113 protein-coding genes (2 of these 113 only partly in view) are annotated in these 115,343 nt (G+C 38.9%); 48 read left to right on the top strand and 65 right to left on the bottom strand.

Going from position 1 to position 115,343, the window contains the following annotated elements:
• Positions 1 to 265, top strand: partial view of an oxygen-dependent tRNA uridine(34) hydroxylase TrhO gene (gene trhO / locus A7967_RS05105; RefSeq protein ID WP_054203634.1) — the 3' end only. 743 nt of this gene lie to the left of the window's left edge; only the last 265 of its 1,008 coding nucleotides appear in the window; its start codon lies off the left edge, out of view; it ends in the stop codon at positions 263 to 265.
• A 71-nt stretch (positions 266 to 336) separates the two neighbouring features.
• On the opposite strand, the gene A7967_RS05100 is transcribed toward trhO, so the two are convergent.
• Both A7967_RS05100 and A7967_RS05095 read right to left on the bottom strand, forming a co-directional pair.
• The gene (locus A7967_RS05100; protein WP_054203635.1) at positions 337 to 2,184 is read right to left on the bottom strand and encodes an ABC transporter ATP-binding protein; all 1,848 of its coding nucleotides are present in this window, start codon (positions 2,182 to 2,184) and stop codon (positions 337 to 339) included.
• Positions 2,185 to 2,262: 78 nt separating this feature from the next.
• Positions 2,263 to 2,592, bottom strand: coding sequence for an Mpo1-like protein (locus tag A7967_RS05095; RefSeq protein WP_054203636.1), 330 nt, complete (start codon positions 2,590 to 2,592; stop codon positions 2,263 to 2,265).
• A 199-nt stretch (positions 2,593 to 2,791) separates the two neighbouring features.
• Here A7967_RS05095 and A7967_RS05090 point away from each other — a divergent pair, with 199 nt between their 5' ends.
• The gene (locus A7967_RS05090; protein WP_054203637.1) at positions 2,792 to 4,948 is read left to right on the top strand and encodes a prolyl oligopeptidase family serine peptidase; all 2,157 of its coding nucleotides are present in this window, start codon (positions 2,792 to 2,794) and stop codon (positions 4,946 to 4,948) included.
• Positions 4,949 to 5,010: 62 nt separating this feature from the next.
• Here the strand turns inward: A7967_RS05090 and A7967_RS05085 are convergent, their stop codons facing one another.
• Positions 5,011 to 6,300 (bottom strand): anti-phage deoxyguanosine triphosphatase, encoded by a 1,290-nt coding sequence (locus A7967_RS05085; RefSeq protein WP_054203638.1) that lies wholly within the window; start codon positions 6,298 to 6,300, stop codon positions 5,011 to 5,013.
• Between the two features lie 169 nt (positions 6,301 to 6,469).
• Between A7967_RS05085 and A7967_RS05080 the strand changes: the two genes are divergently transcribed.
• The 3 genes from A7967_RS05080 to A7967_RS05070 all read left to right on the top strand — a co-directional run bounded on the left by A7967_RS05080 (position 6,470) and on the right by A7967_RS05070 (position 8,693).
• Entirely contained in the window at positions 6,470 to 7,279 is an 810-nt protein-coding gene (locus A7967_RS05080) for a glucosaminidase domain-containing protein (protein WP_054203639.1), read from the top strand.
• Positions 7,272 to 7,940 carry a DUF2987 domain-containing protein gene (locus A7967_RS05075; protein WP_054203640.1) on the top strand — a complete coding sequence of 223 codons (669 nt, stop codon included), beginning with the start codon at positions 7,272 to 7,274 and terminating at the stop codon, positions 7,938 to 7,940. Before A7967_RS05080 ends, A7967_RS05075 begins: the two co-directional genes overlap by 8 nt.
• A gap of 276 nt (positions 7,941 to 8,216) precedes the next feature.
• Entirely contained in the window at positions 8,217 to 8,693 is a 477-nt protein-coding gene (locus A7967_RS05070; RefSeq protein ID WP_054203641.1) for a GreA/GreB family elongation factor, read from the top strand.
• A 123-nt stretch (positions 8,694 to 8,816) separates the two neighbouring features.
• Here A7967_RS05070 and asnB read toward each other — a convergent pair whose 3' ends face one another.
• The 7 genes from asnB to A7967_RS05035 form a co-directional block, all read right to left on the bottom strand.
• On the bottom strand, positions 8,817 to 10,490 hold the full coding sequence (gene asnB, locus A7967_RS05065) for an asparagine synthase B (RefSeq protein WP_054203642.1): 1,674 nt from the start codon (positions 10,488 to 10,490) through the stop codon (positions 8,817 to 8,819).
• Positions 10,491 to 10,644: 154 nt separating this feature from the next.
• Positions 10,645 to 11,313, bottom strand: a complete 669-nt coding sequence (gene pcp, locus A7967_RS05060) for a pyroglutamyl-peptidase I (RefSeq protein WP_082378995.1) — start codon at positions 11,311 to 11,313, stop codon at positions 10,645 to 10,647.
• Positions 11,306 to 12,331, bottom strand: a complete 1,026-nt coding sequence (locus A7967_RS05055; protein ID WP_054203643.1) for a DUF979 domain-containing protein — start codon at positions 12,329 to 12,331, stop codon at positions 11,306 to 11,308. Before A7967_RS05055 ends, pcp begins: the two co-directional genes overlap by 8 nt.
• Entirely contained in the window at positions 12,328 to 13,035 is a 708-nt protein-coding gene (locus A7967_RS05050) for a DUF969 domain-containing protein (protein WP_054203644.1), read from the bottom strand. The genes A7967_RS05055 and A7967_RS05050 overlap by 4 nt, the downstream gene beginning before the upstream one ends.
• A 10-nt stretch (positions 13,036 to 13,045) precedes the next feature.
• The gene (locus A7967_RS05045) at positions 13,046 to 13,984 is read right to left on the bottom strand and encodes a 5-oxoprolinase subunit C family protein (RefSeq protein WP_054203645.1); all 939 of its coding nucleotides are present in this window, start codon (positions 13,982 to 13,984) and stop codon (positions 13,046 to 13,048) included.
• The gene (gene pxpB / locus A7967_RS05040; protein WP_054203646.1) at positions 13,981 to 14,646 is read right to left on the bottom strand and encodes a 5-oxoprolinase subunit PxpB; all 666 of its coding nucleotides are present in this window, start codon (positions 14,644 to 14,646) and stop codon (positions 13,981 to 13,983) included. The genes A7967_RS05045 and pxpB overlap by 4 nt, the downstream gene beginning before the upstream one ends.
• A 186-nt stretch (positions 14,647 to 14,832) precedes the next feature.
• On the bottom strand, positions 14,833 to 16,350 hold the full coding sequence (locus tag A7967_RS05035; RefSeq protein WP_054203647.1) for a leucyl aminopeptidase: 1,518 nt from the start codon (positions 16,348 to 16,350) through the stop codon (positions 14,833 to 14,835).
• A 173-nt stretch (positions 16,351 to 16,523) separates the two neighbouring features.
• Between A7967_RS05035 and msrA the strand changes: the two genes are divergently transcribed.
• Together msrA and A7967_RS05025 are read left to right on the top strand one after the other, a co-directional pair.
• The gene (gene msrA, locus A7967_RS05030) at positions 16,524 to 17,816 is read left to right on the top strand and encodes a peptide-methionine (S)-S-oxide reductase MsrA (protein WP_054203648.1); all 1,293 of its coding nucleotides are present in this window, start codon (positions 16,524 to 16,526) and stop codon (positions 17,814 to 17,816) included.
• A 258-nt stretch (positions 17,817 to 18,074) separates the two neighbouring features.
• Positions 18,075 to 20,012, top strand: coding sequence for a HAMP domain-containing methyl-accepting chemotaxis protein (locus A7967_RS05025; protein WP_167349691.1), 1,938 nt, complete (start codon positions 18,075 to 18,077; stop codon positions 20,010 to 20,012).
• An 80-nt stretch (positions 20,013 to 20,092) separates the two neighbouring features.
• On the opposite strand, the gene A7967_RS05020 is transcribed toward A7967_RS05025, so the two are convergent.
• Entirely contained in the window at positions 20,093 to 21,298 is a 1,206-nt protein-coding gene (locus A7967_RS05020) for a zinc-binding metallopeptidase family protein (protein ID WP_054203650.1), read from the bottom strand.
• Between the two features lie 65 nt (positions 21,299 to 21,363).
• On the bottom strand, positions 21,364 to 22,182 hold the full coding sequence (locus A7967_RS05015; RefSeq protein ID WP_054203651.1) for an SHOCT domain-containing protein: 819 nt from the start codon (positions 22,180 to 22,182) through the stop codon (positions 21,364 to 21,366).
• Between the two features lie 610 nt (positions 22,183 to 22,792).
• Here A7967_RS05015 and A7967_RS05010 point away from each other — a divergent pair.
• The 8 genes from A7967_RS05010 (at position 22,793) to A7967_RS04975 (ending at position 35,403) form a co-directional block, all read left to right on the top strand.
• Positions 22,793 to 26,104 carry a transglutaminase family protein gene (locus A7967_RS05010; protein WP_082378996.1) on the top strand — a complete coding sequence of 1,104 codons (3,312 nt, stop codon included), beginning with the start codon at positions 22,793 to 22,795 and terminating at the stop codon, positions 26,102 to 26,104.
• Between the two features lie 101 nt (positions 26,105 to 26,205).
• On the top strand, positions 26,206 to 28,722 hold the full coding sequence (locus A7967_RS05005; RefSeq protein ID WP_054203652.1) for a circularly permuted type 2 ATP-grasp protein: 2,517 nt from the start codon (positions 26,206 to 26,208) through the stop codon (positions 28,720 to 28,722).
• The gene (locus tag A7967_RS05000; RefSeq protein ID WP_054203653.1) at positions 28,719 to 29,597 is read left to right on the top strand and encodes a transglutaminase family protein; all 879 of its coding nucleotides are present in this window, start codon (positions 28,719 to 28,721) and stop codon (positions 29,595 to 29,597) included. The genes A7967_RS05005 and A7967_RS05000 overlap by 4 nt, the downstream gene beginning before the upstream one ends.
• Before the next feature lie 42 nt (positions 29,598 to 29,639).
• The gene (locus A7967_RS04995) at positions 29,640 to 31,094 is read left to right on the top strand and encodes a circularly permuted type 2 ATP-grasp protein (RefSeq protein ID WP_054203654.1); all 1,455 of its coding nucleotides are present in this window, start codon (positions 29,640 to 29,642) and stop codon (positions 31,092 to 31,094) included.
• Position 31,095: 1 nt separating this feature from the next.
• Entirely contained in the window at positions 31,096 to 32,019 is a 924-nt protein-coding gene (locus tag A7967_RS04990) for an alpha-E domain-containing protein (protein ID WP_054203655.1), read from the top strand.
• Positions 32,020 to 32,258: 239 nt separating this feature from the next.
• Positions 32,259 to 32,636 (top strand): BlaI/MecI/CopY family transcriptional regulator, encoded by a 378-nt coding sequence (locus A7967_RS04985; protein ID WP_054203656.1) that lies wholly within the window; start codon positions 32,259 to 32,261, stop codon positions 32,634 to 32,636.
• Positions 32,637 to 32,640: 4 nt separating this feature from the next.
• Positions 32,641 to 34,047 carry a M23/M56 family metallopeptidase gene (locus A7967_RS04980; protein WP_054203657.1) on the top strand — a complete coding sequence of 469 codons (1,407 nt, stop codon included), beginning with the start codon at positions 32,641 to 32,643 and terminating at the stop codon, positions 34,045 to 34,047.
• Between the two features lie 69 nt (positions 34,048 to 34,116).
• The gene (locus A7967_RS04975) at positions 34,117 to 35,403 is read left to right on the top strand and encodes a M23 family metallopeptidase (protein WP_054203658.1); all 1,287 of its coding nucleotides are present in this window, start codon (positions 34,117 to 34,119) and stop codon (positions 35,401 to 35,403) included.
• A 132-nt stretch (positions 35,404 to 35,535) separates the two neighbouring features.
• On the opposite strand, the gene A7967_RS04970 is transcribed toward A7967_RS04975, so the two are convergent.
• The 8 genes from A7967_RS04970 to A7967_RS04935 form a co-directional block, all read right to left on the bottom strand.
• On the bottom strand, positions 35,536 to 36,192 hold the full coding sequence (locus A7967_RS04970; protein WP_054203659.1) for a 3-oxoacid CoA-transferase subunit B: 657 nt from the start codon (positions 36,190 to 36,192) through the stop codon (positions 35,536 to 35,538).
• Positions 36,193 to 36,204: 12 nt separating this feature from the next.
• The gene (locus A7967_RS04965; RefSeq protein WP_054203660.1) at positions 36,205 to 36,903 is read right to left on the bottom strand and encodes a CoA transferase subunit A; all 699 of its coding nucleotides are present in this window, start codon (positions 36,901 to 36,903) and stop codon (positions 36,205 to 36,207) included.
• Between the two features lie 57 nt (positions 36,904 to 36,960).
• Positions 36,961 to 37,869 carry a hydroxymethylglutaryl-CoA lyase gene (locus tag A7967_RS04960; RefSeq protein ID WP_054203661.1) on the bottom strand — a complete coding sequence of 303 codons (909 nt, stop codon included), beginning with the start codon at positions 37,867 to 37,869 and terminating at the stop codon, positions 36,961 to 36,963.
• Complete coding sequence (locus A7967_RS04955; protein ID WP_054203662.1) at positions 37,862 to 39,838, bottom strand: acetyl/propionyl/methylcrotonyl-CoA carboxylase subunit alpha; 1,977 nt, start codon at positions 39,836 to 39,838, stop codon at positions 37,862 to 37,864. Before A7967_RS04955 ends, A7967_RS04960 begins: the two co-directional genes overlap by 8 nt.
• 8 nt (positions 39,839 to 39,846) lie before the next feature.
• Positions 39,847 to 40,617 carry an enoyl-CoA hydratase/isomerase family protein gene (locus A7967_RS04950; RefSeq protein WP_054203663.1) on the bottom strand — a complete coding sequence of 257 codons (771 nt, stop codon included), beginning with the start codon at positions 40,615 to 40,617 and terminating at the stop codon, positions 39,847 to 39,849.
• Positions 40,618 to 40,627: 10 nt separating this feature from the next.
• The gene (locus A7967_RS04945; protein ID WP_054203664.1) at positions 40,628 to 42,247 is read right to left on the bottom strand and encodes a carboxyl transferase domain-containing protein; all 1,620 of its coding nucleotides are present in this window, start codon (positions 42,245 to 42,247) and stop codon (positions 40,628 to 40,630) included.
• Between the two features lie 11 nt (positions 42,248 to 42,258).
• Positions 42,259 to 43,434 (bottom strand): isovaleryl-CoA dehydrogenase, encoded by a 1,176-nt coding sequence (locus A7967_RS04940; protein WP_054203665.1) that lies wholly within the window; start codon positions 43,432 to 43,434, stop codon positions 42,259 to 42,261.
• Positions 43,435 to 43,498: 64 nt separating this feature from the next.
• Positions 43,499 to 43,933: a MerR family transcriptional regulator gene (locus tag A7967_RS04935; protein ID WP_054203666.1), complete on the bottom strand. Its 435-nt coding sequence runs from the start codon at positions 43,931 to 43,933 to the stop codon at positions 43,499 to 43,501.
• A gap of 329 nt (positions 43,934 to 44,262) precedes the next feature.
• Here A7967_RS04935 and A7967_RS04930 point away from each other — a divergent pair, with 329 nt between their 5' ends.
• The 9 genes from A7967_RS04930 (at position 44,263) to A7967_RS04890 (ending at position 55,634) form a co-directional block, all read left to right on the top strand.
• Complete coding sequence (locus A7967_RS04930; RefSeq protein ID WP_054203667.1) at positions 44,263 to 45,444, top strand: thiolase family protein; 1,182 nt, start codon at positions 44,263 to 44,265, stop codon at positions 45,442 to 45,444.
• 90 nt (positions 45,445 to 45,534) lie between these two features.
• Positions 45,535 to 47,025, top strand: coding sequence for a CoA-acylating methylmalonate-semialdehyde dehydrogenase (locus A7967_RS04925; RefSeq protein WP_054203668.1), 1,491 nt, complete (start codon positions 45,535 to 45,537; stop codon positions 47,023 to 47,025).
• Positions 47,026 to 47,143: 118 nt separating this feature from the next.
• Positions 47,144 to 48,301 (top strand): acyl-CoA dehydrogenase family protein, encoded by a 1,158-nt coding sequence (locus A7967_RS04920; RefSeq protein WP_054203669.1) that lies wholly within the window; start codon positions 47,144 to 47,146, stop codon positions 48,299 to 48,301.
• Between the two features lie 10 nt (positions 48,302 to 48,311).
• The gene (locus A7967_RS04915) at positions 48,312 to 49,091 is read left to right on the top strand and encodes an enoyl-CoA hydratase (protein ID WP_054203670.1); all 780 of its coding nucleotides are present in this window, start codon (positions 48,312 to 48,314) and stop codon (positions 49,089 to 49,091) included.
• Positions 49,091 to 50,236 carry an enoyl-CoA hydratase/isomerase family protein gene (locus A7967_RS04910; protein WP_054203671.1) on the top strand — a complete coding sequence of 382 codons (1,146 nt, stop codon included), beginning with the start codon at positions 49,091 to 49,093 and terminating at the stop codon, positions 50,234 to 50,236. Before A7967_RS04915 ends, A7967_RS04910 begins: the two co-directional genes overlap by 1 nt.
• 4 nt (positions 50,237 to 50,240) lie before the next feature.
• Complete coding sequence (gene mmsB, locus A7967_RS04905; RefSeq protein ID WP_054203672.1) at positions 50,241 to 51,131, top strand: 3-hydroxyisobutyrate dehydrogenase; 891 nt, start codon at positions 50,241 to 50,243, stop codon at positions 51,129 to 51,131.
• Positions 51,132 to 51,134: 3 nt separating this feature from the next.
• Positions 51,135 to 51,896 carry an SDR family oxidoreductase gene (locus A7967_RS04900; protein WP_054203673.1) on the top strand — a complete coding sequence of 254 codons (762 nt, stop codon included), beginning with the start codon at positions 51,135 to 51,137 and terminating at the stop codon, positions 51,894 to 51,896.
• Positions 51,897 to 52,322: 426 nt separating this feature from the next.
• Entirely contained in the window at positions 52,323 to 53,174 is an 852-nt protein-coding gene (locus A7967_RS04895; RefSeq protein WP_054203674.1) for an HDOD domain-containing protein, read from the top strand.
• 612 nt (positions 53,175 to 53,786) lie between these two features.
• Positions 53,787 to 55,634, top strand: coding sequence for a protein kinase domain-containing protein (locus A7967_RS04890; RefSeq protein WP_054203675.1), 1,848 nt, complete (start codon positions 53,787 to 53,789; stop codon positions 55,632 to 55,634).
• Between the two features lie 135 nt (positions 55,635 to 55,769).
• Here A7967_RS04890 and A7967_RS04885 read toward each other — a convergent pair whose 3' ends face one another.
• Positions 55,770 to 55,991: a hypothetical protein gene (locus A7967_RS04885; protein ID WP_064435465.1), complete on the bottom strand. Its 222-nt coding sequence runs from the start codon at positions 55,989 to 55,991 to the stop codon at positions 55,770 to 55,772.
• An 805-nt stretch (positions 55,992 to 56,796) separates the two neighbouring features.
• Between A7967_RS04885 and A7967_RS04880 the strand changes: the two genes are divergently transcribed.
• On the top strand, positions 56,797 to 57,168 hold the full coding sequence (locus tag A7967_RS04880; RefSeq protein WP_054204563.1) for an MmcQ/YjbR family DNA-binding protein: 372 nt from the start codon (positions 56,797 to 56,799) through the stop codon (positions 57,166 to 57,168).
• Positions 57,169 to 57,608: 440 nt separating this feature from the next.
• Here A7967_RS04880 and A7967_RS04875 read toward each other — a convergent pair whose 3' ends face one another.
• Complete coding sequence (locus A7967_RS04875; RefSeq protein WP_054204564.1) at positions 57,609 to 58,025, bottom strand: VF530 family protein; 417 nt, start codon at positions 58,023 to 58,025, stop codon at positions 57,609 to 57,611.
• A gap of 189 nt (positions 58,026 to 58,214) precedes the next feature.
• On the opposite strand from A7967_RS04875, the gene A7967_RS04870 reads away from it, so the two are divergent.
• Positions 58,215 to 58,781 (top strand): hypothetical protein, encoded by a 567-nt coding sequence (locus tag A7967_RS04870; RefSeq protein ID WP_054204565.1) that lies wholly within the window; start codon positions 58,215 to 58,217, stop codon positions 58,779 to 58,781.
• Positions 58,782 to 58,835: 54 nt separating this feature from the next.
• Here A7967_RS04870 and acuI read toward each other — a convergent pair whose 3' ends face one another.
• A complete protein-coding gene (acuI, locus tag A7967_RS04865; RefSeq protein WP_054204566.1) occupies positions 58,836 to 59,828 on the bottom strand; it encodes an acrylyl-CoA reductase (NADPH) in 993 nt (330 codons plus the stop codon).
• Positions 59,829 to 59,879: 51 nt separating this feature from the next.
• Positions 59,880 to 60,515: an acrylate utilization transcriptional regulator AcuR gene (gene acuR, locus A7967_RS04860; RefSeq protein ID WP_082355623.1), complete on the bottom strand. Its 636-nt coding sequence runs from the start codon at positions 60,513 to 60,515 to the stop codon at positions 59,880 to 59,882.
• 446 nt (positions 60,516 to 60,961) lie between these two features.
• Here acuR and rmf point away from each other — a divergent pair, with 446 nt between their 5' ends.
• Positions 60,962 to 61,132, top strand: a complete 171-nt coding sequence (gene rmf, locus A7967_RS04855; protein WP_054204567.1) for a ribosome modulation factor — start codon at positions 60,962 to 60,964, stop codon at positions 61,130 to 61,132.
• A 70-nt stretch (positions 61,133 to 61,202) separates the two neighbouring features.
• Here the strand turns inward: rmf and fabA are convergent, their stop codons facing one another.
• Positions 61,203 to 61,718, bottom strand: coding sequence for a bifunctional 3-hydroxydecanoyl-ACP dehydratase/trans-2-decenoyl-ACP isomerase (gene fabA, locus A7967_RS04850; RefSeq protein ID WP_054204568.1), 516 nt, complete (start codon positions 61,716 to 61,718; stop codon positions 61,203 to 61,205).
• Between the two features lie 352 nt (positions 61,719 to 62,070).
• Between fabA and A7967_RS04845 the strand changes: the two genes are divergently transcribed.
• From A7967_RS04845 to A7967_RS04830, 4 genes are all read left to right on the top strand, one after another.
• Entirely contained in the window at positions 62,071 to 62,928 is an 858-nt protein-coding gene (locus A7967_RS04845) for a 6-carboxytetrahydropterin synthase (RefSeq protein WP_054453535.1), read from the top strand.
• Positions 62,921 to 63,736 (top strand): M23 family metallopeptidase, encoded by an 816-nt coding sequence (locus A7967_RS04840; RefSeq protein WP_054204570.1) that lies wholly within the window; start codon positions 62,921 to 62,923, stop codon positions 63,734 to 63,736. The genes A7967_RS04845 and A7967_RS04840 overlap by 8 nt, the downstream gene beginning before the upstream one ends.
• 5 nt (positions 63,737 to 63,741) lie before the next feature.
• Complete coding sequence (locus tag A7967_RS04835; RefSeq protein ID WP_054204571.1) at positions 63,742 to 64,179, top strand: acyl-CoA thioesterase; 438 nt, start codon at positions 63,742 to 63,744, stop codon at positions 64,177 to 64,179.
• 129 nt (positions 64,180 to 64,308) lie between these two features.
• The gene (locus tag A7967_RS04830; protein WP_054453537.1) at positions 64,309 to 65,220 is read left to right on the top strand and encodes an endonuclease/exonuclease/phosphatase family protein; all 912 of its coding nucleotides are present in this window, start codon (positions 64,309 to 64,311) and stop codon (positions 65,218 to 65,220) included.
• Positions 65,221 to 65,227: 7 nt separating this feature from the next.
• Here the strand turns inward: A7967_RS04830 and A7967_RS04825 are convergent, their stop codons facing one another.
• Both A7967_RS04825 and A7967_RS04820 read right to left on the bottom strand, forming a co-directional pair.
• On the bottom strand, positions 65,228 to 65,614 hold the full coding sequence (locus tag A7967_RS04825; RefSeq protein WP_054204573.1) for a response regulator: 387 nt from the start codon (positions 65,612 to 65,614) through the stop codon (positions 65,228 to 65,230).
• Positions 65,614 to 66,603: a glycosyltransferase family 2 protein gene (locus A7967_RS04820; protein WP_316244662.1), complete on the bottom strand. Its 990-nt coding sequence runs from the start codon at positions 66,601 to 66,603 to the stop codon at positions 65,614 to 65,616. The genes A7967_RS04825 and A7967_RS04820 overlap by 1 nt, the downstream gene beginning before the upstream one ends.
• A 151-nt stretch (positions 66,604 to 66,754) precedes the next feature.
• Here A7967_RS04820 and A7967_RS04815 point away from each other — a divergent pair, with 151 nt between their 5' ends.
• From A7967_RS04815 to A7967_RS04750, 14 genes are all read left to right on the top strand, one after another.
• Positions 66,755 to 67,906: a glycosyltransferase gene (locus tag A7967_RS04815; RefSeq protein WP_054204574.1), complete on the top strand. Its 1,152-nt coding sequence runs from the start codon at positions 66,755 to 66,757 to the stop codon at positions 67,904 to 67,906.
• Positions 67,907 to 67,914: 8 nt separating this feature from the next.
• Complete coding sequence (locus A7967_RS04810) at positions 67,915 to 69,333, top strand: lipopolysaccharide biosynthesis protein (RefSeq protein ID WP_064435464.1); 1,419 nt, start codon at positions 67,915 to 67,917, stop codon at positions 69,331 to 69,333.
• Positions 69,317 to 70,672, top strand: coding sequence for an O-antigen ligase family protein (locus A7967_RS04805; protein WP_054204576.1), 1,356 nt, complete (start codon positions 69,317 to 69,319; stop codon positions 70,670 to 70,672). Before A7967_RS04810 ends, A7967_RS04805 begins: the two co-directional genes overlap by 17 nt.
• Position 70,673: 1 nt before the next feature.
• Positions 70,674 to 71,378: an acyltransferase gene (locus A7967_RS04800; protein ID WP_064435463.1), complete on the top strand. Its 705-nt coding sequence runs from the start codon at positions 70,674 to 70,676 to the stop codon at positions 71,376 to 71,378.
• Between the two features lie 3 nt (positions 71,379 to 71,381).
• The gene (locus A7967_RS04795) at positions 71,382 to 72,524 is read left to right on the top strand and encodes a glycosyltransferase (protein WP_064435462.1); all 1,143 of its coding nucleotides are present in this window, start codon (positions 71,382 to 71,384) and stop codon (positions 72,522 to 72,524) included.
• Positions 72,525 to 72,709: 185 nt separating this feature from the next.
• A complete protein-coding gene (locus A7967_RS04790) occupies positions 72,710 to 74,203 on the top strand; it encodes a GumC family protein (RefSeq protein WP_054453546.1) in 1,494 nt (497 codons plus the stop codon).
• Positions 74,204 to 74,208: 5 nt separating this feature from the next.
• Positions 74,209 to 75,282 (top strand): glycosyltransferase, encoded by a 1,074-nt coding sequence (locus A7967_RS04785; RefSeq protein ID WP_244507090.1) that lies wholly within the window; start codon positions 74,209 to 74,211, stop codon positions 75,280 to 75,282.
• Between the two features lie 10 nt (positions 75,283 to 75,292).
• Positions 75,293 to 77,116 (top strand): sugar transferase, encoded by a 1,824-nt coding sequence (locus A7967_RS04780; RefSeq protein ID WP_054204581.1) that lies wholly within the window; start codon positions 75,293 to 75,295, stop codon positions 77,114 to 77,116.
• A 164-nt stretch (positions 77,117 to 77,280) separates the two neighbouring features.
• Positions 77,281 to 77,601, top strand: coding sequence for an STAS domain-containing protein (locus A7967_RS04775; RefSeq protein ID WP_054204582.1), 321 nt, complete (start codon positions 77,281 to 77,283; stop codon positions 77,599 to 77,601).
• 9 nt (positions 77,602 to 77,610) lie between these two features.
• Positions 77,611 to 78,483: an OmpA family protein gene (locus A7967_RS04770; protein ID WP_244507089.1), complete on the top strand. Its 873-nt coding sequence runs from the start codon at positions 77,611 to 77,613 to the stop codon at positions 78,481 to 78,483.
• Position 78,484: 1 nt separating this feature from the next.
• Positions 78,485 to 80,578: an SLBB domain-containing protein gene (locus A7967_RS04765; protein ID WP_064435460.1), complete on the top strand. Its 2,094-nt coding sequence runs from the start codon at positions 78,485 to 78,487 to the stop codon at positions 80,576 to 80,578.
• Entirely contained in the window at positions 80,575 to 81,279 is a 705-nt protein-coding gene (locus A7967_RS04760; protein WP_054204584.1) for an AAA family ATPase, read from the top strand. The genes A7967_RS04765 and A7967_RS04760 overlap by 4 nt, the downstream gene beginning before the upstream one ends.
• Positions 81,280 to 81,286: 7 nt before the next feature.
• Positions 81,287 to 82,750, top strand: coding sequence for a SpoIIE family protein phosphatase (locus A7967_RS04755; RefSeq protein ID WP_054204585.1), 1,464 nt, complete (start codon positions 81,287 to 81,289; stop codon positions 82,748 to 82,750).
• 99 nt (positions 82,751 to 82,849) lie between these two features.
• Positions 82,850 to 84,277 (top strand): sigma-54-dependent transcriptional regulator, encoded by a 1,428-nt coding sequence (locus tag A7967_RS04750; RefSeq protein ID WP_054453558.1) that lies wholly within the window; start codon positions 82,850 to 82,852, stop codon positions 84,275 to 84,277.
• Here A7967_RS04750 and A7967_RS04745 read toward each other — a convergent pair.
• Positions 84,246 to 85,277, bottom strand: a complete 1,032-nt coding sequence (locus A7967_RS04745) for a glycosyltransferase family 4 protein (protein WP_054453560.1) — start codon at positions 85,275 to 85,277, stop codon at positions 84,246 to 84,248. The genes A7967_RS04750 and A7967_RS04745 overlap by 32 nt on opposite strands.
• A 20-nt stretch (positions 85,278 to 85,297) precedes the next feature.
• Here A7967_RS04745 and A7967_RS04740 point away from each other — a divergent pair, with 20 nt between their 5' ends.
• Positions 85,298 to 85,630, top strand: coding sequence for an Hpt domain-containing protein (locus A7967_RS04740; RefSeq protein ID WP_054204588.1), 333 nt, complete (start codon positions 85,298 to 85,300; stop codon positions 85,628 to 85,630).
• Here A7967_RS04740 and A7967_RS04735 read toward each other — a convergent pair.
• On the bottom strand, positions 85,613 to 86,497 hold the full coding sequence (locus A7967_RS04735; RefSeq protein ID WP_064435459.1) for a gluconeogenesis factor YvcK family protein: 885 nt from the start codon (positions 86,495 to 86,497) through the stop codon (positions 85,613 to 85,615). The two genes, A7967_RS04740 and A7967_RS04735, sit on opposite strands and share 18 nt — an antisense overlap.
• Before the next feature lie 169 nt (positions 86,498 to 86,666).
• Between A7967_RS04735 and A7967_RS04730 the strand changes: the two genes are divergently transcribed.
• Positions 86,667 to 88,610 (top strand): response regulator, encoded by a 1,944-nt coding sequence (locus A7967_RS04730; RefSeq protein ID WP_054453564.1) that lies wholly within the window; start codon positions 86,667 to 86,669, stop codon positions 88,608 to 88,610.
• Positions 88,611 to 88,641: 31 nt separating this feature from the next.
• Here A7967_RS04730 and A7967_RS04725 read toward each other — a convergent pair whose 3' ends face one another.
• The 17 genes from A7967_RS04725 to A7967_RS04645 form a co-directional block, all read right to left on the bottom strand.
• Positions 88,642 to 89,964 (bottom strand): Na+/H+ antiporter family protein, encoded by a 1,323-nt coding sequence (locus A7967_RS04725; protein WP_054204591.1) that lies wholly within the window; start codon positions 89,962 to 89,964, stop codon positions 88,642 to 88,644.
• Positions 89,961 to 91,955: a transglutaminase TgpA family protein gene (locus A7967_RS04720; RefSeq protein ID WP_054453570.1), complete on the bottom strand. Its 1,995-nt coding sequence runs from the start codon at positions 91,953 to 91,955 to the stop codon at positions 89,961 to 89,963. Before A7967_RS04720 ends, A7967_RS04725 begins: the two co-directional genes overlap by 4 nt.
• Positions 91,939 to 92,943, bottom strand: coding sequence for a DUF58 domain-containing protein (locus A7967_RS04715; protein WP_064435458.1), 1,005 nt, complete (start codon positions 92,941 to 92,943; stop codon positions 91,939 to 91,941). Before A7967_RS04715 ends, A7967_RS04720 begins: the two co-directional genes overlap by 17 nt.
• Positions 92,944 to 92,946: 3 nt before the next feature.
• A complete protein-coding gene (locus A7967_RS04710; RefSeq protein WP_064435457.1) occupies positions 92,947 to 93,852 on the bottom strand; it encodes an AAA family ATPase in 906 nt (301 codons plus the stop codon).
• Between the two features lie 7 nt (positions 93,853 to 93,859).
• A complete protein-coding gene (locus A7967_RS04705) occupies positions 93,860 to 94,240 on the bottom strand; it encodes a response regulator (protein WP_054204595.1) in 381 nt (126 codons plus the stop codon).
• A gap of 418 nt (positions 94,241 to 94,658) precedes the next feature.
• Entirely contained in the window at positions 94,659 to 94,943 is a 285-nt protein-coding gene (locus tag A7967_RS04700) for a hypothetical protein (protein WP_064435456.1), read from the bottom strand.
• A gap of 5 nt (positions 94,944 to 94,948) precedes the next feature.
• Complete coding sequence (locus A7967_RS04695) at positions 94,949 to 95,365, bottom strand: hypothetical protein (protein ID WP_064435455.1); 417 nt, start codon at positions 95,363 to 95,365, stop codon at positions 94,949 to 94,951.
• A 239-nt stretch (positions 95,366 to 95,604) separates the two neighbouring features.
• Positions 95,605 to 95,790: a hypothetical protein gene (locus tag A7967_RS04690; RefSeq protein ID WP_064435454.1), complete on the bottom strand. Its 186-nt coding sequence runs from the start codon at positions 95,788 to 95,790 to the stop codon at positions 95,605 to 95,607.
• Positions 95,791 to 95,877: 87 nt separating this feature from the next.
• On the bottom strand, positions 95,878 to 97,197 hold the full coding sequence (locus A7967_RS04685) for a zonular occludens toxin domain-containing protein (RefSeq protein ID WP_064435453.1): 1,320 nt from the start codon (positions 97,195 to 97,197) through the stop codon (positions 95,878 to 95,880).
• A 1-nt stretch (position 97,198) separates the two neighbouring features.
• Positions 97,199 to 97,603, bottom strand: a complete 405-nt coding sequence (locus A7967_RS04680; RefSeq protein ID WP_064435452.1) for a DUF2523 family protein — start codon at positions 97,601 to 97,603, stop codon at positions 97,199 to 97,201.
• The gene (locus A7967_RS23170) at positions 97,600 to 99,018 is read right to left on the bottom strand and encodes a hypothetical protein (RefSeq protein ID WP_064435451.1); all 1,419 of its coding nucleotides are present in this window, start codon (positions 99,016 to 99,018) and stop codon (positions 97,600 to 97,602) included. Before A7967_RS23170 ends, A7967_RS04680 begins: the two co-directional genes overlap by 4 nt.
• Positions 99,019 to 99,141: 123 nt before the next feature.
• Positions 99,142 to 99,363 carry a hypothetical protein gene (locus A7967_RS04670; RefSeq protein WP_064435450.1) on the bottom strand — a complete coding sequence of 74 codons (222 nt, stop codon included), beginning with the start codon at positions 99,361 to 99,363 and terminating at the stop codon, positions 99,142 to 99,144.
• Between the two features lie 17 nt (positions 99,364 to 99,380).
• On the bottom strand, positions 99,381 to 99,623 hold the full coding sequence (locus A7967_RS04665; protein ID WP_064435449.1) for a hypothetical protein: 243 nt from the start codon (positions 99,621 to 99,623) through the stop codon (positions 99,381 to 99,383).
• Positions 99,624 to 99,625: 2 nt separating this feature from the next.
• Complete coding sequence (locus tag A7967_RS04660) at positions 99,626 to 99,949, bottom strand: hypothetical protein (RefSeq protein WP_244507088.1); 324 nt, start codon at positions 99,947 to 99,949, stop codon at positions 99,626 to 99,628.
• Between the two features lie 39 nt (positions 99,950 to 99,988).
• Positions 99,989 to 101,980 (bottom strand): replication endonuclease, encoded by a 1,992-nt coding sequence (locus tag A7967_RS04655; RefSeq protein WP_064435447.1) that lies wholly within the window; start codon positions 101,978 to 101,980, stop codon positions 99,989 to 99,991.
• A complete protein-coding gene (locus A7967_RS04650; RefSeq protein WP_064435446.1) occupies positions 101,977 to 102,237 on the bottom strand; it encodes a hypothetical protein in 261 nt (86 codons plus the stop codon). Before A7967_RS04650 ends, A7967_RS04655 begins: the two co-directional genes overlap by 4 nt.
• Positions 102,238 to 102,241: 4 nt before the next feature.
• Positions 102,242 to 102,448, bottom strand: a complete 207-nt coding sequence (locus tag A7967_RS04645; RefSeq protein WP_064435445.1) for a hypothetical protein — start codon at positions 102,446 to 102,448, stop codon at positions 102,242 to 102,244.
• Positions 102,449 to 102,616: 168 nt separating this feature from the next.
• Between A7967_RS04645 and A7967_RS04640 the strand changes: the two genes are divergently transcribed.
• Complete coding sequence (locus A7967_RS04640; RefSeq protein ID WP_064435444.1) at positions 102,617 to 102,973, top strand: DUF3693 domain-containing protein; 357 nt, start codon at positions 102,617 to 102,619, stop codon at positions 102,971 to 102,973.
• A 400-nt stretch (positions 102,974 to 103,373) separates the two neighbouring features.
• Here A7967_RS04640 and A7967_RS04635 read toward each other — a convergent pair whose 3' ends face one another.
• From A7967_RS04635 to A7967_RS04550, 19 genes are all read right to left on the bottom strand, one after another.
• Positions 103,374 to 104,516 carry a phage head morphogenesis protein gene (locus A7967_RS04635; RefSeq protein WP_064435443.1) on the bottom strand — a complete coding sequence of 381 codons (1,143 nt, stop codon included), beginning with the start codon at positions 104,514 to 104,516 and terminating at the stop codon, positions 103,374 to 103,376.
• 1 nt (position 104,517) lies between these two features.
• Positions 104,518 to 105,060, bottom strand: a complete 543-nt coding sequence (locus tag A7967_RS04630; RefSeq protein WP_054453581.1) for a hypothetical protein — start codon at positions 105,058 to 105,060, stop codon at positions 104,518 to 104,520.
• A 2-nt stretch (positions 105,061 to 105,062) separates the two neighbouring features.
• Positions 105,063 to 105,506, bottom strand: a complete 444-nt coding sequence (locus A7967_RS04625) for a hypothetical protein (protein WP_064435498.1) — start codon at positions 105,504 to 105,506, stop codon at positions 105,063 to 105,065.
• A gap of 10 nt (positions 105,507 to 105,516) precedes the next feature.
• Complete coding sequence (locus tag A7967_RS04620) at positions 105,517 to 106,131, bottom strand: DUF3164 family protein (RefSeq protein WP_064435442.1); 615 nt, start codon at positions 106,129 to 106,131, stop codon at positions 105,517 to 105,519.
• Entirely contained in the window at positions 106,124 to 107,623 is a 1,500-nt protein-coding gene (locus A7967_RS04615) for a phage portal protein family protein (RefSeq protein WP_054453584.1), read from the bottom strand. Before A7967_RS04615 ends, A7967_RS04620 begins: the two co-directional genes overlap by 8 nt.
• Positions 107,616 to 109,355: a hypothetical protein gene (locus A7967_RS04610; protein ID WP_064435441.1), complete on the bottom strand. Its 1,740-nt coding sequence runs from the start codon at positions 109,353 to 109,355 to the stop codon at positions 107,616 to 107,618. Before A7967_RS04610 ends, A7967_RS04615 begins: the two co-directional genes overlap by 8 nt.
• A complete protein-coding gene (locus tag A7967_RS04605; RefSeq protein ID WP_054453590.1) occupies positions 109,355 to 109,861 on the bottom strand; it encodes a DUF1804 family protein in 507 nt (168 codons plus the stop codon). The genes A7967_RS04610 and A7967_RS04605 overlap by 1 nt, the downstream gene beginning before the upstream one ends.
• Entirely contained in the window at positions 109,861 to 110,199 is a 339-nt protein-coding gene (locus A7967_RS04600; protein WP_054453593.1) for a hypothetical protein, read from the bottom strand. The genes A7967_RS04605 and A7967_RS04600 overlap by 1 nt, the downstream gene beginning before the upstream one ends.
• A 9-nt stretch (positions 110,200 to 110,208) precedes the next feature.
• Positions 110,209 to 110,652 carry a hypothetical protein gene (locus A7967_RS04595; RefSeq protein WP_064435440.1) on the bottom strand — a complete coding sequence of 148 codons (444 nt, stop codon included), beginning with the start codon at positions 110,650 to 110,652 and terminating at the stop codon, positions 110,209 to 110,211.
• Positions 110,642 to 110,893, bottom strand: coding sequence for a hypothetical protein (locus A7967_RS04590; RefSeq protein ID WP_064435439.1), 252 nt, complete (start codon positions 110,891 to 110,893; stop codon positions 110,642 to 110,644). The genes A7967_RS04595 and A7967_RS04590 overlap by 11 nt, the downstream gene beginning before the upstream one ends.
• 637 nt (positions 110,894 to 111,530) lie before the next feature.
• Positions 111,531 to 112,151 carry a hypothetical protein gene (locus A7967_RS04585; RefSeq protein WP_064435438.1) on the bottom strand — a complete coding sequence of 207 codons (621 nt, stop codon included), beginning with the start codon at positions 112,149 to 112,151 and terminating at the stop codon, positions 111,531 to 111,533.
• A gap of 161 nt (positions 112,152 to 112,312) precedes the next feature.
• Positions 112,313 to 112,504, bottom strand: coding sequence for a hypothetical protein (locus tag A7967_RS04580; RefSeq protein WP_064435437.1), 192 nt, complete (start codon positions 112,502 to 112,504; stop codon positions 112,313 to 112,315).
• Entirely contained in the window at positions 112,491 to 112,742 is a 252-nt protein-coding gene (locus A7967_RS04575; RefSeq protein ID WP_064435436.1) for a hypothetical protein, read from the bottom strand. Before A7967_RS04575 ends, A7967_RS04580 begins: the two co-directional genes overlap by 14 nt.
• Positions 112,743 to 112,750: 8 nt before the next feature.
• The gene (locus tag A7967_RS23085) at positions 112,751 to 112,906 is read right to left on the bottom strand and encodes a hypothetical protein (protein WP_167349690.1); all 156 of its coding nucleotides are present in this window, start codon (positions 112,904 to 112,906) and stop codon (positions 112,751 to 112,753) included.
• A 12-nt stretch (positions 112,907 to 112,918) separates the two neighbouring features.
• Complete coding sequence (locus A7967_RS04570; RefSeq protein WP_054453601.1) at positions 112,919 to 113,326, bottom strand: Mor transcription activator family protein; 408 nt, start codon at positions 113,324 to 113,326, stop codon at positions 112,919 to 112,921.
• Complete coding sequence (locus tag A7967_RS04565) at positions 113,323 to 113,520, bottom strand: hypothetical protein (protein WP_064435435.1); 198 nt, start codon at positions 113,518 to 113,520, stop codon at positions 113,323 to 113,325. The genes A7967_RS04570 and A7967_RS04565 overlap by 4 nt, the downstream gene beginning before the upstream one ends.
• Positions 113,521 to 113,919: a phage protein GemA/Gp16 family protein gene (locus A7967_RS04560; protein ID WP_064435434.1), complete on the bottom strand. Its 399-nt coding sequence runs from the start codon at positions 113,917 to 113,919 to the stop codon at positions 113,521 to 113,523.
• Complete coding sequence (locus A7967_RS04555; protein ID WP_054453605.1) at positions 113,916 to 114,275, bottom strand: hypothetical protein; 360 nt, start codon at positions 114,273 to 114,275, stop codon at positions 113,916 to 113,918. Before A7967_RS04555 ends, A7967_RS04560 begins: the two co-directional genes overlap by 4 nt.
• 36 nt (positions 114,276 to 114,311) lie before the next feature.
• Positions 114,312 to 115,343 carry the 3' portion of an AAA family ATPase gene (locus tag A7967_RS04550; RefSeq protein WP_064435433.1) on the bottom strand. It continues 204 nt past the right edge of the window, so the window shows 1,032 of its 1,236 coding nt (coding positions 205-1,236); the start codon falls outside the window, past its right edge; it ends in the stop codon at positions 114,312 to 114,314.

Genomic DNA, 115,343 nt, shown 5'->3' with positions numbered 1-115,343 from the left:
AGGTTCGTATGATCAATGCCATGCTTGTCGTATGCCAATCACAGAGGCTGAAAAACTAAAATCAGAGTATATGGAAGGTGTATCGTGTCATCACTGTATTGACAACGTTACAGATGAACAAAGAGAACGATTTGCAGAGCGCCAAAAGCAAATTGAGCTGGCACAAGCGCGTGGTGAAGGTCATATAGGTAATGAAGCGCAAGCGGTTTTACAAAAACGCAAAGATGCTAAAAAAGCACAAAAAGATGCGCAACGCGGTAAATAATCTAACCACTTATTAATAATGATAAAAAGAGCCACTAAGGCTCTTTTTTATCATTCGGACATTTTAGTACTCTATTCAACCCCAATAAATCCACCCGTTTGATGTGCCCATAACGCAGCATAAATCCCATTTTGAACGAGTAATTCATCATGACTACCTTGCTCAACAATACCGCCTTCATCAAGTACAATGAGTCTGTCCATTTGAGCGATCGTTGAAAGACGGTGTGCAATTGCAATTACTGTTTTACCTGTCATTAAATCATCAAGGCTGGCTTGAATTGCAGCTTCAACTTCAGAATCAAGTGCGCTTGTAGCTTCATCTAAAATAAGGATAGGTGCATTTTTTAGGAGTACGCGTGCGATCGCAATACGTTGGCGTTGCCCGCCCGAGAGTTTAACACCGCGCTCACCCACTTGTGCTGCAAAACCTTTGTTACCTTGGCTATCTTCAAGGTCATCTATAAATTCGAGGGCTTTAGCCTGCTTTGCAGCGTTTAACATCTCTTGGTCACTCGCATCAGGGCGACCATATAAGATATTTTCTTTAACAGAGCGGTGTAGTAATGACGTGTCCTGAGTGACCATTGCAATGTGTTTGCGTAAGCTTTCTTGGCTGACCTTTGAAATATCTTGGTCATCAATTTTAATAGCTCCACTGTCAACATCGTAAAAACGCAACAGTAAATTAACCAAGGTTGATTTGCCCGCACCGGAACGACCAACTAAGCCTATTTTTTCGCCTGCTTTGATATTTAAATCGAGACCATTGATCACAGGGCCTCTATTTGTTTCATTGGCAGCTTTACCGTAATTAAAATGCACGTTTTCAAAATTTATAACACAATCACTCACATTAAGAGTATGAGCATCTGGGGCATCGTCAACGTCAATAGGGTTTGAAAGTGTTTTCATGCCATCAGCAACAGTGCCTATGTTTTCAAACAAACCACTAATCTCCCACATTATCCATTGGGCCATACCATTTAATCGCAGTGATAAACTTACTGCTATCGCAATAGCACCGGCACTAATGGCACTTAACGACCATAAATACAAAGATAATGCAGCGACGCTGAACACTAAAAGGTAGTTAAGGGATTGAATCGCAAAATTTAAGCTCGTGACCAAACGCATTTGTTTATAAACTGGCTGTAAAAAAACATCCATGCTGTCTTTGGCGTATTGTTCTTCACGTTGTGTGTAAGAGAAAAGCTTAATGGTAGAAATATTGGTGTAACTGTCGACAATACGACCTGTCATTTCTGAGCGGGCATCGGCTTGCGAGCTGGCTATTTTTTTGAGTTTTGGCACAAAATAAAGCTGTATTAGGGTATAAAATGTAAGCCATACCAGCAGTGGGATCATCAGTCTCCAATCTGCCGCGGCAACTAAAAATACCATAGCGCTAAAATACACCACAATGTACATCAGTACATCAAGTAACTTCATCACCGTTTCGCGCACAGCAAGAGAGGTTTGCATTACTTTGGTTGCAATTCTTCCTGAAAACTCATTTTGATAGAAACTGACACTTTGACGTAGTAAATAACGATGAGCTAACCACCTGATTGACATTGGGTAATTACCCAATAGAGCTTGGTGTAATATTGCTGAATGAAAAAAGACCACCAGTGGTAAAATAATTAATAGCACCACAGCCATTTTAATAAGTTCAGATTTTTGCTCAACAAATAATGTTTCGGGTGTGTGAATACTTAGCCAATCAACTAATTGCCCCATATAACTGAACAGCGATACTTCTAAAATAGCGAGCAGCGCAGCACTAAGTGACATGAAAACGAGCGACAGTTCCATACCTTTTGTATAATGGCGGCAAAAGGCAAATAAGGTTGAGGGCGGTTGCGTTGGTTTATCTTCAGGGAACGGCTTAGTCATCCGCTCAAATAATCGATACATTTTAATATCTTAAATAGTAAAAATGACCTTCACTATATCATTGAAAAGGGACAAAAACAGGGGGATTTAAAGTCTTATTTACCACTTAATTTTACCTGTTAGTATATCTCTAAACATCACCCAATCACCAAGCAGACTATAGAGAGGATGTTTAAAGGTAGCGGGACGGTTTTTTTCAAAGAAAAAGTGCCCAACCCAAGCAAAACCATAGCCAATAATGGGTAATAACCAAAATACTTTGAGGTTTAGTGTGAGCAAAGCGTAGCAAATAGCTATGACAACTAAACAACTGCCAATAAAATGCAAACGTCTATTTGTTGTATTAGTGTGCTCTTGCAGATAATAGGGATAAAAGTCTTTAAAGTTAGTAAATTGGATTGTGCCTTGCTCTGTGGTTTGCTTTTTCATTATATTTATACCAGCTTCAAGTGAAGTGTTTATTGTTAACGCAATGGCACTAAAAGTGCAAACAAGTCCATCTAAATGTCCGTTATAGGTTTACATATATTTACAGTCTAGCCTTTTATTAGTCGCATTACGCTAGACAAGGAGGCACTAAGGAAATATGTTACTCGATCTAATAAATTGTCCTATAAGAAATAATACGATGTTAAAAAAAGTTTTAGCTTGCGCCGTGCTTGTTGCGCTCAGTGGTTGTTCTGACAACACATCAAGTTCTGCGACAACAAATACGCAGGTCAAAGATCAAAAGGCACAAAGTGTTACTTACCCTGAGACGAAAAAGGGTGAAGTAGTTGATGTTTATTTTGATCAAAAAGTGGCTGACCCTTACCGCTGGTTAGAAGATGATATGAGCAGTGACACGGCTGATTGGGTTAAAACACAAAATAACCTTACTTTTTCGTATCTTGAAAATATTCCATACCGCGACAAATTAAAAGCCAGCCTTGAAAAATTAATGAATTATGAAAAAGTGACGGCCCCTTTTATCGAAGGCGATTACACGTATTTTTATAAAAATGATGGCTTACAAAATCAATATGTCCTTTATCGCAGTAAAGGTGAAAGTGATGCTGAGGTATTTTTAGATCCGAATAAATTCAGTGAAGATGGTACGACTTCAATGTCTGGCTTAACTTTTTCTGAAGATGGTTCATTAGCGGCTTATCAGATCTCGGAAGGTGGCAGTGATTGGCGCAAAGTTATTATTATTAATACCCAAACAAAAGAACAAATTGAAAGCGCGCTAATCGATGTTAAATTTAGCGGTATTTCGTGGGTTGGTAACGATGGTTTCTATTACTCAAGCTACGATAAACCAAAAGGCAGTGAGTTATCAGCAAAGACTGATCAACATAAAGTTTACTATCATAAGTTAGGTACTGCGCAAACAGCAGACGAACTTATTTTTGGTGGTACAGATAACGAGAAACACCGTTACATTGGCGCATCAGTAACACGAGATAATAAATATTTAGTGATATCAGCCAGTGTATCAACATCTGGTAATAAACTGTTTATTAAAGATTTAACAAAACCTGACAGTAAACTCGTAACGATATTAGGGCACACTGATTCAGATACATACGTGTTTGATAATGACGGTAGCAAACTATATTTGGTGACTAATCTTAATGCGCCAAACAAAAAAGTAGTTACTGTTGATGCTGCAAACCCAACACCTGAAAACTGGCAAGATCTTATCCCTGAAACTGACAACGTTTTAAGTATGTCAAAAGGCGGCGATTTTTTCTTTGCAAAATACATGGTAGATGCAATTTCAAAAGTTAAACAATTTGATAAAGCAGGTAAGTTGGTACGTGAAATTAGCCTACCGGGTGTTGGTACAGCTCGTGGCTTTGGTGGTAAAAAAGAGAGCAGTACCTTATATTATTCTTTTGCAAATTATACGACACCAGGAAATACCTATTCGTTTGACGTAAATACAGGACAATCTGACGTATATCGTAAATCGGGTGCAAAATTTGACTCTGCGCAATACACGTCAGAGCAAGTTTTTTATACATCAAAAGATGGCACGAAAGTACCGATGATTATATCGTACAAAAAAGATGTAAAACTTGATGGTACTAACCCAACAATTTTGTACGGGTATGGTGGCTTTAACGCAAGCTTAACACCAAGCTTTAGTTCTACTGTAGCCGCATGGCTTGAGCAAGGTGGTGTTTACGCCGTTGCAAATATCCGTGGCGGTGGTGAATATGGTAAGCAGTGGCATGACGCTGGTACGCAACTGAAAAAGCAAAATGTGTTTGATGACTTCATTGCTGCAGCTGAATACCTTAACGAGAAAAAATACACATCAAGTGACTATTTAGCTGTTCGTGGTGGCTCAAACGGTGGCTTGTTAGTCGGTGCTGTTATGACTCAGCGCCCTGAATTATTTAAAGTTGCGTTACCGGCGGTAGGCGTGCTTGATATGTTACGTTACCATACATTTACTGCAGGTGCTGGTTGGGCTTACGACTACGGTACAAGTGAGCAAAGTAAAGAAATGTTCGACTACCTTCATGGTTATTCGCCAGTTCATAATGTTAAAGCGGGTGTAAAATACCCAGCTACGATGATCACCACAGGCGATCATGATGACCGTGTTGTTCCTGCGCATTCATACAAATTTGCGGCAGAATTACAAGCAAAAGGCGCAGGTGCAAATCCATACTTTATCCGCATTGAAACGAATGCAGGTCATGGTGCGGGCACGCCAACGAGTAAAATCATTGATCAATACGCAGATATCTATGGTTTTACCCTTTATAATATGGGCATTAAATCACTTTAATCGTTATAAAATAAATAAGTATAAAAGCCACTTGTCGTAAGTGGCTTTTTTTATTTAAAAACTTAAATTGGTGAGAAAAGTCGCTCGTATGTTTTATACGCATACTCATCACTCATGCCAGACAAGTAATCACAAATAACTCGCATGCCTTGATTTTGTTTACTTGCTTGTAAGTAAATATGCTGTGTAGTTATCGGCAATAACCGTAAAGGATCACTTGCAAAGGCATTAAATAGCTCAATTAGTAAGTTTTGGCCTTTAAATTCAATCTGTTGCATATGTGGCTCTCGAATTAGCTGATTAAACACAAATTGCTTTAGTACCTGAAGTGCACCAGCATATTGATCTGGTAACTCTACACCAGCTTGTAAAATTGGGCATTCAAACACACTGTTTTGCTCTGTTAAATGGGCATGAATAATAAACGTATTAACCAGTTCGCCTATGGCATCTTTACGCTCATAATCAAACGGTGAAAACAGGCGCTGAGTTATCGAAGCTAAATTGCTTTTTAACCAAGGTGAGTCAATGGCTGTTAGTGCAGGAACGGCGTGATTTTGCCAATCGGTTAAAGTCAGAGTGTGTGTTGCGATCGCATCTTCTAAGTCGTGTACTGCGTAGGCAATATCATCTGCAAGTTCCATAATCGCTGCATCAAGGGATTTATAATTAGTTTTAGAACGATAGTTATCAACTTTTTTGTGGCTAGCTAAAAGCGTTTGGTCATGAACTGATAGCGGGGCTTTTATCCAATGTAGAATTTCTTTATCGTCGCTGTATAAGCCTTTAGCAGGGCGCCAATCATCGGCCTTAATAAATCGCTGACTAGTGGAGTGCGAAGGGATTGTATGCCATAAATCATCAATGAGTGCTGGGTACTTGATGAACCCGAGTAAAGTGCGGCGAGTCAAGTTCATACCGTGGCCATTACTGTATGGCTCTAACTTAGCAACTATACGCAACGTTTGTGCATTGCCTTCAAAGCCCCCGTGATCACGCATCATATAATTAAGCGCTATTTCACCACCATGGCCAAAGGGGGGGTGACCAATATCATGTGCTAAGCAAAGGGTCTCTAGTAAACTGGTCGTGGGGAAATGATGAAAATCTGTATGTTGATTTTTTAAATGACGCAGCAAACCGCTGCCTATTTGCGCAACTTCCAAAGAATGTGTAAGGCGGGTACGATAAAAATCGTTTAAGCCAATCCCCATTATTTGCGTTTTAGCTTGTAAGCGCCTAAATGCAGCTGCATGGATAATACGAGAGCGATCAACTTGCCAAGGCGAGCGGTTATCATTTGGTCGATTTTTTTGCTGATCAATAATACGCTTTTGCCAGTCTAAATTCATGAATTCAATACCTAATAATAACTTACACGTTTGATGAGCGAATTGTAGCTGAAATTTTTGAATTATAACAATTGTGTTAATTCGCCTTTATTTAGATGCTTAGGTATAATGATTTGTCGAGTGCATGTGTATTTACCATGCATAACTGCTAGTTTTTTTGAGATGATACATGCTTAAATACGTTTTTCGTTTTCTAATGAGCCTCTTTTTTATCTGGGCATTAAGTTACCCATTTATACAACGTCCAACTTCGCTAAGCGAACCACAAACGACAGCAGAAAAAAAACCTGTTGTTAAGAAAATAGAAAAGCCATTGCATTCGGTAAAATTACCTAAGTTTGACAGCTTCACTGATGTGAAAGAAAAAAAGCATGCTTTTTTCGACTTTATTCGCCCACATATTGAGGCTGAAAATAAAAAAATTCGCCAGCAACGCGCAACATTAGAAATTGCGTTAATGATGTTGCAATACGATGAGCCCCTTAATGAGAAACAAACCAAGCAAGTAAAAGCAATTTTAAATAGCTATAAATTGCCTGACACGATTAATAGTTTGTCTTTAAATCAAGCCTTACGCCGTGTTGATATTATTCCAAAAGAATTGGCACTAATGCAGGCAGCCAACGAATCTGCGTGGGGAACATCACGATTTGCCCGTATTGGATTGAATTTTTTTGGCCAGTGGTGTTACAGTAAAGGCTGTGGCATGGTACCAAATAGACGTAATGCCGAAGCAAAACATGAAGTTGCAGCATTTAAATCAGTTCGTGCAGCGGTAAACTCATATTTTAAAAATATTAACACGCATGGTGCATATAAAGAATTACGCTCGATTCGTGCTGATTTACGTCGCCAACAAAAACCTGTATCTGCAACAAAGTTAACCTATGGTTTAATATCGTATTCAGAACGAAGAGAAGCATACATTGAGGAATTAAACCAAATGATAAACCAAAACCGAGCGTATTTTGATGAATAAGTTAATGTTCAGCCTTCCCCGTTATATTATTATTACATTCATGCTGTTAGGTACTTTTAGTATTCACGCCAAAGAGTTTGTTGTTTCTTATGATGGCTTTTATGACCGTTTAAAAGTGGTAAACAAAGGGGACTTTCAGTTTGCGCAAGTTAATTTCTATATCACAGACATTGCAACAAATGATGCCTGTTTAATTAAAACTGGGCGTATTATTACTGAGCGACAGGAGTTCCCGTTAAACTACACCGATCAAGCTCAAATGCTATTACCGTTTGATAAACAACTAGATTCTGATAAAGCGGTCGTTGTCATTGAACCACAAAATGACAATCATGATTGCCAATTAAAATTACAAATAGAAGCGCGTGAATTTAACGCAAGCTATTTAAATAAAAAGCATCTTTATCAACTTGATCAAGAGTTTGATGAATTACTATCTAACTTGTCAGGTTTTTTCATTAGTAAATTAATGAGCTTTTTATTACCGGAACAAAAAGGTGTTGTGTTGACGTTTGCAGAACCTATCGTAGTTGCTGATCCTGCCTTTACATGTGAAGGTGTGGTTTGCCATGTCGCTATCTCTGACGAGTGGGAAGGCGATAAAACAGCGTTTAATATCACCGCAACGCTTGTTAGAGTCACTCCTTGGATAGCCAATTAACTATTTTATTAAGCACTGTGTGCAGTGCTTAATTATTTTATCTGCTTAAGCCTCTTTCGTTTAGTATCATATTGATTTTGGTTACTTAAATCATGTAATAAATACCCCTAAAAGATATCAACCAATAATTTACTTAATCTACGAATATCACTAACGGTGCTATTTCGATACAACTAGGTAAGGTATCAGTCATTTTTGTCAATTCAGTTACAACGCACTCAAAGCACGTTAAAATAGAGATATTATTGATTTTTATAGCACGTATGAACACAGACTATGAATAAAGCCCATGTTATAGAACACCTACGTTTTGCTCTTGAAGCGCAATTAACCACAGCACAAGCCGCGGCTAAAACGGCTCACGATACTGCCACTCACGAAGAAAATGTTGCAGAAAACAAATATGATACGCTAGGGCTTGAAGCAGCGTATTTAGCGCAAGGGCAAGCGCAGCGTGTGAATGAATGCCATATGAGTATTAAAGCATTCGAAAAAGCCTTTAAAGAACCCTCATCGACGAAGGTGACAATAGGGTCTTTAGTATGCTTAAGTGATGAAGATGATGTACTTAATTGGTATTTTATCGGGCCTTATTCAGGTGGCTTAAAAGTGACGATTAAAAGCATTTCTGTTTATGTTCTCACACCATTATCGCCGCTTGGTAAAGCCCTATTGAATAAAAAAGTAGGTGATGATGTTTCATTTAGTGCGGGTGAAAAAACACGTTTGTTGTGCGTTGCTTCTATCGCATAAAAAGTTATTGTTTTAGTTAAGTTGAACTATGGCAAGTGGGGACATTACCAGAGTTCAACTTAAATTAAGTCGGAAACAATATACTCAAACCACCTCACATCTTGAGGTGATTTGGGTATATACCTAGCTTTTTTGCGTGTAGGCGTCGTTATGTATACCCGCAGCTCGTCCTGATGGATCTGCATTATTTTGAAATGAAGCATCCCATGCTAGCGCTTCAGGCGTAGAGCAGGCCACTGATTTACCATGAGGCACACACTTAGCGGCTGCGTCTCCCGGAAAATGTGATTCAAAGATAGTCCGGTAAAAATAGGCTTCTTTAGAATCAGGGGTATTTATTGGATATTTAAACTTAGCATTCGCTAAGTCTTGATCGCTCACTTGCTCAGCAACAAACTCTTTTAAGGTATCAATCCAGTTATAGCCTACACCGTCAGAGAATTGTTCCTTTTGACGCCATAGTACTTCGTCAGGTAAATAACCTTCAAAACCTTCACGTAAAATATGTTTTTCGATTTTGCCATTGCCACACATTTTGGCTTCTGGGTTTATTCGCATGGCTACATCAACAAATTCTTTATCAAGAAATGGCACGCGCGCTTCTACGCCCCAAGCTGCCATTGATTTATTAGCACGTAGGCAATCAAACATATGCAGTTTAGATACTTTACGATTTAGCTCTTCATGAAATTCTTGCGCATTAGGTGCTTTATGGAAGTATAAATAGCCACCAAATAGTTCATCGGCCCCTTCACCTGAAAGTACCATTTTAATACCCATTGCTTTTATTTGACGTGCCATTAAATACATAGGCGTCGAAGCGCGTATAGTTGTTACGTCGTAGGTTTCAATATGGTAAATAACCTCTTTTAATGCATCTATCCCTTCTTGAATTGTAAAGTGAATAGGGTGATGCACTGTGCCAATCATATCAGCTACTTTTTGTGCAGCCGCTAAATCTGGTGATCCTTCAAGACCAACAGAGAATGAATGTAATTTTGGCCACCATGCATCACTTTCGTCGTTGTCTTCTATGCGTTTTGCGGCAAATCGCTGAGTTATGGCTGAGATCACCGATGAGTCTAATCCACCTGAGAGTAAAACACCGTATGGTACATCGCACATTAATTGGCGCTTAACGGCTGCTTCAAGCGCATCCTTTACGTCTTCTGCTTTTGCGCTATTATTTTTAACTGCGTCGAATGTTTCCCAATCACGTTGGTAATAAGCTGTGAGCGCGCCATCTTTACTCCATAAAAAATGCCCTGGAGGGAATTCTTCTATGTGTTTACAAATAGGTGACAGTGCTTTGAGCTCTGAGGCAACATAAAAATTACCATGTTCATCATGGCCGGTATAAAGCGGGATAATACCAATGTGATCACGGCCAATTAAATAAGCGTCTTGCTCTTCATCGTATAAACAAAAAGCAAAAATTCCGTTTAAATCATCTAAAAAGTCGGGGCCTTTTTGTTTGTATAGCGCAAGAATAACCTCGCAATCTGATTGTGTTTGAAACGTAAAGTCAGTTTCAAGTTGAGCAGCGAGTTCTTTATGATTATAAATTTCACCGTTCACTGCAAGAATATGGGTTTTCTCTGGGTTATATAGTGGCTGCGCTCCACTAGATACACCTACGATAGCTAAACGCTCGTGGACTAAAATCGCTTTGTCAGATGAATAGACACCTGACCAATCAGGGCCGCGATGACGCAGTAATTTTGACATTTCAATTGCTTGACTACGCAATTGTGTGGCATCAGACTTTATGTCTAATACACCAAAAATTGAACACATAGTAACTCCTCATTCCTATCATGTGTGTAGCATAGGTACATTTTCCTAAGCGCTAACCTTTGTTTTAACAGAAACAATTAACTAAGTCACATAGCTTTTACAATATTTAAAGAATAATTTATGCACCACAATGAACTGCAGTGCACCACAATGATCAGTGTGTAGTGCCTGCGGCCACCTTAACGTCTTTTTTTGTACTCAACGCTGCCGTAATCAGTACTTTTAGAGCATTGATGACGGTATCTTCACTCATACTTGGTGCACCGTGGTGGTGCACCGCTTGGCTTGGTAAATACGGTATATGAATAAAGCCGCCTTTGAGCTGCGGTTCATACTCTGCAATATAGTGTAATAAGCCATACATAACATGATTACAGACATACGTACCTGCAGAATTAGAGATAGCAGCCGGGATATGACTTTTTTGTAAGTCGACGAGCATGCGTTTAATGGGGAGGTTTGTAAAATAAGCCGCTGGAGCATCTTCAATCACTGGTTTATCAATAGGCTGAGTGTTGGCGTTATCTGCAATGCGGGCATCATCAATATTAATGGCAATACGCTCTATGCTTATTTCACTACGCCCACCTGCTTGACCAACACATAACACTAATACGGGGTGATGCTGTTCTATCGCTTTGTAAAGCACATCTAATGAGCGGTCAAATTCACACGGTAGCTCTAAAGCAATCACTCGATGCTTAGCAATTAAGTCATCGCCTAGTTTATTTACAGCTTGCCATGAGGGATTAATTGATTCGCCACCAAATGGTTCAAAGCCGGTGATAATCACACACGGCATACTCGATGTTAGTTTAGTCATTAAAAATCACCATATACATTAAAATAATATTAACAGTTAACAAGGTCAGTGCAGTGGGTATTTGCACCTTTATAACATGGTATTTGTCTTTTAAGTCGAGCAATGCAGCAGGGATAATATTAAAGTTTGCTGCCATGGGCGTCATTAACGTGCCGCAGTAACCACTGTACATACCAATTGCTACTAATGGTGCAGGGTTAGCGCCGTGACCTTCAATTAGGAATGGCATTGCAATACCTGCGGTCATCACCGGAAATGCGGCAAATGCATTGCCCATTATCATGGTAAATAATGCCATGCCAACACAATACAAAACCACCAACATAAAACGATTTTCGGGTGCAATAAACAAAGTGACTAATTCTTTGATAGAATCGCCTGTTTGCGCCACAATAAATACGCCGCCAAGCATGGCCAACATTTGCGGTAAAATAGCAGCCCAACCAATTGAATCAACCAGTCGGCGAGACTCAGTGATCGCTTCAACAGGGTTACCTCCTGTAATTTTCCAGCCAATTAAAAGTGCAAAAATACAGGCTGCTGTCAAAGACGCTAGCGTTAGATGGCGTTGGTCTAGTAAGTAATAATCACCTATAGCGACCCCATCAAATGATACTGTAAGTAATACAGTGATTACGGGGATCATTAATGCAGGAATAAATAACTTATTGCCAAGACGTGAGGCAGACTCAGTTTGTTGTCGCTCTGTTAGAGGTTTATAACTGCCCATACTAACAAGATTAAACCCTGCCAGAAGAGCAATTAATATTACGCTCACCCCAACTAATAAATAAGTAGTGGCTCCACCTAATATGGCAATAGACAAATCACCAAATAAAAAACTACTTCCGAATAAAAACCAAAATAGTGCTGTAGTGAGTCTTTTCGGGTGGTTTTTATCTTGTAACGTGCGTACGACTAAGAACATTACAATGATACCAATCAATAAATAAATGTTTTCTATGGTAATTATCGCAGTGCTTGAGCTGCTTATATCCGTTGTTGATACTTTACTCATATTGCTTCCTGCTGTTTGTGTGCGGCAACGGCTAAGGCAATTTTTGCTTCTAGGCGAGATAATCTAAATAGGTGAATAATCAGTGCAGCAATAGCCGTAGGGATTGCCCATAAACCGATGTGCAATGGTTCGATACCTGCGATCCCATTTTCTTTTAAAAAAGCATCCATTAAAAGTACTGCGCCAAAAGCAATAAAAATATCTTCACCAAAGAACATTGCAATATTATCAACAGCCGCAGCATGCGCACTGATCATGTCCTTAATTGGTTTTGGTAATTCACCATATTTATTCGTCGCAGCCCCTAATGCCATTGGAGCCAATAATGGACGAACAGTTTGTGCTTGACCGCCAAGGCTTAATAAACCAAGAGCAGCAGAGCACTCACGAACAATGAAGTATAAGGCCAATATGCGTGCGCTAGTGGCGCTTTTTATTTTTGCTATCCAATTTTTAGCGTGTTGCTGCAGGCCATAACGTTCAAGTAAAGCAATGACGGGTAAGATTAAAATGAAACTAGCAAGCTGACGCGAGTTCATAAATTTCTCACCAAAAGTTTGCAACAAAGTGATGATATCTAAATTAACCGCCCAGCCTGTTGCAATACCAGCGATCGTTACGACCATTAAGGGGTTAAAGCGCAATGCAAAACCTAGCACAACAACTGGTATACCAATGAGTGGCCAAAAATTAAGTTCAAACATACTATAATTCCTACCTCTTTATTTTTAATGTGTTTAGCGCAAGTTTTAATTGTTGCAGATGGGCATTTAATTTTGACTGAGCTTGTGCTGCGACGGCTAAATCTACATAACTAAATTTTACTGTATCACCGGGTTTTAACTGAGCAAACTGATGTAAATCAGCACTAATAACAGTACCCAACAATGGGTATCCTCCCGTTGTTTGCGCATCATTTAAAAGTACTATTGGCTCACCACTGGGCGGAAGTTGAATACTGCCAGGGCCCACAGCTAAAGAAGGGAGCGAACGAATGTGTGTTAAATCACAAGCTTGATTTTTTAAACGTAAACCCATTCGGTTACTATTAGGGCTTATATGCCATGTTGTTTGGCAAAATGCTGTTAAAGATTGTTCAGTTAGTAAGTGTTTATGTGGACTTGAATGAACTCTAATATGTTGTCTTGCCGCTGGTGAAATTGCCCCTCTTTGTGACCAAACACCATTATAAGGGATTATAGGGATGTGATCTCCAGCTTGTAAGGCGCTACCGGTTAATCCACCAAACTGGGCTGCTACATCAGTCGCGCATGACCCCATTGTAGGACTGCACACTATACCGCCCTTAACAGCTAAATAGGCTCTAAAACCACTTCGAGATGTGGCAAAGCATAATTTTTGGCCCGCTTTTATTTGGTATGTCCACCCAGGTGCCAATGGAGAATTGGCCAATGTGGCTTTCATATCAGCGCCCGTTAATGCGACTACGCAATCGGTTGTAAACGTTAGTTGCGCAAGTCCAAGAGTAATCTCAATGACAGGTGTATTATCGGGGTTGTTAAGTAGTCGGTTTGCGATGATCATGGCATAGGGGTCTAAAGCACCTGAACGAGCAACGCCAATATGACGATACCCATTACGGCCTAAATCTTGAATCGTCATTTGCATACCCGGTTTGTTTACTGTGATCATGATGCAATGTCCTTCGCAATAAACTCAATGGTATCGCCTGGGTTGATAATGCTGGGCACGCTTTGGTTTGAATCAAACAAAGTAAAATCAGTATGACCAATAATATGCCAGCCACCAGGGGAGTCAGCTGGATAAACACCCGTTTGATCGGCACCAATTGCAACCGAACCTTTTGGAACATGGGTTCTTGGCTCACTTCGTCGAGGTGTATGTAATTGCGTATCTAAGCCATGTAGGTAAGTAAAACCGGGCTGAAAGCCAAGAAATAAAACCTGATAGTGCACGCTAGAGTGGCGTGCGATAACATCTTCAATGTGCATATTATGAAAACGCGCTACGTGTTCAATATCAGGTCCGTTTTCACCGCCATAACGCGTTATTAGTTTGTGATGGCGTCCTTTAAAGTCCTCCGGTTGGAGTGTTTTCCAGCTATTTAATAATTGCTCTTTTAAATCAATGAATTTAGTTTCATTTGAAAAATAAAGAGTTAAAGAGTTCATTGCCGGGACAATATCAATGCATTGATAGGTTTTTTTGCACTGTGATGCTAAGGCCCAGATACGTTTTTGAATGGCCAGTTTATCGCCAAGTAGGGTAGTGGCGTCAAAAAGTACGCTTGAGTTGCTTAGAATATGGATGGTTGGTTGGTCTTTTTTGTCCATCATTAATTATTTTTATTAGTAGATCATACCAGCAAGCTAGCACACTCGAAGGTAAATGTTTATAACTATACGATTAGCATACTCCTTTTTAAGTACCTGTTAAGTGTATAATTACGAGTCGGCATTACAAATGCATTAAATTTAAACTACGCCAAAAAAACTGGCGCAGTTTAAATAGATAGCTGTTTAGTTATTGAGTAACCATTCAGATAATAAACGCACGCCAAAGCCAGTACCGCCTGGCGATATTTCATCTTTACCTTTTGTAGCTAAAGCATTTCCGGCAATATCTATATGAACCCAACGAGTGTCATCTGCAAAGTGCTGTAAAAAGCTTGCTGCAGTTGTCGCGCCTGGACCACTTGATCCAATATTTTTAAGGTCGGCAATATCAGAGCTTAGAGTATCCTTATAGCCTAGCGGTAAGCGCCATAGGTTTTCGTTTACGTTTTTACCAGCAAAGGTAAGTTGTGACACTAAAGTATCATCATCAGAAAATACTGCGGCGTAATCATTACCCACGGCTCTAATTTTAGAACCCGTTAATGTTGCAACATCAATCATGATTTCTGGCTTGAAGTGTTCGCGTGCATACCACATCGCATCACTTAGAACTAAACGGCCTTCGGCATCGGTATTCACTATTTCTACACTTAAGCCTTCAGCAGTTCTGACGACGTCACCAGGAGCGACTGCAAATTGCGACACCATATTCGCAGCCATACCCATAACAGCAACCACATTTTTATCCGCTTTTGCCAAAGCCATTGCTTTAACAGTGCCTAAAACGGCTGCTGCACCAGCCATATCAGATTTCATACGCGCAATAGACGCACCTGTTTTAATGCTATAGCCGCCAGAGTCAAAGGTGATCCCTTTACCGACCAAAGCAATAGGAGTGTCATTTGAACCTTTATAATGCGCAACAACTAAGCGTGCGCCTTGTTGGCTGCCACGGCCAACGGCTTCTAAGGCACCCATGCCTAGTTCTTTCAATTGCTTAGGTTCTAATATTGTAATTTCGACACCTAATGATTCAAGTTCTTTTGCGGCATTGGCAAAATCAACAGGGGTCATCTCTGTGGCAACTTCAGATGTTAAATCGCGCGCGAGAAAAACACCCGCCTGAATGCTTTCTAGCACTGTATATTGCTTGCGCGTTTGTTTAGTACTTGCAACATCAATTGTATAGCTAACTGTATTTGTGCTTGGTTTTTGCTTGTATTTTTCAAACCGGTGATCACGTAAGTTAGCACCATGGGCAAAGTTAGCAGCCAGCTCGCTATTATTAACAGCTCCTTTAACACTATCAAAAGCGATAGAGGCCGTCGTTGTTTTGTTAGCGATTAAACGCGCGTGGATGTTGCCACCTAATTTAGCGATAAGTGCTTTATCGAGCTTTTCTTGCTCGCCAGTACCAACGATTAGTACGCGTTTAAAATCACTATTAAAAGGGGCGAGTAGTTCAATAACACTGGCGTATTTACCTGTAAAGCTTTCACTTTCGACAGCGCGTTGCAATTGGTTATTTAATTGTTTATTTGTTGAATTAAACAGTGTGTTTTTGCCATCTTCACTGTAAAAAAGCACTAAAGTTTGGGCTGTATTATCTATTTTTGAAGAAAAATTAAACTCAGCTGCATATGATTGCGTAGAAAGGGAAAGGGCGATTGTTAATGCCGAAGCTTTAAGGATTTTTTTCATGTTTAAACTCAAATAAAATAAAAGCTCTTTTTACCTTATTTAGGTTCATAGGTTAAGTCGGATACGGTGGATATGCAATAAACAGCGATAAAACTATTTAAATAGATGAAATAAATTAGTTCACGTCAAGGTCTCACTTTATGACTGTGGAGTAATACACTAAAAGGTAAAATATGTTGGAACCAAAAAGTTTACTTAGACTAGCAACATTCGCGCTTTTATTCAGTGCTGCGAGTTACGGACTTTCTCTTGAACAAATAAAATCAAGTGATGTACAAGCAACTATGCATTTAGAAAAAATCGTACTTGGATCTGGATGTTTCTGGGGGGCGGAAAAACGGTATGAAGCATTACCAGGCGTGATCGATGCTGAATCCGGTTACGCAGATGGTAAAGGCTTTAAAGCGACGTATCGTAATATCACAGCACATTCCCGTCGACTTGATGAACATAATTATGCGGAAGTGGTACAGGTAACTTATAACAGCAATATTATAAGTGTAGATACACTCCTTAAAAACTACTTTGAAAGCCACGATCCAACACAAAAAAACCGTCAAGGTAATGATGTTGGTACGCAGTATCGTTCAATTGTATTAACCACAACACAGCAACAAGTAACTGTTGCAAATGCCTTAAAGACGAAATACCAAGCCAAGTTAACAAATGCAGGTTTTGGGGTTATAAAAACGATAGTAAAACCATTAGCAGAATTCTTTCCAGCAGAAGAATATCATCAAAATTACTTGGCAAAAAACCCAAATGGCTATTGCCCAGATCATTCAACAGGCGTTGTGTTTGACAAAACGGCCGATGAAAATATTGACAATTCGACTTTATTAAAAGGAAAACAGATAGTCATTATTGATTCGCGCAGCTATTGCCCATACTGTGAAAAACTGAAAAAAGACGTGTTAAATGATTATCAAGGAACAATTGCTTTAACGTTTAGAAAAGCCGATCAACTTTCTGGACTTACTATAAAGTCAGCGACATGGGCTACACCGACCATTTTGTTTCTCGAAAATGGAAAAGAAGTGTACGCTCGCCAAGGGTATGTCACTAAAGAGGAGTTTTATAAAGCATTAGGTGCGTTTAAACTAGGCGATAGTGAAGCATATCGTGTTGCCTTTAGTGCTCGTACCGACAGCCCATTTTGCAAACAATACGATATATTTAAAAACACGCCCGATGGTCAGTTTGTTGATAAGCTAAGCGGGGCGCCTTTATTTGATACAGGTGATCGATTTACTTCAGGCACAGGGTGGCTATCATTTACTAATCCGATAGGTGAGAGTGTGACAATGCACGAAGATAACAGTTATGGTATGCAGCGTATTGAGATACGTTCAAAGTCAACAGGCATACATCTTGGCCATGTATTTCCTGGTGAAGGGCCAAAAGGAGAAGATAGGTATTGTATTAATGCCACCGTGTTGGAATTTGTGCCTCGAAAAAATAGTTAAAATTAACTCACGACTACAAAGGTTATATTGATTACTATAATAATTTATAGCCTTTATGAGTTTGCAAAGTCGTACATTAAAGTTACATACAGCAGTTAATACTATTTATTTTTGATTGAAATCATAACTTATTGTTATATTTAGTTTTAGTAATGCACTATAGGAAAATTCCTATTGGCATTTTTCAAAAATACGCCTAAAGTTTAAATATCTGTGTTATTTAATCGTTAGGCCTTTATGATTGTTTATATAAAAAATATGAGATTAGCCTCTCAGCTGCGTGGTTCATTCTTTTTTTTACTTGTTCTTTTGGCTGTAGTGGCTGGGTTTAGCCTTTATGGTTTTACAAAAAGCCAGCAAGGATTTGTTGATTATAGGCAACTTGCTATAGAAACAAATTTAGCAGGGCGTTTACAAGCTAATCTACTTTATACACGTTTGAATGTTTTAAAATACATCAAAGAAGACGACCCTGAAACCCTTAAAGAATATACACGCCGATTAGATCTTGTTGAGCAGTTTTTGAGAGAAATAAAAACCGCTTCGAATGATCCAACTCGTTTAAAGTTGATAGAGGAATCATCGCAACTTACTCAAAATTATAAATCAAACTTTATAAAAGTAGTTCAGTTAATTAAAGATAGAAATAAGATAGTGTCTGAAGATTTAGATCCCGCAGGAAAAGCAATGCGCATTAGCATCTCAGCTTTATTTAATCAAATTAGTAAGAATACTGACTACGAAGATGCTCATTTGCTCTCACAAGTACAAGAATCACTTTTACTTGGTCGGTTATATGTAACTAAATTTTTGGTTTCAAACAAACACTCTGATATCGAACGGGCTGAGCAAGAGCTTGCTAAAACAAGTTCTTACATAGATAAATTGCTTAAAGGAACACTTAATACAGATTCAAGTCTGGAGAATGTAAAAACAAATTTAACAAAGTATTTAAATGCCTTAAAAAATATAGAGCAAACAATTATCACGCGTAACGATATTATTAATAACAAACTAAATAAGATTGGCCCTAGTATCGCTGATAATTTAGAAAGCGTGAAGTTATCAGTTAAAAATGAGCAAGATGAACTTGGCCCGAAGGTACAAAAGAACAGTGAAATGATGATTTATATCGTTAAGATAGTATCGATATCCGCGCTATTTTTAGGCTTATTATTCGCGGTCACATTACCTAAAATGATCCGCAGACCTATTGGTGGAGAGCCTAAGGAAATAGCAGCTGTTACAGAGAGAATTGCTAAAGGTGACTTAACAGAAAAATTCGAACACCAAGAAGATGCGACAGGTATATTTAAATCTATCATTTATATGTCTAATAGTTTGAAAAGTGTTATTTCACGCATCGTTACTAATGGAGACTCAATCAGCGAAGCGGCAATTACTTCGAGTCAAATTGCGCAAAATACCAACAATGTCGTTAATGAACAACGAGAGCGAACGTCACAAATTGCAACCGCAATTAATGAAATGGCTTACAGCATCCAAGAGGTTGTTAAGCTATCAACGAATTCAGCAAGTTCTGCAAATGAAGCTAAAAAAGCTGCAGAGACAGGCCTTACAGTTATTGATTCAACGGTAGGTGCTATAAACCGTTTGGCAGAAACAATTGAAAATGCCATGAAAGATATCAATAAACTGGAACAAAGCAGCCATGATATTGGCGCTGTTGTTGAGGTTATTAGAAATATTTCTGAACAAACAAACCTACTAGCGTTAAATGCCGCAATTGAAGCCGCGCGAGCGGGTGAACAAGGCAGGGGCTTCTCAGTCGTTGCTGATGAAGTTCGAAATTTAGCCCAACGTACGCAAGAATCAACCAACGAAATTCAAACAATGATTGAAGCACTACAAGCAGGAACAAATACCGCCGTAAGTAGTATGTCTACCAGCAGTGATGAAGCACATCGCACCGTTGAGTTATCAGGGCAAACACGCCAACAACTAGATGGTATTTTATCCATGATCAGTGATATTAATGATATGAATAACCAAGTTGCTGTTGCAGTAGAAGAGCAGTCAACCGTTTGTGAGGATATCAATCAAAATATTACTGGGATATCAGAGTCATCAGATGCGTCGTCTCAAAGTGCTACTGAAGCGGCAATGGCGAGTGAGAAAATGGCTGAACTAGCGCATGCACTACAAATGATAGCGAAAGAGTTTAAAATTAGCTAAACCCAAATTAAACTCATTAATTATGAAATAAGCACACCCTTTTAGGTGTGCTTTTCCTTTTAAAATAAGGCGTTACTAAATCATGATTTTGCTGCTGAAATCTCGTTTTCGCTACTAGTCTTTACTTCTACATTTAAGTCTGGCATCAAATTTAGCCTATTATGAATGGCGTAATGAATGAAAGCTAACTTAGTACGTACCGCTTGAGTTAATACAAATGGATAGGCGTCGGCGAGGCCCATACTACGATTTAATGAATTTAGAATAACTGAAAACTCCATCCACGCATCTAAAATAGTGTCAATTGATGTTTGAGTATAAAAATAGCGTGCGTTTTGGGGTAATTGTAATTCGTCGGTATCTTCAACATCAGACTCATTGCCTGTTGTTGAGCCAGTAATAGAGAAGTTTTTTGCTGTTTCTAATGTATCGATAATATGCATGTAATGCGCCCATGTTTCAGCCCAATCTTCATATGGGTGCATGGTGGCATATTCACTGATAAAACTCTCATGCCAATTAGCAGGTGCGCCTTGTTTATAATGTGTATCAAGTGCCTGTTGATAATCTAACTCATCATCACCAAAGTACTGTTTACACAAAGCATGTTTGATTGGGCAATGTATAATTAATTGATCAAAATAATAATGACCAAGTTCATGGCGAAAATGACCAAGTAATGTACGGTAATGCTCGCCCATCGCCATTTTAGTGTGTGATCGCGCTACATCATCCGCTTCAGCTAAGTTTATTGTGATGTGACCATCGTTATGCCCAGTAAACACGGTTTCTTGACCTACAATAGGGCTAACAAAGTGATCGTTTACATTTCGATCTGTAATAAAATCAAAACTTAATCCGCCCTCGGGAACTTGAGTTATAGTGTTAAGTGGCAGTGATAATGACTTTAATGTGTACAGGGCTCGGCGCTTCGCGGTCTCCATTTTTTTCCACAGGGGGATATGGTCAACAATACTTAAATCGGGCACAGTTTCGTTAAAGCGACACGCAAAACACAATACTTCATCTTTATCTGCAACAGGCACAAATGTACTTAAATTCACCATACCGTTACACACTTTGAATTGGGCATTGTTATCACATTTTTTATAATGGACTTCTGGGCTTTCAGATTTATAAAATAGCCCTGATGCTTCATCAAGCTCATAAGGCTCGACTTGCTCAAACTCATCATCAATTCCCACTGTTTTGCCGCACGCTAAGCAGTGACTACTTTCAAAAAATAAAATGAGCTCTTCTTTGCAATTACATTTAAATGTTTTCATATTTTTTACCAAAATTAAATAAACTGCTATGAGGTTATCTTCATAGCGTATTAATACCTGATTTATTAGAGCCTTTTTAATAGCTCTGATTTTTTGGAATTAAACTCTTCATCGCTCAGTGCATTAGAGTCACGTAATTGCGCAAGTTTTTCTATAATTTGTAACGTCTCGTTTGTTGAGTACTGCGGATGTGTATTCACAGGAGCGTCCACATTATTTGCTGATGCAGGTATAGAGTTTTGCTCTACTACTTGTTGTGTAGAGTGCGCAGCTTGTTGTGTAGATTGCGCTGCTTGTTGTGTAAAATGCGCAGCAACGTCCTGCTGCGCAGCGCTAGGCTGTATCCCTGATATTAATGGTAATGTATCCACATTAATGGTTCCCCACTGGCTACTAAATGTGAGCGATGTATTGCTACCTTGTTGCTGACTGACGCCACCAATATTGTGATCTAGCGTGTCGTATACACTCACAAGTCCATTGAGTTCAACGGCTAGTCGGTTAGGGAATATAGCGTAGCGAATATTATTTTGCGCGCCGCTACTAAATGGGCTACCCAAATCACCTGGCCACCATTGATTACTACCAGGAGTCCCTGCAGGAATAGTTGGAAATACTTGATTGCTACTTAGAACATTTGAAAGTTCATTACACAAGTTATCGACAGTTGATTTGAGGCCATAATTAAACATATCGCCAACCATTGTCATCCCACCGCGCATCCATTGGCCAGAGCCACCGAGTTCAGGACTATTAAATTGTGCCATTGATCCTCCACCATTATTCACTGCAATAAGCATGTGAAGTACCGCATTTTGGCTAAGGCCATAACGAGAGGCGATACCGTTAACTAAATTATGACCGACATCTGTTAGCTGTTGCATACGAAAATATCCTATTGGTAAATTGGTTTGTTTTAAATATGAATAGAAATGGTAATGCACGCTTTAGCCTAGGCGTGGGTGATAACAAAACTAACACCTTGAAAATAAAACAGCTTGTTTTATTTTACTGGGCTTGTTAACTTTGATGTAACGTAAGTGATTAAAAATCGATCCACTATAACATTGTTATAGAATTTACTCGCAGCTTTATTATGAACTATTTTTTTAGTTTTATTATAGATAGATATGCAATGATTAGTCATGCCTATTTTGCTCGAATAGCAGTTGAAGTGTTTCATTTTTTATTGCTGAGTTATCTATAAAATCGATTAAGTTGCTGATTTAAAATTAATAACTCTCCGTTAGTGTGCGGACCTTACGATTGAAAATGATAATTGCAATATCAAAAAAATTACAAATATATTTAATTAACGTGTCTTCCTATTAATTAGGCCAAAATGATAATTGCATAGTCTGTGTTTTTAAGTGGCTATGTATATAAAGTACAAAACTGGTAAGTGTACTTATACAAGAATTACTGAATGAAATTAGGCCAAGTCATATTTATATGCGCTATGTTATGACTATACATTATAAAAGGGATTAATAGATGACGATTACAGTTGGTATTTCGCACCATACTCAGTACAAATACGATCGGTCAGTCAATATGGGACCGCATATATTTCGCCTTCGCCCGGCGCCTCATAGCCGAACTAAAATTAAAAGTTATTCAATAAAAATAGTACCAGAAGATCACTACATAAATTGGCAGCAAGATCCTTTTGGAAACTACCAAGCAAGAGTTGTGTTTAATAAACCGACCACAGAATTCAGTTTTACAGTTGATTTAGTCGCTGAAATGACTGTAATTAATCCATTTGATTTCTTTTTGGAAGATTACGCAGAAGAGTTCCCATTTGTATATGATGCGGTTTCAAAATCTGAATTGGCTCCCTATCTTAAAAAACGTAAAGCCAGCCCAAAATTTTTAGAATTAATTAACTCTTTGCAGCCTAAAGAACCGTTAAGAAGCGTTGATTATCTAGTGGCCATTAATCAGGCTATATATAATTTAGTCGGTTACGGCATTCGTTTAGAGCCCGGCGTACAAACAGCAAATGAAACAATCACTAAACAAACTGGTTCATGCCGTGATTCTGCTTGGTTACTTGTGCAATTGTTTCGTCACCTAGGGCTCGCGTCTCGGTTTGTATCGGGATACTTAGTGCAATTAACTTCAGATCAAAAATCATTAGATGGGCCAAGTGGTCCCGAAGAAGATTTTACAGATTTACATGCCTGGACTGAAGTGTATATTCCGGGGGCGGGTTGGATAGGGCTTGATCCTACATCAGGCTTGTTTGCAGGTGAAGGACACATACCGCTTGCTTGCACGCCTGAGCCAAGCTCAGCTGCCCCAGTTACTGGCGGCATTGACGATTGTAAATCAGAATTTAGTTTCTACAACAAAGTAACGCGTGTTCATGAAGACCCTCGAGTAACTAAACCATATTCTGAGGCGCAATGGGCTGCAATTAATCGCTTAGGTCAGCATGTTGATAATGTTTACCAAGAAGAAGACATACATCTTACTATGGGGGGCGAGCCGACATTTATTTCTATCGATGATATGGAGCATCCCCAGTGGAACACAGACGCAGATGGCAAAGAAAAGCGTGTCCTTGCGCAAAACCTATTTGTAGAAATGAACAAGGTTTACACAAAAGGCGGCTTTACGCATTATGGACAAGGTAAATGGTATCCAGGTGAACCTTTACCGCGTTGGCAGTATGCGTGTTATTGGCGCAAAGACGGTGAGCCACTCTGGCAAGATGCAACATTATTAGCGGATCCTAATAAAGACTATAAATACGATCATACAGATACCAAAAAATTCGCCGACACATTATGTGAATCATTGGGATTAGATAATAAAGCACTCACCACGGCCTATGAAGATATTTTGTATCATATGTGGCAAGAGGCTTCTCTACCAACAGAGATAAAACCTGATCAACCTGAGTTACTTAATGCTATGAGCCGAAAAGGCTTTTTAGCAAAAATGGATAAAGGCATTGAAAAGCCTGTCGGGTATGTGCTTCCTTTGAAGTGGAATGACAGTAAAAATTGTTGGCAATCTTGTACATGGGAATTTAAGCGTGGTTACTGCTTTTTATTACCGGGTGAATCACCGCTAGGCTACCGTCTACCTTTAGATAGCCTTGATTGGAGTGGCAATATAATTGATCGCGACCCATTTGATATACCAGACACCTTTAGCAAGCCTAAAAAGCTTAAAAAGGGATTTATTGGTCAAGAAATGGTAAAAACTGCGCTTGTCATGGAAGTAAGAGAGGGGCGATTATACCTGTTTATGCCGCCTACAAGTCATTTTGAACATTATATGGGACTATTAAACAGTATAGAAGCTGTTGCTAAAAAATTGAAAATGCCTTTAGTCATAGAGGGTTATAGTCCACCTAAAGATAGTCGTGTTGAGAAATATGCGGTAACGCCAGACCCCGGTGTTATTGAGGTTAATATTCATCCATCTACATCGTGGGATCAATTAGTTGACCGCACAACCACCTTATACGGCTTAGCAAAAGAATGCCGGTTAGGAACGGACAAATTTATGGCGGATGGTCGTCATACCGGAACCGGTGGCGGTAACCATGTCACTCTCGGTGGTGAAACGCCTGAACAAAGTCCGTTCTTACGTCGGCCTGATATTTTAAGAAGCTTTATTACCTATTGGCAGCACCACCCTGGTTTATCGTATCTATTTTCAGGTTTATTTATTGGGCCTACAAGCCAAGCACCTCGCGTAGATGAAGCCAGAGATGAAGTACTTTATGAGCTTGAAATTGCTTTCTCTCATATGCCAGAAGGGGAAGTGCCAGAACCTTGGCTAGTCGATAGATTACTTCGTAATTTATTAGTCGACCTAACGGGTAATACACATCGTGCAGAATTTTGTATTGATAAATTATATTCACCTGACTCAGCAACTGGGCGTTTAGGTATTGTTGAGTTCAGGGGCTTTGAGATGCCACCGCATTCACAAATGAGCCTAGTACAAATGCTATTGCTACGAACTTTGCTTGCATGGTTTTGGAAAAAGCCTTATCACAAGCCATTAATTCGTTGGGGTACAGAATTACACGATAAATTTTTATTACCACAATATGTTGAGAACGATTTAGCAGAAGTAAGTCGTGATCTACAACAAGCTGGTTTTCAATTTCAATTAAGTTGGCTTAACCCATTTTTCGAGTTTAGGTTCCCTGTTTGTGGTACGCGTGAGCTTGATAACGTCACACTCGAATTACGAACAGCTATTGAACCTTGGCATGTACTGGGTGAAGAGGCGAGTGCCTCGGGTACAGCACGCTATGTTGATTCCTCACTTGAGCGAGTACAAATAAAAGTACAAGGGACAATGAGTGACCGCTATATCGTCAGTTGTAACGGCCGAAGAGTGCCATTGCGACCCGTAAAAGGAAAAGCAAAAGATGAAATGGTCGCTGGGATCCGATATAGAGCGTGGCAGCCCCCCACAGCTCTTCACCCTACAATAGGTGTTCATGCACCCTTGGTATTTGATCTGATTGATACATGGGAAGGGCGCTCTGTTGGCGGTTTTGTGTACCATGTAAGTCATGCTGGTGGTCGTAACCCTGAAACGCTTCCGGTTAACGCATTTGAGGCTGAAGGACGCCGCGTTGCCAGGTTTTGGGAGCATGGTCATACACCATCGTTATTGGCATCTACAGAGCCTAGCTGGAGTCCTTCTGCGGTTACACATAGCTTTCAAGCTGTGCAAAATGTGAATGAATACGTAGTACCAGATGAGGAAAGTATGAATTCGGATTATCCAAATACATTAGACTTACGCAGGCAGCCAAGCTTTAAATAAGCATAGATAGTTGTTGGGAATATGCCGTTTTACTGTGTATTTCACATTGTAAAACGGCGCATTGATGTTGGCTAATTACTATAAATTGGAGCACGTTCAGCTTGTATATAAATACAAATACGATGCCAGAGTTGCCTAGCTGGTTATCTTTATATCTTAATAAAACACATGTTCATGATGAACTTGCAAATCACAGTGGCTCAAACCCAGCGCATTGGGATACCTTGTTTAACCGCTTAGCAAGTTTAACAGCGGATGATGTAAATAGTCGTGCTATTGAAATTAGGCAGCTACTTCAAAATGGTAATATAAAAAACGAAAGTAATAAGCAATGGCATTTTGACCCATTGCCTTTTATGTTATCAAAATCGGATTGGGCAATACTTGAAGAAGGCATTAAACAACGAACCCGTTTATTAAATCTAATACAGCAAGATATCTACGGCGATCAAACACTTCTCGTTGATGGGCATATTCCAGCACAGCAATTATTTCAGGATCCAAATTATTTACGTGAAGGTTTTAGTTTACCAAGTAATGAGTTATCTCTTTTCTTTACGGCGCTTGATGTTTACCGAACATCCGCGGGTGAATTTAAAGTACTTGCCGATCATTGTCAGTGCCCATTAGGTTTAGGCTTGCTACTTAAAAATCGTATTATCGCAAGACGTGTAATGGCCGAAGAGTTTGCCGATTGCAACGTTCAGCAAATCAAAGAGTTTTTAAATCTATTTCAAGAAGGGATTGATGAATATACCCATTATATGGATGACCCACGGATCGTCATTCTTACACAAGGGATCGACGATCCTAACTACAATGAACACGCTTTTCTCTCTACTTATTTTGGCTACACATTAGTACAAAGCGCCGATCTTACTGTGCGTGGTGGGGAAGTGTGTTTAAAGTCGTTGCAAGGGCTGGGGAAAGTAAATGTTATTTTGCGTTGGGTTACAGACCGTAGTATTGACTCATTAGAGCAAACAGAATATTCACTGCATGGTATTCCTGGTTTACTACAGGCAGTACGAGAAGGATCGGTTAAGGTATTAAATCCTTTTGGTAGCGGCGTATTATCGTCTTCTTCTATCAAGAGTCATCTAGCAGATTTATCACAGTACCTTCTAAAGCAGCCATTGTTACTTGGAGAGCCTAATTACTATAGTGTCTTAGAGGCTAAAAAATTATCATGGGATAATCTTGAACTGTTGTGTCATTTAAACCCGAAACTAAAGTTAGACGGGGTTCTTGATGAGCAGGAAATTAAATTACTTATTAGTAATGATCCTGATAATTATTTTTTCCAAGAAAAACCATCGTTTAGCAGTGCGCCATTTTGGCATGATGGTCAGCTAGTTGCTAGACCGGTTGTATTTCGCTGTTATGCATTAACAACAGAAAATGGCATAGAGGTTTTACCCTCAGCATTATGTTTTTCTAACGAAACAAGCAGTGATCCACACGTCTCAGGTTGGATAAAAGATACGTGGATAAATACCGCCGATCGCATTGAGGCCAGTGAGCATAATATTGCCCCGATCAGAAAAAGAATGGACGTCACTTTATTAGAAGGCGTGGTCTCAAGTCGTACGGCAGAGCATCTATTCTGGCTAGGCAGGTACTTAGAGCGATGTGAAAATACCATTCGTATTTTACGTATTTTTATCGATAAATACACTGAGCTTTCTATTTATCCCGATTTAATAAGGCAAAATATTGTAGCGAGACTTTTGAATGCGATTAATCTGCAATATATCGTGTATCCGTATATTGAACCTGATTTAACACGTGAGCTACCTGATGTTAGCTTTTCCAAAGAAGCCGCATTTAAACTGTTAGCAGATGAGCAATGCGCAGGCAGTATTGTTAATACACTCAAGTATATCGCCAATGCGTCTGTACAAATACAAGAGCTATTATCTCATGATAGTCGGCGAATTATAGACAGCATTAATGATCAAATTAAAATATTTAAGAATATTAACCTCAACGTGCCAACTCGCGCTATGCAAAGTAGCTTAGACAACGTTATTGGTACGATTATGGCGTTTAATGGTTCTATCACCGATTGTATGCCAAATAGTAATGGCTGGTTTTTATTAGAAATGGGGCGACGAGTTGAACGAAGCATGCAAATAACATCGTTAAGTGCAGCTTTGTTAACTCAAGAATTAGAAGAGCCAGAAGAACTCGGTTTGCTTGAAGTTGCGCTAAGCTGCCAAGTGAGTTTAATTACGCATAAGCGTCGTTATAGAGTGTATCAAACCATTGGTACTGGGTTGGAGTTATTACTTTTAGATGCGGAGTATCCGCGTTCAATATTATTTCAATTAGAGCAAATTCATCAGCTGTGTATTCATTTACCTAATAAGCGACGTCAAGGAGTAATTGCGGCACATGAAAAAGCTATATTATTATCTAAAACAAGTTGTTATGTAACTGAAAAAGATTACTTACAAAAAAGTGATGGTGGGTTGCGTAAGCAATTAATAGAATTTAATCATAACACGCGGATGAATTTAGAAACGTTTTGCGATGTGTTGTTACTGCAATATTTTTCACATACTCAGACCGCAAACAAATTAAACTGGACTAATATTGAGCAAGCTCAATCGTGAAATATAAAATAAAACATTCAACAACCTATAACTATGCTGACTATGTCAGTTTATGTCAAAACCAAGCCCGATTAACACCAAAAACAAACCGTGGGCAAATATGCCACAGTAGTCGTATTGAAATTGAACCAACACCCAATTACATACGATCATTTAGTGATTACTTTAATAACCAAGTAACCGCATTTGAAATAGCAATACAGCATAAAAAACTCAAAGTAACTATGATTAGTGAGGTTGAGTTGTTAATCGATGCGAACGACAATTTAAAACGAGTAGACGTCCCATGGCAAGATGTACGTAATTTATTGGCTAAGCCAAATACTACTGAGCTGTTAAAAACCTCTGAGTTTGTATTACCCTCAGGGCTTATTCCTATTGATGATGGCATAAAAGACTATGCATTAATCTCGTTTAAGCCTGAAGTAACAATTATTGCCGCATGTAAAGATTTGATGGCAAGGATTTTTCATGAGTTTCATTATGATCCTGGTTTTACAACTATTAGCACCCCGTTGAGTGTTGTTTTTTCACAAAAAAGAGGCGTTTGCCAAGACTTTGCGCACTTTGCAATTGCGTGCTTGCGCAGTATTGGTTTAGCTGGAAGGTACGTCAGTGGGTATATTGAAACGATGCCGCCAGAGGGAGAAGTGAAATTAGAGGGAGCAGATGCGACTCATGCTTGGTTTGGCGTGTTTATCCCAAATATTGGCTGGGTTGATTTTGATCCTACTAACAATGTATTGCCATGCGGTCAGCATATTACGCTCGCTGTAGGGCGAGATTTTTCTGATGTGACTCCTCTCAAAGGAGTCGTGTTTGGCGGCGGTAGTCAGCTGCTGGACGTAGCTGTGGATATGATTCGATTAGAATAAATTAAATAACGTCATAGTAATGATGGATAAGGTGAGTAGTGTATGAAAATTGATTGGAAAGAGTACCAAACAAATGGTTTTTTTGATGAATTAATTGATGCCAAAGGAAATATCAGAACACACGGAAAACAATTAGCGCAATTCTTCTCGAGTTTATCGGCGGAAGAGCTGGTCAAAGCCAGGGCAGTTGCTGATTTAGCCATCAAAGAAATGGGCATTACTTTCACTGTTTACAATGAAGGTAACATGATCGATAGAGCATGGCCGTTTGATATCATTCCTCGTACTATTGGCAAAAAAGAATGGCAAAGTGTTGAGACTGGTTTAAAGCAGCGTGTTGAAGCACTTAATCTATTTATAGATGATTTATACCACGATCAAAAAATAATAAAAGACGGTATTTTCCCCAAAGGTTTATTAGAAAAATCGGTGAATTTTCGTAAGCAATGTGTTGGTATTAATCCGCCAAATAAAATATGGGCGCATATTTGTGGCTCAGATCTAGTACGTGATGGCAATGGCACCATGTATGTATTGGAGGATAACCTGCGTGTTCCGTCTGGGGTTTCTTATATGCTGGAAAATCGCTCTGTTATGAAGCGCGTATTTCCTGAGCTATTTGAAGAAGTGTCTATTTTACCTGTAGATGATTACCCTTCTCAGTTATTTGATATGTTAGCTGCCATGTCTCCTCGCCCAGATGATAAACCGGAGGTAGTTGTATTAACCCCGGGGGTGTTTAATTCGGCTTACTTTGAGCATTGTTACCTTGCCCAAGAGATGGGATGTGAATTAGTTGAAGGGCGCGATCTCGTTGTTGAAAAAGACGACTGTGTATATATGAGAACAATAACAGGACTTCAACGAGTAGATGTAATTTATCGCCGTATAGATGACTTGTTTTTAGACCCAGAAGCCTTTTTACCAGAGTCTCAACTCGGCGTTGCTGGCTTAATGCGTGCCTGGTCTAAAGGCAATGTGGCTTTAGTTAATGCGCCAGGTGCAGGTGTTGCTGATGATAAGGTTGTTTATGCCTATGTTCCCGATATGATTAAATATTACTTAGGAGAAGAGGCCAAAATTGCTAATGTACCTACATTTAAATGCCTTGATCCTAAAGAGTGTGATCATGTTATTAAAAATATAGACAAACTTGTTGTAAAACCAGCCAATGAATCAGGTGGCTACGGATTGTTGATTGGTCCCAAATCAACCAAGCAAGAGCAAGAAGCGTGCATCGCGCAAATCAAAGCAGATCCTCGCAACTGGGTCGCACAACCAACATTAGATTTATCAACGGTTCCGACATTTGATGATAATCAACCAGATGGTCGACATGTAGATTTAAGACCGTTTATTTTATCATCAGGAAAAGACACTCAAGTTACAACGGGTGGTTTAACGCGAGTTGCAATGGTTAAGGGATCGCTCGTGGTGAATTCATCACAAGGTGGTGGCAGTAAAGACACGTGGATTGTTGACGAAGAGGCTAAATAATATGTTATCAAGAGTAGGTGAAACTTTATACTGGGTATCTCGTTACATTGAACGTGCAGAAAATATTGCCCGTCTTATCAATGTTAATAATTTACTAATGATGGACTTACCCAAAGGTGTTTGCACTGGTTGGCAACCGCTTATCGATATTATTGGTGTACGTAAAAACTACCAAGAAAACCATACTGATTTTTCTGATCAACATGCTTTAAAATATTTGCTAGTGGGACGTGACAATAGTTCATCAATTCTTAACTCTATCAGTTCGGCACGAGAAAGTGCTCGTACTATTCGAGATGTAATGCCAAGAGATGTATGGGAAGCGATAAATTCACTGTACTACTATGTCAAAGATAATCAAAACGAAGGCTTAACAAAGCGTGGTCGTTTTAATTACTTAAAAGAGATCATTGAGGCTGCCCACCAAATATTTGGTGCATTGGATGCGACGATTAACCATGATCAGGGTTATATTTTTATACGATTTGGTTCACTGATAGAGCGTGCAGATATGACTTCCAGAATATTGGATATTCGCTCGGCGACGCTTATAACAAATGAAGAAGAAGTAAAACCGTACGAAAATATTCAATGGATCAGCCTATTGCGCTCACTCAGCGCATACCAAATGTACCGCCAAGAAATGGGCGTACGAGTACAACGTTCAGATGTTATTGAATTTGTCATGCTAAGCAAAGTGTTTCCGCGATCAATTTTATTTTGTATGAATGAATTAAAAACGTTAATTCAACAGCTACCTAATTCAGCTGATATTATTAAATCAATTGATAAAGCAACAGGCGAACTGGCCAGCGACGATGTACGTGCGTTAAAAAATGGCTTGCTCCACGATTTTATTGATGAAATACAAATTAACTTAGCCGATATCCATAATGGCTTAGCAGAGACATATTTTTTAAAGTAGTGACTACTTAAGGTAATTGCGCAAATTTCAAGGCTATTTAACCTGAACTAAAGAGAAGTTAATGCTCTAGCTCAGGTTAAATAGATTTTTAAACACCTCGACTCATCAGCACTATAAATCCCAAAATGATAACGCGTTATCTGTTTGTCATATTTAATGTGACAATTGTCGCAGTTCTTACTTGCCTTTGTGTGACTTATGTCGCAGTATAATTAGAATTGTGAATTTATAGGTGATTTATGCAACCAACAGCGCCAGAATTAGAAATTTTAAAGCAACTTTGGTACAAGCAACCACGTACTGCCAGAGAGCTTCATGATCATATTGCACCACTTTATGATTGGAGTTACTCATCAACTCGAAAAACCTTAGAGCGAATGGGTGAAAAAAAATTCATCTACAGTGAAGCACAAGGAAATAAGCGAATCTACTTTGCAAAGCTCGATAAAATGACGACGTTAGCACGTATCACAAAAGATTTCGCGACACGTGTACTTGAGCTCGATGGACCGCTTCCTATAGCGATGTTTGCCGACAGCAAATTGATAAGTAACACCGAGATTGATGATTTAGAAAAATTGCTAAACGATTTACAGCAGCCAGTAAAGGGAGAATAAACGAATGAGTGTTTATGGGTTGCTAAGCACTTTTATAATCCCATTATTGGTGTGCTTTATAAGCAGTGCGGTGTTAGCAGGGTTAAGTGTATTGGTAAAAAAACATGCCAAAAGTGTTTACGAGTGGTCAAGGTTTTGGCTGTTACTCGCGGGACTTTCATTACTGCCTATACTGCCGTTGTCAATATTAGCAATTGATACGGTTATACCTGTGGCACTGCTGCAAAGTATTGAAGGTGCATCGCCCATGTTAGTAGGAACACATGCTAATTTTGATGCAGTAGAGATACACAACAATGTGTTTGTTAATAGTGTTTACTGTGTATTTGGTATTTTATTATGTTCATTTTTATACGGTTTTTACACTTTTATTACAGGAGTGGTTGCAATAAAACGCGTGATAAATAATGCTAAAAATATTACCAATCTCAGTATTTTTTCAATTAACCAACAAGCTTTTATTATGAAAAAGCATATAAATATCAAAGTAAGTGAAATAAACCATTCACCATTTGTATTTGGCTTGTTTTCCCATGTACTTGTATTACCCAATACAATTGAGAAAATGTCACCTGTGCAGCAGCAACTCTTGTTAGAGCATGAACTAATGCACATACATCGTAATGACAATCGCACTGTACTATTGTTTCGGCTTATCTGTTGTGTATTTTGGTTTAACCCTTTTATAAAATGGTTTGAACGACGGTTTTTAATGGCCATGGAATTAAACTGTGACGCAGCTGTATTGGCAAAAAATCCAGATCATAAAATGGATTATGCCAAAACATTATTGGTTAGCTTAAGGTTAAACAAAGCGATTATCCCACAAGCCAGCAGCTCTTTCTTTGGCGATCCTCTAGGGAGTAAAGCCGAATTTGAACAACGGATCCGAGCTGCCATGTTGGATCAACCCCGATTTAGATTTAAAATACAGAATGTATTTATCCTGCTGTGCTTTTGCGTTATATCGTCAGGTTTTATGGTGTTTGCACAATCGCCAAATATGACTGTCAATGAAGAGAAAGGGTTTAACCCTGTAATGACAGGTTGGATCAGCTCTGATTTTGATGATGTAAATAGTTTTCGTGGCGATAAACCCCATCAAGGCATTGATTTTGCTGCGCCCACAGGTACAAATATTATTGCAAGCTTTAGTGGCAAAGTGATTATTGCTGATAATACGAGTCTGCACAAAAATTACGGCACTGTGATTCTAATTGAGCACAATGATCGTAAACAATCTCTGTATGCGCATTTAAGTGCCCTTAATGTTAAAACTGGCCAGGTGGTTAAATCAGGCGATGTAATTGGCAAGGTAGGGCAAACAGGGCGCACAACGGGGCCTCATCTACATTTTGAGCTATTAGAAAATAATCAACGTCTCAATCCCAATTTATATTTAAACCTGTAGCGCTTTAATAATGATTACCTCAGGGCATGCCCTGGGGATCACTGCGCCCAAAATTTAATAGAGAGAATTATGAAAAGCTTTATTTTTATATGCTTGGTACTTTTGTGTGCCTGTACTGATCCCAGTATTAATCGCGTACCTGAGAAGAGTTGCTGCACAGCACACAGCGATAAATCAGTGAATAATTACAACGTGAATAACAATCGAGAAAAATTGCTCGTTAAAACAATTATGCAGACAATAGCGCTTGCCAAAGGGCAAACATTGGCGCATTTACTCACGCCTTATGGTTTAACTGCGCAAGAAATTTGGCAAATAGCAGAGCAACTAGAGCCAGTCTATCCAGCCAATAAATTACGCGCAGGTGAACAGTTTACCGTGTATCTTGAGCAAGGGGTTCTACAAAAAGTGACTTTTTTTGCTGCGTTTGAAAAGCGTATTGTGATAGAAAAGCAAGCTGTAAACTGGCAAGTTACAACCCAAAAGTTGGCAACCACAACTGCCACCATTTATGTTACTGCACGTGTTGAAACGAGCTTATATAAAAGTGCCTTAGAAAATAATATACCGGTGAATGTGATCCAGCAGTTTCTACTTCTGTATTCGTATACGGTCGATTTTCAACGTGAGCTGCGCAGGGGCGACCAATTCGCTGTTATTTATAAACAACACGCTTTAGTGGAAAATCCAGCGATAACGAAACTTGCAAGTATTGAATTCACAAAATTAGTATTAGGTAATAAAATCTCTCGTTTATACGCCTTTGCTGATAAACAAGGTAACAATGATTTTTATAATGACGCTGGGCGTAAAATGGGTAGTTTTTTAATGAAAACCCCCTTAGATGGAGCGCGATTATCATCTTACTTTGGTAAACGAAAGCACCCTGTATTAGGTTATACACGTATTCACAAGGGCATTGATTTTGGAGCTCCGGTTGGGACACCTATCTTTGCTGCAGGGAAAGGTGTAATCACCAAAGCTGGCCGAGAAGGATCTTTTGGTAACGTAGTAAAAATAAAACATGCAAGGGGTTATCTGACTTTATATGCGCACCTTAACGGGTTTGCAAAGGGAATTAAAAAGGGGGGGCATGTAAAGCAAGGGCAAACAATCGGCTATTTAGGCAATACCGGACTCAGCCAAGGTAGGCATCTGCATTATGAAATACATAAGCATGGGCGTGCAATCGATCCACTTCGCATTAAAGACAGTGGCGGTGAAACACTAAAAGATAAAAGCTTGTCCGCTTTTCTTACCACTAAAAAAACGCTTGATGAGTTAATCGACTTGTATGAACAGTCAGTGCCCCCTCGTTTGGCAGATAAATATGAGAATCATCATATCAGTGAATAGTCATTAGTTTTAAGCATTACGAACTTGTAAAAATTAATAGGCAAAAAAAATCCCTCTTGCGAGGGATTTTGGGTAACTCAGCGCCATTGGCACTGGGAATGAGGTCGGTACAGAGTGAAATTAAGAGTTAGTTTAAAAAACCATCTCTGGGATTTCACCATCAACAAGTAATTTACCTGCTGTTTTACTAATTATTTCATCAACAGATACGCCAGGTGCGCGTTCTAGCAGATGAAAAGCGCCGTCTTTAACTTCAAGTACGGCTAAATCTGTTACTATTTTCTTTACACAATTAACACCAGTTAAAGGTAATGAGCAACTTTCTAAAAGTTTTGAGTCTCCATGCTTACTTGCATGAGTCATAGTAACGATAATATTTTTTGCACCAGCGACAAGGTCCATCGCGCCGCCCATGCCTTTAATCAGCTTTTTTGGGATCATCCACGATGCTATGCTGCCGTTCTGGTCAACTTCAAATGCACCTAAGACTGTTAAGTCTACATGACCACCACGGATCATTGCAAAACTATCTGCACTATTAAATATGGCCGCACCTTTGGCTGCTGTCACGGTTTCTTTACCCGCGTTGATCATATCTGCGTCAAGTTCTGCTTTTGTTGGGTATTGACCCATGCCGAGTAAGCCATTTTCAGACTGTAACATCACTTCAATATGATCTGGTACATAGTTAGCTACCAAAGTAGGAATACCAATACCGAGATTGACGTAATAACCGTCTTGTAGTTCTTGTGCAACGCGCATTGCGACTTGTTCACGTGATAATGCCATGATTATTGCTCCTTAATCGCGAGTAGTGACACGTTCAATGCGTTTTTCAAAGCTGCCTTTGATCACGCGATTAACAAAAATACCAGGGGTATGAATTTGGCTTGGCTCAAGTTCACCTGGTTCAACAATTTCTTCAACCTCAGCGACGGTTATTTTACCCGCTGTTGCGGCCATTGGGTTAAAATTCATGGCAGTGTGGCGAAATACTAAATTACCATAGCGGTCTGCTTTCCATGCTTTAACAATAGCAAATTCACCGGTAATTGATTCTTCTAGTATATAAGGACGACCATTAAATTCTTTAACGTCTTTGCCTTCGGCTACAGGCGTACCATAACCAGTGGCTGTATAAAACGCGGGGATACCAGCACCGCCAGCACGCATTTTTTCTGCAAGTGTGCCTTGAGGTGTTAGTTCTACGTCTATTTCACCGCTTAATAATTGTTGTTCGAATAGGGCGTTTTCACCCACGTAGGAAGCAATAATTTTTTTAATTTGTTTGTCATGCAATAATAAGCCTAAACCAAAATCGTCTACACCACAGTTATTAGACACAACGGTCAAGTCGGTGGTTTTTTTACGTTTGATTTCGCTAATTAGCCCTTCAGGGATCCCGCATAAACCAAAACCACCAGCGATAATAGTATCGCCATCTTTTAAGCCTTCCATTGCAGCTTCATAACTTGAAACTACTTTATCGAAACCGGCCATGGGCCCACTCCTCATTTTATTAATATGACTGCTGATCAACGTGTTAAATATAGACTATTAATCAGTAGTTTGATTTTTAAGTGCCAAGGAAACCTTGCTCACAGGTTGTTTATTTAATGCCGTACAAATTGCCCAACCAGCTTGAGCTAGCCTTTGTAAATCAATACCATGGTTTATGCCAAGCCCTTGGAGTAAGTAAATTACATCTTCGGTGGCAACATTTCCTGACGCTCCCTTTGCATAAGGGCAGCCACCAAGGCCTGCAACTGCACTGTCAACCGTTGCTATACCTCGTTTTAGGGCAGTGTAAATATTTGTGAGCGCTTGTCCGTAAGTGTCGTGAAAATGAACAGCCAACAACGATTTGTCAATGTGTGCTAATAATACATCTAACAGCTCGTCCACTTTTTTAGCTGTGCCAATACCAATGGTGTCGCCTAGGCTTACTTCGTAACAACCAAGGGCTAATAGCTTTTGGCTTACTTCAAGTACACGTTGTGGGTCTAAATCACCCTCATACGGGCAGCCAAGTACACAACTTACATACCCACGCACACGTATATTATGTGCTTTGGCAAACGCCATTACATCTTCAAAGCGGGCAATACTTTCGTCAATCGAGCAGTTAATATTTTTTTGGCAAAATGCTTCGCTTGCGGCAGTAAATATAGCAAATTCTTTAATACCTACCGCATGCGCGGCTGCTGCGCCTTTTAAATTGGGCGTAAGCGCGGTTAAATTTGTATTAGGTAACGTAAGCGCGCTTATTACTTCACTTGAGTCTGCCATTTGCGGCACCCATTTGGGTGATACAAACGCCCCGGCTTCTATATCAGTAATACCCGCATCAGCAAGGGCTGTAATAAGCTTTATTTTATCTTGGGTGCTTACAGCGCTTTCGTTTTGTAAACCATCACGTGCGCCCACTTCAACAATGCGAACATGGCTTGGGAGTGTGTTATTCATCTGCTGAGCTCTCATCGGTGACAATAGCCAATAAGGCCCCATGACTAACCAATGCGCCTTCAGAAAAACAATAACTCTGTAACACGCCATCATGCGGGGCGGTGAGGGTGTATTCCATTTTCATTGCTTCGATGATAACCACAGCGTCACCTTTAGTGACTGTGCTACCAATGTCAATTAGGTGCTTAACGACAGTGCCATTGAGCGGCGCTGCAAGTGGCAGAGCATCACTTTCGTGCTCGCTCACATAATGTTTGTCTATTACATCAAACGTGCTTTGTAGCGCTTTGTACATCACTGTAATTACATTGTCAGTGTTTACAACATGACATGTGTGCTTATCGCCATTAATAAACATGCTGCATACGCTATTTTCAATGCTGCCGGAGGTTGTATAGTCAACTCCGTCAATCGTGATTATAAAGCCGTTTTGCTGTGGGGTTGCAGTTATAATATGATCAGAAAACGGGATGTTAATTGCCGCTTTTATGTTGAGTTTAAAGCCAGAAAGACGATCCCATGGGTTGCTATTGGCTATATTATTTAAGCCAGATAAATAACTAAATGCCGCGATTACGGTACTCATCAAACGTTGCTTGTTATCAACTGTAAGTAAGGTGTCACCTTGCTCTTCAATAAAATGCGTATCTGGCGCACCTTGTTTGAAAGTGGCGTGATCAGCAAGGTTATGTAAGAAGCTTACATTGCAGCTAAAGCCCGCTAAATGGAATTGCTCAAGTGCTGTTCTTAATCGTGCTAATGCGTGTTCACGGGTGTCATCATGAACAATTAATTTAGCGATCATAGGGTCATAAAAAGGGCTTATTTCATCCCCTTGTAAAATACCGGTATCAATACGTACATATTCAGATTGAGCTGGTATATACAAGCCATTAATCGTGCCAGAGCAGGGGATAAAGTCATTACTTGGATCTTCTGCGTAAATACGCGCTTCAAAACTGTGACCTTGTAACTGGATGTCATCTTGCGCAAGTGGTAATGCTTTACCTGCGGCGACGTTTATTTGCCAATTGACTAGATCAACACCGGTCACCATTTCTGTCACTGGGTGTTCGACTTGCAGGCGGGTGTTCATTTCCATAAAAAAGAATTCATCGCCACACAGCAAAAACTCAACAGTACCCGCACCACGATAATTAATCGCAAGGGCGCATCGAACAGCGGCTTCCCCCATTTCCTTACGTAGTTCATCAGATAAACCAGGCGCAGGGGCTTCTTCGATCACTTTTTGGTGGCGACGTTGCAATGAACAATCACGATCGCCTAAATACACACAGTTACCGTGGTTATCTGCAAAAATTTGTACTTCAACATGGCGCGGTTTGTTTACGTAACGCTCAAGTAACACTAAGTCGTTACCAAAGCCAGCAATGGCTTCACGTTGTGCGCCTTGCAAAGCACTGATAAAGTCTTTTGCTTGCTCTACAACACGCATGCCTTTACCGCCGCCGCCAAAGGCTGCTTTGATTAGTACTGGGTAGCCAATTTTTTCAGCTTCTGCTTGCAAAAAGGCCGGATCTTGTTTATCTCCATAGTAACCAGGCACCAAGGGCACATTGGCCGCTGCCATAATTTCTTTAGCACGGGTTTTTGAACCCATGGCTTCAATGCTGCTGGCTGGTGGGCCAATAAAGGCAATATTATTTGCTTCGCAAGCTTTTGCAAACTCACTGTTTTCAGATAAAAACCCGTAACCTGGGTGTATACAGTCAGCGCCAGCAGCCAGCGCTACTTGCATAATTTTATCAGCGACTAAATAGGAGTCTTTACTTGGCGCTGCACCAATATGGTAGGCTTCGTCGGCAAGCTTTACATGTTGTGAATTTTTGTCGGCATCTGAATAAACCGCAACAGTGGTTAAACCCATTTGTTTTGCAGTTCGCATCACACGGCATGCAATTTCGCCGCGATTAGCAATAAGAATTTTTTGTAATGATTGTGTGCTCATGGGGATCCCTATTTTTGCCAATTTGGCGGGCGTTTTTCAAAAAAGGCAGTAAGCCCTTCTTGGCCTTCTTCAGATACGCGTATTTCAGCAATGCGCTCAGCGGTTAAGTTTACAATTTGACCATTAATTTCGTGCCCGGCAACATCGTTAATTAATTGTTTGGCAGCACGTACGGCAACAGGACCGTTATTGATCAATGTTTCAAGTAGCTGATCAAGGGCGCATTCAAGTTTGCCCGTTACTTGATGTATTAAGCCTAGCTGTTTGGCTGTGTGTGCATCAAAAATCTCTGCGGTTAAAAAGTACCGTCTTGCAGCGCGTTCGCCAATCGCTCTTATTACATAAGGGCTAATGACCGCAGGTATTAGGCCGAGTTTAACTTCGCTTAAACAAAATTGTGCGTTGTCTTGGCAAATGGCAATATCGCAACAGGCAATTAAACCCAGTGCGCCACCAAAAGCGGCACCTTGCACGGCACAGACTGTGGGCAGTGGACTACTTGCTAATACATGCATAAGTTTGGCAAGTTGTTTTGAGTCAGCAAGATTTTCAGCAAAGTCATTATCTGCCATCGACTTCATCCAATTGAGATCCGCACCAGCCGAGAAGTGCTCGCCCTCGGTTTTTAAAACCAACGCGCGCACGTCTAAGGTATTGGCGTGTTCAATACATTGAATTAGCTCTTGGATTACTTGCTCGTTAAAGGCGTTGCGCTTTTCAGGGCGACTTAAAACGAGGACAGCCACATTTGATTTAGTTATTTGTAGTGTTACTGACATACTCACTTCCTTACATTCTAAATACGCCGAATTGCGAATCACGTTTAGGTGCATTAGCTGCTGCGCTTAGCGCTAAGCCAAGCACATTGCGCGTATCAGCGGGGTCAATAATACCGTCATCCCACAAACGGGCGCTGGCATAATACGGATGACCTTGCTGCTCATATTGATCAATAATGGGCTTTTTAAACTCAGTAACTTGCTCATCAGTCATGCTTTGGCCTTTACGCGCTAAACCATCTTGTTTAACTTGTGCCATTACACCTGCAGCTTGTTCGCCGCCCATGACCGAAATACGGGCATTTGGCCACATCCACATCATGGTAGGTTCAAATGCGCGGCCACACATACCATAGTTACCAGCGCCATAAGAGCCACCAATTAAAACGGTAAATTTTGGTACATCAGCACATGATACCGCCATCACCATTTTAGCGCCGTGTTTAGCAATACCTTCTGCTTCGTATTTTTTACCCACCATAAAACCGGTGATATTTTGTAAAAATACGAGGGGGATATTGCGTTGGGCACACAGTTGAATAAAGTGTGCGCCTTTTTGGGCTGACTCACTAAATAAAATGCCGTTGTTAGCAACAATGCCAACAGGGTGTCCATAAATTTTCGCAAAACCAGTCACTAATGTGTCACCAAAGTAACGTTTAAATTCATCAAATGATGAGTCATCCACAGTGCGGGCGATTACTTCGCGTACATCGAAGGGCTTTTTCAGATCAGTCCCGACGATGCCGTATAGCTCGCTAATGTCGTAACGTGGCGCTTTTACTTTATTGAGCGCATCATCCAATAATGGTGAAGTAGGGCGTTGATAGTTAATGCGTTCAATACATTGGCGCGCAATTGATAGCGCATGAGCATCGTTTTCAGCGTAATGGTCAGCCACGCCAGATGTTTTACAGTGCACGTCAGCGCCACCAAGTTCCTCGGCTGTTACCTCTTCACCAGTGGCCGCTTTAACGAGCGGCGGGCCGGCTAAAAATATAGTGCCTTGCTCTTTTACGATAATGCTTTCATCAGCCATGGCGGGTACATATGCACCACCTGCGGTACATAAGCCCATAACCACAGCAATCTGCGGGATACCTTTTCCAGACATACGGGCTTGATTGTAAAAAATACGACCAAAATGCAGTTTATCTGGGAATACATCGTCTTGCTCTGGCAGGTTTGCACCACCTGAGTCAACCAAATAAATACAGGGTAAATGACAACGCTCAGCAATATCTTGCGCGCGTAGGTGTTTTTTTACTGTTAGCGGGAAATACGTTCCGCCTTTGACTGTGGCGTCATTGGCGATGATCATACATTCAACGCCTTTTACGCGGCCAATACCGGCAACAACACCCGCACACGGAATGGCTTGTTCATATACACCAAAGGCTGCAAATTGTGAAATTTCTAAAAAGGGTGAGCCTTCATCAATTAATGTGCTAATACGTTCACGAACAAACATTTTACCGCGACCTTCATGGCGCTCAATAAGAGCAAGGCCGCCACCTTGGCTAATTTCGCTTACTTTATCGCGTAAATCATCAACCAGCGCAGCCATGTTTTTATGGTTTTGTAAAAACTGCGGATCGTGGGGGTTAACGCTTGATTTTAAAATAGTCATCGCGTTTATCCTTAACGGCTTTCAGTGAATAATTCGCGGCCGATTAACATGCGGCGAATTTCAGACGTACCTGCACCAATTTCGTACAGTTTTGCGTCACGTAATAGACGTCCAGCTGCGTATTCATTAATGTAGCCATTGCCACCGAGGATTTGAATGGCATCTAATGCCATTTTGGTTGCCAGCTCTGCGGCATATAAAATTGCACCAGCAGCATCTTTACGGGTTGTTTCACCACGATCACACGAACGCGCTACTGTGTATACGTATGAACGAGCTGCATTCATTTGTGTATACATGTCGGCAATTTTACCTTGAATAAGTTGGAATTGACCAATAGGTGTATCAAACTGTTTACGTTCATGAATATACGGTACAACGATGTCCATACAGGCTTGCATTATGCCCAGTGGGCCTGCTGCAAGTACTACGCGCTCGTAATCAAGGCCGCTCATGAGTACTTTAACGCCTTCATTTAAATTACCAAGGATGTTTTCTTCTGGCACTTCGCAGTTTTCGAAAACCAGTTCACAAGTGTTTGAACCACGCATGCCCAGTTTGTCGAGTTTTTGCGCCGTAGAAAAACCAGGGAAGTTACTTTCAACAATAAATGCGGTAATGCCTTTAGCGCCTGCGGTTAAATCAGTTTTTGCGTAGATGACTAAAGTATGGGCATCAGGGCCGTTAGTGATCCACATTTTATTGCCGTTTAAAATGTACTTATCGCCTTTTTTCTCAGCTTTAAGCTTCATTGATACGACATCAGAGCCAGCATTAGGCTCACTCATCGCCAGCGCACCAATATGTTCACCACTAATTAATTTAGGTAGGTATTTTTCTTTTTGCGCTTGCGAGCCATTACGATTAATTTGATTAACACACAAGTTTGAATGAGCACCGTAGCTTAGGCCAATAGACGCGCTGGCGCGGCTTATTTCTTCCATCGCGATTACGTGTTCTAAATAACCAAGGCCCGCACCACCTAACTCTTCAGATACTGTCATACCTAACAAACCCATTTCGCCTAATTGTGGCCAAAGCTGGTTAGGAAACGCGTTATCAAGATCGGTTTTCTCTGCTAAAGGGGCAATTTCTTGGCTGGCAAAGCTATTAACATGATCGCGGATCATATCGGCTGTTTCGCCTAGGCCAAAGTTCATTTCTTTATATAGTGAAATAGTGCTCATGATTCATTCCTGTGTGAGAGACTGTTAATGAATAGTCATTTAATCGTTATAGTTTAAAGCTCTTTTATTCATCTAATTTATTTAAGGTATCGCGGCAACGACGCTCTGCGGTGACTAATTCCATCAAGACTACTTTAATGTCATCCATTTGTTGGCTTAAATCAGCTTTTTTATCTGAAATTAAGTCAAGCATAGTCACTAACTGCTTAGCGCTGGATTTATCTGCATCATAAAGTTCAAACAAACGGCCTGTTTCAGCCAAAGTAAAACCTAAACGCTTACCACGTAAAATAAGTTTTAAACGCACTTTGTCGCGTTTTGAATAAATACGGGTTTGGCCATTACGCTCAGGTGAAATTAAGCCCTGATCTTCATAAAAGCGAATTGAGCGGGTGGTTATATCAAACTCTTTAGCCAGTTCACTGATACTAAAAGTTTGTTCATTACTTGCAGGCTCTGCGGCAGAACTTGCAAAATTTGTTTGATTATCTTGATTCATAGTGTTTTTACCTCATTCGAATAACTCCAATATAAGTGAAGTTTACGTAAAGGTAAAGTGGATTGTAGAACTTATACTTTAGACTAATATAATGTGCAGTGTATTGAAGGCAGTTATCAGTTATAGCAGGGGTTGAGGCTACACTGTTTGTATTAATCTACAGAAAAATAAAGATATGTTTACACTTTTGTTGAGCGTATAAATCTTGATTTTAGATTTACGTTGGCGTAAACGTAAATATTATGTATGCTCATAAGCAGATTATAAATACAGTGTTTGGCTTATCGCTCACACATGAATATTGCCAATTATAAAATGGAGCCTTTTTTATGACTACCGAAGCCGTTGTTATTGTAGCAGCAAAACGTACCCCGATGGGTGGTTTTATGGGTGCCCTTAGCGGTGCAGATGCCACTGAGTTAGGTGCAACAGCCATTGCCAGCGCGCTTGCTGATACGGGATTAAGCGATAATGCTATTGATGAAGTCATTATGGGCTGTGTATTGCCAGCCGGTTTAGGCCAAGCACCCGCACGTCAAGCCATGTTAAAAGCAGGCCTTGCGCGTAGCACGGGTGCTACCACAATTAATAAAGTATGTGGGTCAGGTTTGAAAGCGGCGATGCTCGCGCATGATTTAATTAAAGCGGGTTCAATTAATAGCGCGATTGCAGGTGGCATGGAAAGCATGACTAATTCGCCGTATTTTATACCAAAGGCACGCGGCGGTATGCGTATGGGTCACGGTGAAATTAAAGATCACATGATGAGTGATGGCCTAGAAGACGCCTACGATAATAAAGCGATGGGCTGTTTTGCTCAAGATACTGCTGATGAATACGGTATTGGCCGTGAACAAATGGATGCGTTTGCACTTAACTCGCTTAGTAAAGCCAATGCAGCGATTGCAAATGGTGATTTTGATAGCGAAGTTGCACCGCATACTATGAGTAGCCGTAAAGGTGACGTGACAGTTAGTATTGACGAACAACCAGGTAATGCACGCCCAGAAAAAATCCCAAGTCTACGTGCTGCATTCAAAAAAGACGGTACTATTACTGCTGCAAATTCATCGTCAATCTCTGACGGTGGCGCTGCACTTATCTTGATGAGTGAAGCCCATGCTAAAGCACAAGGGCTTACGCCACTGTGTCGTATTGTTGCGCACAGCACACACTCACAAAAACCAAGTGAATTCACACTTGCGCCTGTTGGCGCTATGAATAGCTTACTTGAAAAAGCAGGCTGGACAACGAACGACGTTGACCTTTGGGAAATTAATGAAGCCTTTGCCATGGTCACTATGCTTGCCATCAACGAGTTAAAACTTGATGAAAGCAAAGTTAACGTTAATGGCGGTGCCTGTGCACTGGGTCATCCTATTGGTGCCAGCGGTGCGCGTATTTTGGTTACCCTTATTCATGCACTTAAAAATCGTGGTCTTAAGAAAGGCGTTGCCTCTTTATGTATTGGTGGCGGTGAAGCGGTAGCCTTAGCAGTCGAAACACTCTAATTTTTAAAAAACTTAAACTCTCACAGCCGCAGGCTCTTTTAATAATAACTACTGCGGCTTAACCAATTACCCTCTGGGGAGGAGTGCGTTATGCACCAAGTACCATTACTGATCAACGGCGAATTTATTCAATCAACATCAGATCAACTTATTGATGTTGTTAATCCAGCAAACCAAGAAGTGTTAGCACAAGTTCCGTGTGCCACAGACGCAGAAATGGATGCAGCGATTACATCAGCTAAAGACACCTTTAAAACGTGGAAAGACGTACCAATCACTGAGCGTGCGCGCATTATGATGAAATACGCTGCGTTATTAAAAGAGCATCATGACGAATTAGCGACCATCATTTGTCATGAGCTTGGTAAAACGTTTGAAGATGCTAAAGGTGATGTTTGGCGCGGTATTGAAGTGGTTGAGCAAGCAGCGAATGCACCCTCATTAATGATGGGTGAGACGATGGAGAATGTGGCACGTAAAATCGACACTTATTCATATATGCAACCACTGGGTGTATGCGCAGGTATTACGCCGTTTAACTTCCCTGCAATGATCCCACTGTGGATGTTTCCACTGGCGATTGTGTGCGGTAACACCTTTATTTTAAAACCGTCTGAACAAGATCCACTAACGCCTATGCGTTTAGCCGAGCTGTTTATTGAAGCGGGCGCGCCAAAAGGCGTATTACAAGTGGTACATGGTACTAAGCCACAGGTCGACCGTTTATTAGAAGATCCAGCCGTTCGCGCAATCTCATTTGTGGGTTCTTGTGGTGTGGGTGAATACATTTACTCAAAAGGCACTGCAAATTTAAAGCGTGTACAAGCGTGTGTGGGTGCAAAAAATCACATGGTGATCATGCCGGATGCTAGTCGTTCGCACGTGGTAAATAATCTCGTTGGTGCCTCTGTTGGTGCTGCAGGTCAGCGCTGTATGGGAATTTCAGTGGCAGTATTCGTTGGTCAAGCAAAAGACTGGGTTGACGACATTAAAGCAGGTTTTGCTAATGTTCGTCCAGGTGTATGGGATGATAAAGATGCGGCATACGGCCCGCAAACATCACCGGCTGCCAAAGCGCGTATTTTATCATTGATTGCCCAAGGTAAAGAACAAGGTGCAACGTGTTTAATTGATGGTTCTGACTTTACTGTTGTAGGTTCTGAGCAAGGCAACTGGGTAGGACCTACCTTATTTACTGATGTAACGACTGACATGGATTTATACAAAGAAGAAATCTTTGGTCCTGTACTGGCATGTATGTTTGTTGATTCACTAGATGAAGCCATTGCACTTATTAATGATTCGCCATTTGGTAACGGCACGTCGTTATTTACCTCAAGTGGCGCTGTTGCGCGTAAGTTCCAACACGAAATTGAAGTAGGGCAAGTAGGTATTAACGTGCCAATTCCTGTGCCACTGCCGTTCTTCTCATTTACTGGTTGGAAAGGTTCTTTTTACGGTGACACGCATACTTACGGTAAACAAGGCATTCGTTTTTACACTGAAACTAAAACCATTACCTCACGCTGGTTTGAAGACGATATTGCGTCAGGCCCCAATATGAGTATCAACCTTAAGTAATTAATTTAACTTACTCCACATAATAAAAAAGAGGGGCGCGAAGGCGGGCACATTTTTAGCCTTCGCTGCTCTTCACGAATAGATTTTACCGACAACAAATATAAATAAGAGGCCTGCTATGGACTTTAATTTAACTGAAGATCAACAAGCATTTGCACAAACTGCTCGCCAATTCGCTGAATCAGAACTCGCTCCACACGCAGCAAAGTGGGACCGTGAACATATTTTTCCTAAAGACACCATTAAAGCCGCAGGTCAGTTAGGGTTTTGTGGTCTTTATACGCCAGAGGAAGCCGGTGGTTTAGGTTTATCGCGTTTAGATTCAAGCATTATTTTTGAACAGCTTGCGATGGGCTGTACAGCAACCACTGCGATGTTGACCATTCATAATATGGCCACTTGGATGATCGCAAGTTTTGGAACTGAGCAAACTAAAGAGCAATATTGTGACCAATTGGTAATGGGCGAGTTACTAGCGTCTTACTGTTTAACAGAGCCAGGCTCTGGGTCAGATGCTGCATCATTGAAAACCAAAGCGGTGCGTGATGGCGACGAATACGTGATCAACGGCTCAAAAATGTTTATCTCTGGCGCGGGTGAAACCGAAGTATTGGTAGTCATGGCACGTACTGGCGGTGATGGCGCTGCCGGTATTTCTGCTTTTGTAGTCCCTGCTGATGCTAAAGGTGTTGAATATGGCAAAGCTGAAGAAAAAATGGGCTGGAATGCACAACCTACACGCTTAATTAGTTTTGAAGATGTGCGTATTCCTGCACACAACTTATTAGGCGCTGAGGGAGAAGGCTTTAAATTTGCAATGCAAGGCCTAGATGGCGGACGCATCAACATTGCAACCTGCTCAATTGGCACTGCACAAGCCGCACTACAAACAGCCCGTGAATATTTAAAAGAACGTGAGCAATTTGGTAAACCACTGGCTGCGTTTCAAGCACTGCAATTTAAAATAGCCGATATGAATACTGAACTTGTTGCAGCGCGCCAAATGGTGCGATTAGCAGCGTTTAAGCTCGACTCAGGCGACAGTGAAAAAACCACTTATTGCGCCATGGCAAAACGTTTTGCCACCGATGTAGGCTTTACAGTGTGTAATGATGCATTGCAAATTCATGGTGGCTACGGTTATATCAAAGAATACCCACTTGAGCGCCATGTACGAGATGTACGCGTTCATCAAATTCTTGAAGGTACTAACGAAATTATGCGGGTGATTATTGCTCGTCGTATTTTAGCGCAATCAGCAGCCGATATTCTATAAGGAACGCGAAATGTCAAACCCAAGTATTGATTTAACCATTGAAGGCCACGTAGCGATTTTAACCATGTCTAACCCGCCAGCGAATACCTGGACTAAAGACACCTTGATAGCCTTAAAAGACACGGTAAATGAGCTAAACGATAATAAAAACGTCTATTCATTAGTGATCACTGGTGAAGGTGAAAAGTTTTTTAGTGCGGGCGCTGACTTAAATGTATTCGCAGGTGGTGATAAAGGCGTAGCAGCGACCATGTCGCAGGTATTTGGCGAAGCATTTGAAGCATTAACAGCGTTTAGAGGTGTATCAATTGCTGCAATTAATGGCTATGCCATGGGGGGCGGTTTAGAAGTGGCTTTGGCGTGTGATATTCGTATAGCGGAAGAGCAAGCACAAATGGCATTGCCAGAGGCCAAAGTTGGCTTACTGCCGTGTGCTGGTGGCACACAAAACCTTGCTTGGCTTGTTGGTGAAGGCTGGGCAAAACGGATGATTTTGTGTGGCGAGCGCTTAAAAGCGGATAAAGCCCTGCAAATAGGTTTAGTCGAAGAAGTGGTACCACAAGGTGAAAGCTTTTCCGCAGCACTTAAACTTGCTAACCAAGTAGCCGATCAAAGCCCTGTTGCTGTAAGCGCTTGTAAAACGTTGATACAAAAAGGTCGCACTCAACCCATGGCGCATGCATTACCACTCGAACGCGAGTTGTTTGTTGGTTTGTTTGATACAGAAGATCAGCAAGAAGGGGTTAACGCCTTTTTAGAAAAACGTAAGGCAAATTGGGTGAACGGCTAATGGTTGAGTTAACGCTATTAAACACACAGGATGCCCCCGTCGTTTTTGAAACAGCGCGTGCAGAAAATGGCTCGTTGATTGGCTTTGCAACACTCAACGCTCCTAAATCGTTAAACGCCCTCAATTTTGACATGATCAAACTATTAGAGCCGCAGCTAATTGCATGGGCAGATGATAGTAATATTGCCATGGTTATACTCAAAGGTGCAGGGGAGAAAGCCTTTTGTGCTGGCGGTGATGTAGTTAGCTTACATAACGCAATGAAAACTGGCGAGCCTGTCAACTTAATTGAAGATTTTTTTACCCAAGAGTATCGTCTTGATCATTTAATCCATTGTTACGACAAACCGATCTTAGTGTGGGGTAACGGGATTGTAATGGGCGGTGGCCTTGGTTTAATGGCGGGTGCTAGCCACCGTGTTGTGACCGAAACATCCCGTATTGCCATGCCAGAATTAACAATTGGTTTATACCCTGATGTAGGCGGAAGTTACTTTTTACATAAAATGCCCCAGCATGTTGGCTTGTTTTTAGGGCTAACCGCAGCGTCTATTAATTGCGATGATGCGATGTTTGTATCGTTGGCTGATCACTACGTTAAAGCTGATAAGTACGACAGTATGATTGATCAACTCGCTGCGATTAAGTGGGGAAAAACAGCTGCGTTAAATCACGATAAACTCACTACATTACTAACCGAGCTTGATAACATATCTGGGCGCATGCCAAAAGGAAATGTAAAAGCTAATTTAGCGACTATTCAAAAACTCGCTGAGTTTACAGATTTAAAAGAGAAAGTTAATTACATTTTAAACCTAGACACTGATGACGTTTGGATTACACGTGCGCAAAAATCATTAAAGCATGGTTGCCCATTAAGTTGTGCTCTAGTTGAGCGCCAACTTGCTAACTCAAAAGGTAAAAGCTTAGGCGAGTGTTTTCAAATGGAATTGGCTATGTCGGTTCGCTGTGGTGAAGTCGGTGAATTTCAAGAGGGTATCCGCGCGTTACTGATTGATAAAGACGGTGCACCCAACTGGCAATTTAAAACAATTGAGCAATTACCTGCGCAATTAATTGAGAGTTTCTTTACTGCTCGCTGGGATAATGACTCGCATCCACTTAAACAACTTACACAAGGATAATGATATGTCACTTTATATCGGTTTTATTGGTTTAGGAAATATGGGCGGCCCTATGGCTGCAAACCTTGTTAAAGCAGGCCATCAGGTTAAGGTGTTTGATTTAAACCAATCGGTCGTAAATCAACTTGCCGAGCAGGGCGCGATTGAAGCGACAGACGCTAAACACTGTGCAAGTGATGTTGATGTGTTGATCAGTATGCTTCCTGCTAGTAAGCACGTTAAATCACTGTACTTAGGTGAGACTGGCCTTGTACATATTTTAGCAAAATCGACCTTAGTAATAGATTGCTCGACCATTGATGCTGCATCGGCGCGTGAAGTAGGGGCTGAACTTAGTGAACATGGCATTGCTTTTGTAGATGCGCCGGTATCGGGTGGAGTTGCAGGCGCAACAGCAGGCACACTGACCTTTATTGTAGGCGGTGCTGATGATCACTTTGCTAAAGCACAACCTGTACTTGCTGATATGGGTAAAAATATTTTTCATGCTGGAGATATCGGTGCGGGGCAAGTCGCAAAAATCTGTAATAACATGCTACTGAGCATTTTAATGGCAGGTACCAGCGAAGCAATTCAAATGGGTATTAATAATGGTCTAGATCCAAAAGTACTGAGCGATATTATGACGGCAAGCTCGGGTCGCAACTGGACGCTTGAACTTTACAACCCGTGTCCAGGCGTAATGGACACAGCTCCCGCAAGTAACAATTATAAACCGGGCTTTATGGTTGATTTAATGGCAAAAGATTTAGGCCTTGCGATGGAAGCAGCGCAGCAAAGTAATTCATCAACCCCAATGGGGTCAATGGCAAAAAATCTTTATACTATGTTGCAGCATCAAGGTGCTGGCAGTGATGATTTTAGTGCCATATTTAAATTATTCTCAAAGGAGTAACAGGTGGAAATTAAAAACAACACCGTAGTGATCACCGGCGGCGCACAAGGCTTAGGCTTTGCAATGGCGCATAAATTTGCTCAGTTAGGCGCTAACATTGCCTTGATTGATATGCAGCAAGACTTACTTGATGCAGCAGTGGCTGAACTTGAGAGGCATGGCACTACTGTAAAAGCATACGTTGCCAATGTAACGGATGAAGACGCCATAGTGAGTACGTTTAATACAATCAACAATGATTTTGGTCATATTGGGGTATTAATTAATAATGCCGGTATTTTACGCGATGGTATGTTTATCAAAGCAAAAGAAGGCAAAGTGGTTGCTAAAATGGCACTTGATCAATTTAAGTCAGTAATTGATGTGAACTTAACCGGTGTGTTTTTAGCGGGCCGTGAAGCTGCGTGTCACATGATTGAGTCGGGCAAAGGTGGCGTGATTGTAAATATGTCCAGTGTTGCTCGTGCTGGAAATATTGGTCAAACTAACTATGCAGCATCTAAAGCGGGTGTTGTTGCTATGACTACAGGCTGGGCTAAAGAACTTGGCCGTTTTGGTATTCGAGTGGGTGCTATTGCGCCAGGTGTTATTCGCACAGCAATGACCGACGCCATGAAACCAGAGGCAAAGCAGCGCATGTTAGCAGTAACGCCGGTTGGGCGTTTTGGTGAAGCGGAGGAAATTGCCCATACTGCGCAGTACATTATCGAAAACGACTTTTTCACCGGTCGCGTTGTAGAAATTGATGGTGGTATACGCTTGTAAAGCTAAGCAAGCAATAGTTATTATTACACGGTAAGCCTTGGCTTGCCGTTTTTTTAAGGCAGTAGCTAATACCAATCGGCTTAAAAATTTAACCATTCTAGCGGACTAAATAAAGCGCTAACTGCGTTAGTAATTTTTCATGTACGACTGCATGTCAAAATTTCTACCTTGTTATCACTGTATTTATCTTTCGCTATAAATGGTCATTAACTTAACACGATTGGTACAAATATACTCGCGATTCAAATTTACTGTATGTATGTACAGCTTTTTGTTTGGGAGCCATGCTAATGCTACTAATCATGTATTTATTTGCTGTATTTATACATTTAAAGCCAATTTGCCATTGTCTCGATCACCTTCTAATATTAATACTCTATTTGTTCTTCGGTATTATTTAATAATCGACTTTGGGATTTAATATATATGATAGAAATTAATGAACAAATATTAACAGATATAAACAGAAATTTTATTATCCCACCAAAACCGCAAATACTCAGTGATTTACAAAATTTAGCAGCACTAGATGATGCTTCTATTGCTGATGCAGCAGATGTTGTTGTTAAAGACTTAGCGATTTCATCAGCGATACTAAAAATTATAAATTCCCCCGCCTATGGTCTATCTCGTACTGTGTCAGATATTAAGCAAGCCGTTATGTTTCTTGGTTGGGATGGTGTTAACGCGCTGGTACAAGGGCTTAAATTAAAGCATATGTTCGCTGCAGAAAATAGCTGTATCAGTTTAGAGCGATTTTGGGACACATCAACAGAAATAGCTAATGTAAATATGATGATTGGTCAGCGCTTTAAGAAGCAAATAGCCATTGAATCTTTGTACACTTTAGGTCTTTTTCATGATTGCGGTGTTCCGCCAATGGCTATTAAATACGATAGCTACTTAAAAGCACTTCATTTATCTAACCAATCCGGTAAAGAAAGTATCACTGAGATTGAAGAGCGTTTATACAATACAAACCATGCGATTGTTGGGTATTATTTTGCAAACAGTTGGCACTTACCAAAAGAGATATGTAAATTAATACTCAACCACCATGACTTGAGTATTCTAGACGATGTTACAGACAGTGATATGCAAATTAGCTTTGCAATCCTTAAGATGTCAGAGAATTTAGTCAACTTAGTTAAGCGGGGGACCCCCTTAACTGAATGGAATACAATTGAGGTGAAAGCACTCGATGTTTTACATATGAATGATGATGAGTACGTTGATCTACAAGAGGATGTAATTGATTATTTAAACAGCGAGCACTAGGTCGTGTTGACCTTTGTGGATTGAAATTTGTTCAATCTAGGGGCGATTTAATCGCGGCGCGAGGTTTGTAACCTAGCGGGCTCGATAACTGCTCCTGCGTTATTCTACTAGCTCACATCCATGTGAGAATAAGTAAAAACCGAGCAAAAAAGAGTCAATCGCCCCTAGGAAGAACCCTTTAGGCAGCGCATGTTTGGCATTTATACTGCGTTATCGCCGATTTATGCGGAACAACCACACACCATAGGCTCTGCCTTGCCTAAATACCAAACATACTGCTGCAAAATTAATCACGAAAGGTCAACACGCCCTAGCTGTTTAAATACCAGTTAATTAGGTTTATATACTATATTGACTCTCTTAATAAAGCCTGCATAAAATACTTAGCTACACCTTACAAAACCAAGCTAACACCTTTAAGTCTCACTAAGGGTGGTTTGCTATTTTGCTCGATTACATACGTCATGTCTTGATTTGCTCACTGAGCTGAATGATTTTTAATCTGCTGTGCCAGCAGGTGCTAAATAGTCGTGGGGTTTTCTTGTAATTCAATGCTATAAAAAGAATAATTGAGCTCATAACGTATCAAAAACCACATTATTGAGATATTCAGTGAAAGCCAAAGAAATCCGTAATTTTTACATCAATGAAGAGCAGTCTGTGTATTTGCTTTCGCATCATGATGCTAAAAAACATCGCCAATGGCTTAATATCTGTATAAAACAGCTTACCTTACTTGGTTATTCTGATGTAGAAATGATTGGCTCTGGCGCATTTGGCTTTGTGTTTGCAGGACTAGATGACAAAAAACAACCATGGGTTTTCAAATTTTCTCGTATTACACTCGCTCAAAGTGTGCGTGATAGGCTTGAAGATGAAGCGTATATGCTTTCTCAGGTTGATAACCCACTAGTACCGAAATTTTATGCTTTTGAGAGAATAAAAAAGCAAGGGATCCTAATGATGGCCCGCGCTTTAGGAGAAGACTTAGAAAAGGTATCACTAAAACGAGGGCGTTTTAGTGCTGCTGCAATTACAGATCTTGCGCTTAAATTACGTAATGTATTAATTGATCTACGTAATCAAAAAAATGGGCTAACGCCTCAGCCTATAGTTCATGGTGATATCAAGCCTTCTAACTTAGTGTGGGATGAAGCTAACCAAGGGTTATCGCTGGTGGATTGGGGGAGTTCTGTGTATGCCCAAGTCGACAGTGCGGGTAACCCGATAGCCAGTAATTTTATGGATCTAATGTCTGGTGATTTAAGTACTACTAATGCGCGAATGGGGGATGTGTACTTTATAGGTGATGAGCAAATGTCAGGTGCCAAATCATCCCCACGATTTGATGAACAAGGGGTGGCTTCTACCTTATATGCACTGGCTTCTGCACAGTCATGCCGGTTTGGCGCTCAAGTTATTCCTGCAAGTTCATTAGGATTACCTATAGAGCTTGCTAAAGTAATTGATGGCATGCTGTCAAAAGACAAAGCAATACGCGATCGCGCGGGTGATTATTTTATACGCAATATGCCAAGTATGGCAAAAGCATATTTACCGCCAGTAACTTTAAATAAAGAGCTAAGAGCACATATTCCATTTTGGTACGGCAGTGATAATGAGCACCCAGATACAGTTGTTTACAGCTCACGAAAACAATTTTTGCGCCAAGCCGATCATAATCAGCAATTATTAGATGTAAACGATGCCCAACTTGATCGCTATTATAAAGAGTTTCTATTTGATACTGGTGATACTGAAAAAGCATTTTTAGCATCAATTAGTCGATTAGCGAAATATCCCGCAGTAGGAGGTTTAAGCTTTCATTGGAAAGAAGACTCGTTGTATGTGGAATCATCTTTAATTATGCATGATAAGAATTTAGGTCATGCATTCACGCAAGCTATTAATAATACGGTTATGCTAGCGCAAGGTATAAGCCAAAAAGGATTATTTAAGTGTTGCCTGTTTGATGCACGTAAGACGATTCAATTAGAGCGAGATGGCACCGGTGCATTTAAATTTGAACAACTTCCTGAACTTGATTATGAAGTTATGAATTTAAAAAGTTCAGATGTAACGAGACCGCATTCTTATTTTGAAGATGGTAAAGATCCTGACGAGCAATTAAAACTGCCAAATAAAGTGATAAAATGTGTATTTGAGCTTAATCAGATCCATCATACGGGGTGTATTATTTTTGAAGCTCTACCAGATCGAATGAAAATACATCATTACTATCGTTTATTGGATGCAAACAAAGAAACTGAATTTAAACGGCTGTTAAATAAATTGATGCAATATGCGGTGGGGATTATAGACGTAGGAGTTGCTGGCTTTATGAAGTTACCGTATAAAAATACTCGAGAGTTTTCATTATGTGATCAACAGCCTGAATTTTACTTCCCAAAAGATCCAAAACGTTTTGACAGTGATGCCACTGACCCAAAAGATAACTAAGGGGTGCCCTAGGGTTAATTAAAAAATATAATAGTGTAGGTTAACTTCAACTCACTAAGTGACTCGTAATAATTTATTAAGCCTATTTGGGCTTAATAAATTATGAATCAGTTTCAATTTATTATAATAAAGATCTTAAAATCTTATTTGAAATACAGTTGATGAGCCTTCGCATTCTAGTGACTTATCCAATGCCTCACCTAAATCAGAACTTTGAAAGTGCCAAACTCTACCATTATCTAATCTACATTCAACAACCCAATCACCTCTAGAAAAATTAGCACCATTTGATGATATTGCAGAGTGGCTCATACACGATAATACTATTACTGTTCCTGCTAAGATTAATTTTTTCATTTTTATTCCATTCCTTAAAATTATAATAATATTAGATACTAAATTAGTATCTGTATTAGATACTAGATTGTAAATGAGGGTAATTCAAATTGTTTTTTTTGTCAGTGATTTTTCGAGGTAGTACCAGCTTAAATTTAGGGATAACGAAGCGACTAAAGGTAAGTAAAAACGAAAAAGCTATTAATACCAATCTGCATAAATGTTTGAACAATTTAACTAATTAAATCAAGACTATAACTTCGTTAAAAAATTTTTGCTTAGAACAATTAGATATAAAATTTTTTGCCTAGGGCGTGTTGACCTTTGTGGATTGAAATTTGTTCAATCTAGGGGCGATTTAATCGCGGCGCGAGGTTTGTAACCTAGCGGGCTCGATAACTGCTCCTGCGTTATTCTACTAGCTCACATCCATGTGAGAATAAGTAAAAACCGAGCAAAGCTTGTGCGTCCTGCTCACGCCCCTTACCTATATCCGTGTAGGTAACAAAGAGTTAATCGCCCCTAGGAACAACCCTTTGGGCAGCGCATGTTTGGCATTTATACTGCGTTATCGCCTATTCATGGGGTACAACCACATACACAGGTTCTGCCTTGCCTAAATACCAAATAGATTATTGCTGCAAAATTAATCACGAAAGGTCAACAGGCTCTAGTTATAGCGCAATTTTTTTGTCATTATATAGACTCCATATCTATCCAGATTGGTATAAGTTATTGAACCCAAATAGCAACTCAGCTATGGTTTGCTTATCAACAAGGTAAAATAAGTCATTCTAGTGGCTTATTATGACGCTCAGGATTTATAATGAACTACGAAGAGTTTAATCAGTTTTGCAGATCCTTTCCAGCTACTACCTATATAATTCAATGGGGTAATTGCCATGTCTGGAAAGTTGACGGTAAAGTATTTGCTATAGGTGGCTGGTCAGATAATCAATCACCAGCTTTTACATTTAAAGCTTCAGAGCAAAATTTCGTTTTTCTAAGTGAAAGTGAAGGCTATAAACCAGCCCCATATTTTGCTAATCGTGGAATGAAGTGGATTCAGCAGTTTAATAATACAAACAAAGAAGATCTTCAATATTACCTTAAAGAATCATATCGCTTAGTTTCTTTAGGGTTAACTAAAAAAAGGCAGAAAGAGCTAGGTTTAAATCAAGAGGTAAGTGCATTGTGATCCGAAAAGTTAGAGGCTTCTAGTCAATAGCTTCAGTATAATAAGCATAGCGATATAAAATGTAGGATGGATTTGGTTTTTATACCGATCGTGTTGAGGTAATGACCATTTATAGCGAAAGATAAATACAGTGATAACAAGGCAGAAATTTTGACATGAAGTTGTTCTCGGCAATTGCTCCTGCATTGCTCTACCTCCTGAATCCATGCAGTCGTACATAAAAAATTACTAACGCAGTTAGCGCTTTATTTAATCCGATAGAATGGTTAAATATTTAAGCCGATTGGTATTAATCGTTATGTCTAAAAATAAAGCTGAGGTGCATTAAACTGGTTAGCTTGAGCGAACACCAAGTATAGTCGTTTAATTGCTCTTATCATAAAAGCCAGGATTGCCGACTTTTATGATTTATTCAAAAGCGGATTTATAATTATAAGGGCTTAGTTACCCCAAGGGTTACTTGCATTTGAGCGATTTTTACGGGTGCGAGCGCGGTCTTTCGCTTCTTTTTTAGCCTGAATACGTTTTGCATCACTAAAGCTTAGTTCACAAGGTTCACCAGGCTTATCACCTTCAGGAATAATACGATCACGGGGTGGGAGCTCATATTGTACGTCATCAGGCTTTGGTAGGTTTTTTAGGCGATAAAGATAAAAGTTATCAACTTTATCTTGGGCCCACTGAGTTTTTCGTAAAAACTTAACTGCAGATTTAATATCTGGATTATTTTTAAAGCAATTTAGTTGTAAATAAGCGTGTAAAAGTTCCCAACCATATTGCTCGACTAACTCTGATACAACTTGCTCCAGTTTTACACCTTGCAGTGGGTTATTTCCGAATAAATCTTCATTGCTCATAAGTACATTCTTTTCAAATATCTAATAAAGTAATTATAATTTTTATGAGCAAAATTTGATACAAGAAAATTACTAATATCTAAAATTGCGATTTTACAAACGTCAGAGGAATGGGTAAGCTTACGAAGCTTTAATAAGATTAGGCATGACGCCAACTACATCGGATGATAGATTTAAGGAATAGTATACATGGGACTTTTCAACAAAATTAAAACACAAGCTACATCAATTGGTTCAAATATCAGCGAATCAACGTCAAAATTAAGCTCAGATATGAGCACATCACTTAAAGAAAATTCAAAATTATCAGCAATTCGCTCAGAAATAACATCAATTGAAGGGCAACTCAATATTGGTTATCAAGATATTGGTAAAAAATATGTTGAGAACCTATTAGAGAATGAAGGTCAAAATATAGACGCCGCATTACAAGAATCATTGAATCGCGTAGAGCCTTTACTTGAAAAGAAACTAGAGCTTGAAGATGAAGCGATAGAAATCGAAAAAAAGCTAAAAGACCAAATTATAATCCAAGAAAAAGCATTTTTTCAAAAAGAATATGACCAAGAAAAAGAAAAGCTTGAAAAAGCAGTAAAGCTTGATGTGATTTCTGTAGATGAAATGACTGAGAGACTAGCTAAAGCACGCTTCAAATTAGATAATTTTGATACTATCCGTAAAGTTAAAAAGCAACACGAAATGAATTTGATATCAAAAGAAGAGCTTAAAGAAAAGCTAGCCGCTTTAGGTGCATAAACACGTTGAGCTAATTTATAAAAGCCGCGATTATCGTATTGCGGCTTGTTAGTGTTAGGCTTGGCAATTAACTACAACTCGACCTCGTATTGTTCCTGCCATTAAGTTATTAGCTGCTTCAATGACATCAGGTAGGCTAATTTCGGTCGATATTTTATCTAAGTAGCTACTTTCTACAAGCTCAGCTAAACGTTGCCATGCTTCTACTCTGTCAGGTTTTGGGCGCATAACACTGTCAATACCCATTAATGAAATCCCGCGCAAAATAAATGGGGCTACGGACGCAGGTAAATCCATACCTTGTGCCAAACCACACGCTGTCACAACGCCGCCATATTTTAATGATGCACAAATATTAGCAAGTGTGTGGCTGCCAACAGAGTCAATAGCCGCGGCAAATCGTTCTTTAGCTAACGCCTTACCTGGAGTTGATAATTCATCACGATGAATTACTTGTTTTGCTCCAAGTTGTTTTAAGTAATCTGTTTGTTCAAGGCGCCCAGTCGCAGCAACTACGCTGTATCCTAATAGGTTTAATAGATACACGGCAAAGCTTCCTACGCCACCGTTTGCACCTGTGACGAGTACATCACCAGAGTCAGGTGTTATGCCTTGTTTTTCAAGTGCTATAATACTGAGCATAGCAGTGTATCCTGCTGTACCTATCTGCATCGCTTGTTTAGGTGATAATTTTACGGGGAGTGGAATAAGCCACTCTGAGTTTAACGATGCTTTCTGTGCAAGTCCACCCCAGTGTTTCTCACCCACACCAAAACCGTTGAGCAAAACGAGTTGACCGTTTTGGAATTCATTAGACGTAGTTTTGGTGATTTTACCTACTAAATCAATCCCGGGGATCATTGGAAAAGTACGTACAACAGGGCCTTTTCCTGTAATGGCTAAGCCATCTTTGTAGTTAAGGGTACTAAAAAGTACGTCTAACTCAATATTATTGTTGGGTAATAGATCTGTTGTTATTGTTTGCAACGCGGCTGTATAGGTATTATCAATGTTATTAATAACAATGGCTTTAAATTCATTTTTCATGTTGAATCCTTTTAGACCGATCGTCTTTTAATTGGGAAATAAAATGCGCAATTACCTAAGCAATGCGCGTAAAAACATTTCTGTGTAGAGCGTTAGTGGGTAGGGGGTTTTGGTTAGTTTTGCACGCATTACTGCACCTTCCCAGCCTATCCAAAAATACTCACTCATTTGGTGGGTATTAACAGTGCTTGAAATGACATTATCTTGCTGGGCTTGATCTAAACAAACCTGTATAAGGCTTTGCCATGATTCGTAGCACTGTACTAGTTTAGTGTTAAATTCATTATTTAAATGGTTTAACTCTTGATTTAGGTTACCAATTAAGCAACCTCGATTATAATCGTATTTATGCATCGAACGTGCAGCACTTTGTGTGAAATTAACAATGCGCTCTAAATAAGGTGCATCACTTTGCGATAAGTAGCGATTAAGTTTGGCTATAAAGTAGCTATTATAAGCATCAACAACCTCCAGTCCATAAGCTTCTTTACTGCTAAAATAATGGTAAAACGATCCTTTAGGCACACCTACTTTCTTTAAAATTGTATCGAGCCCTGTTGCACTAAAGCCAAATTCAGTGAGAGTTTCCACGCCTGCTGAAATCAATAATGCTTTTGTGTCGGCATTACTGCGATTAGCTTTTGGTGGGCGACCACGTCGCGGTTGCTGTTCGGTATTTTTTATCATATACATATATTAGACCGATCGTATTTATATGTGCAAGTAATAATTTTATTCGTAAAAATATTGCGATTGTTAACTTATTGATTATGTTTTTTTCGATAAAGTAAGAAATATAAGAACTTCTTTAGATTTAAATAGTTGAAATAAAATTGTCATAATTACATTTATTTTAGGAACTATCAGAGATATTGACTGGTCATAATTAAAGCAGATGAGTACCTCTGATTGATTAGATTGCCGTAAACTTTGTATGAATATAAATCGCTGAGTCAGTGGTATGACCATATTGCTTTTTAAAATGTTAATTCATTTTTGCATCAGCAGCTTAGTTAATGTCAATTTATTTAATTGCATTTGTGATTTGAATTTAACAGTTTTATTAACTATTCATTAAATGTAGATGTCATAAACGCTACAAATATATAAATATAAAAGGTGAGGATTTACCTATGAAGAGACAGAAAAGAGATCGGTTAGAAAGAGCTCATTCTCAAGGCTTTAAAGCAGGCTTAGCGGGTCGTTCAAAAGACCTTTGCCCTTATCAACAAATAGATCCTAAATCAGAATGGTTAGGTGGTTGGCGTGAGGCGATAGATAGTCGTAACTTGTATAAGACCTAAAGGTTAGATCAAATTTAAGCAAAAACGCCTCGCTAAAATAGCGAGGCGTTTTTGCAGCAATGTTTTAAAATTAAAACGCGCTAGTATCTTGAAAAAGGCCTACTTTAAGATCTTTTGCTTCATAGATTACACGGCCATCAACTTCAACGGTGCCGTCAGCCATTCCCATGAATAAACGTCGTTTAATTACGCGCTTCATCGTTAAACGATAGGTAACTTTTTTAGCGGTAGGTAACACTTGGCCAGTAAATTTAACTTCACCTACACCTAAAGCACGACCAAGACCAGGACCACCTGACCAACCAAGGAAAAAGCCAACTAATTGCCACATCGCATCTAAACCAAGGCAGCCAGGCATTACAGGGTCACCTTTAAAATGGCAATCAAAAAACCATAAGTCAGGGTTGATATCTAGCTCTGCAACTATTTCACCTTTACCGTGTTCACCACCATCATCAGTGATCGAAATGATGCGATCCATCATTAACATGTTATCACTTGGCAAGCGGCAATTGCCTTCACCAAACATATCGCCTTGACCACATAGGATCAAATCTTCTTTTGTATAGCTATTTTTAGGTTCCATAACACTTTTTCGTCGCTTAGAAATTGCAGAGTACTTTAGCGTACACTTGTACGCTAAACAACTCTGAGCAGTTAAAAAATAGTTGATTAGCACGTAAATCAATCTAAAAAGATAAATAACATGTTAATTTCACGTTTAAAATAAAAGAATTTTTATCAAATTCTGTCATCAAGACTTCAAAAAAATAGACGAAAAATTAAGGATATGCTTAAACTTAATGTTGCATATATCTAATTACGTCTTATTTTCATTAATGCGTTAGTTAAATGGCTTTTAATTCAAACCTAAACTCGCTTCTTGAGGTGGTTTGGGTATAATTAGCCTGATTTTTTAACCAGTATAAAGGAAGTTTATGATCCTTTTTGTTAACGCACTTACAGTAATTGATTTTTCTTATCTGTGTAATAAACGAGGCGCAGTTGGCGAAAGCTGGATTGTTGATTTAACGTTGCACGGTCAATTAAATGAAGAATCGATGGTTCTCGATTTTGGTTTAGTTAAAAAACAGATCAAAGGTATTATTGATGATTGTATTGATCATAAGCTAGCGATACCGTCAATTATTCAAGGTGAAGTAGTCGCATATGATGACTATAGAACACTTGATTGTACTTTTGGTGACGGCCATCACTTAGCGATGAGTGCGCCGCATCAAGCATTTTGTATGATCGATGCACCTGTTATTAATGAACAATCAGTCATCGACTTTTTAATCGCTACAATTATGCCGCAACTGCCTAGTAACATAGACAAAATCGAGATTGAACTAAAGCCTGAGCATAGTAAAAGCTTTTATTATCATTACAGTCATGGGCTTAAAAAGCATGACGGGAATTGCCAGCGTATTATTCATGGCCATCGGTCACAAATTGGTATTGCATTAGATGGTATGGCTATGCCTCGTTTACAAAAACAATGGGCTGATAAATGGCAAGATATCTATTTAGCGACCGCTGAAGATGAAATTAAAGCAGAGCAATTAATTCACATCACTGCAAAAAAAGATGATTTATGTTTTGCATATACGGCTGCCCAAGGTTATTTCGAAATGGTACTGAGTAAGGTTCGTTGCGATATTTTACCCGTAGATACAACCGTTGAATGTATAGCAGCTTACTTAGCTGAACAAGTTAAATTAGTACACCCTGATAATGATGTAAAGATTACGGCATATGAAGGTGTCGCTAAAGGGTCAATTTGTTATGCGTAATTTTATTTTAGTAGGCGCATTATCAACATTAAGCTTTTTTAGCCAAGCAGTCGAATTAAAAGGCCATTTAACGCAAGGTGGTTTAGTCACCGGGCAGCTTGAAGACGCTACTTTGATAAAGTTTAATGGTGAGCCATTAAAAGTAACAAAGGAGGGTTTTTTTGCATTTGGCTTTGGCCGTGATTCGCAGCTTAAGCACACTTTATCGTGGGTTGATAGCAACAGCAAGGCACACGAGCAACCTATATTGATCACCAAGCGTGATTATAATATCGATAAAATCACCGGTGTTGCTAAAAAATATGTATCGCCACCTAAAGAGGTGAGTGCACGTATCAGCCGTGAAGCTGTTGCTGTTCGTAATGCACGAAAAGTAGATTCAGAACTAACCTACTTTTTAGATCCTGTTTATAAACCTGCCGAAGGGAGGATTTCGGGTGTTTATGGTAGTCAACGTTACTTTAATGGAGAACCCCGCAGGCCTCATTTTGGCTTAGATATTGCCAATAAAACGGGTAGTCCAGTGTATGCGCCTGTAAGCGGTACTGTTGTTTTTGCTGATGTTGATTTGTATTATTCTGGCGGGACCTTAATTTTAGATCATGGGCATAGCGTTACATCAACTTATATTCATTTGAGTAAATTAGATGTAAAAGTAGGTGATAAAATTATCCGTGGGGAAAAAATAGCTGAAATAGGTGCTACAGGACGAGTGACTGGCCCGCATTTAGATTGGCGTTTTAATTGGAAGGGCGAACGCCTTGATCCAGCTCTTATGATGTTAGACACATTAGCAAACAAAAAGTAGAAACTATGACAACTGAAGTAAATCGTGAAAAGATTATTGCACAGCGAATTATTGATTCAACAACATCTGTTACTAAAACGGTATTCCCTGGACGGACAAATCACCACAATACTTTATTTGGTGGTGATGCATTAGCATGGATGGATGAAGTCGCATTTATTGCAGCGACTCGTTTTTGTCGAAAGCCACTAGTCACTATTTCATCTGATCGAGTCGACTTTAAAGAAGCAATTCCTGCAGGAACGTTTGCTGAACTAATATCAAAAGTTGTTCACGTTGGTAATACAAGCTTAAGAGTCGATGTTGAAATATTTTTAGAGACTATGCATAAAGATAACAAACACTCAGCAATTACAGGAAGTTTTACCTTTGTGGCTGTTGATGATAACCATCGTCCGACACCTGTTGTATGTGACAAAATGATTTATGGTTTCGATAAATAAAAAGTATACGAATAAGCTTAAATTGGGCTTATTCGTAACACAAATAAGAACACATCATACTTGATTTTAAATAAATAATAATAAGCACCTTTGATAATCTTTACTAAAATAATTATCAAAGGAGGGGTTATGGCAATATTTCTCGGTGGGGTTTATATTTTTGTATTGTTCTTGGCTTTTAACAAAATAGATAACTATGTGTTGGATTTAATAGCCTCTTTTAGAGGCCAGCTAATTTATTGCTTGGTCTTAATTAGTTTACTGCTATTTTTGAAGATTAAAAAAACGGCTATGGTTTTATTAAGTATTTCTTTTGTTTTGCTGTTAGCTCACTATGCACCATTTCAAAGTAAATTTAACATAACAAAAGAAGATAAAATCACGGTTAAATTAATAAACCTGCATTACTATAATCAGCATATTAAAACTGTGCTACAAGATTTTTATGAAGAAAATACATGGGACATTTTAGTTCTTCAAGAGTTTAATGATACACATCGTAGTGAATTAACTAAGTTTAATGAACAATTTTCACTCTACGGGTATGACTCAGTAGAAGGTTCCCCGTTTGGTATTGTGGTTGTTTCTAGACTGCCAATTATATTTCGATATTTAAATACACAGGAAAATCGAAAGCTTGGTTATATTAAGTTAGGTTTTTTAAAAAATGACGAAGTACTGTATGGCTTTTTTTTACATCCACCTTCACCTCGTTCAAAAAAGCTTTGGATGCAACGAAACCAGTTACTTCGTGTGTTAACTACAGCTGTTACAAGTACTGATAGTAGTTGGTTTATAACAGGGGATTTAAATACAGTTAGCTGGTCTCGTTATTTTCCAAGTGATCTCGGTGAAACATGCGTTGACGCCTACGGTATTTATTCTAGCTGGTCTCCTTTTAGTCAGTTATTTAGTGAAGTTACAGGGGTACCGATTGATCACTGTATTGTAAGTGAAAACATTAAACTTAGAGAGGTCTATTTATCAACAATAAAAGGTAGTGATCATCGTTCTTTAACATTTAAAATGATAGAAAGGTAGATAATGTTCACAGCATTTTTTTGCGTAAACAACTATTTTCAATTAACAACCTAATAAGCATCACTAATTCAAAATTATCCCATGGTTTGGATGTTATCAAATGAGCAATGTTTTGTTTAATCGCAGACTTAGATGTTTCTAAATCTGCATAGCCTGTGAGCAACATTCGTGAGCAGTCAGGTTGGATCTGTTTAAACTGCTCTAGCAAATTCAAGCCATCAATATTTGGCATAAGCAAATCAGAAATAACCAGATCTATTTCATTTTCTTTCGCATACTTAATCGCCTCTAAAGGATTAGTAAATAGAATAAGAATAAAGTCTGCTTTGAGTAAGCGATTTAAAGCTCGTAAAATCGCTTCGTCATCATCGACTATCACAATAGTATGTGACATTATTTATTTCCTACAAGGCTTTTAAGATCATAAAGTAGGTGTTTAAAATTTCGTTTATGAGGAAATAAATAAAATGCTTTTTGAGAACACATTAATGCTTTGCCTCGCTTGCCGACTTCTCTGTAAAACTCGCCATAACATTCATTAATTCTAGCTTTAACTTTAGCATTTTCTAAAAAACTTAAGTTTTTGATATTACGATTAACAATTTCAACCATCGCGGTCAGTCTGTTAAGTCTATTTGCCGTGATTGAATTACTTCTCATTAAGTAATGCATAGCACATTGTTGTGAATAGGCAACATTTCCAATATTCGCTAGTTTTAACCAGCAATCTAAATCACTTGCGCTGGTTAGTTTATTATCAAAACATCCAGCCTCTATAATTGCGCTTCGACGGACCATGACTGTTGATGTGCCGACTACGTTTGCGTACATTAATTTACTCAGCGCATCATCAAAGGTTTTGTAATCATTTATAAGAGACTTACTTTTAGAAAAATTAGCTTCAGGCCAATACTCAAAGCACTTAATAATCTCTTTGCCATCTTCTGTTATGTGCATGTAATCTGTAAACGAGAGAACACAATCAATATTTTTTTTCATATAATTAAATTGTGAAAATAACTTATCCTCACACCAATAGTCATCAGCATCCAAAAAAGCTATATATTCTGATTGTGCTTTTTCAATTGCTAAGTTTCTAGCATTAACAACTCCTTGTCTGCTTTGTTTGATCAGTACAATCTGAGGGACAGTTTTTTGTTCATGTTCTATCCAGTCAACGCTACCATCTGTTGAACCGTCGTCGATAATAATAATCTCTACTAATATGTTTTTTTGCATAACAATACTATCGATACATTTAGCTAAGTAATCTATACAATTGTAATTTGGGATTATAACGCTAACATCAGGTTTCATATCCATTCTCTCTTTAATTACCTTAAGTAATACTACGCAATTACGAAGCCAAGATTTAATGCCCATTTAAACACTGTTTTTAAGTTTTAATTTGTTAAACGCATTGCATTTTGCAAGTATTTTGCAAAGCGGTGATAATATGAGCGGTTTTAGTGGTTTTTTATAAGGCACGGATATTGCCACTTAATAGTTAATATATATTCTTTGGGAATTAACTATGAAACACATTGGCATCCTTGTACCAAGCTTTCCAATTGCATCTGAAACTTTTGTAATCACTGAAATTAACGCATTAGTAGCTACGGGTCATAAAGTGACTGTTATTACGTTTGAAAAAACAAAGCTGGTAACAGCTTTAGATATCAATGTTAATGTTGTAACAATAGATAAACCATCAATTATAAGCATCTCGAATTTTACTACAAAATTACCTACGCTTTTTAAAGCACTGAATTACTCAAATAAATTTAAATCTATTTCAACACCATCATTATTAGCTTATGGAAATGAGATTGCTCGTTTAATTAATAAATTCAATATAAACCATCTGCATTGTCACTTTATGCATGGTCCATTAGCTTATGGGATCATCGGCGCTAAAATTGCTGGGATCACTGTATCGTCTATAGGTCATGGCCACGATGTGTATGTTAATAAAGCTGATTTAGAGCAAAAAGTTGCATTGTGCGACTTCTCTGTTGCTGTATGCAAAGACATGGCTGACCAATTTAAGGAATACTCAAAAAACTCTATCAAGTTACTTCATTGTGGTATCAGCCTTGAGCAATTTAGGTTTTCACCTAGATCACTTAATGAGTCTGTTAAGTTATTATTTATTGGTCGTTTAGTGGAGAAAAAAGGCTTACAATTTTTATTACCTGCTTTAAAGCAACTGCCTAATGAATTCAATATTACATTGGATGTAGTAGGGGACGGCCCAATGTTAAATGATTTGATTTATATGGCTGAGAAACTAGGAATTCGAGATCAAATCAAATTTTTAGGCAAAAAGTCTCCTGATTGGATCGCTCAAAATACTATCCAATACTCTGCACTTATCGCTCCATTTTGCATTGCTAACAATGGCGACCGTGATACAGGTCCCGTTGTATTAAAAGAAGCTATGGCCTGCGGTGTACCTGTACTAACTACTAGTCTTATGGGGGCGAATGAAATAGTAACTAATCAAGTAGGTTATAAATGCTTACCAGGGAGTATTTCTGATATCACAAAAATGATCTATAAGTTTTACTTGCTAACACCACATCAACGCTTTGAAATGGGCCAAAATGCAAAGAAACTTGTTGCTAAACAATTTAATGCAACGCATCAGGCAAAAAAACTCTCACAATGGGTGCAAGCCCTATAGGAGAGCCTATGACAGGCTTAAAGCAAATACTATATTTTGGTATATCTGTTGTCGTTGTTAAAGGACTTGGGTTTTTATTACTGCCAGTAACGACAAGGCTTTTAGATTTAACAGAGTTTGGGGAATTAAACTTTTTGGTTTCTGTCTCCTCGGTGTGTTCACTTTTGCTATGTTTAGGTTTGCCAGAGCTTTTATTTAAACAACAGTATAATGACAACCGATTAAAGCTTGCTTTGTTTAGAGATTGTTTAGTTTTAAGCGCTGTTGTTTGTAGTTTATTTATTGTAATTGCTTTGATTTTTACACATAAAATTATTGTGCATTTACCTGCTAATGTGGCACCACTTGATTTTCAACTGTTATGTATCAACTTGTCCTTATCCGCTTTACTAGCAATACCTTATACATATTTTAGAGTTTACAATTTAGCTAAACATTATTGCGTATTAGCCGTCTGCCATGGTTTATTACAAACTGTAGTTACGATCTCATTATTACTTTTGGGAAAAGGCATCACCGGTGTCATGTTTTCAGGAATGATCAGCACGTTACTGATTTTGCTCATTGCGCTATTTTTTGTAATAAAAAAATTAACAATTACCTATGCATCCATTTCATGGCGACTCAATAAACAACATAGCGCTTTTTTATTGGCTATCATAGTATCGTCACTATGTGTGTACGCTGGCAATGGCGCTGAAAACTGGTTTATTGTTGCCCATGAGGGAGAAGCCGTCTTAGCCCAATATTATGTTGCTGTACAGTTTGCAGTTATGACTTCTTTCACGTTCGAACCAATTAGAATGTGGTGGTTTGCCAAGCGTTTTGACTTTATAAAAGAAGACAAAGTTAACTACAGTTTTAGTGCGGTGCGCAGTCTTAATATTGGTTTAGCGTTATGCGCTATTATGCTGATACTAGCTCCAATATTATTCAATCTGGTTTTACCTTCAGCATATCAAACAAACACTTGGTGGTTACCCGCCTTAATAATTATTGTTGCAATAAGGCATCATAGCGATATTTTAAATATAGGCTGTTTTATGCATAAAAATGGCTTGTACGTAACATTAATAAATGCATGTGCAGCAGTAATCGCAATGATTGGGTTATGGTTGTTGGTTGCAAATGAAGGTGTTAACGGTGCAATTTTAGTATTGTTAATAATGCAGTTATTTAAAGCAGCCAGTTTTTTTGTGATAAGCCAACGACTTGAAAAAATACAAATTAACGTCAAAGACTTAATAGTGAGTTGGATTTCACTTGCTTGTTTGTTCTGTAGCGTAGTCTTTTACCCACAATGGTTTGTTTTACATATTGGTATCCTAACTGCATTTTTAGTTTTTCTTTCATTACTCTATAAAACAGATATTCAGCGAGTAATTAAAGCTTTCCCTACAAGGCATGTTGATGCATCAATTTTATAAAAATAATAGTCATCTTATTAATGCAAGCTTAGTTACATTTTTAGTAGTTGGGTTGTATCTTCAACTGGGTCCTATTGCTGTATTTGCTTTTTTGATTCTACCTTTTGCCGCATTTACAGCAGTTAAAGTAAGTGTGGCCTTTATTATTTTATTTATTTTATTTAGTTATTTTAGACTACACGAAGCATTCCCTGTGCTAATGCCTCTGAAGATCCCCAAGCTTTTAGCATTGGCGTCTATTTTAGGGATCGTGTGGCATTTATTTATTTCAAAAAAACTTAAGCCACATTGGAGTACAACTCATCTAATTTTTGTAATTTGGTTTGTGTGGCTCACAGTGTGTGTATTTAGTGCTTCAAATAAAGGGATCGCAATAGAATATTGGTCAGGTGTATTGGTCAAAGTGCTAATTATGGTTTTCGCTATTAGTTGGTGGATGACATCTCTTTCTCATTTTAATAGTGTTCGCCTAGGTATTATGGTGTCGGGGGTTACCATTGCAATTGTTGCTTTAAGCAATAAAATCAATGGTATTGGCCTAGTAGAAGGCACTCGGGTTACGATTTCTCGCGATATTCGCTCTCAATTAGGCGACCCAAATGATTTGTCTTTAGTATTGATGTTTCCAGTCTCTTTTTTAGCCGCCGAGATGTTTAACACAAATGCACACTCGTTGCGTAGATTGCTAGCTGCAATCGGTTTGCTATTAGCAATATCAGGAGTTATAGCAACACAAAGCAGAGGAGGGTTACTCGGTATTGCTGCAATTATATGTTTTTTCTTATACCAAAAAATTAAAAATCCGCTAATCGTTGCTGGTATCGGCGTAGTAGGGATGTTGGTACTTATGATTTTTGCCGGTATTACTGATCGTCAAAGCGGAGGGGCTCAAGAAGGCGGCGTTGATGAGTCGGCAATGGGACGTATTTATGCATGGCAAGCGGCTATTAATATGGCGCTTGCTAATCCTTTAACAGGGGTTGGAGTGAATAACTTCTTTGTTAATTATTACTTTTACAGTCCGCATTGGGATGGCAAGAATCATGCAGTGCATAGTACATGGTTTCAAGTATTAGGAGAAACGGGCTTTGTTGGACTATGTATTTTTATTCTAGTTATAGTCAGCATTTATAGAAGTTTGTCGCGAGTTTTTACGCTTATAAAAATTAACCGTAACGACAACATTGCAATAAATGCTTCGGCACTAAAAGCCGGTTTAATTGGCTTTATGGTATCTGGAACCTTTTTAACTCAAGCATTTACTTGGCCTTTGTACATAATTTTAGCACTGACAATTGCATTAGAAAAGCTTGCACTTGAAAGTCAAAAGGAGTTATAGCATGATTTTAAATTTCAAAATGTGGTTAAAAAATAGTGATAGTTCATTAGCTAAGTCACTTTTTAAAATCGCAAAAACCATTCGAAATCCGCAAATGTTCGTCATTCCAGGATTGCATTTTGCGATCTATAAATTACATAATTTTCTCATTACAGTGGTGAGTGAATTAATGCGCATTTTTTATTTTACGCCACTTTTCAAAAGCCAAATTAAGGGTTCAAAACAAGGGCTCTTCCTTTATTCCGGTATGCCGCAACTACTGGGTAATATTGAAATTAGTTGCGGTAATAATAATCGTATTTCGGGAATAAGTACGTTTTGTGCAAGAGGGAGTAACGGTATGACGCCGAAACTTATTATTGGAAACAACGTTGATATTGGATGGCAAAATGCATTTTCAGTAGGTCGATTAATAGTGCTTGAAGATGATGTACGCCTAGCTGGACGTGTCTTTTTAGCTGGTTTCCCAGGGCACCCAATTGACTGTGATAAACGCGCAGCAGGCTTACCCGATGATGAGTCTCAAGTAGGTGATATAGTCATAAAACAAGGCGCATGGATCGGCACAGGCGTTACTATACTCGCTGGCGTAACAATAGGTCGCGGGGCAATAATTGGGGCAGGCAGTGTAGTGACCAAAGATGTTCCAGCAATGACTATCGCTGCGGGTAATCCAGCTAAAGTCGTAAAAAATATAGAGGGCTGATATATGAAGTTTGTTGTTTTTGGAGAAGATTGGGGGAGACACCCAAGTAGTACTCAGCACTTGTTTAAAGAATTATCTGAAAAGCATGAAGTGCATTGGATAAATTCAATCGGAATGAGGAAGCCAAGCATTAAAGCTGTTGATATTAAAAGAGTTCTCCAAAAGTTGATGCAACTCTTTAGCAGCAATACGAACAAAAAAAATCAAGCAACGTCTGCTGAAAATGATAAGTTAATGAAAGTGTATAATTTATTTATTTTACCATGGCATGACTTTAATTTAGCGAGGATGTTTAACCGTTATTTATTTTCACGCTGTTCATTCTTAAATGAACAGCCTATTATTTATTGGTTAAGCGTACCCACTGCCATTTCTCTAATATCCCCACGAAAAGGAATCGATCGTGTTGTTTATTATTGTGGTGATGATTTTAGCGCATTAGCGGGGGTTGATCATCAAATGGTTGAGCCATTTGAATCTGCATTGATAAAAAAAGCTGATTTAATCTACGTTATTAGCGATTTTTTGGCTGATAAAATGCCCAAAGAAAAAGTAGAATTACTAACTCATGGTGTTGATTTTGATTTATTTCATAACAGAGCAGTAAAAGCAATTGAGCTCAAAGGCATAAATAAACCAAAAATAGGCTTTTATGGCTCTTTAAATGCTTGGCTAGATAAAGCGCTATTATACAAATTAGCTACCAGTCGTACTCAATATGAGCTGGTTCTTGTTGGAAATATAAGCGATGATTTTAGCGACTTGTTGGCGCTTTCCAATGTGACGCATATAAATGCTGTTGATCATGCTAGGCTTGCTCAATTTTCACAACATTGGCAAGTTTCGTTACTCCCTTTTATAGATAATGAGCAAATAAGAGCTTGTGATCCCCTCAAACTAAAGGAATACCTTGCATGTGGTACTCCGATCGTAGCCACCAGTTTTCCCGCTGTAAATAAATACCAAGAAACTATTTTAGTTGCTCATGATCATGATGGATTTATAACACGCGTTGATATAGCAGTTCAATTAAGCTGCGCAACTGAGTTCTCTTTCAGCGAGATACAGTCAAACTTAGCAAGTAACCACAGCTGGCAATCGAAAGCATCATTAGTGGAATCCCATTTAGTAAATCTCAGCGACTAAATTTGCCTGATTTAATCTGAACCTCAAATTTTACTGTTGGTGTGCTTATTCCTCTAAATTTTTCATCATTGTGGCTCACAACCTGCAGCTATTAATTTAATAGTTTGTTTTAGAGATGAGTTTCTCAAAATGCAAATAGATTCGAGAAACGAATTAGCAAAATGCGAAATATCGGTGGTAAATAGATGTTGGTAAAAGAGCAAATTAAAAGGTTACTTTATTTGGCGCTGTACGCTCTGTACACCCGCGCTAAACTATTTATGATCCCGCTATGCATTGTACCTATTGTCGTTTTCGTTATGTCAGCAACTGCACAAAAGCAATACATGAATCATGCAACAATTTTAATTGAAGAATCTGCATTACTAAATCCTTATTTAGATGATTTATCTTTTTCTTTTCAATTGTCTGACCGTATGGCCGCACTTCGCACATTAGTAATAAGTCGTAAAGTCTTGATTACTGTAGCAAGGGAAACTGAACTAATTAATGAAAACTCAAAGCCAAAAGAAGTTGAAGAAATACATCAAAAATTAGCAAAAGCGCTGTCATTATCCTTAATTGGCGATGAATTAGTACGTGTTAATTTTACTTGGCATGACCAGACACAAATGAAAGCAGTACTGGAAAAAATCGTTGAGAAATTTATAGAAAGCTTGCTTGCACCAACTAAAGCCTCACTTGATACATCTGAGCAATTTTTTTATCAACAGCTAGTGAGTTTAAGAGATGAACTGGAACTATCTGAAGAGTTGCTTGCTCAATTTAAAGCTAAAAATAGCAGCACGTTACCAGCCGTTTTACACAGTAACCGTCAGACATTTGATAAATTACTATCAGATCAGCAACAGAAATCTATCGTACTTTCAGGGGCTAAAGCTAAACTTAAAGCACTGATGAACAAAATGGGACAAGCAAATCCCATTCTTGGACGAATTGAAGAGAAAATAATTAGAACTGAATCAGAACTGAGTACATTAAGATCACGCTATACCGACAAACACAGTAAAGTTGTTGAAAAAAAAAGGGCACTTACGAATCTTAAAAACCGACAGCAGGCTTTACTTGAAACCAGTAAAGAGGTTGATATAGAGAACATCGATCAACTTTGGCAAATGGTTAATACCTTACCCACAGATAAAAATAACGAAACCAGTGTTTTAGTTTCACAACTTTTAGCACTTGAAGAGGCAAAGAATCAAGTACTTCAGCAAGAGCAGGAATTCGAGATGCTTTCTGAGCAAGTTGAACTGGTTAGCAATCGGCTATTAGTAACAAGCGATGTTGAAAAGCAATTAAGAAAATTAGAGCGTGACTATGACGTGAAGCAGTCACTTTATAAAGACATGCTGAGCCGTTACGAAATGGCCAAAGTCACGGGTAAGTTAGTTAAATATGAAGGCCCGGATAAAGTTAAAAATATCGAGCGGGCATATAGTCCTACTCAGCCAATTAATACTTCACTTATTTTATCAAGTATCGTGGGAGTGTTTCTAGGCATTTTTACAGGTATAGCGAGTGTGTTCGTTGCTGTACTTTGTGATAGTAGATTGAAGGATATACAGACAATTGAAAAGCTAGCATGTTGTGAAGTCGTTACAGTATTACCAATTATTGATAACGATTTTGAGTTTGAACACAGTGATCAAAATATGGTGAAAGAGGGTGAATTATCATGAGGGTTATGCACTTAGTACAACATCTTAAAATTGGTGGTCTTGAAAAAATGGCTGTCACTTTATTACAAAAAAGTCGTTATAGCCAAAGTAGTATTATTGTCGCTTTAGAAGGAGATAAAGACACCGCTATAGCTTCGTGGCCTGAACTTGCTGAGCTTAATCAACAAATAATCTGTTTAGACAAACAACCTGGCTTTAAACTGGATGTTGTAAACAAACTAGTTGAGTTAATTGAGCAATACAATATTAATGTTATTCATAGCCATCATATTGGACCAATGCTTTACGGAGGTCTTGCCTGTGTTTCTGCTAAGAATAACCAACTTAAGCACCTATCGACAGTACATGATGCATGGTATTTAAATAACTTTAAACAACGTTTTATTACTAAAGCGCTAAATAGTTTATCAAATGTACACTGGGTTGCCGATGCAAAAGTTGTTGCTGATGACTTCCATTCAAAAACAGCCATTAACACAGACTCAACTATTTTAAATGGCGTTGATTGCTGTAAGTTTTCATCAATTGACAGTGATCATGCACGATATGAATTCAGCTTACCTAAATTTGCAACACTCATTGGATGTTCTGCACGTTTAGAGGAAGGTAAAGGACATAAAGATCTAATCATGAGCTTGCTGGATCTTCCTAGCGATTATCATTTAGTTTTTGCCGGTGATGGGAGTTTAAAAAGCACATTAAATGCTTTGACTTTGAAAATGGGTTTACAAGAACGGGTTCACTTTCTAGGGAACGTTCAGAATATGGAAGTTTTTTATTCCAGTATTGATGTTATGTGTTTGTTTTCACAACGAGAAGGACTGCCATTATCTATATTAGAAGCTATGGCATGTGGTAAACCTATCGTTGCCTCTGATGTAGGTGGTATTCATGAAGTAGTAACCCCTGAGCAAGGTATTCTAGTGTCTGCATCAGAGCCTCATAATTTAGCTCCCGCGTTGATTAAAGCAACAACTCTAATAAGTGGTATGCCAATTCGAAATCATGTTATAGCTCTTGCAGACGCTAAGGGAATGAGTAGCCAATACGATAACTTATATGCAGGTTTGACAGTTTAAGGAATAAAAAATGGAAATATTTATGGTTATCTTCATTTTGTTGGTGAGTATCGTATTATACCACCACTTAGGCTATCCATTACTACTCAGGTTATTAAAACCAGAGCTTGCTTCGCAGCCTCAAGATAAAGCGACAGACAATACTGCGGTAAATACGGATGAATTACCCACTATTGCAATATTAATGTGTGTTTATAATGAACAGGCACATATAAGTGAAAAGCTGCATAACCTTGCTTCTTTACTTTATCCGACAACAAAATTTGATATACATGTCTATTTCGATGGTTGTACAGATAATAGCTTTGATTTAGCGCAAAAGGCTCAAGCATCTCTTTTTGATCAACAAGTAAACTGTTTTTTTCATGTAAACCCAGATAACCAAGGGAAAATTAAAGGTATTAATACCTTAATAAATATTGCTCGTTCACAATACGATATTTTATTGTTTTCAGATGTTAGCGCATTACTAAGCATTGATGCATTAAATAAAATCGCAAACCAATTTGAAGACCCTGATGTTACCGTGACCACCGGGCTATATACACTTGATGAAGCAGCGACAAATGAACAAAAAGGTTACTGGCAATATCAAAATAAACTTAAACAGATGGAATCTGAACGTGGTGCTGTAATTGGAGTGCCTGGTGCAATGTTTGCGATGAGATCTGATCATGCATTTGAGCTTGAGAATGGAACAATTAATGACGATTTTGTCTTATCTATGCGAGCTATGCAAAGTGGCGGCAAAGCAGTCATCGATAAAGATATTGTTATATATGAATTGGACTCGGATCAACAAGCACAAGACTATGCTCGTCGCGTGAGGTTGGGGGCTGGTAACTGGCAGCAAATAAAATCTTTAATGTCATTGCTCAACCCTAGGTTAGGCTGGACGTTTATTAACTTTTTTTCGCATAAAGTACTGCGCGGGGTGATGCCGCTAATCTTAGCTGCAATTTATATTACCGTTTTTTGTGCTGCAATAGTTATCCATGCACCTTGGGCTATATTAATAAGTACTGGAATAATAACGATACATAGTATTGACTTTATAAAACGCCTTTTTAATGTGCAAAAAAAAATACCCATTGTCGACAAAGTTATCTATATCATCAATAGCTATTTTATGGCGCTCTTAGGCATTATTAAATATGAATTTGGTAGTTTTAATAAGCCATGGCGACGTGTAAATACATTATCGAAACAAAAATTTCCGGTAGTTAGAGTTATTAAGCGAGTAATTGATATCATTGGGTCAATTGTTGGGTTAGTTCTTGTGCTTCCTATTCTGCTTACTACAGCCATCGTTATTAAATCAACGTCGAAAGGGCCTGTGCTATTTAAACAATTTAGGGTTGGTGAAAGCACAGATACATTCGTCTCTTTATTCAATGTTTATAAATTTCGCTCGATGGTTGTTGATGCTGAAGCTGTAAGTGGTGCTGTCTGGGCTTCGAAAGATGACCCTCGGATAACGCCGGTTGGTCGCTTTATTCGTAAAACCCGAATTGATGAATTGCCGCAATTGTGGAATGTATTACGAGGCGATATGTCTTTAATAGGCCCAAGACCAGAAAGGCCTATATTTTACGGTAAATTAGAAAAAGAAATCCCATACTTTTGTCAACGAACTTATGGCATCAAACCCGGCATATCAGGCCTTGCGCAAGTAATGAATGGTTATGATGAAACCTTAGAAGATGCGAGAAATAAAATAGGGTGGGATTATGCCTATGTACTCAGTTTATCGTCGCCAATGTCCTGGTTAAAAATGGAAATATCAATTTTAACTAAAACTTTTATCGTTGTTTTTACTGGGAAAGGGCAATAAAGCCGCCAAACAAGTTCGCAAAATGCAAAGGATGACTATAGTTATGTTGCATTTTGCGTATTTATTTTCATTCCTTAATCTTTATCATTTATATATCAATAAGTTAAACATTGGCACTTAAGTTGTACTATATTTAATTAGCTAACAACATAAAGGTTAATATTATGACTTCATCAACTAATGCAAATAGCGATATTCAAATTATCGCACTCCCCACAGATTTCTCAGGCCTAACCGTCGATACATTTAAAGATCAATTTGAGCAATTAGCTCACAGTCCTGAACCGCAGATTATTTTAGACTTCTCTAAAACTGAATTTATTGATTCATCAGGTATTGGTGCGATGGTCTTTTTATATAAGCGCATTGAAAAAAATGGACAAAAACTAGCTTTGCTAAACGTATCAGGGCAACCCCATAAACTGATGAGCTTGTTACGTGTAGATAAAACAATTCCATTTATCGAGCAGTCTGACGTAATTTAAGGACAAACTATGAATTTGAAGCACATAATATGTTTAGTTTTAATAATATTAATGGGGGGCTGTGCTTCTTGGCCAGATGAAGGGCAAGGTGGATGGGCTGAAAGATATCAAAATTACCCGTTAACGGATGAACAAGAAGATAGGATCTTCCAATCAGAAGAAACCCTCGTTATTAGTGAATTTGAGCACCAAGTACTAAAACTTGATTTACTTAAAGCTCAAGGGATTCAACAATGCATGCCAGGACAATTGCTTAGAGCACAAATCTATGAAAATCGTATTAGAAGATTAGTGTCTGCACAAATGTGGCAAGACGCAGAGCATGATTTATTAATACATCATCATGCTCTAACACAGTTGAGTAATCATTTTGAAACTGTAAGCAAAATGACATCTTGTGCGGGTGTAAAAGTTGAGGCTCAAGAAAAAGCAACACGGTCAATTAGAGATCAAATTAAAAACCTACTTAACAGTGATAATCAATTTGCTGTTGATGATTTTCAAATTACGCCTAAATACATGGCCCAGCTAGCACAGGCATCAGACTTAATTAAACAAGTTAAAAATATATCACTATTACTAATTGGTCATACTGATGAATCCGGCACTCGGAATGATAATTTTGAACTGGCACTCAAAAGAGCAGAAACAGTAAAGCATTGGCTTGGTATTTATGGTGTGAATCCTGAATACATAACAACCCTAACTCAAGGTAATCTAAAGCCTTATAGTAGTGATGCTGATTCATTTTCTAAACGCCACTCTGACAGAAGAGTCGAAGCGATTGTGATTGATATTACAGCAGATGATGAATCTACCAACCCTAAAGCTAAATCTTTATCTAATTGGACCAAAATATTAAATGGTCCGAAGGAGTATTAGTATGAAGTTTATTGTGATCATTTTAACTATTCTATTGAGCTATTCTAGTGTTTGCTTAAGTAATGAAAATGCTGAAAATAACACTGGAAATATTGAAGTGGGCAATAAATTATTTTTGTATTTACCTGGAGAACCTGAATTCGAAAATGTATTTGAAGTTAATAAAGACGGCACCATTTTATTACCTGAAATTGGTAAGGTGATTGTTATAAATAAACAAGTAAGTCAAGTTGAAGGTGAGTTAAAAACGCTCCTAAGCGATATTTATGTGGCAATGGAAGATTTTTACGTGGAAGTAAGATCTCGTAACATTATTATCAATGTATTAGGTTATGTTAATACTCCCTCACAAGTGAGTATCCCATTTGATGGAAATATTCAAATGGTTATATCTGCGGCGGGGGATTTAAAACCAGGGGCTCAGTTAGATCGTCTACAAATTCGTCGAGGTGAAGAAGTTATAGAGTTTAATTACAAAGCGTATCTTGATTCTGGTAATAGCAAATTACTGCCGAAACTTAAAAGTGCAGATACAGTATTTGTGCCAGTATCGCCATTACTTGGTAATGTACAAATTGACTTTGACGCACAAACATTAAGTGCATCTGGTGACGCAAGCGATAACAGTGCAATTACATTATTAGGAGAGGTTCATAATCCAGGAAGTTTCTCTTTCAAAGAACAGATGAGCGTACTAGACGCTTTAATGAGAGCTGAAGGGGTAACACGTTACGCTGATGTAACTAAAATCCGTGTAATTAATGATAAAACGCCCATAATTTTTGATTTGAAAGCGTATCTTGATAAACCTAATAATGACACCATGCCTAGGTTAAAATCAGGTTCCACTGTGTATGTCCCTATTATGGTTGATGATGTAAATACAACTTCACGCACAGTATATATAATGGGTGAAGTACAAAAACCTGGCGCTTATGAGGCAGCTGACAGCACTAATTTTTTGGATATATTAGCTAATGCAGGTGGACCAACTCGTTTTGCTGAAACTCGACAAATTAAAATTTTAACACCTGATGGGGAAAGTATTCTTTTTGACCTTCAAGGTTATAGTGAAGGCTTAACGTCAGTAACAGTACCAGATTTGAACCCAGGTGATGTAATTTTTGTTCCAGAAAAAACAGATCAAAATGAAAAAAGCTGGCTTAAAATCCCACCCAAAAGAGCAATCAAAATTATTGGTGCTATTACATCCCCAGGTCGCTATGAATGGAGCACAGAGATGGACTTCACCGATTTACTAGCGCATGCGGGGGGGCCGACTAAAGGCGCAAACATTAATGATATAAAAATTGTCCGAAATGGTGATGTGACACAGCGCTTCGACTTAGAAAAATACACAATCACAGATGGCCAATTAACATTACCTCAATTAATTGCTGGTGACACAATTATTGTTGAAGAGTTACCCGTCGATCCTGGAAACAATAAGTCACAGTGGATACGTCAAGAATCTAGCAAGTCTATTTATATAATGGGTCAAGTTGGCTCTCCGGGTCGCTACGCATTTAATGACAACATGCACTTTATTGATATTTTAGCTGCGGCGGATGGTCCAAACGCAAACGCTGATCTTCGTAACATTAGAATCACCCATCGAAATGGCAATACAGCACGTGTTAGTAAACTTGACCTAGCCCTGTATTTTGAGACTGGCGATGAAACATTGTTTCCGCACGTTTTACCAGGCGACACCATATTCGTTCCAGAAAAAGATAAAGATTGGTTGCGTACTCCCAAAGAACAAGTAGTTAGAATTATGGGGGCTGTTCAAAAACCTGGGCGTTATACTTTTAATGACACAATGAGTATTCTTGATGCACTAGCCGAAGCTGGCGGTCCTTCAAGTTCGGCATTAATTGATAAAATAGTCGTTGTAAATCACTCTTGCTGCAAGGAGCAATCTAGGGTATTTGATTTAGAAGCTTTTGTTAAAAACCCAAACTCCGTAAATTTACCTGTATTGCGAGCGGGCGATACGTTATACGTACCTGATAAAGGTCAAGACTTACTTAGCCAATTTAGATCCAACTTTCTTGATTTTGTAACAATAATTGCATTAGTGGTTGGCCTATGAAACTAATTCCTGTTCAATATCAAGAGCTCGAAGAGGTGTGTAATGAAATTAATAGCCACCAAGCCCGATGCATAACTTTTATGTCATTATCTGGCGAAGAAGGCTCATCATCACTATGTGCAAGTATTGCAAGACGTCTTAATGCACAAGGAGCAAAAGTTTTAATCATTGATTTAAACCCGTTACATCCTTTTCAAATAGGGAACTCCTTACCATCTCTTAGCAACGAATGGTGCTTCAGCGACATTTCATGCCAACTGAACATTGTTAAGTATCAGCATGTTGACTTGTTGACGATGCAAAATTTAAGTGAAACTGAATCAGTCAAAAACAAGCAAATATTAAACGATGGAATTGATAGACTAAAACAAGAATATGACTATATTTTACTTGATATGTCACCTGCATTAAAACGAAACAGAGGGAATGTTCCATTGCATGCGCTTAGTTTATGCTCTGACTTAACACTTCTTACAGTTGCTTTAGGTGTGAATGATGAAGAATCATTGTGCAGTGCTGTTAAGAATTTAAAACATGCGGCGCATAAACATATAAGAATAATTATTGGCCAGCATAAATTTGCACCACTAGGCGTTAGAATGATCGCTTCCTTAAAAGCAAGGCAGCATAAATGGCCACGACTTACACGTTTTTTAATTAATAAAATTAACCGCCAGCAATGGTTATTTCATCCCTATTGAGCCAATTATGGATACATTATATCAACGAAAGTTCACATTACAGTGGTCAGCAGTAAGCGAAATACGCCAAGTACTTAAACATGTTTTAACTGCTTTATCGGTACGTAATAGCGATATAGATTCTGCCGGTTTGGTGAGTACGGAATATTTAACAAATCTAATTCGTCATAATATGAGTGATGTAATAGAAAGCCTGACTTTAAAGATATATCGCAGCGATGATAAAAAAATTACTTTAGAGTTCATTGATAATTTAGAGCCATATGATTTATTCGCTAACAATGATTCAAACTGGGATATAGGGAGTGGGGAACTTGTTGAAGGGGGCATGGGAGTTGCTCTTATAAGGCATTACTATCCTAAAGCGTCATATCGTAATTATGAACAATACAATTATTTCTCATTTACATTACAGAATATAGATAAGCGTCCTACGCTTATTTATATAGATGATGATAAAAGCCAACTCGCTTTGTTAGAGGCCTACTTAACACCTTATTTTCAGGTTATCACCTGTCTTGATATTGAATCAGGTTGGCAAGCAATTTTAACATCGGGCGCCACTATTTTATTACTCGATCACAAGCTAAAACAAGGCACATGTGAGCCGCTGCTAAAGAAATTAAACCAATCAAATTTAAAAATGCAACTATCAGTAGTGATGCTTACAGGGGATGATAGTGAAGAAGTTATAAGAACAATTAATCACCTTGGTGTTGATGATTACTTAATTAAGCCAGTAAAAAAGATGCGCCTATTACAAAGTATTGAGCGCGTTATACATCGTTTCTCGGCTTTAAAATATTATACATCCGATAACCAAACACCAGCAGTAATTGATATTGAAAATAATAGAAAAGCCCGTGTTTTTGGTTCAATAACGACCAATAATGGGGGGGATTTTTGTATGCTACCTGAACATGAACTACAGCCAATTGTATTGGGTGATATGATGGGACATGGCCTTCAGGCACTAAAAGAAAGTTTTGCTGTTAAAGGGTTCATAAGTGGTTATTTATCTAGTAATCCATCTCTTACCTCATTATTACCAAGTTTAAACAAAGCGCTTTATGATCAAAAAATATGTAAATCAAGCATAGTTACATTACTGATCGCCTTTATTAACAATAATCGCTTTTACTGGCTAAATGCAGGCCACCCATCACCAGTTATAATTACTAAAAAAGGGGAGATAATTGATTTAAAAGGCACAGATCCATTATTAGGTTTGTCAAAAGATCATCATTATAAGTTGTTTGATTATCCCATGGACGATATTGAGCATATATTACTTTACACTGACGGGTGGCTAGAGAATAGAGAAACTCAGCAAGATGATATTACTTCACTGCGTGTAAATTTGCCTGGGGGGGAATTAGCGCATAATGAATACGCAGAACAGCTTTGGCGTAGTACACAAGTATCGTTAACAAAAGAGATAGATGATGCGTCTTTGATAGTAATTAGCTAGCATTTTACTATTAGTGTTTACAAATCTACCTAATACACACTAAGCTGTAGTAAGAGATCCTATATTCTGTAGTTGGTTGTAACCAAAAGGAAGTACTTTATGCCCCCTAAAGTTTTAATAATAGAAGATACAGAATCTTTAGCACTTATGTACCAATCTTATTTAATTCCGACAGGTGTTAATACAAAGATTGCTCATACGGGTCAACAAGCGTTGGATGCCCTCGATGAATTTCAGCCTGATTTAGTTATTTTAGATGTAATGTTACCTGATATGAATGGCTTAGATATTTTATCTTCTTTTAGTACGGAAAATTCACCTCAAGTTATTGTGTTAACTGGCCATGCGACAAAAGAAATGGCTATACAAGCGATTAAGTTAGGTGCTAGTGATTTCTTAGAGAAACCTATTGAAGCAGATCGTTTTCGAATCACAGTTAATAATGCATTAAAGTTAAAAGCATTAAAACAAACAGTCAAAACTTATAAGACAACTTATGAAAATGGAAAATATTTTGATTTAATTGGTAGCTCTCGTGTTATGCAATCTGTTTATCAGATAATTAATTCTGCATCGGTCAGTAAAGCAACGGTATTTATAACTGGCGAAAGTGGAACCGGTAAAGAATTATGCGCAAAAGCCGTACATTTAGCATCGCCTCGATCAAATAAACCTTTTGTAGCGTTGAATTGTGCTGCAATACCGAAAGATTTGATCGAAAGCGAAATTTTCGGCCATTTAAAAGGTGCATTTACCGGCGCAATATCGAATAGAGAAGGTGCAGCTGGCCAAGCGAACGGCGGAACTCTATTTTTAGATGAACTTTGCGAAATGGATATCAATCTGCAGAGTAAATTATTACGTTTTATTCAGACTGGATGCTATCAACAAGTTGGCAGTGAGAAAGAGACAAAAGTAGATGTACGTTTTGTTTGTGCAACGAATAGAGATCCATTGCTTGAAGTAGAAGCTGGGCGTTTTAGAGAGGATTTATATTATCGCTTACATGTAATTCCAATTTCATTGCCACCTTTAAGGGACCGTGAGAATGATGTAATAGAAGTTGCAGATGCATTATTTAAAAAGATCAGTAAAGAAGAAGGTCGCGTTTATAAAGGTATGTCTGCTGAAGTTAAAAGCTTATTTGAACGCTATGAGTGGCCTGGAAATGTAAGACAACTCGAAAATACTATTCGTAATATAATAGTCTTGAATAATGCCGAGTTTATTGAAATAAGTATGATCCCAATTTTTCCATCTACATCGCCTATTCATAACGCGGTTAATAAGCTTAACAGTGTTTCGCCTTTCAATCAGCATGAGCACATAAATGAAGAGCTAAACAAACCGGCAAAACTAAATGATAAAAACCAGATAGAGCCGTTATGGGTTGTGGAAAAACGCTACATCGAAACTGCAATTTCAATTTGCAATAACAATATCCCAAAGGCTGCTGCATTGTTGGATGTGAGTCCATCGACTATTTATAGAAAAATTAAAGGCTGGGAAGAGTCCGCGGTAAGCTAGTTTTATACGCCTGTTGTAATAAGTTAAATTGTAGATCGCCACAAAAGCGCGGTTTAGCTGATATTAATGCTGCGTTTTTTATTTTATTAATTTCCACTGAGCTCTGCTTGCTTATTAAGTTCAATACTCGATACATCTCTTGAACTGTATGATTCTTGAGTAAATAACCAGTAATGTTATTTTCAATAATGTTAGGTACTTCACCAACTGGCGTACTGACTACGAGAACATTATTGGCAATGGCTTCAATCAATACCATAGGTAAACCTTCTTCCAAAGAACAAATTAATAAAACATCGATAGTTTTCCATATTTTATCCTGGGGTTGTAAGCCATGGTAAGTTAGATAGCTAAGGTTCAGTTTGTCTTTCATTGGGCCTTCACCAAATAGATGAAACTGCACACCTAAGTTGTTTTTAAACATCTCTGAAAGTTGAGTAAATTTATCTGGTGCTTTTTCGTAAGATAAGCGCCCAACATAGCCAATATTCAAAATGCCGCCATTCATTTTTTGTACGTTAGATGACTTAAATTCAATAAAATTTTCGAGTAATTGTGCTTTATATATTTTGTTTTTTATAAGTGAAGATACAGCAAAATTGATGGAAAAATAGCTCATAAGGGTATCAAACTGATTATATAACCATACTTTACCTTTACCAGCTTCTCCTGCATGATAGGTAGAAACACAGCGCTTACCATGTAATTTGCAAATTAACTTACCGTATATACTCGCTTTGTAACCATGTGTATGTAAAACCGTATTTATATCTATTTGATTTACTAATCTGGCTGTCGTAGTGTAGCTGCCGTCCGAAAATGTATAGCTGATGTTAGCGTCATCTAGAAGCGCGTAAAAAGGTTCATTGTTATGATCTTGAATAAATAAAACTGTCGATGTTATCTGGTTTTTTTTTAAAAGTTTGTTAAGCTCAATTATATGGGTTTCTACACCACCTAACAGTGAAGAATCTATTAACAACAACACTTTATAATACATAACACCTCCAAGGAGTAGGAATGATCGATAACACTGTATTCTCGCAGCTCGAACAAGATGTTGGCCCTGAACTGGCAAAAAAATTATTACAAGTCTATGTTACAGAGTCTAAAAAAGTAATCGATAACCTAATAGACCCAACAAAACAGCAAGAAATAGAAATTAATGCGCACAGCTTAAAAAGCAGCAGTCTAAGCTATGGTGCGCTCGAATTAGGCAAGCTTTGCGGCCAAATTGAGGTCAAAGCAAACGAGCGACAATTCGACTCTCAATTAAGCAACCTGATTTCACAAGCTGAGCATCAAAGTATTACCACCTTTAAACACGCAGAGCGACTAATTAATGGTAGTTGATGTACTGTGATCGTGCATAGGTATCTTTAGAATCTCTGAAAATACCTGACTCAGCTGGCTAATATCATGCTGTTGGTCGTTTACTTTAATTTCTTCATTAAAATGGAGCAAAATATCGTTAATTGCTTCCGCAGAAATACTTAAGTCACAAAACTGATAATCAAGTTGGGTTTCTAGCCAGTCTACGCCATTTAATGGTATATTTTTCATAACACTTTTTTCTGTAGTGATGTTTTCAATAAATATTCTGCATGCCGATGTTTTTTTAATTGCATCGGCTATTTCAGGAATTAGCAAAGAAGGCATAACACTTGTTATTAAGCTACCTGGACCAATTAGAACAAGATCAGCGTCCATAATTGCATCTACTGAGCCTGGGGCTGCTTTTATGTTTGATGACAAACTGATGGTATTCGGTATCTCTGTAAGAGCATCTATTTCACATTCACCGACTATACGTTCACCGTTTTGTAGTGTTGCGACTAAATCTGTTGGTTGATCTGACATTGGATAAATTGTCTCAGCATTTCCTAACATTGCATTAAACCAAGCTACCGCTTCAGTTGGTGATTCTGTCAGCTGAGTCAGCCCTAATAAGGTTAAGTTACCAAGACTATGGCCATCTAATTCACCACCATCAAACCTATGTTTGAAAATAGAATGAATAAGAGACTGATCATCCGTCAATTGTAAACAACACCTACGAATATCGCCTAATGCTACACATTTTTGGGCCTCTCGTATCCGTCCAGTGCTACCACCATTGTCTGTAGTAGCAACAATTGCTGACAACTGACTGCATAATGGTCTTATTGCACTTAATACCTGCGCTAAACCATGGCCACCACCTAAACATACTATCTTCATAATTTAATCACCTTAATAATGTTGTTTATATACAGCATTATTTATTCCATGATTAAGTTACTTTGTAAGCTAATGAAAATTAAAGAACAAAATTATTAAACTTAGTGGATAAAAACAACAAGAGCATCTATATTTGCAATGTGCAATGCATATTATAAATAGGTGATAAGTGCAAATAAAAAACAACTATAGCTCAAGTAGACTCAAAGACGATTTAGCACTTTTAACAACCAGCAAGGATGAACAAGATGCATATGACAACTTAAAAAAAATTCTTTGTAATTATATAGATTATGATGAGTGTGCCATATTAGGAAAACAAGGTAACAGCTACTCTGTACTTTATAGTAATTCTACCGTTCTTAAGGTTAATGATTTAATAGATAGCTCCGAATTATTTTATCCAAAAGGATCACGAATAAAAGCTGACGCTGTGAAAGTTAATGCACTTTATGAGGTTACACATCGTGATTTTTTAGTCTTTACTTGTGTATTAAAAGAATGCTGGTATCAATTTATTGAGCTTCAGCTTATCGACATTTTATTGCAACAGTTTTTTTTATTTATAAAGCACTCTGCAAGTACAAAAGTAAAAATGGATATTTCACAATCCTTGCTTCGAGATTACTCACTACGCAGCGACTTATTTAAAGATTTTGCAAGTGAGTGGTTCTGGCGTACTGATACCAAAAATATATTTTTAAATGTACTGAGCAATGATAATTATCATAAGATTTATCATAAAAAATTTACTAATAAAACCTTTGATGGAATTGTGACTGGAAATGAAAAAAAACAGCACAAAAAATGGCTTCAGTTTAATCACTTATTAGTGTGTAAAGAGGAGTTCCTTGACTTCGAATTCGAGATAGATAGCGACCCAAATGCATGGGTTTCCTTAAGTGGAAAGCCACAATACGATCAGCAAGGAAATTACATCGGCTATTTAGGTATCGCTAAAGATATAACCGTTGCTAAAGATAGAGAGCAAGCTCTGCAGCAAGCCAAAGAAAGAGCCGAAGAAGCGAGCACAGCTAAATCTCTTTTTTTAGCTGTGATGTCTCATGAAATCAGAACACCCATGAATGCTATTTTAGGAATGCTAGAGCTGCTGTCAGATACTGAGTTGACCCAAAAACAAACACGTTGGTTAAACTACGCCAATAGTAGTGCAGACTTATTATTAGGTATTATTTCTGATGTCCTTGATTTTTCAAAGATAGAATCAGGAACCGCAGAGTTGGAGCTTAGACCTACGAATGTTGCATCATTAGCAAAAAATATTGCGGCGCAATTTTTAATTACCGAGAAATCTTCATGTATTGTTTTTAATACAGATATCTCACCTACACTACCTAAACTCGTGTTAATTGATGATATTAGATTAGGACAAATTTTATTTAATATTCTAGGCAATGCGTTTAAATTTACAAAAGTAGGTACTATTCACTTACATGCATTTTGTGCTGAGAACTATTTAAAGTTTGAGGTGAGTGATACTGGACAAGGTATTTCTAATGATAAGATAGATTCAATTTTTGATGCATTTAATCAAGCTGATAACAGCGTAAACCGAGGGCAACAGGGCATAGGCTTAGGCCTAACCATAACGAAGAGTTTGATTGAATTAATGAATGGAACTATTAATGTTGATAGTGTTTTAAATATAGGAACAACTTTTTCAATTAGCATACCTTACCAGATATATGAAGAAGTTGACCACAGCACAGATAAGGAGTTCACATTAAAGTCGCTGTCTATTTTAGTCGTCGAGGATAATACAACAAACCAAGTTCTTGTTAAGGCCTTTTTAGAAAAGTTAAATCATGATGTTACACTAGCGGATAATGGGCAAGTGGCATTAGATAAATTAAATGATCAGCAGTATGATTTAATTTTAATGGATATGATGATGCCTATCATGGATGGGATAACTGCGACAAAAATAATTCGCAATAAATTGGGGCTAAATATACCTATATTTGCCTTAACTGCCAATGCATCTAACCAAGATAAGGTGACTTGCTTAGATGCTGGAATGGATAAGGTGCTTACTAAACCTATACGCTTTCATGATTTAAATAAAGCGCTCAAGACGTACTTTACTCAGTAATATATGATAACGGTACTATTTAAGGAACTTACTATAACAACATGGCTGCAATCCAACCAAATATAAGAAGTGGAATATTAAAGTGAATGAAGGTTGGAACCACTGAATCCCAAATATGATCATGTTGTCCATCAACATTCAAACCGGATGTTGGCCCAAGTGTTGAATCTGAAGCAGGCGAGCCGGCATCGCCTAAAGCACCGGCAGTTCCCACTAATGCAGCTGTAGCCATAATTGAGAAATCTAACTCTAAGCATAAAGGAACAAATAAAGTTGCAATGATTGGCACGGTCGAAAATGAACTACCAATTCCCATTGTGATCAATAAACCAACAAATAAAATTAAAGCAGCGGCTAATGGTTTATTTCCATCTATAATAAGGGCTGCACTTTGAACTAAACTGCCAACATCCCCCGTTGCTTTCATAACAGCAGCAAAACCTTGAGCCGAAATCATAATAAAACCAATCATGGCCATCATAGCAACACCTTTACTAAATACGTCGCTATTTTGTTCCCACTTAACCACCCCGAATAAACTAAAAATCATTACACCAACAAGCCCGCCTAATATCATCGAACCACTGACATTTTGAGCCAGAAGAGAAGCTAAAACAGCAGTGACACCCACGATCAAAACTTTTTTAGGATGCTCTATAATAACGTTTACTGCATTTTCTTCTTCTTCATCTTGTTTATAAATACGGCGCTTTTTATAACTGAAGAACACCGCAATGAGTAAGCCAAAGAGCATACCGCAAGCCGGTATAATCATTGCCATTGGCACTTGGGTATTAATAATTTCAAGGCCATTATCTACAAGATTTTTATGCAAAATAGAATATAAATAAATACCACCAAATCCATAGGGTAGAACCATGTAAGACGTCGCTAGACCGAATGTCAAAATACATGCAATTGCGCGTCTATCTAGTTTTAATTTATTAAATACCACAATAAGGGGAGGTATCAAAATTGGGATAAAGGCTATATGAACAGGTACAAGGTTTTGTGATGATATCGCGCAGACCAATATGATAAATAAGATAAAATAGCTAAGTAAATTTTCACTTTTGCCGCTGTTATCGTTCACTTTTTGTAATAGTTTTGCTGCTAAAATCCTTGTTAATCCAGATTTAGATATTGCAACTGCAAATGCTCCGAGCATCGCATAGCTCAAAGCTATTTCTGCGCCGCCAGAGAGGCCAGCATTAAAAGCATTCAGTGTATCCGTTAACCCAAGACCCGCAGTTAGGCCTGCCACAAGAGCACTTAAAGTCATTGCAACAATCACATTCACCCGCGCTAAAGTTAGGCCTAGCATCAAAATAACGCCAATTACGACTGCATTCATTGTTTTCTCTTTGTTTTTGTTTTAATTAATTTTACCAGATCTGAGCTTCGTTTTTTACGATAAGCGCTAAATACTAATTGGCGATAACGGACATCACTATATAGTTGCTTGAACTGCTCTATATAGTTGCTTTTTTCAGGAAGTGCATATGAAGCGCGTTGTAAATACAGTAATGGGGTCTCATTTGACTCAGGTTTAATATTTTTTTTAATAAGCCATTGCTCTATTTTCAGATAATCATTAACAATAGGATGGGTGGATGACTTAGATGAATAAGGCCAACTTAAATAAATAAAATAGCCAATAAATATCAAGGTAACAGTTGCTAACGCTATCAATGCAATTTGCCAAAGCTGCTTATTACCAAAAATGTCTTTTAGGAAAGAAGATTGCTTTTGTTGATCAAAGCCTAACACCCAGCTTGTCCATTGATAATCGAGGTTTTCAAGTTTTAACCTTAACCAATTAAATCCGGCAATATTACTTAAACGCAGTAAACCAAACCCTAGATTACTGGTAAATTCATCACTAAGTGATTGATGTTGCGAGAGAGAGCCATTTAATCGTTCTGGTGAAACAACAGCAGTAGCATCAAAAATGGTCCAACGATTTTTGATATAAACTTCAACCCAAGCATGCGCATCATATTGGTAAACACTCATATAACCACTTTTTATATTATATTCACCACCTAAATAACCGGATACAACACGTGCAGGTATGCCTATAGATCTAAACATAAATGCAGCAGAACTCGCGTAATGCCCGCAAAATCCGCGCTTATTCGAGAATAAGAATTGATCGAGCGTGTTATCTCCAGTCATCGGATCCGGTGTTAAGGTATAGCTAAACCCATTACTGGAAAAGTAGTTATACATTGCACTGTAAAAGCGTTGTGGATCATTGTCATTAGCAGAAAATAAATTTTTAGCTAAAGATTGAGTCTGCTGGTTTGTATTTTCGGCTAAATCAATTTGTATATTTTGCAAGCGTTGCCAGCGAGATATAGGCATTGATGATAGTGGGGCGCTTTTAACGCTGTAATTTATACTGTTGCTTAAAAATTGGCTACGAAGTAATAGGCCATCTTCAGTAACTTTAATATCGCCGTGCTCAGAGGTCGCCACTGCTAATCCATATAACCAAGGCTGCGAAGACGGTTCTGCGAATATCTGATAGCGCTGTAATGACTCATTCGCTACATTATGCTTAATCGGTTTATGAGTTTGTGTTTGTTTTAAAGTATCAGATATCAGCCACGTTTTACCATCAAACTCATCATGGATAATTGCCCGCCAATAATAGGGGCCTTGTGGTGGCTTTTCATCATTAAATTGAGCTCTAAAAACGAGTTCATCTGAATTTGATAGCTTAGCAATATCGAAAGGATTTACGCTTTCAGACAAACCTGTTTTAGCCAATTTAGGTCCAGGCAATTGCCAAAAAGCGGGAAGTTTAGGTAAAAATAAGAGTAAAAAAACAGCGATAGGTAATGCTAAAAGCAGCAATTTAGCACTCTTTTTTGATGCTACTTTCAAGTTATGCTTAGATTCAATAAGGGCTAAGACAGAAAAATTTAGAATATAAAGTGTACTAATTATCAAGGTAGCTAAAATACTTTGTGAGAATAAATAAACGGTAGATAAACTAAAAAAGCTTAGCAATGTGATGGTTTGATAATGCTTTTTAGTTGTGGCTTGCAACAGTTTAAACAAGCTAGATAAAATGAGCATTGCGACAAAAAGCGTAACGGTATCGCTAAAACCCACATCATAAAAAAGTACAAATAAGCTCAACGCTGCAAGTATATTCGCAATAACAGCGTTAGGTTTATTTCTATTGGATAGAATGGTTACCCCATTCCAGATACATAAAGCCACTAATAATGAATTGAATACCGGTGGCAACTCCGGAAAAATAAAACATAAAACCACGCTGTAGATGACACAAAGCGATAAATTGATCGCTTTGTGATTAGGAATTATGTTCATTTTCAGCCTTCGTCAAGTTTGAAAAACGACTAAGGGCTTGTAAGCAATTTTGCATATGCTCTTTACCTTGGCTAATGGAATAGTGTGTTGAGGCTAATTGTAATCCAAAGGGCACACCTGAATCATGCGCGTTGCTAATTAAAAAACTTAATTGTTGTAGCCGAAATTCGGTACTTCCTTTAAGTTGGTTAAAATCAAAAATTTGGCTGTCGGATGAAAAGCTAACAAACTCCTTCATCATAAGCTGTTGAGTTTTTGCATAATGCTTCCAAGAAATTCGTTGCATCCCCATGCCAACTTGATGAGTGATTAAACTATCAAATTCATCAGCACCATTTAGATGTTTATTATTCCCATCATTGGGGGTTTGATTATTTGTCACTACAACGTCTTGCTGTGGCTTTTGCTGTTTGGGATAAACAAAAACATTTAACGAAACCTGCATATAACTCCAGACTGATACTAAGCCAAAAGGGTAGCGACTTAAAAACTTCAAACGATTAAGTGAGTATTCGCCTCGTGTATTAAGGCCTAAGTCTAAGTGAGTTATGCATTTTTCAGAGGTAACTTCATCAATTGTAGAAAGCAGTTTACCTTCGTAAAAAATCTGTAGCGCTTGGCAATTTTTTTCAGTATGGATTTGTAAAAGGAGTAAAGCAGAGGAGGGAGCATAACTAGAAATATTTTTTATATATTCAATGGTTAACCCTTTTGCATTACTGTAAGCCATTAATAATGAAAGTACCATAACAACGAGCATAAGATAAGCCATTGCTAGTATTAGGTTATTTTGATAATTAATACCAAGGACAAAGTTAAGTAACGTTACTAATAAAAAACCAGCCCCCATTTTAGAGGGCAAAATATAAATAGTATTATGTTTTAGTATTAAACGCTCGGTGTTGTGTTTTTTCTTTAGCAATGCTTTAAATACAATCGTTTTTAGTTTATACCAAATTGAAATACGTTGATTTTTTTTATTCTTCATAAATTAAAGTGGCACATTAACAGCATTTAATAATTGGCTAATTTGTTGATCACTCATATCATGTTGCAGGCCTAAGCGATGCTGCGCAACACTTGCAAAAATAGCTTGAACATCATCTGGTGTAACAAAATCTCGGCCATCAATAAAAGCCCATGCTTGCGATGCTTTTCCAAGTGCAATGCTGGCTCTAGGAGAAAGTGCGTTTGCAAATTTATTATCTGTTCGTGTATAAGTTACCAATGCTAAAATATAATCAACTACAGGCGCACTTATCGTCACAGCTGTTACTTGTTTTTGTATCTCTATTAACTGTTGTGGAGCAATACGTACAGGTAAGCCATCATAATCTCGATTGTTAGTACCGAGAATTAATTTACGTTCAGCTTCCTTTGGTGGGAAACCTAAGCTTATTCGCATAAAAAAACGATCTAATTGAGATTCAGGCAACGGATAAGTACCTGATTGATAAGAAGGGTTTTGAGTTGCTATAACAAAAAATGGTATGGGTAGGGCATGTTTCTCACCATCAATAGTAACTTGGTTTTCTTCCATTGCTTCTAATAAAGCACTTTGTGTTTTTGGTCCAGCACGGTTGATTTCATCGGCTAAAACTACCTGGCTAAATATAGGTCCTTTATGAAAAGTAAAAACGTGTTCGTTGGAATTAAATATACTTGCACCAAGTATATCTGAGGGTAGTAAATCACTCGTGAATTGGACTCGCTGATACGATAGACCAAGTACCGTAGCAAGCGCGTGTGATAACGTTGTTTTTCCCATACCGGGTAAGTCTTCTATCAACAAATGTCCTTGGCTAAAAAGACACGTTAATGCCAATTTAATTTGTCGTTGTTTTCCAAAAATAACCTGTGATAAATCTTTAATAATTTCGTTTACAGAGCTTTGCATAATAACCTTAAATTAGTTCCAAACGTTTCATTACCGTATCTACTTTTTTAGCGTTGAAGGGTTTTGCAATAAAACCTTTTGCGCCAAGTTCCCACGTATTTTGTACATTTTCGAGACTATTGTGGCCAGAGCACATAACAACATGAGTGTGCGGATAATGATCATTTAGGTACTCAAGTATTTGTGTACCATCTGTATCTGGAAGCTCAATGTCGAGGAAAATAACATTAGGGGACTTTTCATCAATGACTGATTTTGCTGATTCAAAATCTCTACTTTCAAGGATATCTTCAAATCCTAGTTCAGTTAAAATTTGATTTAAGTAGTTACGAATATCCTGAACATCGTCAATGATTAGGATTGGTTCTAGCGGGCGCACAAATTCCATATTGTTTACTTCTTATTACGTACAGCTCAAATTGTATTTTCAATACTATGCTAAGCGATAGATAACCTCAAGAAAGATACGCTAATAAAGTAACTTTAATGAAATAGGACTAATTATAAATCAGTCCTATTTAAGTGATTATAGTAAACAGAAGTGTGAACTTATGGTCTAGAATAATAACAGTAACTAATAAATAATTTTTAGTTCAACTAATATTATAACTATTGAGTTGATGTTATTTAAAATGTATTAAATGTCCGATACCGTCTAGTATTGGACTTATCACAAATCTACACAATCCCCTGAGATAGTCATTTATTGATAGCCTATAATTTATATTACAGTGTAAGTGAAAAGGGGTGAAAACCCCTTTATTTATAATGAATTACATCAGTTCACAAGTTTGACAACTCGTCATTTAATCACAATGTTTATCCATAATTTCTTTTGTTAAACGGTTTTGGTCTTTAAAAAACTCTGCACTCCAAAATTCACATAATTCTAAGAATTTCCGATTATCATTTAAAATTTCTATCTGACTTGAAATTGCTTTTCTCGCCATATTAATATGTTTATGACGTGAAATTTCAATATCATACTTTTTAGTATAGTAACTTGGTTCATTTACAATAATAAATTTATAAGTTAACAATAGAGTTAACCCAGCAAAAACAATAGTTAAGTATAAAAAAAGATATTTCATTAAAATCAACTCCCTGTGCGCTCTGAAATTTCACCAATAATATCCAGTAACTGAGTTTGTAAATCAGATAAGTATTGGTCTTGAGTTTTGTTTTGCTCTTTAAGTTTTTTATACATTCCTTCTGATTCACGTGCTGACCATTTATAACGGTGGACTAATTGAACGTCTGAAGCGCGAACGCCACCCCAAGGAGTGGACATTGTATGATCGTGAATAGAGATTTTGCAATCAGACCACGGACCAAAGTCGGGAAGATAACCCCGATAGATGATATTTAAAAGCTTTTCAACAGGTTTACTTGCTTTACCAGCTTTCAAATACCGCCTTATTTGCCGTTCACTTACACCAAGTTCTTTAGCTCCTTTAGCATAATCATAACCAAAAAGTGATAAATATTGTCTATGAAATTCTGATTTAAACATTGTGATTTTTACTCCTTTTAAAAAAATCACAATGCAAAATCATAGTTTAAACTCCGATTGGTTTATCAAGGGCGCAAGCGCGGTATCGAGTAACTAAGGGCAGGGGTTGCGCTGCGCTTGGTTACGACCGACAAACATTAATGCTAAATTAGTATAAGCGTGCGGTCTACATGGCTAAAGCCATAAGTGATAGGTTCGTATGCTTAGCTAAGTACTGGTACGTAATAAGTTACGTACAACTAAACAGCTTTTTTCATACGACCCGTTTTAACGTTTCGCGCCATAAAAGGGATATGGTCAGGGTTATCAATTAAGAACTCTATCATTTGCTTTATCTCGACTTCTGAATCATCAGGTATCCAAAGAGTTATTTTCTTTAAGCCTTTGTCTTTTTGCTTTTGTTCGTACTTTTGATTTCTAGTCATAGTGTCACCAGTGACGTGTCTTTTATTAGTGTATATAGATTAAACAAGCCGCTGCGCTCAGGCTTCGCTTGGCGGCTTGTTTTAAATCTAAAAAGGAGTAAGTGAAGCTAAAGTATTTTCAGTTTCATTGTCTGAACTGTTAAGTGATTCGGGTTGCGAATAAGGATTCGGGCTGCAAAAAGCTCGGTATGCAAAGTTAGTTTTTGATTGTCGTATCACTACATTGCAAGCGCTAAAATACTGGATACTAAAACCCATGCTTGCCAGTTCGTAAGAATCAATGCTGAAATTACCGTACTTTTCAGTAATAAATTCGAAAATAAATTCGCGATGTGTTCGCTCTGTCCGCTTCACTTCTTGAACGCCAGTGACAAAAATATCAGTTGCGCCATACGGCAAACCTACAGGAATAGGGAGACCATCAAGAACCTGAAAAGTATCATTATTAGCAGCAGTATTAGTATCTTTTTTAGAATTGACATCAACCACTTGAGCGGTTTCTTCGACACTTTCCACAACATCTTCAGAACTGGAAAAATACCATATCCAATACAATATGCACAAAAAGAGCGCAGCAACTGGAAAGGCAAAAGCAGGGCTGTAAATGAAATTTTTACCTTGTCCTTTTGTAATACCTCCGGTTGCTGTCGATTTGTAACATTTGTGAACTTCGATGGGGATTTTTTTCCAAACGATGGTGCTGGCTTTGTTCGGGGTTTTTCCGTCAAGTTTTGGGTTGTGTTCAAAGATTCGCGGCCTTCGGTTGTAGTAAGGGATTGCGGCAAGTCCGTCAAAATATTTGTGCGCGTAGGCGTACTGGCTGACGTTTCTAATGAATTTGTGGACGCTTGTGATATCTGGGGTACAGACGATAATATCCCAGTTGTATTTGCGGTGCCGCATGTAGCATTCTTTGAGTGTTTTGGGATATATAATGTGGCCATGTTCGTTAAATAACTCCTTTCCTAAATCGTCAGTATCACCGCTAGTTAAATTATCAGGTTTAAACTTTTCGAGTTGTTCGTAATGATATTGATACCAATGACCGGGTATCAAATCTTTGTAAGTATCTATGTGTTTATAATTACAAGATTCGGGTTTGAAAGTGGCTTCGGTCGGATAAACGTCTTGCACTTCATCAATTAAAACGAGTGCGCCAGTTGGCATCCAGTGATACCAATTACGCCAAAGAGCTTGACCATCTTCGTTTTGTGATGATAAACGCCAAAGTTGAGCTGTTTCTGGGAAAGTCTCTTGTAACTCGGTCTCGATTTCATCGAGAGGTAAAATGCCCTCGATGTTGGTAACTACTAAACGCCCTTTTCTTAAAGCTGGTAACACTTCAAACCATGTAGCGCTGGCAGATTTAAAAGAACCTGGAGCTCCGTGAAAAATTGACGCAGCCATATTATAAGAACCTCAACACGTAACGAGCTACAAGCGCTTGAATAATAATATTAACACCATCAAAAAGGCGCATATCAACAAGAGCCGCTTTAACATCTTGAGGTAAAGCACTTGCAGCACTGGCGATTTTAGATGCAACTTGAAAATTATCTAATATAGATTTAGCAACAGACCACGCAAATTTTAAAGATTCAATTTGCGCGTTAATTTTAAATAAAACGATTTTTTCGATTATATAATTCAATGCGCGTTGAAAAAAATTAGGTACGTCATTATCAAAAAAAGTCCAAATATCTGTAAAAAAATCACCAGCGTTTTGGGCAAAACCAGCAATGCCAGATGGTTCATTTGCTAGTACAAAAAAAGGTGAGAAAAATAAAATAAGCAGTATAATTTTTGATTTCATTCTTTAGACCCCAGTAAAATAAAAAGCGCGGTAAGTGTTGCTGCAAGTAAAATTGCAGGTGCAATTAACTTATAAAAATCAGAAAAGCGAGCTATACCCAAATCAACACTTGCGCCCTTAATTTCTACTGTTCTATCTTCGTAACCGCCGCTCAATGCTGGGTTAATATCAAATAAACTTTTTGATTCAATTCTGATTTGTTCAACATAGTCAGTAAACTCGGTTTTTTTATCTGCGATTTCTTGTTTTAAATCGTTTAGATCAGAATCAGTGAAAACAGAATTAAGCCCTTTTTCTGAATTTTTACGTGTTGTGTTAACTGTAAACTTTTCTTTTTCAGTATTTTTCTTTATCTCATCAAGTATTAAATTGCCCTCTTTTTGCCCTTCTTTTAATTCTGTCCACGTGTCGTTACCTGTAGCTAATTCGTCTTTAATGCCAGCCAAAAGCCCGTTGGAAATTTGAGTTTCAGCGGCCATTCTGTCCAGTCGTTCTTCATGTGATTCAATACCATCAATCATATTATTATTAATAACATACAAATTATCATTGACTTGATTAACAGCGTCTAATATGTCCGACTTATCAGAATTGTCGGCGTCATCAGGTTCTGGGCGTTTATCTGGGTCAGGAGTAGGCTCAGGAGTCGGGTCAGGCTCGGGCTCTGGCTCGGGCTCTGGCTCAGGTTCAGGTTCTGGCTCTGGGTCAGGAACGCAAGCGACGGGCTCAGCAGAACCAAAAGAGATAGGAAAATAATAATTACCATTTTCGTCAGGTTGAATTTGACACTGACGACCATTTGGAGCATCGAAACAAACTGGATTAGATGTTCCGTTTCCAAAAACGTAAGGATCATTTTCAGTGGGCGCTGGACAATCAGGGTCAATTTCTGGCTCTGGGTTTTTATCATCAAGGGCTTTTGCGCAAATAAATTTAGGAGCATCAGGGTCTGTCGGTTGCGGGTCAAGTGGTATGGGAAATGTATAATTAGGCATCGTTTCCGGAGGACAGTAATAGTCAGAATGACCGAAATAAATAATACCAGCAAGTCTTTCATAAGGGACTACAGTACCAGCCCAGCAATTATCTATTGATGATGAGCCTGTGCATGCAGTGCCAACAGCGTAAATAAATACTTTTTTAATATCGTCGTTAGCAATGACAGGTCTGCTGTCAAACGTATAATCGCTATGCAATTTATTAACGCTTTTATTAGATGTTGTAATTGCTGACATACAACCGCTAGCTGTATCAGTATATGATTCGCCATTATATCCTTTGATGTCACAAGCCTCATAGACGGTATAATAGTCACGTCCAGGAGGGACGGTGTCATTAGGGTCATAGGACAAAGCAAGAGATTTAGAAACAAAAAAAGCGCTACTAAGCGCCAATAAAAATATTAGTAATCGCATGTAAGCGCCTTTAAAAAATGGGCGGTTTTACCCGCCGTTGTTATTAACTGGTTCTTACGCCACTGGAGAATCCTTCGACGAAGCACCAGACCAGAAATGACGCAAGGCCAATTGATGTCACCATTAGTTACGTAGTTTTGACGCAATCATGCCAAGTGCAAAGCCAATTGCAGCGACAGTAATTACACCAGTAACAATTAACGAATAGTTAGCGCTACCATCAGTAACCGCTGTATTGATAGCCGCGCTATGGTCAGCAGCAAATGCAGACGCAGAGCCAAGCGTTGCAGTAACTAAAAGACCAGCTTTAGCGCGTTTTGAAACTAAGATATTTTTAATGTTCATGTTGTATTTCCTTTAGGTTAAGTTTTGCCCATGGTTCGGACGACACGACCGGCACAATGAGCTGTCATAAAAGCGACCAAGGCCGCCGAGTTAATTAGGCCGAAAGTGGCCAAGTCAAAAGCAAACAATTCATTGAGAACGTTTACTAAATTTTGTTGTTGCAATAAATCAAATTCAGCTTGTGTAACAATCACAAAATCACAAACGCCAGTTACAGCTTTTAATGTTTGGTCGGGTTGGATAGCAACACATTGAGCCATTTTTATTTTGCTGCCTGTTTAGATTCAACTGGTAAGCTATGTAGACGAAAACCTTTCCAATCCATTTGACGAGCAACGTTAGCGCCTTCGTAGTATTCGATATTTAATATCACAGGCTTTAAACCCCAACCGTTTGGATCAGATTGAAGATGTTCAAGCAACTGGTAAGTGCCATCTTTAAATTGGTCTGCTGAGACTTTTACAGAAAGAATCTGAGCAGGGTTTTTAGTATGCAACTTAAACTCCCCAGTAGTGGGCAGGGGAGCGCCTTTGTCATCAGTACGATTAACATTTACTAAGTCTGTTATAGCGCCTTCAATATTCATAATTTCTCCAATTGGGTTTGATTTTATTAATAGTTACAGTTAATGACACAAGTCCAAGCTCGCGACTTCGTCGCTCGAAATGTTGCCAGCCAGAGCTTCGTAGTCCATGAATAGACACATGTTTTGATAATCTTCCAAAGCACACGCTTCAAGGAACTGCATATCTTCATCGCTAGGTGCGAATAAACGCCCGTCATCATGCCAGCCTTGTATCTGCTCAGAGACACCACACATGATTTTACGTTGAGCTTTAATATCTTTTTCAGTGAGTATCTGGGTAGTACCGCGGCGAGTGATAACAACAACAGCATCCCATGCAACACCAAGAATACGATTTGCTGGTTGGTCGCCGTATTTAGTCGCAAAGTAGGGCGATTTGGTTTCGCTGCGGCTAATTTCCCCAGTGATACGATCAACAATATCGGGGAGCTGGTAGTGAATGCGTAGCGTTTGGTCTTTGCGTTTAACTTGTACGCCACCCATTGCAAGACAAAACGCTTTCCAATCTGATGAATCAGCGGCTTGGCGTACCTTCTCAAGTGCGTATTTTGAAACTGTATCTAGTGTTGTATTCATTGCGTTTGCAACCTCACATTTGCCAGTGTCACCCTGACCTAATCGTCTAAGTTCACGCCAAAGAGTGACCGAAGGGCCACCAATTTGCTGAAAACGTCTAATATCAAAAGTGCTAGCCCAAGTAGATGCACGTTCTGCGGCATCCGCTGGAAGTATTTTCATTTCGCCAGCTTGCGAGCAAATTACTTTGTCTATGCTGTCACCAGTCACCGCTTTAGTAATGTATTTAGCGATGTAACCAGCAGCAGAGCCTTTACTTTTATTAATCGTAATGGCCTTAAAGCGGGTGCTACTTGTTCTAAATTCGGTGGGTGTATCTTCAGTACACAGCTTTTTCATGATTGCGCGAACTTGTATTGCATCGCCTTTTTCCATGAATAAAAGCATGTGCCAATGTGGGCAACCGTCATGGTGTGGCTCTACAACTCGAAACCCATAAGGACGTAAATTTTGCTTTGAGAATAGGGCGCGGGCACGTTTCCAAATACCGTTAAAATATTCCTGTGCATCCTGAGGGGTTGAACCATCATATTTATTATTTGGTCGGCCTGTATGGTGAACTGCATGAAAACGACTAGGCGCAGATAAAGTATAAAACTCGCCGCGGTGGCCGTGCATGTCTGCTAGTTCTTCAAAACCACGAATACGAACCATTAGTTCGGCTGCTTGCTGTTTGCCTGATGTGTGCGAACGTTCAATAATTGATTGCAGTGTTTCGAACTCATCAAACGGGTTTGCATCGTTTGGAACAACAAATAAATCAGACATTATTTCGGCTGATTTGCGCTTACGTTCTCGGCGGTTTTGAATTGTTGGTTGTGATACATAAGCACTGGCTTTTTTATGTACGAGTCTTAAATCTCGGGCTAATTGCTCAATAGTAAACGCTTGGATTTTGCGTAGTTTACGACGCCAGAAAATTGGGTCGGCGAAGCGGTTTAAAATACCAGTTAAAGAATCAGCTGCAATGTGTGTGCAATATGGTGAAACCAGTTCAGGCTCTTGAATATCAAAGGAATTTATATAACCACGGAGCAACTTAAAGGTTCTGAAAGTGTAGCCTAGTTTGCTTATTTCTAGTTCACAATAGCGTGCTTTTTGGTCTGAAATTTCACAAAGTTCATCATCTGAACATGAAAGGTTTATATAACCAAAGACAGGATTTCCACGTTTTAAAACTGTATCAGCATGCTTTAATCGTCTGTCAGCTTCAGCTAAATCATTAAACTTTTCGGCTAAAAAATATCCTGTACTTAGCATGTGAGAAAGGTTTGAATGCGTCTTAAAAATACGATTTCTGAAGGCTTTACTATCGAAATAGAAGCCTGTTGCTGGCTTATTATTTGGGTTGTGAATGCTTATATCTGCATGCACTTTGTCGAAATTTGCAGTCAGATTTATCGCTGTTTTTAGCGGGAAAACTTGAGAATATTGGGCATTAGATAATGAGTTCATTCTGAAACCTTTAATTCAGCAGAGCCATTAATTACTTGTTGAATAAGCGAATCGATTACAGCTAAACGCTCATTTGAATAAGTAATTGACCACTGAAGAAGTGGATGTGGAGCTATTTCTTTATCTAATGCTTTATCTAATGCTTTTTTAAGTAAATCAATATCAGTTTGATGCTTAACTTTAGAAGCAGCTAATACAGAGATTAGCTCATTTGTCTCATCACTATTTAATTCAAGTGTGCGTTTGATTGAACTCATAACTCTAATTTCCTTGTTTAAAAGAGGGCTTATTTGATGAGTAAGTATCTTTAGTTATTATGTTTATAACCATCAAAGCCATTAGAACCATAAAAAGATATGCGGCTAAAAAAATAACAATAGTTACAGGCTCAGAAATTAAGATAGAAAAATTATCTAAAAGATATTTTGATAATGTGAGATTTAATTCTTGTAATAATTCTAAGCTCATATCCGTATTTTCCCTATAAAGTCCGATACTATTCAGTATTGGACATTGAATATATTATTAGTAGCCTAAAGTGGCTACTGAGCGGATAATAGTCGCCAACCTTGGCTACCGTCAAGTTATTATTTAAAGTTATTACAAACTATAATTAGATAAATCCTAGGAGGACGTATGGCATTTAGTTCCGAACTTATTGATAAATACAAAGAATTCAAAGGGTACAGTCAAGACAAACAAGTTGTAGCTGACCTTGAAAATTGCATTAAAAGTAACATCAGTGAAATTAGAAAAGGCAAAAGGCACTTAACAGCAAATCAATGTATTTTTATTTGCAAAGAGATGGGAATTGATTTCAAGCCAGAATTAATTCAATTAGCTATTGAACGCTCAAAAACTAAAGAAGAAGTTAGTGCATGGACTGAAGTTGCAAAAAAGATTAGCGCTGCATGTGTAGCGGGTTTGCTGTTAATTACGGCATCATTCACCCAAGTTCAAGGGGCGCATTCGCGCATACGTTATAGCCTATAATTTATATTATGTTAAATAAGGAAATTTACAGGATATTACTGTAAGGGGTTGTTCGTTTGTAGAATAATAAAGATATGGATATTTTCGCCCTTGCCTTGCGGAAACCCGCGCCGTTACTGGGTTTGTACTGATTTTAGCGTGTAAATCCTTAACTTTGAATTACGCTTGTTTTTAGACAAACCCGTTCAAAATGACCCAAAACCCGCTTATTCCTGCTCATTTTACGTTTAAAACTAGATATTTTTTGATTGTTAACGTGCTTAAAACCAAGTTTAAACGCCATAAATCCACTTATTCCTGCTTATTTGGCGTTTTAAACGAGATATTTTGAGTGTTAACATGCTTAAAACTGAGTTTAAACACCATTTAAACGCTCTTTAAATCTTCAAAACGTGGTTATTTAAACCTTTTCGGCAAATATAATCGTATTAAACTGTGGTCCTAGTTCAATTGTGACCATGTAGCCTTGATACGATAATTTTATTTGGTTGCCTATATAAGCAAACGTATTTGGTTTTTGAACTGCGTTCATTAGATCATGTATTTGTTCAAGACTAAGTTGACCCGCTAAAAGTTTTTCAATTTGAGTGCTGCCAACTGTAACGGCGCTACTATATATAGGTGCGTTTTTACGTGACAATTCATTTAATAAATTTGCAGGCAAGTGCCCTAGCGTAAATTGCTGGCCATCAGCTCTGGATTTTTTAAGCGCTAACTTTGCTGCGTGTAAATTTATCTGCTTTATATAGTACTGCTGAGATTTCAAAACGGCTTCGTTAAATTGTGGGATTGCTAATTTTTGTAAGTCCGTTGATAAATTTATAACTGATTTTCCTGCTGCTATATCTGCACCTAACCATGCTTTGCCCGGATTATAATCCCAGCCTAAATCTATGCCTGGCAATTTATTAAGTTCTTCACCTGTTGATGAATCTACAACTTTGAATGACTCCATAAATTTATTAACTTTTTCAGGTTTGCTAACTGATAAACCCATGCGTGCAATATCTCGCGCATTAAGTGATACCACCTTACACCTGCAGTTATAACCATTTGGTGGATAATGCGTATCCCAAAACGGATGATCGACTGGTAATAAAATGTAATTCCACTTGCCGTGTTCAGGTCTAACGCGACTATCGCCAGCAGTTAAATATAATAAATAAGGCCTGCGCTGTTTGATCCGTTCTTGTTGTTGCCAACGGCCAGCTGCTCGCGCGGTGTTTTTATTATTTTGATAAATGACTTTTGATCGCCAGCCTCGTTTACCATTGTATGACCAGCCATGATCATCAACTATTTTGTCAAAGCGTTTTCTAAAGTCCGATATTGTCTCGCCGTCACTAATTGCAGCATCAACGGCTTTATAAAAATCATTGAGAATTGTTAGTTGTGTTGCGCCTGCAACAGTAAACGCTTTGGCATGAATTAAGCCCTGTAAGTCTTTATATGACTCACTTGTAAGCTTAATTTTGTCTTTAAAATGAGAAATGGCTTCCTTAAATTTAACAAGGTCGCCATATTGTGGAGCTGGTAATGCCATATTAGTGCTCTTTTAGCGACTGTTGAATGTCTTGAATTTCGTTTCTACGCGAATTATCGCGGCTATTTCCGAAGAAAAAATTCAATATTGAGGCCACTACAGTGCCTAAAATAAAGCCTAAAATGGTGTCTGCAAAGCGTGTTGCGGTCTCTGGAATGGTTAAAAATGTAATGCATCCGATGTAAATAACCGTTGAAAATGACCAAAACCACGCATAATAATAGATGAAACGTTTAGAGAATTTATCATCTTGATTGAGCGCTTTTATCTGCATATTGCGTGCGCTTTGGGTGTTTTTAAACGCTAAATCATCAAGCTCTTTTTCACGATTTAAGAGGGTTGTTCTTAACTCATTTTTTAATGATTCTGAGCTTTTAAGGCTGTTTAATGCCTCATCAGGCGAAGCCGTATTTGTTAAAGTTTGTGTTATATCGACGATTTTAGACGCTACTTTAGCGCCATTGTCGCCCCCTATCCACTTACCTATTTTAGTGTCTAAACCTGTTAGTTTAGCAAGCGCAAGTGCTATTGTTACCGGTTCCATAATTATACCTTTATATAGTTGTTGTAAGTTTTACCACCAATTTTAATAAGCTCTAAACCATCCAGTTTTTTATACTGACGAACGAGGCTTTTAGCGGTTGTAAAGTCGCATGTGTGGTATTCAGTTTTTTCGTAAAGCTCTGGCATTTCTTTTTTTGCACGGCGTTTACCCCACACTTTTTCAGCTTCTTTAATTGATTTGGCTGTGTATTTGGCGCGGGTTCGTTTGCGCCAAACATCAGGAATACACGCAGGGCGTTCGTTATCTTTAGAGTACCAATCGCCTTTAATTACATCGTCGACATACACAACTAAACTGGTTTTCGACTCAGATACACGCCCGCGTGTCACGGTTATTTCAAACTCTCCGAATTTGAAAATGGCTGAGCAAAAGTACCCAGTTAAGTGTTTTTCTAGCTCTATCCATTGCTCTTTTGTGATGGTCATAACCGCCCCGCTACAGCTTTGCAATATCGAGTGAAATTGGTTGCTCTATACCTTTATCATCTTGCTTGTAAAAGCGAATAAAACGGCAAGAATCAACCACGCCAACAGACTCAGCAATAATATTCATGGCTTTAGTCCATTTGCCTGAATCGTCTGAAATTTCGAGTTTACGCAGGGCTAAAATGCGTTGTGGATTAAGTGATCCTTGCTTATCGGTATTGAACGTTTTGCTTACAATGGCTTTAATGTTTTGATTACCGCCCTCAGTCCATTCGTCCAGACATTGATCTATTAACTGCTTAGCGAGCGCTAATTCAGGACCTAATTCAATACGCTCTTGGGTTTGCAGGGTTACTTTTAATTGGCTGTCAAAGGTGCGTAGTGTCACATTGCCTTTTTTACCGCCTAAGTTAACGCCATGCTCTTGGGCTAATAGCTCAATAAAATCGTCTGCTTCGGCCATTAAATCTTGCTTAAATTCAGCCAGTGTTTGTTGCATTTCAACGGCTTTATCAATGGCTTTTTTAACAAACTCATCTTTGATCAAATCGGTTTGTTTGATGTTTGCAATAGCCACTAAATTGCCTTTGCCGTCTTTTAAATATCCGTCAGGAACGTTATTCATCGTCTATCTCCACAGTTTTAGAATTAGCCTCGTTCATGCCTGCCATAAACTCATACTCCATTGCCGTTTGGGCAACGTTTGCCAGTGCTGAGTCTGAAATATCAGGAAATTCTGAGGTGATTTTTTGTTTAAGTTCGTCCAGGTCTTTAGCGGCCTGAGCAAAATGAAAAAGCTTTTTAATGGTGTCGTCTGTTGCGTGATCAAACAGGTCAAATTCGTCGGTAAGTTCGACGCTACCAGCTGATTTTTTGGCAAACTCGGTTTTTGCAGCAGTGGCAATACCGTGGCCTTCGTCGGGTACATCTAGCAGTTCTTCGCCATCTTTAGGCTTAGGAATACCGAGTTCGGTATACGCCCAATCAACACCAACAGGTACAATGCGGGCAGACTCACGCACACGGGTTACGGTGTCTGTGTTGATCTCACGTTTGTCTTTAAAGATGAATTTAGGCGGCTCGCCACCATCAAAATTTACTGTGTGTAACGCGTTTAAAACTTGATTACGAAAAGAAGCGACAAGCGCCCTGTCTGAGCGTTGATTATCGCCCGCACGTTTTGCATGGGTTTCACTGGCCGCGCGTGCACCGCCATTTTTTTGCTCCGTTGCTAGGGTTTGACTTGTTAGTGCTTTACTTATTTCTGCATTACAAAAGTTAACGAGCCGCTCAGGTACTGGCTCACCAGAGAGTTTACTTTCGATGATCTCAATTGTCGTATCATCAGGTATGGCTGCAATGCCGTCTTGCACTAATTTAGCTAAGCCATCGAGTAAATTATTGATGTCTTTATCTTGTGATCCAACAGGGTATTTACCCACAGGGAACGGAATACCAAAGCGTTCGCACAGCTGTACAAAAAACTTAAAGCCGCCGTGCTTAAACGTCCATGGCCAAAAGCAGCTACTTAATAATGCAATACCATAGGGATTTTCGGCGCTTGGCATGTGGCGAACGCACGACCAACGACGTTGATCGACTAGCTCGCCTTGTGGGTTTTCGCTGGTTTTTACCAGCAGTTCGTGATCACTATTAAATGCAAAGCGGCTGTTGCGCCAGGTCTCTACATAGTCAGGTTGCCAATGACCATCCTGTTTAATGTACTTGCCTAAATGGGTGACACTAAACCCGTTTAAAATAGCGCTATAGTTGTGCCAATCCATGTCGGCCCATTCGGTATGTGGGCATGGTTTTTTAGCAAAAAACGCTCTGGCGAGTTCATAGCTTTTTAAACTAGCTGCATCGTCACCGCCTGGCACAAGCTCGGTATTAAAGCTAAATAAACCGCTACGTAGTGAGCGTAATTCACCAATAACATGGGCATCGCGGGCTATTTCTTCATAAATAGCGGTGTTTTTACCTGCGCGACGCAGGATTGGATCAGGGTTTGGTAGCTCAGTGATAAGCGACGTAAGGTTTGGATCTATCCGGTTTTGGTCAAACATACGGTTAAGCGCAGCGTATGCTGTAGATTTAATGCGTGGCTTGCTATACATGATAGCCCCTTATTTGTTTAGTGACTTTGCGGCTACTTACACGCGGTATACCGCCTGCACCGGTGCTGGCTATCATCCATAAAATAGCCATGGCACAGCTTAAATCGTAGTGATGAGCTGTTTGTTTTTCTGGCCAGTTTTCAAGCTCGTCGAGCAGTAAACGACACCGTGAATGAAAGGCAATTTGTGCGGGGGTATTGGTAACGTAGGTTTCAAGTGATCCTATGCGTTCCTCCGCTGAAATGGTTGCGGTAACGCCACGTAAAGGCAGCGCAATGCCTTGCTCTAACCCTGTTTTAATAAACTGGCTGCGCATAAAATCAAAGGCGTTATTATTTTCAAACCCCCACACACGGCAGTTATATTCTTTTTGGGCGCGTATTAAGTCATTAAGCAAGCGGCTGGTACCACGTACTTTGCGGCTTTCGTATTCAACGTGTAGTTTTTGTAAATCTTTAGAATGAAAACCCACTAATATTGCGCTGGGATCAGCTTTTTCGGTTTTGCCCATGCTTGGGTCACACGCACCATACGGCACCCAATCGCTTAGGCGATCAACCCAAAAATCAAACTGATAAAATATGGCTTCTTCGTCGCTTTTGGCTATGCCTTGCATTTCGCGGTTAAACTCGCGCTTATTAGCTGCCCACATACACATTAAATCGTACAGCGTGCGCACACTTGGCCAGCTAGTTTTGGCGGCTTTAAGCATTTGCTTTTTGTTTTTTAACCAAAACTTAAATGACGGTTTAGCCTCGGTTGATACGGCTTCGCCTTTGGCGGCGGCGCGTTTTTCAAAGCGTTTGTCGTCATGCACCATTAGATCGCGGCATTGCTCCCATAAGTCCATGCGTTCAGGCATTTGTTTAATGGCTTTAAAGCGATGAACAATGTGCCCTGGTGCTTCTTCGGCTCGGCTTATTGGGTCATCGTTATTTAAAACAGTGTTTACACCTAAGAATTTTACGGTGCCATCCGGTGGGCCAAGGTATTGCACGGCGGCTTCTAGGAAGCGCCAACGGTTATCGCGTTCTGTGGGTGATTTAGCCTCGGCATCGGTAATAATGTCATCGGATAGCAGTAATTTAGGGCGGCTGGCACCGTGGAACGTACCGCGTACTGATTGCTCAGCCCCACGGCTTTCAAAGCGTACGCCTTGTGCTGTTACAAATTCGCCTAACTTCCACACGGGTGATGAAGTGCATACTTCGGGAAAGTCTAACGCGAGATTATTATTGTTAAGCAGCTCAGTTTTAACGACCTCTAATGTTTTGGTTGGCATTTTAGTTTCAGCGCCAAACAAGATCACAAAATCGATAAACTGCTTTATCTTCTGTAAGCCCAGTTCCTGGCATACGTCAGGGTCTTGTAACAGTGCTAACACCGCCACATACACAGGGGCAATTTTTACACCTAGGGTACTTTTACCCTCGCCACGCGGGGCAACAAACCAGTTTTTCCAACCGTTTTTAAGCTTGAGGGCTTCGGGGAACCAGTTCATAAAATAGCGTTGGAACTCTGAGGCTGTTTGATCGTCGTCTAACCACATATGATGCGGGAAATACGTATACACAAAAAACTCAAAGTCGCCGCCAAGAACGCGTTTGCGGCGTTCTTTAATCGCTGCGGGGCTTGGATCTATATTGCGCTCTTTGGCTTCTATATCGCGGCGTAGTGAGCCGGTAATTTGCTCTATTTCAGCTAAGAACTCGCGTGAATTCATATCGGCCATTAGTCTTCTAACTCCTGATCGAGTTTAGGACCAAACGCGGTAAGTATTTCAACAAACTCAGGGGCAAATTCGGGGTATTTGGTTGATACAAACTTAGCAAGAATTTTTACTACTTCAGCGGCAATGGTGCGCTTTTCAAGCTTTTTATTACCGCCTGATACCTTCATTACTTTGCTCATCATATCGGTGAGAGAACTCAGTATTTTGGTACGCTGGTCAAGTGGCAACGCTGCGCCCTCGGCTGATTTTAACAGCTCAAAGGTTTCGTTTACTTGAATGGTGAACTCTTCAATAAAGTCGGTGGTAAACTCCCCTGCTGTGCCTTCGCTACGGCGGCTTGCTGCACGGGATAGATCCCAATCGTCGCCGTTGTCTTTGGCTTCCATTTTCCAGCGGCGTGCTGTGCCGTCGGCCACGCTGTGTTTAATGGCGGCAACACTTAACGCTAGCAGCTCGTTTACATAGCTGTGGCGTACAGCGTTTTTCTTTTCTGCAGGGTGCGCCATTAGTTCATCAACCCATTTTTTACAGCATACGCAACTAGCGACACGGCTAAACCTGCTGTACCGCCCATAGCAGCCACTTTAATGCGTTGGTTAGTCAGTTTTTCTTCAACTTTAGCTAAGCGGAGTTCTTGTTTTTCAACTGCTGAAGTTTGGCGTTTTTCACTCGCTTTAATTTCAAGCCTTAAGCCGTCGGTTATTTCTTTTTGACGCGCTTCGCTCTTTTCGATGCTTTGATGAATGTCGGCTTTAATGTCTTTTAAGTCATTTAAAATAGCCGCCTGACTGCCCTGTATTTCACCTATGGCTTGAAATAATAAGTTTTCTTGTTCTTGATTCATGGGTGGTCCTTACGGGTTAAATACTTTAATGCCAGTCCATGTAGGTGGGCGTACATCAAAATGAAACCAACTCACTTGTCCTTCAATGGCGGTGATGTAGGGGAATTCTTGCGGGTGGGCTAATACGTAATCACGTACTTGCTGAGCTGTGTAGTTTTCAAAACTGCAATCAAAGCCTTTGCCTAGCTTATGCTGGCTGCGTTTTGCACCTATTGCGCAATCAAGCGCACGATAGCCACGGTATTGATTAGCGCCGCCCCAGTACCAGTTGTTTACGGTGCATGGGCCGAATTTATCACGTAGCTTTTGCAGCATACGCAATGCGCGATCATCAAATAAATTGAGTAAGAATAATGGGGTGTCTTTAAATAGTTCAAACGTGGCTTTTGGTACCAACTCCTGAAATATAAAGCTCGGTGCTGTTGGTACGGCCACTCTTTGTTTAAGCGCCATGCTGTTGAGTCCTCATTGTGGTTAAACGTTGTTTTGTTAGGACGTAACAGGCAGGTAAGCGAGTACTGCGTACTGGTTTGTTATTAGCTGGGTTTAGCAGCGCTTTAACGCAGGTACGCAATGCGGGCAGGTCTTGTAACGGGCAACGGCGAGAGATAGCTATTTGCTCGGCTTTAGAACTGGCCTTAATAATTTGTTGAGCTAAAAACTCAATAAATGGCGCATGCACTGTATTTGTCATGCTGGTAGTAAATCAATTTAGGGGATTGGGTAACACTGTAAACTTGTTTGCGGCTAGGGGTTGTAGAGCTTGTCTATTAGGTTACTACGAAAAATATCCGAATATCTAGAAGATATTAATATGAAACATGCTTAATTTAATGTAAATTCTGTAACTATTGGTTCTAATTAAAATTTATTAATGAGACCTGACGAATTATATCTATCAGAGCTTAACCATTCTTAAGATATAAGAGGACAGTAATCCAACAAGGATTAAAGCCTTACTGAAATTCACACTCTGGTTGAATGTGTTGGCAACTCGCCATACAAACAACAGGAAATAATTATGACCGGAGCCGAGTTTTTTTTGGCAATCAAAATCACTACCGCAATCGTAGTGTTGGTAGACAAAGGAATTGATATTTACCAAAAACTAAATGAAACTGACAAGTAAGTAAGTTTTATTTATATAGTGTCTGAATGCCACAGGCGCTCAAATAAATCCAGTTAAGTCTGGTACTTTAAAAATAAAATATCAAGTTAGTAGCGTCTTATCCTTGCATTAAGTCTAAGTTTGGCGCTCACAAGATAAAGATATAAAAAAGGCTCGTTTATCCAAGAAAACAAGCCTGTTGAAGTTAAATATTAAAAATATTTCACCAAGCTAATGAGCTTGAACTACTCACTAACTCTAATTTACATAGAGACATGGGAAGACCAAAACTAACAATTTCTAGTGTAGCTAAAGGTTCTCCGACTTCTTTCTCTTTAGATATAGCAGCAGCGTAACGTCCAAGCTCTGTAGGTGGACAGCCAATAATAATTTCGTCTTTAATCGACTCTGAATACTGTGTTTTATAATCTAATAGACCTAATTCGTGCATTTCAGTAAATTTTTGATTTAAAGGCATTGGCATAGTGCGAATTAATAATTTCTTAATTAATTCACTATCAATGCTCAAACCCTCAATATAAGCACTTATAACAGACCATTTAATTTGCTCAAGGGAATACTCTGGGAGTTGCTTATGCAATTTTTTTGAAACTTCTTCGTAGTTTTCTTTAGTGATTATTGCAATATTGTTATTATCACTATGCCCATTCACATCTCTTATAAAGTCTTGCCAACCTTCATAGTTAAATGTTTGAGTCCATATATCTAAAAATTTTGCAGACCCTAGTTTGACCTTGCTATTAAAAGATTTTAGAGAAAAACGCGATATTTGAGTTTGTTTTTTTACTGCGATTGAATTATCGCATAATAATTTGAAGTTCATAAGAATCACCTATTTAGTTAAAATATTGGCTGCTAGCTCGCCACTAAACTAAATGCCCTAAATAAATAAATCTTAGATTTGTCATTAGGAGTGTTTGTTTTACCGTTGTGGCAAGGTGTGCTGTTCTCTCAGCGATTAAAATATTATAAATTTTATCGCTGTTAGTCAACTTTTTTCTTTAAATAAGCCTCCTTATACTCTTCCATTAAACCCGTTACATCTAACCCCATAACTTTTCGTTGGTTGATGTAACGGGCCAATAGATTTAGACCATATTCGTACTGCCACCGCTTTGGCTTTTTACCGCCGCTAAGTTGCAAGGCAGTGAGCAGTACAAAGTTATTGCTTTGCATGTTTGTGCTTGGGGATGGTTTGAATTCTTACCTCAACACCATCGGTAATGCGGATAAATTCAAACCAGCAATGAATGCACACAGTGTGATCGTTATATATCTCACCCTCTGGAGGGCGTAACGTTTTTAACGTGTGCTGGCATGCTGGGCATTGGTAATTAATAACCGCTTTTTTTCTAAGTGATGCGGCTTTAAAAAATGCCTGACACTCGGCTTTAATGTCTTTTAAAAGTTCCATGAAGCCCCCTAATACTCTTCATCTAATCTGATTTCAAATACTTCATCACAGTGCTGGCATTCGGCTTCACCATCTACAAGTTCGTTCTGGAAAATTGTAGTGTCGTTCTCGCAATGTGGGCATTTTGCTTGTACATCAAACCGTGTAATTTCGCCTGATTTCATTTTTATAACCCCTTACAAACTTAAATTTAATTGTGTTTCGTGCGCCTGTTCGTCTTGGTATGCACTGTAAATACTGCTTACTTGCTGACGGGTGATCTTAAATTGTTTAACCAGCTGCTGAATGTTGCTGCTTTTAGCGTCCAGGGCTTGGCAAATTTGTTGATTACGAATTTGCATAAGCACCTTGTGCAGCATGGGTATTTGGTAGCTTGAGCCTACGTTGGCGTTTATAAGCTCTTGCACTAGGGCTTTGCCAAATACCTTTACTACTTCGTGATCCTCGGTTGGCTTTTCAGGGATATAAAACATCTGCCCTTGTTGCTCGGTAAGCACGGCAATGGTTTTTTCAACCCCTAAGTGCTTAACTATGCGGCGCAGGCCATGGGGTAATGCCCGTAAATCTATGGTTGATTCGCTCATGATTGCTCCTCAAATAAATAATCTAAGCCGTTTTCGCTGTCTAGTCGGCGCTGCTCTTGGTATGCCTCTACATCACGGCGAATGCGGCACTTTTCGCGGTCTGCTGCTTTAACTGGGCGATAGCGTACTTCTTCGGTATAAGCTGGCTTACGCGGGTTAATGGTAAAGTTTTGATACTCTTCGTAATTTGCCATTTACGCCCCCTGCTTTGTTTTATGGCGCTCAAGCCACTGTTTAAGTACTTCGATAATGTGCGGCCATTGCTGGGCGCTTTGGCTTAGCTTTTTACCTTGTAAGTGCTTTTCGCAAAACGTGTCGCAAGCTTGTTTTGAGTCAATGTTTACTGCGCCTGCACGGCTTAATTGCCCCCACAGGCTGTAAATCATTTTTAGCTGTGGCGGTAACTGCTTTTTACCTGCGTTTGGGTTCATTGAGCGGTAACGCGTTAGCAGCTGCTGTTGCTCAAGTTTGGTTAACCCCGTGCAAGTGTTGGTGCGCTGGTTGCTAACGTAGGCCACATTAAGTTGGTGAGTGTCTTGCTCAATACCCGCCGCCTTTTGTGCAATTTTGATTTGTTGGATCAAGTTGCTCATGCGCTTTGCTCCATGGGTATAAACTCAAACGCAATGGCGGGTTGTAAATTGATGACTTTAATACCCCAATCGCTAACGCCTTGTGTATAAACACGCGCTAGTTTTGGGTGTAAGTTATTAAAGCGAATAGCCAATTGCTCAGCCGATTTAACGCCTAAAACGTGCTGAATGGTAAACAGCTTTTCAGCTATTAGCATTGAAAATGCGGCTTTGATATTACCGTTGCAGCTGTCGATAAACTCGCCTGAACCTTCTTTATCGGCAAGCACAGCCAGCATGTGTTGTGTGCTTATGGTGTCGTTTATTGCTAAACGTGCGGTAAAGCGCTGGGTGTTTAAATTAATTGAAAATGCCATGATTAAATCCTTATTTAAAATGTGTTTAAACAGCGTTTAAACCGCTGGTTTATTAAGTACTGATGAAAAAATGCCATTGACTAACAGCTTGTCTACGGCGGTGTCTGGGTTTTTGTTGGTGTGGTTAAGCAAATGCGGGAGTAGGTTTTCAACCAGCTCGCGTGCGTTACCCTCAACGCGTTTGTGCAGCCATTGCCACCACTTTGCATCGTCTTGGGCGAGTTTTACTGTGCTCTCGGTTAGCTCTAAAAACAGGGTGCGAATGTCTTCAACCGTTATTTGGCCGATAGGTTTAGGCCAAAAGCACACGCGGCTTGCTATGAGTTCGTAGCGTTCTTGGGTTTGCAGCTTGTCTACGAGTTGAATATTGCCAACCAGCGTTACACCTACAATGGCTTGGTCGCTAATAGTACGCAGTGGATCGAGTGAGTTTGGTTTGCACTTGTCGGCTTCGTCTAAAATAATGAAGCGGTCTGTGTCGCGCAGCGCCATAATAATTTTTTGCATGTTTTTATAAGCACTTGGGCAGCGTGATAAGCCTAGGGCTGTGGTTAGTTGTTCAAGTACTTGAGTGCTGCTGGTTTGCTCACTACCTGCAATTAAAATAGCCTCTTTGTTATGGCGGCAATACTCGGTTATACCCTTGGTTTTGCCTAAGCCCGCTTGGCCTGCAAACACCGTAAAGCGCTTACGCTGGCGCGCTTGGTCACATGCCATGGCAATAAGTTTTGATGTGCTGGTAGGAATAAAACGCACATCGCCGTACACAATATTTATTTGCTTACGTTCGTCACTTGGCTTGCCTTGGTCAATGTCTGCAGGGCGAATAAGTGCCCAAATGTCATGCAAGTGTTTAGTGGGTTTGGCGTTGTACTTACCATTAATTAATTGGCTGATAGATGCAGGGCTTTTACCCATACTTACCGCAATACTGGCGCTAGTAATGTTTTGCTCGCGTATTTGTGGTGATTGCAGGCGCAGGCAAATACGCGCTGCTAGCTCGCGATCAGCCCTATTGTATGACTTATTAAAGCCGTTGCGCTTTTCAACCTCAGTGATGGCTGCTTC

This window comes from Pseudoalteromonas neustonica (genome assembly GCF_001653135.1).
Taxonomy (GTDB): domain Bacteria; phylum Pseudomonadota; class Gammaproteobacteria; order Enterobacterales; family Alteromonadaceae; genus Pseudoalteromonas; species Pseudoalteromonas neustonica.
Note: the sequence above shows the minus strand (reverse complement) of the source record. Positions and strands in the feature narration are given on the sequence as shown.

What these genes read in the sequence shown, in the direction of transcription:
- A7967_RS05100 (WP_054203635.1), bottom strand. Translation starts at nt 2,184, where the DNA reads ATGTATCGATTATTTGAGCGGATGACTAAGCCGTTCCCTGAAGATAAA.
- A7967_RS05095 (WP_054203636.1), bottom strand. Translation starts at nt 2,592, where the DNA reads ATGAAAAAGCAAACCACAGAGCAAGGCACAATCCAATTTACTAACTTT.
- A7967_RS05090 (WP_054203637.1), top strand. Translation starts at nt 2,792, where the DNA reads ATGTTAAAAAAAGTTTTAGCTTGCGCCGTGCTTGTTGCGCTCAGTGGT.
- A7967_RS05085 (WP_054203638.1), bottom strand. Translation starts at nt 6,300, where the DNA reads ATGAATTTAGACTGGCAAAAGCGTATTATTGATCAGCAAAAAAATCGA.
- A7967_RS05080 (WP_054203639.1), top strand. Translation starts at nt 6,470, where the DNA reads ATGCTTAAATACGTTTTTCGTTTTCTAATGAGCCTCTTTTTTATCTGG.
- A7967_RS05075 (WP_054203640.1), top strand. Translation starts at nt 7,272, where the DNA reads ATGAATAAGTTAATGTTCAGCCTTCCCCGTTATATTATTATTACATTC.
- A7967_RS05070 (WP_054203641.1), top strand. Translation starts at nt 8,217, where the DNA reads ATGAATAAAGCCCATGTTATAGAACACCTACGTTTTGCTCTTGAAGCG.
- asnB (WP_054203642.1), bottom strand. Translation starts at nt 10,490, where the DNA reads ATGTGTTCAATTTTTGGTGTATTAGACATAAAGTCTGATGCCACACAA.
- pcp (WP_082378995.1), bottom strand. Translation starts at nt 11,313, where the DNA reads ATGACTAAACTAACATCGAGTATGCCGTGTGTGATTATCACCGGCTTT.
- A7967_RS05055 (WP_054203643.1), bottom strand. Translation starts at nt 12,331, where the DNA reads ATGAGTAAAGTATCAACAACGGATATAAGCAGCTCAAGCACTGCGATA.
- A7967_RS05050 (WP_054203644.1), bottom strand. Translation starts at nt 13,035, where the DNA reads ATGTTTGAACTTAATTTTTGGCCACTCATTGGTATACCAGTTGTTGTG.
- A7967_RS05045 (WP_054203645.1), bottom strand. Translation starts at nt 13,984, where the DNA reads ATGATCACAGTAAACAAACCGGGTATGCAAATGACGATTCAAGATTTA.
- pxpB (WP_054203646.1), bottom strand. Translation starts at nt 14,646, where the DNA reads ATGGACAAAAAAGACCAACCAACCATCCATATTCTAAGCAACTCAAGC.
- A7967_RS05035 (WP_054203647.1), bottom strand. Translation starts at nt 16,350, where the DNA reads ATGAAAAAAATCCTTAAAGCTTCGGCATTAACAATCGCCCTTTCCCTT.
- msrA (WP_054203648.1), top strand. Translation starts at nt 16,524, where the DNA reads ATGTTGGAACCAAAAAGTTTACTTAGACTAGCAACATTCGCGCTTTTA.
- A7967_RS05025 (WP_167349691.1), top strand. Translation starts at nt 18,075, where the DNA reads ATGAGATTAGCCTCTCAGCTGCGTGGTTCATTCTTTTTTTTACTTGTT.
- A7967_RS05020 (WP_054203650.1), bottom strand. Translation starts at nt 21,298, where the DNA reads ATGAAAACATTTAAATGTAATTGCAAAGAAGAGCTCATTTTATTTTTT.
- A7967_RS05015 (WP_054203651.1), bottom strand. Translation starts at nt 22,182, where the DNA reads ATGCAACAGCTAACAGATGTCGGTCATAATTTAGTTAACGGTATCGCC.
- A7967_RS05010 (WP_082378996.1), top strand. Translation starts at nt 22,793, where the DNA reads ATGACGATTACAGTTGGTATTTCGCACCATACTCAGTACAAATACGAT.
- A7967_RS04995 (WP_054203654.1), top strand. Translation starts at nt 29,640, where the DNA reads ATGAAAATTGATTGGAAAGAGTACCAAACAAATGGTTTTTTTGATGAA.
- A7967_RS04990 (WP_054203655.1), top strand. Translation starts at nt 31,096, where the DNA reads ATGTTATCAAGAGTAGGTGAAACTTTATACTGGGTATCTCGTTACATT.
- A7967_RS04985 (WP_054203656.1), top strand. Translation starts at nt 32,259, where the DNA reads ATGCAACCAACAGCGCCAGAATTAGAAATTTTAAAGCAACTTTGGTAC.
- A7967_RS04980 (WP_054203657.1), top strand. Translation starts at nt 32,641, where the DNA reads ATGAGTGTTTATGGGTTGCTAAGCACTTTTATAATCCCATTATTGGTG.
- A7967_RS04975 (WP_054203658.1), top strand. Translation starts at nt 34,117, where the DNA reads ATGAAAAGCTTTATTTTTATATGCTTGGTACTTTTGTGTGCCTGTACT.
- A7967_RS04970 (WP_054203659.1), bottom strand. Translation starts at nt 36,192, where the DNA reads ATGGCATTATCACGTGAACAAGTCGCAATGCGCGTTGCACAAGAACTA.
- A7967_RS04965 (WP_054203660.1), bottom strand. Translation starts at nt 36,903, where the DNA reads ATGGCCGGTTTCGATAAAGTAGTTTCAAGTTATGAAGCTGCAATGGAA.
- A7967_RS04960 (WP_054203661.1), bottom strand. Translation starts at nt 37,869, where the DNA reads ATGAATAACACACTCCCAAGCCATGTTCGCATTGTTGAAGTGGGCGCA.
- A7967_RS04955 (WP_054203662.1), bottom strand. Translation starts at nt 39,838, where the DNA reads ATGAGCACACAATCATTACAAAAAATTCTTATTGCTAATCGCGGCGAA.
- A7967_RS04950 (WP_054203663.1), bottom strand. Translation starts at nt 40,617, where the DNA reads ATGTCAGTAACACTACAAATAACTAAATCAAATGTGGCTGTCCTCGTT.
- A7967_RS04945 (WP_054203664.1), bottom strand. Translation starts at nt 42,247, where the DNA reads ATGACTATTTTAAAATCAAGCGTTAACCCCCACGATCCGCAGTTTTTA.
- A7967_RS04940 (WP_054203665.1), bottom strand. Translation starts at nt 43,434, where the DNA reads ATGAGCACTATTTCACTATATAAAGAAATGAACTTTGGCCTAGGCGAA.
- A7967_RS04935 (WP_054203666.1), bottom strand. Translation starts at nt 43,933, where the DNA reads ATGAATCAAGATAATCAAACAAATTTTGCAAGTTCTGCCGCAGAGCCT.
- A7967_RS04930 (WP_054203667.1), top strand. Translation starts at nt 44,263, where the DNA reads ATGACTACCGAAGCCGTTGTTATTGTAGCAGCAAAACGTACCCCGATG.
- A7967_RS04925 (WP_054203668.1), top strand. Translation starts at nt 45,535, where the DNA reads ATGCACCAAGTACCATTACTGATCAACGGCGAATTTATTCAATCAACA.
- A7967_RS04920 (WP_054203669.1), top strand. Translation starts at nt 47,144, where the DNA reads ATGGACTTTAATTTAACTGAAGATCAACAAGCATTTGCACAAACTGCT.
- A7967_RS04915 (WP_054203670.1), top strand. Translation starts at nt 48,312, where the DNA reads ATGTCAAACCCAAGTATTGATTTAACCATTGAAGGCCACGTAGCGATT.
- A7967_RS04910 (WP_054203671.1), top strand. Translation starts at nt 49,091, where the DNA reads ATGGTTGAGTTAACGCTATTAAACACACAGGATGCCCCCGTCGTTTTT.
- mmsB (WP_054203672.1), top strand. Translation starts at nt 50,241, where the DNA reads ATGTCACTTTATATCGGTTTTATTGGTTTAGGAAATATGGGCGGCCCT.
- A7967_RS04895 (WP_054203674.1), top strand. Translation starts at nt 52,323, where the DNA reads ATGATAGAAATTAATGAACAAATATTAACAGATATAAACAGAAATTTT.
- A7967_RS04885 (WP_064435465.1), bottom strand. Translation starts at nt 55,991, where the DNA reads ATGAAAAAATTAATCTTAGCAGGAACAGTAATAGTATTATCGTGTATG.
- A7967_RS04880 (WP_054204563.1), top strand. Translation starts at nt 56,797, where the DNA reads ATGAACTACGAAGAGTTTAATCAGTTTTGCAGATCCTTTCCAGCTACT.
- A7967_RS04875 (WP_054204564.1), bottom strand. Translation starts at nt 58,025, where the DNA reads ATGAGCAATGAAGATTTATTCGGAAATAACCCACTGCAAGGTGTAAAA.
- A7967_RS04870 (WP_054204565.1), top strand. Translation starts at nt 58,215, where the DNA reads ATGGGACTTTTCAACAAAATTAAAACACAAGCTACATCAATTGGTTCA.
- acuI (WP_054204566.1), bottom strand. Translation starts at nt 59,828, where the DNA reads ATGAAAAATGAATTTAAAGCCATTGTTATTAATAACATTGATAATACC.
- acuR (WP_082355623.1), bottom strand. Translation starts at nt 60,515, where the DNA reads ATGATAAAAAATACCGAACAGCAACCGCGACGTGGTCGCCCACCAAAA.
- rmf (WP_054204567.1), top strand. Translation starts at nt 60,962, where the DNA reads ATGAAGAGACAGAAAAGAGATCGGTTAGAAAGAGCTCATTCTCAAGGC.
- fabA (WP_054204568.1), bottom strand. Translation starts at nt 61,718, where the DNA reads ATGGAACCTAAAAATAGCTATACAAAAGAAGATTTGATCCTATGTGGT.
- A7967_RS04845 (WP_054453535.1), top strand. Translation starts at nt 62,071, where the DNA reads ATGATCCTTTTTGTTAACGCACTTACAGTAATTGATTTTTCTTATCTG.
- A7967_RS04840 (WP_054204570.1), top strand. Translation starts at nt 62,921, where the DNA reads ATGCGTAATTTTATTTTAGTAGGCGCATTATCAACATTAAGCTTTTTT.
- A7967_RS04835 (WP_054204571.1), top strand. Translation starts at nt 63,742, where the DNA reads ATGACAACTGAAGTAAATCGTGAAAAGATTATTGCACAGCGAATTATT.
- A7967_RS04830 (WP_054453537.1), top strand. Translation starts at nt 64,309, where the DNA reads ATGGCAATATTTCTCGGTGGGGTTTATATTTTTGTATTGTTCTTGGCT.
- A7967_RS04825 (WP_054204573.1), bottom strand. Translation starts at nt 65,614, where the DNA reads ATGTCACATACTATTGTGATAGTCGATGATGACGAAGCGATTTTACGA.
- A7967_RS04820 (WP_316244662.1), bottom strand. Translation starts at nt 66,603, where the DNA reads ATGGGCATTAAATCTTGGCTTCGTAATTGCGTAGTATTACTTAAGGTA.
- A7967_RS04815 (WP_054204574.1), top strand. Translation starts at nt 66,755, where the DNA reads ATGAAACACATTGGCATCCTTGTACCAAGCTTTCCAATTGCATCTGAA.
- A7967_RS04810 (WP_064435464.1), top strand. Translation starts at nt 67,915, where the DNA reads ATGACAGGCTTAAAGCAAATACTATATTTTGGTATATCTGTTGTCGTT.
- A7967_RS04805 (WP_054204576.1), top strand. Translation starts at nt 69,317, where the DNA reads ATGCATCAATTTTATAAAAATAATAGTCATCTTATTAATGCAAGCTTA.
- A7967_RS04800 (WP_064435463.1), top strand. Translation starts at nt 70,674, where the DNA reads ATGATTTTAAATTTCAAAATGTGGTTAAAAAATAGTGATAGTTCATTA.
- A7967_RS04795 (WP_064435462.1), top strand. Translation starts at nt 71,382, where the DNA reads ATGAAGTTTGTTGTTTTTGGAGAAGATTGGGGGAGACACCCAAGTAGT.
- A7967_RS04790 (WP_054453546.1), top strand. Translation starts at nt 72,710, where the DNA reads ATGTTGGTAAAAGAGCAAATTAAAAGGTTACTTTATTTGGCGCTGTAC.
- A7967_RS04785 (WP_244507090.1), top strand. Translation starts at nt 74,209, where the DNA reads ATGCACTTAGTACAACATCTTAAAATTGGTGGTCTTGAAAAAATGGCT.
- A7967_RS04780 (WP_054204581.1), top strand. Translation starts at nt 75,293, where the DNA reads ATGGAAATATTTATGGTTATCTTCATTTTGTTGGTGAGTATCGTATTA.
- A7967_RS04775 (WP_054204582.1), top strand. Translation starts at nt 77,281, where the DNA reads ATGACTTCATCAACTAATGCAAATAGCGATATTCAAATTATCGCACTC.
- A7967_RS04770 (WP_244507089.1), top strand. Translation starts at nt 77,611, where the DNA reads ATGAATTTGAAGCACATAATATGTTTAGTTTTAATAATATTAATGGGG.
- A7967_RS04765 (WP_064435460.1), top strand. Translation starts at nt 78,485, where the DNA reads ATGAAGTTTATTGTGATCATTTTAACTATTCTATTGAGCTATTCTAGT.
- A7967_RS04760 (WP_054204584.1), top strand. Translation starts at nt 80,575, where the DNA reads ATGAAACTAATTCCTGTTCAATATCAAGAGCTCGAAGAGGTGTGTAAT.
- A7967_RS04755 (WP_054204585.1), top strand. Translation starts at nt 81,287, where the DNA reads ATGGATACATTATATCAACGAAAGTTCACATTACAGTGGTCAGCAGTA.
- A7967_RS04750 (WP_054453558.1), top strand. Translation starts at nt 82,850, where the DNA reads ATGCCCCCTAAAGTTTTAATAATAGAAGATACAGAATCTTTAGCACTT.
- A7967_RS04745 (WP_054453560.1), bottom strand. Translation starts at nt 85,277, where the DNA reads ATGTATTATAAAGTGTTGTTGTTAATAGATTCTTCACTGTTAGGTGGT.
- A7967_RS04740 (WP_054204588.1), top strand. Translation starts at nt 85,298, where the DNA reads ATGATCGATAACACTGTATTCTCGCAGCTCGAACAAGATGTTGGCCCT.
- A7967_RS04735 (WP_064435459.1), bottom strand. Translation starts at nt 86,497, where the DNA reads ATGAAGATAGTATGTTTAGGTGGTGGCCATGGTTTAGCGCAGGTATTA.
- A7967_RS04725 (WP_054204591.1), bottom strand. Translation starts at nt 89,964, where the DNA reads ATGAATGCAGTCGTAATTGGCGTTATTTTGATGCTAGGCCTAACTTTA.
- A7967_RS04720 (WP_054453570.1), bottom strand. Translation starts at nt 91,955, where the DNA reads ATGAACATAATTCCTAATCACAAAGCGATCAATTTATCGCTTTGTGTC.
- A7967_RS04715 (WP_064435458.1), bottom strand. Translation starts at nt 92,943, where the DNA reads ATGAAGAATAAAAAAAATCAACGTATTTCAATTTGGTATAAACTAAAA.
- A7967_RS04710 (WP_064435457.1), bottom strand. Translation starts at nt 93,852, where the DNA reads ATGCAAAGCTCTGTAAACGAAATTATTAAAGATTTATCACAGGTTATT.
- A7967_RS04705 (WP_054204595.1), bottom strand. Translation starts at nt 94,240, where the DNA reads ATGGAATTTGTGCGCCCGCTAGAACCAATCCTAATCATTGACGATGTT.
- A7967_RS04700 (WP_064435456.1), bottom strand. Translation starts at nt 94,943, where the DNA reads ATGAAATATCTTTTTTTATACTTAACTATTGTTTTTGCTGGGTTAACT.
- A7967_RS04695 (WP_064435455.1), bottom strand. Translation starts at nt 95,365, where the DNA reads ATGTTTAAATCAGAATTTCATAGACAATATTTATCACTTTTTGGTTAT.
- A7967_RS04690 (WP_064435454.1), bottom strand. Translation starts at nt 95,790, where the DNA reads ATGACTAGAAATCAAAAGTACGAACAAAAGCAAAAAGACAAAGGCTTA.
- A7967_RS04685 (WP_064435453.1), bottom strand. Translation starts at nt 97,197, where the DNA reads ATGGCTGCGTCAATTTTTCACGGAGCTCCAGGTTCTTTTAAATCTGCC.
- A7967_RS04680 (WP_064435452.1), bottom strand. Translation starts at nt 97,603, where the DNA reads ATGAAATCAAAAATTATACTGCTTATTTTATTTTTCTCACCTTTTTTT.
- A7967_RS23170 (WP_064435451.1), bottom strand. Translation starts at nt 99,018, where the DNA reads ATGCGATTACTAATATTTTTATTGGCGCTTAGTAGCGCTTTTTTTGTT.
- A7967_RS04670 (WP_064435450.1), bottom strand. Translation starts at nt 99,363, where the DNA reads ATGAACATTAAAAATATCTTAGTTTCAAAACGCGCTAAAGCTGGTCTT.
- A7967_RS04665 (WP_064435449.1), bottom strand. Translation starts at nt 99,623, where the DNA reads ATGGCTCAATGTGTTGCTATCCAACCCGACCAAACATTAAAAGCTGTA.
- A7967_RS04660 (WP_244507088.1), bottom strand. Translation starts at nt 99,949, where the DNA reads ATGAATATTGAAGGCGCTATAACAGACTTAGTAAATGTTAATCGTACT.
- A7967_RS04655 (WP_064435447.1), bottom strand. Translation starts at nt 101,980, where the DNA reads ATGAACTCATTATCTAATGCCCAATATTCTCAAGTTTTCCCGCTAAAA.
- A7967_RS04650 (WP_064435446.1), bottom strand. Translation starts at nt 102,237, where the DNA reads ATGAGTTCAATCAAACGCACACTTGAATTAAATAGTGATGAGACAAAT.
- A7967_RS04645 (WP_064435445.1), bottom strand. Translation starts at nt 102,448, where the DNA reads ATGAGCTTAGAATTATTACAAGAATTAAATCTCACATTATCAAAATAT.
- A7967_RS04640 (WP_064435444.1), top strand. Translation starts at nt 102,617, where the DNA reads ATGGCATTTAGTTCCGAACTTATTGATAAATACAAAGAATTCAAAGGG.
- A7967_RS04635 (WP_064435443.1), bottom strand. Translation starts at nt 104,516, where the DNA reads ATGGCATTACCAGCTCCACAATATGGCGACCTTGTTAAATTTAAGGAA.
- A7967_RS04630 (WP_054453581.1), bottom strand. Translation starts at nt 105,060, where the DNA reads ATGGAACCGGTAACAATAGCACTTGCGCTTGCTAAACTAACAGGTTTA.
- A7967_RS04625 (WP_064435498.1), bottom strand. Translation starts at nt 105,506, where the DNA reads ATGACCATCACAAAAGAGCAATGGATAGAGCTAGAAAAACACTTAACT.
- A7967_RS04620 (WP_064435442.1), bottom strand. Translation starts at nt 106,131, where the DNA reads ATGAATAACGTTCCTGACGGATATTTAAAAGACGGCAAAGGCAATTTA.
- A7967_RS04615 (WP_054453584.1), bottom strand. Translation starts at nt 107,623, where the DNA reads ATGTATAGCAAGCCACGCATTAAATCTACAGCATACGCTGCGCTTAAC.
- A7967_RS04610 (WP_064435441.1), bottom strand. Translation starts at nt 109,355, where the DNA reads ATGGCCGATATGAATTCACGCGAGTTCTTAGCTGAAATAGAGCAAATT.
- A7967_RS04605 (WP_054453590.1), bottom strand. Translation starts at nt 109,861, where the DNA reads ATGGCGCACCCTGCAGAAAAGAAAAACGCTGTACGCCACAGCTATGTA.
- A7967_RS04600 (WP_054453593.1), bottom strand. Translation starts at nt 110,199, where the DNA reads ATGAATCAAGAACAAGAAAACTTATTATTTCAAGCCATAGGTGAAATA.
- A7967_RS04595 (WP_064435440.1), bottom strand. Translation starts at nt 110,652, where the DNA reads ATGGCGCTTAAACAAAGAGTGGCCGTACCAACAGCACCGAGCTTTATA.
- A7967_RS04590 (WP_064435439.1), bottom strand. Translation starts at nt 110,893, where the DNA reads ATGACAAATACAGTGCATGCGCCATTTATTGAGTTTTTAGCTCAACAA.
- A7967_RS04585 (WP_064435438.1), bottom strand. Translation starts at nt 112,151, where the DNA reads ATGAACTTCAAATTATTATGCGATAATTCAATCGCAGTAAAAAAACAA.
- A7967_RS04580 (WP_064435437.1), bottom strand. Translation starts at nt 112,504, where the DNA reads ATGCAAAGCAATAACTTTGTACTGCTCACTGCCTTGCAACTTAGCGGC.
- A7967_RS04575 (WP_064435436.1), bottom strand. Translation starts at nt 112,742, where the DNA reads ATGGAACTTTTAAAAGACATTAAAGCCGAGTGTCAGGCATTTTTTAAA.
- A7967_RS23085 (WP_167349690.1), bottom strand. Translation starts at nt 112,906, where the DNA reads ATGAAATCAGGCGAAATTACACGGTTTGATGTACAAGCAAAATGCCCA.
- A7967_RS04570 (WP_054453601.1), bottom strand. Translation starts at nt 113,326, where the DNA reads ATGAGCGAATCAACCATAGATTTACGGGCATTACCCCATGGCCTGCGC.
- A7967_RS04565 (WP_064435435.1), bottom strand. Translation starts at nt 113,520, where the DNA reads ATGGCAAATTACGAAGAGTATCAAAACTTTACCATTAACCCGCGTAAG.
- A7967_RS04560 (WP_064435434.1), bottom strand. Translation starts at nt 113,919, where the DNA reads ATGAGCAACTTGATCCAACAAATCAAAATTGCACAAAAGGCGGCGGGT.
- A7967_RS04555 (WP_054453605.1), bottom strand. Translation starts at nt 114,275, where the DNA reads ATGGCATTTTCAATTAATTTAAACACCCAGCGCTTTACCGCACGTTTA.